The 91,017-nt window shown below is 70.5% G+C and carries 83 protein-coding genes and 3 pseudogenes; 41 read left to right on the top strand and 45 right to left on the bottom strand.

Annotation, left to right across the window (positions count from 1 at the left end; translation table 11 throughout):
- From ACFYYF_RS39090 to ACFYYF_RS39080, 3 genes and pseudogenes are all read left to right on the top strand, one after another.
- A pseudogene (locus tag ACFYYF_RS39090) lies at positions 1–267 on the top strand (flavoprotein); the annotation flags it as partial.
- A gap of 50 nt (positions 268–317) precedes the next feature.
- Entirely contained in the window at positions 318–779 is a 462-nt protein-coding gene (locus tag ACFYYF_RS39085) for an ArsI/CadI family heavy metal resistance metalloenzyme (protein WP_388783627.1), read from the top strand.
- 35 nt (positions 780–814) lie between these two features.
- Positions 815–1,192 carry a hypothetical protein gene (locus ACFYYF_RS39080; protein ID WP_388783625.1) on the top strand — a complete coding sequence of 126 codons (378 nt, stop codon included), beginning with the start codon at positions 815–817 and terminating at the stop codon, positions 1,190–1,192.
- 78 nt (positions 1,193–1,270) lie between these two features.
- Here the strand turns inward: ACFYYF_RS39080 and ACFYYF_RS39075 are convergent, their stop codons facing one another.
- Both ACFYYF_RS39075 and ACFYYF_RS39070 read right to left on the bottom strand, forming a co-directional pair.
- Positions 1,271–2,551 carry an MFS transporter gene (locus ACFYYF_RS39075; protein ID WP_388783622.1) on the bottom strand — a complete coding sequence of 427 codons (1,281 nt, stop codon included), beginning with the start codon at positions 2,549–2,551 and terminating at the stop codon, positions 1,271–1,273.
- Positions 2,548–3,123 carry an ArsR/SmtB family transcription factor gene (locus tag ACFYYF_RS39070; RefSeq protein ID WP_388783619.1) on the bottom strand — a complete coding sequence of 192 codons (576 nt, stop codon included), beginning with the start codon at positions 3,121–3,123 and terminating at the stop codon, positions 2,548–2,550. The genes ACFYYF_RS39075 and ACFYYF_RS39070 overlap by 4 nt, the downstream gene beginning before the upstream one ends.
- A 126-nt stretch (positions 3,124–3,249) precedes the next feature.
- Here ACFYYF_RS39070 and ACFYYF_RS39065 point away from each other — a divergent pair, with 126 nt between their 5' ends.
- Positions 3,250–3,954, top strand: a complete 705-nt coding sequence (locus ACFYYF_RS39065; RefSeq protein WP_388783615.1) for a Clp protease N-terminal domain-containing protein — start codon at positions 3,250–3,252, stop codon at positions 3,952–3,954.
- 75 nt (positions 3,955–4,029) lie between these two features.
- Here the strand turns inward: ACFYYF_RS39065 and ACFYYF_RS39060 are convergent, their stop codons facing one another.
- The 3 genes from ACFYYF_RS39060 to ACFYYF_RS39050 form a co-directional block, all read right to left on the bottom strand.
- Entirely contained in the window at positions 4,030–4,821 is a 792-nt protein-coding gene (locus ACFYYF_RS39060) for a hypothetical protein (protein WP_388783612.1), read from the bottom strand.
- A 208-nt stretch (positions 4,822–5,029) separates the two neighbouring features.
- Complete coding sequence (locus ACFYYF_RS39055; protein WP_388783609.1) at positions 5,030–7,642, bottom strand: ABC transporter substrate-binding protein; 2,613 nt, start codon at positions 7,640–7,642, stop codon at positions 5,030–5,032.
- A gap of 253 nt (positions 7,643–7,895) precedes the next feature.
- Positions 7,896–9,251 carry a tetratricopeptide repeat protein gene (locus ACFYYF_RS39050; RefSeq protein ID WP_388783606.1) on the bottom strand — a complete coding sequence of 452 codons (1,356 nt, stop codon included), beginning with the start codon at positions 9,249–9,251 and terminating at the stop codon, positions 7,896–7,898.
- A 367-nt stretch (positions 9,252–9,618) separates the two neighbouring features.
- Between ACFYYF_RS39050 and ACFYYF_RS39045 the strand changes: the two genes are divergently transcribed.
- On the top strand, positions 9,619–9,804 hold the full coding sequence (locus ACFYYF_RS39045; protein WP_361693909.1) for a hypothetical protein: 186 nt from the start codon (positions 9,619–9,621) through the stop codon (positions 9,802–9,804).
- A gap of 17 nt (positions 9,805–9,821) precedes the next feature.
- Here the strand turns inward: ACFYYF_RS39045 and ACFYYF_RS39040 are convergent, their stop codons facing one another.
- The 3 genes from ACFYYF_RS39040 to ACFYYF_RS39030 are packed head-to-tail and all read right to left on the bottom strand — an operon-like array spanning position 9,822 to position 12,082.
- Positions 9,822–10,520: a B3/4 domain-containing protein gene (locus tag ACFYYF_RS39040; protein WP_388783603.1), complete on the bottom strand. Its 699-nt coding sequence runs from the start codon at positions 10,518–10,520 to the stop codon at positions 9,822–9,824.
- A 51-nt stretch (positions 10,521–10,571) separates the two neighbouring features.
- Entirely contained in the window at positions 10,572–11,219 is a 648-nt protein-coding gene (locus ACFYYF_RS39035) for an FMN-binding negative transcriptional regulator (RefSeq protein ID WP_388783600.1), read from the bottom strand.
- Between the two features lie 26 nt (positions 11,220–11,245).
- A complete protein-coding gene (locus tag ACFYYF_RS39030) occupies positions 11,246–12,082 on the bottom strand; it encodes an EamA family transporter (RefSeq protein ID WP_388783598.1) in 837 nt (278 codons plus the stop codon).
- 115 nt (positions 12,083–12,197) lie between these two features.
- On the opposite strand from ACFYYF_RS39030, the gene ACFYYF_RS39025 reads away from it, so the two are divergent.
- Positions 12,198–12,782 carry a helix-turn-helix domain-containing protein gene (locus ACFYYF_RS39025; RefSeq protein WP_388783595.1) on the top strand — a complete coding sequence of 195 codons (585 nt, stop codon included), beginning with the start codon at positions 12,198–12,200 and terminating at the stop codon, positions 12,780–12,782.
- 240 nt (positions 12,783–13,022) lie between these two features.
- Here the strand turns inward: ACFYYF_RS39025 and ACFYYF_RS39020 are convergent, their stop codons facing one another.
- A complete protein-coding gene (locus tag ACFYYF_RS39020; RefSeq protein WP_388783592.1) occupies positions 13,023–13,976 on the bottom strand; it encodes a Ku protein in 954 nt (317 codons plus the stop codon).
- A 321-nt stretch (positions 13,977–14,297) separates the two neighbouring features.
- Here ACFYYF_RS39020 and ACFYYF_RS39015 point away from each other — a divergent pair, with 321 nt between their 5' ends.
- Complete coding sequence (locus ACFYYF_RS39015; RefSeq protein WP_388783589.1) at positions 14,298–14,612, top strand: cupin domain-containing protein; 315 nt, start codon at positions 14,298–14,300, stop codon at positions 14,610–14,612.
- Positions 14,613–14,645: 33 nt separating this feature from the next.
- Here the strand turns inward: ACFYYF_RS39015 and ACFYYF_RS39010 are convergent, their stop codons facing one another.
- Positions 14,646–15,761, bottom strand: a complete 1,116-nt coding sequence (locus ACFYYF_RS39010; RefSeq protein ID WP_388783586.1) for a S8 family peptidase — start codon at positions 15,759–15,761, stop codon at positions 14,646–14,648.
- Between the two features lie 209 nt (positions 15,762–15,970).
- Here ACFYYF_RS39010 and ACFYYF_RS39005 point away from each other — a divergent pair, with 209 nt between their 5' ends.
- Entirely contained in the window at positions 15,971–16,324 is a 354-nt protein-coding gene (locus tag ACFYYF_RS39005; RefSeq protein WP_388783583.1) for a hypothetical protein, read from the top strand.
- A gap of 10 nt (positions 16,325–16,334) precedes the next feature.
- Here ACFYYF_RS39005 and ACFYYF_RS39000 read toward each other — a convergent pair whose 3' ends face one another.
- Both ACFYYF_RS39000 and pnuC read right to left on the bottom strand, forming a co-directional pair.
- A complete protein-coding gene (locus ACFYYF_RS39000) occupies positions 16,335–17,426 on the bottom strand; it encodes an AAA family ATPase (RefSeq protein WP_388783580.1) in 1,092 nt (363 codons plus the stop codon).
- Positions 17,423–18,031, bottom strand: coding sequence for a nicotinamide riboside transporter PnuC (gene pnuC / locus ACFYYF_RS38995; protein ID WP_388783577.1), 609 nt, complete (start codon positions 18,029–18,031; stop codon positions 17,423–17,425). Before pnuC ends, ACFYYF_RS39000 begins: the two co-directional genes overlap by 4 nt.
- A gap of 158 nt (positions 18,032–18,189) precedes the next feature.
- Here pnuC and ACFYYF_RS38990 point away from each other — a divergent pair, with 158 nt between their 5' ends.
- Together ACFYYF_RS38990 and ACFYYF_RS38985 are read left to right on the top strand one after the other, a co-directional pair.
- The gene (locus ACFYYF_RS38990) at positions 18,190–19,425 is read left to right on the top strand and encodes an SUKH-4 family immunity protein (RefSeq protein WP_388783574.1); all 1,236 of its coding nucleotides are present in this window, start codon (positions 18,190–18,192) and stop codon (positions 19,423–19,425) included.
- A gap of 175 nt (positions 19,426–19,600) precedes the next feature.
- Positions 19,601–21,678: pseudogene (locus tag ACFYYF_RS38985) on the top strand (hypothetical protein).
- Between the two features lie 142 nt (positions 21,679–21,820).
- On the opposite strand, the gene ACFYYF_RS38980 reads toward ACFYYF_RS38985, so the two are convergent.
- Complete coding sequence (locus ACFYYF_RS38980; RefSeq protein ID WP_388783571.1) at positions 21,821–22,651, bottom strand: AraC family transcriptional regulator; 831 nt, start codon at positions 22,649–22,651, stop codon at positions 21,821–21,823.
- Positions 22,652–22,751: 100 nt separating this feature from the next.
- On the opposite strand from ACFYYF_RS38980, the gene ACFYYF_RS38975 reads away from it, so the two are divergent.
- The 3 genes from ACFYYF_RS38975 to ACFYYF_RS38965 all read left to right on the top strand — a co-directional run bounded on the left by ACFYYF_RS38975 (position 22,752) and on the right by ACFYYF_RS38965 (position 25,657).
- A complete protein-coding gene (locus ACFYYF_RS38975) occupies positions 22,752–23,561 on the top strand; it encodes a sulfite exporter TauE/SafE family protein (protein ID WP_388783569.1) in 810 nt (269 codons plus the stop codon).
- Positions 23,562–23,661: 100 nt separating this feature from the next.
- Positions 23,662–24,351, top strand: coding sequence for a M24 family metallopeptidase (locus ACFYYF_RS38970; protein WP_388783566.1), 690 nt, complete (start codon positions 23,662–23,664; stop codon positions 24,349–24,351).
- Between the two features lie 58 nt (positions 24,352–24,409).
- Positions 24,410–25,657, top strand: coding sequence for a MalY/PatB family protein (locus ACFYYF_RS38965; protein ID WP_388783563.1), 1,248 nt, complete (start codon positions 24,410–24,412; stop codon positions 25,655–25,657).
- A gap of 55 nt (positions 25,658–25,712) precedes the next feature.
- Here ACFYYF_RS38965 and ACFYYF_RS38960 read toward each other — a convergent pair whose 3' ends face one another.
- The gene (locus tag ACFYYF_RS38960; protein ID WP_388783560.1) at positions 25,713–27,677 is read right to left on the bottom strand and encodes a calcium-binding protein; all 1,965 of its coding nucleotides are present in this window, start codon (positions 27,675–27,677) and stop codon (positions 25,713–25,715) included.
- Between the two features lie 408 nt (positions 27,678–28,085).
- Here ACFYYF_RS38960 and ACFYYF_RS38955 point away from each other — a divergent pair, with 408 nt between their 5' ends.
- A complete protein-coding gene (locus tag ACFYYF_RS38955; protein WP_388783557.1) occupies positions 28,086–28,808 on the top strand; it encodes an alpha/beta hydrolase in 723 nt (240 codons plus the stop codon).
- A 153-nt stretch (positions 28,809–28,961) separates the two neighbouring features.
- Here the strand turns inward: ACFYYF_RS38955 and ACFYYF_RS38950 are convergent, their stop codons facing one another.
- Together ACFYYF_RS38950 and ACFYYF_RS38945 are read right to left on the bottom strand one after the other, a co-directional pair.
- Positions 28,962–29,459 (bottom strand): hypothetical protein, encoded by a 498-nt coding sequence (locus ACFYYF_RS38950; protein ID WP_388783555.1) that lies wholly within the window; start codon positions 29,457–29,459, stop codon positions 28,962–28,964.
- Positions 29,460–29,560: 101 nt separating this feature from the next.
- Complete coding sequence (locus ACFYYF_RS38945) at positions 29,561–30,274, bottom strand: SDR family oxidoreductase (protein WP_388783553.1); 714 nt, start codon at positions 30,272–30,274, stop codon at positions 29,561–29,563.
- A gap of 112 nt (positions 30,275–30,386) precedes the next feature.
- On the opposite strand from ACFYYF_RS38945, the gene ACFYYF_RS38940 reads away from it, so the two are divergent.
- Positions 30,387–31,214, top strand: coding sequence for a helix-turn-helix domain-containing protein (locus ACFYYF_RS38940; RefSeq protein WP_388783636.1), 828 nt, complete (start codon positions 30,387–30,389; stop codon positions 31,212–31,214).
- Positions 31,215–31,253: 39 nt separating this feature from the next.
- Here ACFYYF_RS38940 and ACFYYF_RS38935 read toward each other — a convergent pair whose 3' ends face one another.
- Positions 31,254–32,624: a hypothetical protein gene (locus ACFYYF_RS38935; RefSeq protein WP_388783551.1), complete on the bottom strand. Its 1,371-nt coding sequence runs from the start codon at positions 32,622–32,624 to the stop codon at positions 31,254–31,256.
- A 113-nt stretch (positions 32,625–32,737) separates the two neighbouring features.
- Between ACFYYF_RS38935 and ACFYYF_RS38930 the strand changes: the two genes are divergently transcribed.
- The gene (locus ACFYYF_RS38930; protein WP_388783548.1) at positions 32,738–33,967 is read left to right on the top strand and encodes a molybdopterin-dependent oxidoreductase; all 1,230 of its coding nucleotides are present in this window, start codon (positions 32,738–32,740) and stop codon (positions 33,965–33,967) included.
- A 298-nt stretch (positions 33,968–34,265) separates the two neighbouring features.
- Here ACFYYF_RS38930 and ACFYYF_RS38925 read toward each other — a convergent pair whose 3' ends face one another.
- The 3 genes from ACFYYF_RS38925 to ACFYYF_RS38915 are packed head-to-tail and all read right to left on the bottom strand — an operon-like array spanning position 34,266 to position 36,330.
- A complete protein-coding gene (locus ACFYYF_RS38925) occupies positions 34,266–35,006 on the bottom strand; it encodes a class I SAM-dependent methyltransferase (protein WP_388783546.1) in 741 nt (246 codons plus the stop codon).
- The gene (locus ACFYYF_RS38920; protein ID WP_388783544.1) at positions 35,003–35,617 is read right to left on the bottom strand and encodes a DUF2064 domain-containing protein; all 615 of its coding nucleotides are present in this window, start codon (positions 35,615–35,617) and stop codon (positions 35,003–35,005) included. The genes ACFYYF_RS38925 and ACFYYF_RS38920 overlap by 4 nt, the downstream gene beginning before the upstream one ends.
- Positions 35,614–36,330: a glycosyltransferase family 2 protein gene (locus ACFYYF_RS38915; RefSeq protein ID WP_388783541.1), complete on the bottom strand. Its 717-nt coding sequence runs from the start codon at positions 36,328–36,330 to the stop codon at positions 35,614–35,616. Before ACFYYF_RS38915 ends, ACFYYF_RS38920 begins: the two co-directional genes overlap by 4 nt.
- A 114-nt stretch (positions 36,331–36,444) precedes the next feature.
- Between ACFYYF_RS38915 and ACFYYF_RS38910 the strand changes: the two genes are divergently transcribed.
- Together ACFYYF_RS38910 and ACFYYF_RS38905 are read left to right on the top strand one after the other, a co-directional pair.
- On the top strand, positions 36,445–37,170 hold the full coding sequence (locus ACFYYF_RS38910; RefSeq protein ID WP_388783538.1) for a response regulator transcription factor: 726 nt from the start codon (positions 36,445–36,447) through the stop codon (positions 37,168–37,170).
- 2 nt (positions 37,171–37,172) lie between these two features.
- Positions 37,173–38,282, top strand: coding sequence for a sensor histidine kinase (locus tag ACFYYF_RS38905; protein WP_388783535.1), 1,110 nt, complete (start codon positions 37,173–37,175; stop codon positions 38,280–38,282).
- A 40-nt stretch (positions 38,283–38,322) separates the two neighbouring features.
- Here ACFYYF_RS38905 and ACFYYF_RS38900 read toward each other — a convergent pair whose 3' ends face one another.
- The gene (locus ACFYYF_RS38900) at positions 38,323–39,324 is read right to left on the bottom strand and encodes an NAD-dependent epimerase/dehydratase family protein (RefSeq protein ID WP_388783532.1); all 1,002 of its coding nucleotides are present in this window, start codon (positions 39,322–39,324) and stop codon (positions 38,323–38,325) included.
- A gap of 124 nt (positions 39,325–39,448) precedes the next feature.
- Between ACFYYF_RS38900 and ACFYYF_RS38895 the strand changes: the two genes are divergently transcribed.
- Positions 39,449–40,168 (top strand): flavodoxin family protein, encoded by a 720-nt coding sequence (locus ACFYYF_RS38895; protein WP_388783530.1) that lies wholly within the window; start codon positions 39,449–39,451, stop codon positions 40,166–40,168.
- Positions 40,169–40,317: 149 nt separating this feature from the next.
- Here the strand turns inward: ACFYYF_RS38895 and ACFYYF_RS38890 are convergent, their stop codons facing one another.
- Positions 40,318–42,219, bottom strand: coding sequence for an alkyl/aryl-sulfatase (locus ACFYYF_RS38890; RefSeq protein WP_388783527.1), 1,902 nt, complete (start codon positions 42,217–42,219; stop codon positions 40,318–40,320).
- A gap of 183 nt (positions 42,220–42,402) precedes the next feature.
- On the bottom strand, positions 42,403–42,990 hold the full coding sequence (locus ACFYYF_RS38885; RefSeq protein ID WP_388783524.1) for a hypothetical protein: 588 nt from the start codon (positions 42,988–42,990) through the stop codon (positions 42,403–42,405).
- A gap of 96 nt (positions 42,991–43,086) precedes the next feature.
- Here ACFYYF_RS38885 and ACFYYF_RS38880 point away from each other — a divergent pair, with 96 nt between their 5' ends.
- The 4 genes from ACFYYF_RS38880 to ACFYYF_RS38865 all read left to right on the top strand — a co-directional run bounded on the left by ACFYYF_RS38880 (position 43,087) and on the right by ACFYYF_RS38865 (position 47,260).
- Entirely contained in the window at positions 43,087–43,527 is a 441-nt protein-coding gene (locus tag ACFYYF_RS38880) for a MarR family winged helix-turn-helix transcriptional regulator (protein WP_388783521.1), read from the top strand.
- Between the two features lie 644 nt (positions 43,528–44,171).
- Positions 44,172–45,614, top strand: coding sequence for an MATE family efflux transporter (locus ACFYYF_RS38875; protein WP_388783517.1), 1,443 nt, complete (start codon positions 44,172–44,174; stop codon positions 45,612–45,614).
- 415 nt (positions 45,615–46,029) lie between these two features.
- A complete protein-coding gene (locus ACFYYF_RS38870) occupies positions 46,030–46,782 on the top strand; it encodes a dienelactone hydrolase family protein (protein ID WP_388783633.1) in 753 nt (250 codons plus the stop codon).
- A gap of 37 nt (positions 46,783–46,819) precedes the next feature.
- Positions 46,820–47,260: a DUF6086 family protein gene (locus tag ACFYYF_RS38865; RefSeq protein ID WP_388783515.1), complete on the top strand. Its 441-nt coding sequence runs from the start codon at positions 46,820–46,822 to the stop codon at positions 47,258–47,260.
- Between the two features lie 173 nt (positions 47,261–47,433).
- Here ACFYYF_RS38865 and ACFYYF_RS38860 read toward each other — a convergent pair whose 3' ends face one another.
- Positions 47,434–47,973 carry a GNAT family N-acetyltransferase gene (locus tag ACFYYF_RS38860; RefSeq protein WP_388783513.1) on the bottom strand — a complete coding sequence of 180 codons (540 nt, stop codon included), beginning with the start codon at positions 47,971–47,973 and terminating at the stop codon, positions 47,434–47,436.
- A gap of 326 nt (positions 47,974–48,299) precedes the next feature.
- Between ACFYYF_RS38860 and ACFYYF_RS38855 the strand changes: the two are divergent.
- A pseudogene (locus ACFYYF_RS38855) lies at positions 48,300–48,743 on the top strand (hypothetical protein); the annotation flags it as partial.
- 269 nt (positions 48,744–49,012) lie between these two features.
- Here ACFYYF_RS38855 and ACFYYF_RS38850 read toward each other — a convergent pair.
- Positions 49,013–49,795 carry a VOC family protein gene (locus ACFYYF_RS38850; protein WP_388783510.1) on the bottom strand — a complete coding sequence of 261 codons (783 nt, stop codon included), beginning with the start codon at positions 49,793–49,795 and terminating at the stop codon, positions 49,013–49,015.
- A 540-nt stretch (positions 49,796–50,335) separates the two neighbouring features.
- On the opposite strand from ACFYYF_RS38850, the gene ACFYYF_RS38845 reads away from it, so the two are divergent.
- The 5 genes from ACFYYF_RS38845 (at position 50,336) to ACFYYF_RS38825 (ending at position 54,582) form a co-directional block, all read left to right on the top strand.
- Positions 50,336–51,004, top strand: coding sequence for a DUF4097 family beta strand repeat-containing protein (locus ACFYYF_RS38845; RefSeq protein ID WP_388783508.1), 669 nt, complete (start codon positions 50,336–50,338; stop codon positions 51,002–51,004).
- 85 nt (positions 51,005–51,089) lie between these two features.
- On the top strand, positions 51,090–52,115 hold the full coding sequence (locus ACFYYF_RS38840; protein WP_388783505.1) for an ATP-binding cassette domain-containing protein: 1,026 nt from the start codon (positions 51,090–51,092) through the stop codon (positions 52,113–52,115).
- Positions 52,112–52,888 carry an ABC transporter permease gene (locus ACFYYF_RS38835; RefSeq protein WP_361695225.1) on the top strand — a complete coding sequence of 259 codons (777 nt, stop codon included), beginning with the start codon at positions 52,112–52,114 and terminating at the stop codon, positions 52,886–52,888. Before ACFYYF_RS38840 ends, ACFYYF_RS38835 begins: the two co-directional genes overlap by 4 nt.
- Positions 52,889–53,076: 188 nt before the next feature.
- Positions 53,077–53,430: a hypothetical protein gene (locus ACFYYF_RS38830; protein WP_388783502.1), complete on the top strand. Its 354-nt coding sequence runs from the start codon at positions 53,077–53,079 to the stop codon at positions 53,428–53,430.
- A 294-nt stretch (positions 53,431–53,724) separates the two neighbouring features.
- The gene (locus ACFYYF_RS38825) at positions 53,725–54,582 is read left to right on the top strand and encodes a hypothetical protein (protein ID WP_388783499.1); all 858 of its coding nucleotides are present in this window, start codon (positions 53,725–53,727) and stop codon (positions 54,580–54,582) included.
- A 30-nt stretch (positions 54,583–54,612) separates the two neighbouring features.
- On the opposite strand, the gene ACFYYF_RS38820 is transcribed toward ACFYYF_RS38825, so the two are convergent.
- From ACFYYF_RS38820 to ACFYYF_RS38805, 4 genes are all read right to left on the bottom strand, one after another.
- Positions 54,613–54,999, bottom strand: coding sequence for a VOC family protein (locus ACFYYF_RS38820; RefSeq protein WP_388783496.1), 387 nt, complete (start codon positions 54,997–54,999; stop codon positions 54,613–54,615).
- Entirely contained in the window at positions 54,996–55,289 is a 294-nt protein-coding gene (locus ACFYYF_RS38815) for an ArsR/SmtB family transcription factor (protein ID WP_388783493.1), read from the bottom strand. The genes ACFYYF_RS38820 and ACFYYF_RS38815 overlap by 4 nt, the downstream gene beginning before the upstream one ends.
- A 161-nt stretch (positions 55,290–55,450) precedes the next feature.
- On the bottom strand, positions 55,451–57,085 hold the full coding sequence (locus tag ACFYYF_RS38810; protein WP_388783490.1) for a caspase family protein: 1,635 nt from the start codon (positions 57,083–57,085) through the stop codon (positions 55,451–55,453).
- A gap of 2 nt (positions 57,086–57,087) precedes the next feature.
- Positions 57,088–57,471, bottom strand: coding sequence for a hypothetical protein (locus ACFYYF_RS38805; protein ID WP_388783488.1), 384 nt, complete (start codon positions 57,469–57,471; stop codon positions 57,088–57,090).
- Between the two features lie 190 nt (positions 57,472–57,661).
- Between ACFYYF_RS38805 and ACFYYF_RS38800 the strand changes: the two genes are divergently transcribed.
- Both ACFYYF_RS38800 and ACFYYF_RS38795 read left to right on the top strand, forming a co-directional pair.
- Positions 57,662–58,648: a tetratricopeptide repeat protein gene (locus ACFYYF_RS38800; RefSeq protein ID WP_388783485.1), complete on the top strand. Its 987-nt coding sequence runs from the start codon at positions 57,662–57,664 to the stop codon at positions 58,646–58,648.
- A gap of 163 nt (positions 58,649–58,811) precedes the next feature.
- Positions 58,812–59,456, top strand: coding sequence for a GNAT family N-acetyltransferase (locus ACFYYF_RS38795; protein WP_388783482.1), 645 nt, complete (start codon positions 58,812–58,814; stop codon positions 59,454–59,456).
- Positions 59,457–59,518: 62 nt separating this feature from the next.
- On the opposite strand, the gene ACFYYF_RS38790 is transcribed toward ACFYYF_RS38795, so the two are convergent.
- A complete protein-coding gene (locus ACFYYF_RS38790; protein ID WP_388783479.1) occupies positions 59,519–60,730 on the bottom strand; it encodes a S8 family peptidase in 1,212 nt (403 codons plus the stop codon).
- A gap of 260 nt (positions 60,731–60,990) precedes the next feature.
- The gene (locus ACFYYF_RS38785) at positions 60,991–62,859 is read right to left on the bottom strand and encodes a hypothetical protein (RefSeq protein ID WP_388783476.1); all 1,869 of its coding nucleotides are present in this window, start codon (positions 62,857–62,859) and stop codon (positions 60,991–60,993) included.
- 236 nt (positions 62,860–63,095) lie between these two features.
- Here ACFYYF_RS38785 and ACFYYF_RS38780 point away from each other — a divergent pair, with 236 nt between their 5' ends.
- The 4 genes from ACFYYF_RS38780 (at position 63,096) to ACFYYF_RS38765 (ending at position 66,572) form a co-directional block, all read left to right on the top strand.
- A complete protein-coding gene (locus ACFYYF_RS38780; RefSeq protein WP_388783473.1) occupies positions 63,096–64,463 on the top strand; it encodes an ACP S-malonyltransferase in 1,368 nt (455 codons plus the stop codon).
- An 83-nt stretch (positions 64,464–64,546) separates the two neighbouring features.
- Positions 64,547–64,804, top strand: coding sequence for an acyl carrier protein (locus tag ACFYYF_RS38775; protein WP_361689351.1), 258 nt, complete (start codon positions 64,547–64,549; stop codon positions 64,802–64,804).
- Positions 64,801–66,027, top strand: coding sequence for a beta-ketoacyl-[acyl-carrier-protein] synthase family protein (locus ACFYYF_RS38770; RefSeq protein ID WP_388783470.1), 1,227 nt, complete (start codon positions 64,801–64,803; stop codon positions 66,025–66,027). The genes ACFYYF_RS38775 and ACFYYF_RS38770 overlap by 4 nt, the downstream gene beginning before the upstream one ends.
- A gap of 116 nt (positions 66,028–66,143) precedes the next feature.
- Positions 66,144–66,572 carry a hypothetical protein gene (locus ACFYYF_RS38765; protein ID WP_365488915.1) on the top strand — a complete coding sequence of 143 codons (429 nt, stop codon included), beginning with the start codon at positions 66,144–66,146 and terminating at the stop codon, positions 66,570–66,572.
- Positions 66,573–66,673: 101 nt separating this feature from the next.
- Here ACFYYF_RS38765 and ACFYYF_RS38760 read toward each other — a convergent pair whose 3' ends face one another.
- The gene (locus tag ACFYYF_RS38760) at positions 66,674–67,114 is read right to left on the bottom strand and encodes a hypothetical protein (RefSeq protein WP_388783467.1); all 441 of its coding nucleotides are present in this window, start codon (positions 67,112–67,114) and stop codon (positions 66,674–66,676) included.
- A 235-nt stretch (positions 67,115–67,349) separates the two neighbouring features.
- On the opposite strand from ACFYYF_RS38760, the gene ACFYYF_RS38755 reads away from it, so the two are divergent.
- The gene (locus tag ACFYYF_RS38755) at positions 67,350–69,392 is read left to right on the top strand and encodes a HelD family protein (RefSeq protein WP_388783630.1); all 2,043 of its coding nucleotides are present in this window, start codon (positions 67,350–67,352) and stop codon (positions 69,390–69,392) included.
- Positions 69,393–69,558: 166 nt separating this feature from the next.
- Here the strand turns inward: ACFYYF_RS38755 and ACFYYF_RS38750 are convergent, their stop codons facing one another.
- Both ACFYYF_RS38750 and ACFYYF_RS38745 read right to left on the bottom strand, forming a co-directional pair.
- The gene (locus ACFYYF_RS38750) at positions 69,559–71,010 is read right to left on the bottom strand and encodes an FG-GAP and VCBS repeat-containing protein (protein ID WP_388783465.1); all 1,452 of its coding nucleotides are present in this window, start codon (positions 71,008–71,010) and stop codon (positions 69,559–69,561) included.
- Positions 71,011–71,655: 645 nt separating this feature from the next.
- Positions 71,656–72,216 (bottom strand): YceI family protein, encoded by a 561-nt coding sequence (locus ACFYYF_RS38745; protein WP_361689330.1) that lies wholly within the window; start codon positions 72,214–72,216, stop codon positions 71,656–71,658.
- Between the two features lie 273 nt (positions 72,217–72,489).
- Between ACFYYF_RS38745 and ACFYYF_RS38740 the strand changes: the two genes are divergently transcribed.
- Positions 72,490–72,966 carry a GNAT family N-acetyltransferase gene (locus tag ACFYYF_RS38740; protein WP_388783461.1) on the top strand — a complete coding sequence of 159 codons (477 nt, stop codon included), beginning with the start codon at positions 72,490–72,492 and terminating at the stop codon, positions 72,964–72,966.
- A gap of 44 nt (positions 72,967–73,010) precedes the next feature.
- Here ACFYYF_RS38740 and ACFYYF_RS38735 read toward each other — a convergent pair whose 3' ends face one another.
- From ACFYYF_RS38735 to ACFYYF_RS38720, 4 genes are all read right to left on the bottom strand, one after another.
- Complete coding sequence (locus ACFYYF_RS38735; RefSeq protein WP_388783458.1) at positions 73,011–73,943, bottom strand: hypothetical protein; 933 nt, start codon at positions 73,941–73,943, stop codon at positions 73,011–73,013.
- A 5-nt stretch (positions 73,944–73,948) separates the two neighbouring features.
- Positions 73,949–74,398 (bottom strand): hypothetical protein, encoded by a 450-nt coding sequence (locus ACFYYF_RS38730; RefSeq protein ID WP_361689320.1) that lies wholly within the window; start codon positions 74,396–74,398, stop codon positions 73,949–73,951.
- A gap of 374 nt (positions 74,399–74,772) precedes the next feature.
- Positions 74,773–75,792 (bottom strand): helix-turn-helix domain-containing protein, encoded by a 1,020-nt coding sequence (locus ACFYYF_RS38725; RefSeq protein ID WP_388783455.1) that lies wholly within the window; start codon positions 75,790–75,792, stop codon positions 74,773–74,775.
- A 149-nt stretch (positions 75,793–75,941) separates the two neighbouring features.
- Positions 75,942–76,208 (bottom strand): hypothetical protein, encoded by a 267-nt coding sequence (locus ACFYYF_RS38720; RefSeq protein ID WP_388783452.1) that lies wholly within the window; start codon positions 76,206–76,208, stop codon positions 75,942–75,944.
- Positions 76,209–76,728: 520 nt separating this feature from the next.
- On the opposite strand from ACFYYF_RS38720, the gene ACFYYF_RS38715 reads away from it, so the two are divergent.
- Positions 76,729–77,238 (top strand): hypothetical protein, encoded by a 510-nt coding sequence (locus ACFYYF_RS38715; RefSeq protein ID WP_388783449.1) that lies wholly within the window; start codon positions 76,729–76,731, stop codon positions 77,236–77,238.
- Positions 77,239–77,357: 119 nt separating this feature from the next.
- Positions 77,358–78,599 (top strand): cytochrome P450, encoded by a 1,242-nt coding sequence (locus ACFYYF_RS38710; protein WP_388783447.1) that lies wholly within the window; start codon positions 77,358–77,360, stop codon positions 78,597–78,599.
- A gap of 24 nt (positions 78,600–78,623) precedes the next feature.
- On the opposite strand, the gene ACFYYF_RS38705 is transcribed toward ACFYYF_RS38710, so the two are convergent.
- The 3 genes from ACFYYF_RS38705 to ACFYYF_RS38695 form a co-directional block, all read right to left on the bottom strand.
- A complete protein-coding gene (locus ACFYYF_RS38705) occupies positions 78,624–79,181 on the bottom strand; it encodes a DUF3291 domain-containing protein (RefSeq protein ID WP_388783444.1) in 558 nt (185 codons plus the stop codon).
- Between the two features lie 485 nt (positions 79,182–79,666).
- Positions 79,667–80,095: a hypothetical protein gene (locus tag ACFYYF_RS38700; RefSeq protein ID WP_388783441.1), complete on the bottom strand. Its 429-nt coding sequence runs from the start codon at positions 80,093–80,095 to the stop codon at positions 79,667–79,669.
- Between the two features lie 179 nt (positions 80,096–80,274).
- Positions 80,275–81,375, bottom strand: coding sequence for a phosphatidylinositol-specific phospholipase C domain-containing protein (locus ACFYYF_RS38695; RefSeq protein ID WP_388783438.1), 1,101 nt, complete (start codon positions 81,373–81,375; stop codon positions 80,275–80,277).
- Positions 81,376–81,780: 405 nt separating this feature from the next.
- On the opposite strand from ACFYYF_RS38695, the gene ACFYYF_RS38690 reads away from it, so the two are divergent.
- Positions 81,781–83,709, top strand: coding sequence for a lamin tail domain-containing protein (locus tag ACFYYF_RS38690; RefSeq protein ID WP_388783435.1), 1,929 nt, complete (start codon positions 81,781–81,783; stop codon positions 83,707–83,709).
- A 254-nt stretch (positions 83,710–83,963) separates the two neighbouring features.
- Here the strand turns inward: ACFYYF_RS38690 and ACFYYF_RS38685 are convergent, their stop codons facing one another.
- The gene (locus tag ACFYYF_RS38685; RefSeq protein WP_388783432.1) at positions 83,964–85,676 is read right to left on the bottom strand and encodes an MOSC domain-containing protein; all 1,713 of its coding nucleotides are present in this window, start codon (positions 85,674–85,676) and stop codon (positions 83,964–83,966) included.
- A 313-nt stretch (positions 85,677–85,989) separates the two neighbouring features.
- Positions 85,990–86,871 (bottom strand): helix-turn-helix domain-containing protein, encoded by an 882-nt coding sequence (locus ACFYYF_RS38680; RefSeq protein ID WP_388783429.1) that lies wholly within the window; start codon positions 86,869–86,871, stop codon positions 85,990–85,992.
- A gap of 177 nt (positions 86,872–87,048) precedes the next feature.
- Here ACFYYF_RS38680 and ACFYYF_RS38675 point away from each other — a divergent pair, with 177 nt between their 5' ends.
- A complete protein-coding gene (locus ACFYYF_RS38675; protein ID WP_388783427.1) occupies positions 87,049–88,164 on the top strand; it encodes a serine hydrolase domain-containing protein in 1,116 nt (371 codons plus the stop codon).
- A gap of 301 nt (positions 88,165–88,465) precedes the next feature.
- Here the strand turns inward: ACFYYF_RS38675 and ACFYYF_RS38670 are convergent, their stop codons facing one another.
- The gene (locus tag ACFYYF_RS38670; protein ID WP_388783424.1) at positions 88,466–89,857 is read right to left on the bottom strand and encodes a glycosyltransferase family 4 protein; all 1,392 of its coding nucleotides are present in this window, start codon (positions 89,855–89,857) and stop codon (positions 88,466–88,468) included.
- Positions 89,858–89,914: 57 nt separating this feature from the next.
- A complete protein-coding gene (locus ACFYYF_RS38665) occupies positions 89,915–90,322 on the bottom strand; it encodes a DUF4913 domain-containing protein (protein WP_388783421.1) in 408 nt (135 codons plus the stop codon).
- Between the last annotated feature and the right edge of the window lie 695 nt (positions 90,323–91,017).

Raw genomic sequence — 91,017 nt, 5'->3', positions numbered from 1 at the left:
GTCGGCATGAAGTCCTACGGCCGCGCCCCCACCTTCTTGGCGATGACCGGCTACGAGCAGGTCCGCTCGATCGCCGCCGCCCTCGCCGGGGACCAAGAGGCCGCCGAGCGAGTCGAACTGACCCTCCCGGAAACCGGAGTCTGCGGCGGCGCCGGCCTCTTCGACGACCCCGACGCCCGGCAGGACGGCGACGGCGGAGGCTGCTGCGCGGCCCCGACCACGCTTCAGATCGGCGTCGGCGCTCCGGCCCGGTCGGACGGCTGCTGAGCCCCGGTTCCCGACCCGCCACCCACCCGTATCCCAGCAGGAGGCTCACCATGTCCCGCGTCCAGCTCGCTCTCCGTGTCCCCGACCTCGCCGCGTCCATCGCCTTCTACACCGAACTGTTCGGCACCGAGCCCGCCAAAGTCCGCGACGGCTACGCCAACTTCGCCGTCGTCGAGCCGCCGCTCAAGCTGGTCCTGATCGAGGGCGCCGCGGGGGAGGAGACCCGCATGGACCACCTCGGCGTCGAGGTCGAGACGGCCGAGGCGGTGCACGCGGCCACCGTCCGGCTCGCCGAAGCCGGACTGGCCACCACCGAGGAGAGCGACACCACCTGCTGTTACGCCCTCCAGGACAAGGTCTGGGTGCACGGCCCCGGACGGGAGCCCTGGGAGGTCTACGTGGTGAAGGCTGACGCCGACAACCTCGCCAAGCAACCGGGCAGCACCTGCTGCGCCGGCCCGACCGAGGATGTTCCGGACGAGCCGACGACCTCAACGGCACGCTGTTGCTGAGGTCCGGCGAGCCGTTCGACACGTAGGGTCCAGCCATGGACACCGCCGCTTCACCACGCGTCCTCGTCATCGGGCTCGACCCGCATCGGGTGCCCGGGCCATGGGATCCCGAGCCGGTGGTCAAGGCGATCGAGGAGGGGCTGGGCAAGTTCACCGAACACGGGGTGGGCGTGGAAACCTGCCTGATCGCCCTGGATGGCACCGACGACGTGGAGACGGTCGTCGGGAACGCACTGAGAGCCCGTCCCTGGGAGTGCGTCACGGTCGGCGGTGGCCTGCGGCACTCGGACGATCAGGTCGAACTCCTGGAGCTGGTGGTCAACCTGATCCGGCGCCACGCGCCCGATGCGGCCATCGCGTTCAACAGCACCCCGGCCACGGTCTACGAGGCCGCGGCCCGATGGATCGAGTGACGGCGGCGGACCGTGTGGCTCGAGAGTCACCTTCGGATTCGTCGGCGGGAGGCGCGACGGCGACATCGAAGTCAGTAGTCATGGCGCCCTTTCTTCATGTGCCGCCGGTGTGCCGTCCACTGACAGGGGGAGCGGTGGCGCGTTGCGGACGGCCGGGCTGGCGGTGGCGGTGACGGCGGTGGCGAGCATCACCGCGGCCAGCACGTACACGGCGCCGACCGGTCCGAGCGAGGTGAGCAGGAAGCCGGCGCCGAGAGAGGCGACGGGCAGGACTCCCCACGACAGGGTCATGGCCGCGCTGGTGACACGCCCGAGCAACTCGTCGGGAACCAGGAGGGACGCGTAACTGATGATCACGACGTTCCACAGCGGCCCCACGAACGCGCAGGCGGCACCGATGGTGCCGATCAGAAGCGGGTTGGACGTGAAGGCGAACAGGGGCAGAAGCGCGGCCCAGATCCAGTTGACTCCGAGAATGACGGTCTTCGGCGTGAAGTGGCGATGGAGCCTGCTCGCCGCGAGTGCTCCGGCCAGGCCGCCACCGCTGTAGATGCCGAGCATGGTGCCGACGGTGCCGGCCGTGGCGCCGTGGTGCCGGGCCAGGACGACGAGGATGAGTACGAGTGCCTGGAAGATCAGGTTGCTCGCGGCGATCAGCAGGATGGCGGCACGGATCAGCGGGTGACGCCAGACCCAGCGAAGCCCCGTGATCGCCGCCCGCCACAGCGATTCCGAAGCGGTCGTGTTCCGGATCTGCAGATCGCTTCGAATGAACAGCAGTCCTATGCAGGCCAGAGCATAGGAGACGGCGTCGGCCAGGAACGGCACCGCGCGGTCGATACCGAAGAGCATGCCGCCCAGGGGAGGGCCGGCCAGGGCCGCACCGCGACTTCTGGCCTCGTTGTGGGCCGTTGCGGTAGGGAGCTGCGTCGTCGGAACGATCTTGGGCAGGGCCGCGCGCTCAGCCAGTCCGAAGAAGACGAAGCACAGGCCCTGCACGAAGGCGACCGTGGCGAGATGGACGACCGTGACTCTGTCCAGCCATATGGCGATCGGGACGGTGCAGAGCGCCAAGGCCCCGCAGATCTCGCTGACCAGAAGGATTCTGCGGCGGTTCCACCTGTCCACCAGAGGTCCGGCGGGCAGGTGCGCGACGAGATAGGGCAGTGTCCCGGCGGCGCCCACGATCCCGGCGTCGGAGGGCGACCCGGTGGTCGCCAGGACGAGCAGCGGCATCGCGGTCCCGCTGGTCTGGGCGCCCAGCGTCGAGACGACCTGACCGCTCCACAGAGCGAGGAATTCGCGGTTGCGCCATAACGAAGGCTGTTCGGTGGCCTCTTGGACGGGCGCGGCGGTCACGAGGCGTCCCCGCCCTCGGGCGTGGGGAAAGCGTGGAACACCACGGAGACATGCCGGCTGCCGGGGGACGCCTGATCCGGCTCGCGGTGCCAACGGGAGAGGAAGGCGATGTACTCCTCGCCGAACTGGACCAATTCCTCCGCGGTGAGGGTGGTCCCGCCGAAGGAGTGCATGGCTGCGGCGGCGAACTCGCCGAACGACTCCCGGTGGGACAGGTACGTGGTCAGGTCGCGATCGGCGCTCGCCATCCACTGCCGGCCGACCGCCTCCGCAGCCGCGGCGGTCTCCGGGTCCGTCGGGTGGCGCGGCAGCCGTACGTCCTGCGGTACGGCCCGCCAGTACTTGCGGCGCCCGGCGGACCGGGCTGTGTCCTCCTCGATGAACCCGAATCGGGCCAGTTGCCGCAGGTGATAGCTGGTCGCCCCGCGGTCCTCCGCGAACTCGGCGGCCAGCTCGGCGGACGTGGCCGGACCCTGCCTCCGTAGCCGGGTCAGCAACTCCTGCCGCAGGGGGTGAGCGAGGGCCTTGAGCGCGTCGATGTCGGACAGTACGCGCGGTCGCGAGGTCGGCATGATGAGAAGATATCTATGCAAAGAAGTCTTCTCAAGGCTCTCGACGGTGGTTTCCGATCCGAGGGGCGAGGGGGTCATCGTCAATTTCAGGTTGACGCTTGAATGCCGTCAACTTAAGATTGACGCATGAGTCCACTCGACATCAGCCTCGCCGATCTGATCGCTCGACTCGACGAGGAACTTCCCGAAGCAGACGAACTGGCCCGCATCAGCGAGGCGCGACTGCGCGCACAGACGCTGTCCGATCTCGGTGACCAGCTCATCGACCACTACGTCAGCAAGGCCAAGCGGACCGGCGCGTCCTGGACCCAGATCGGTGACGCCATTGGGGTCTCCAAGCAGGCCGCCCAGCAGCGTCACGCGCCCGCGCCGTTCGAGCGGTTCACCAACCTGAACCGCCACAGCATCGTGCTGGCGCAGGAAGCCGCCCGAACGCACAAGCACGACTTCATCGGCACCGGACACCTCCTGCTCGGCCTGCTCGGGGAACCGCAGGGCCTGGCCTACGAGGTGCTGCTGGCGCAGGCCGGCTCGGAGCAGCGCGTCCGCGATGCGGTCGAGGAAGCGCTGCCGCCGGCCGGGGAGAAGGCGCTGCGGGGTCACATCGCCTTCCGCCCGGAGAGCAAGGAGGCCATCGAGCAGGCGCGCCACGCGTCCGCCGACCTCGGCCACGACTGGGTCGGCACCGAACACATGCTGTTGGGCCTGGTCAGCGCCGGGGAGAGCACGGCCGCGCAGGTCCTGCGCACCCTCGGCTTCACGCCGGACGAACTGCGCGAGACGGTCAGGACCCGGGTCGCCGAACGGCTCGCGGGGGGCGGCGAGCAGTAGCCGGGCGAACCGCTTTCACGAGCCGCCCTCGTACCCAGGGTGGGCCTCCCGGCTCCCGGCCCACCCGGGGTGTCCTCACTTGACGTCGACGAAGTCCCCGGTCGCCGTGGCGGGGCCGGTGGTGGAGCTGCCGGAGAAGACGAAGCGGAAGTAGCCGTCCGCCGTGGCCTTCGTTGTGGTCTTCAGCGCTCCGCTGCCGCCGCTGGTGATGGTCTTCAGCGTGGAGTAGGTGCTGCTGCCCTTCTTGCGGAACTGGAGCTGGACCGAACGGCCCTCGTAACCGGTGTAGGTGCCGGTCTCCCAGTTCGCGCGGCTCAGCTTGCCCGTGACGGTGACCGTCCTGCCCTTCTTCACCGGCTCGGGCGACGCGTTCACCGTGGCCTTCGCGTACCGCTTGAACCGGGCCGTGCCGGCGACATCGACGGCCGTCCAGTCGTCGTTGGTGTCCTGTGCTTCGGCGAGCACCTTCCAGGTGCCGGCGAGACCGATGTCGTCGAAGTCCCGTGCGGCGTCCACGCCGAAGCTCACCTTGCAGGTGGACGTGGTGGGGTCGGCGGGCGACACCGTGCACGTGCCCGCGGGCGGGTAGGCCGGCAGGATGCCGTCGGCGTCGTCGGTGTTGGGGCCGTGCCACAGGTAGGCCCAGGAAGCGGCCACACCGTCCGGGTCCTTCGCCGTCCATGTGATCGTGATGGTCTTCTTGGTGGTCAGACCGAGCACGATGTCCTTGCCGCCGTTCACGACGACGTTCGAGAACGTGGTGTCGCTGGGCACGGCCGCGTCGGCCGCTTGGGCGGCTGCCGGAACCGCCGATGCGGAAAGGGCGGTGGCGAGGAACGCGGCGGCGGTGGCCGGGCGGATGCGCATGGAATCCCCCTTCGGGATTGCGGGACTCGCCGTCCCCCACGGCGAACCAGATGGTGTGTCGCTGCCTAGACACCCAGAAGCCCGCCGCGGTTGCCCTGGCGTTCGTACCGGCTTTCGGCTCCCGTCACGTGGTCCGCCTCCACGGCCTGCCGGGACGGTGGATGTGCCGTCGATGCCGGTACCTGTACCGATATGTCGACAGGAGGCGTCAGGAGGTCGCGGACCCGTTGGTGACGGTCGCCCAGCGGCCGCCGGCCACCGAGCACACCGTCAGACCCCGGTTGCGCGTGTCCCCGTACGCGTCGAAGGCGACGCGACCGGTGACGCCGTCGAAGGCGAGCCCGGACACGGCCTGTCGCATCTTCGACCGGGCGTCCTGGGGGAGCGTGCCGCCGTTGGCCTTCACGAGGGACTTGACGGCCTCGATCAGGCTCCAGGTCGCGTCGTAGGCGTACGGTCCGTACCAGTTGGCCGTGTCCTCGTACCCGGCCTTGTCGTAGCGGGCGACGAAGTCCTTCCCGCCTGCCAGGTCCTCGGCTGCCACACCGATGTTGACGGCGAGGTCGCCGTCGGCCTTCGAGCCGGACGTGATGAACGCGTCGGTGAGGATGCCGTCGCCGCCCATCAGGGGGATGTCGGCCCCGTCCTGCTTGAGCTGTTCGGAGAGCGGCCCAGCGGTGGCGTCGTAGCCCCCGACGAAGACGGCGTCGGCACCCGAGGCCCCGATCTTGGCCGCGAGGTCGGAGAACTCGGTCTGGTCGGGATCGACGTGCTCCGTGCCGACCACGGTCCCGCCCAGTTTCTCGAACTCGGCTGTGAACCCGGAGGTGAGACCGGTGCCGTACGGGCTCTTGTCGTCGACGACGTACAGCTTGCTCTTCCCGGCCTTGGAGTAGAGGTAACGGGCGGCGAACGGGCCCTGGTCCACGTCCGTGGCGATGGTGCGGAAGTACGAGTCGTACGGACGGGACTTGGTGCCCGCGGCCCAGTCGGGGCCGAGTGTCAGCTCGGGAGCCGTGTTGCCCGGTGAGATGTTGACCAGGCCGGCCTGGTTCAGCGGTGGCACCAGGGTCCGGGCCACGCTCGAGTTCAACGGCCCGACGACGCCCAGCACCTTCGCGTCCGAGACGAAACCGGCCGCGTTCTGCTGACCCCTGACAGGGTCGGACCCGTCGTCCAGCGTCTTGATCTCGAACTTCACGCCGGGGACGAGCCCCTTCTCGTTCGCGGTCTCGACCGCGAGTTCGGCGGAGTTCCGGACGCCGAGGCCCATCGGGGACAGGCCACCGGTGAGCGGTGTGTCCACTCCGATCACCACCGTCACGGCGGACGAAGCCGAGGCGCCGCCGCCGGTCGATCCGCCGCCGGGCTTCTTGTCGTCTCCCGAGAGAGTCCAGGTCAGGGCGGAACCGGCCGCGAGCGTGGCCAGTGCCGCGCCCAGAACCACGGAGCGCCGGGTTAGGGCGCGCGCCCGTACCGGCTTCCGCTCGCCCGTCTCCATCTCGGCCGTCGTCCCCAGCGTGACCAAGTCCTCGACCGGGGGCACGGGTTCGGGGGCCGTCGGCGGGTCGGTCGGCCGGTCCAGGACGGGGGACTGGTCCCGAACCGGGGGCTCATCCGACACAGGGGGATCGTCCGAGACAGGGGACCGGGGGGTATCCGGAGCGGAGATCTCGTCCTGGACGTGGGACTCGTCCGGGACGGGGGTGTGGTCCGGGACCGGCGGGTGGTCCGGAACGGGCGGCCGGTCCTGGACGGGGTCCTCGTCCGGGGCCCGGTCCTGGCCGGGAGCGGGGCGCCGCGGATCGGCCGGGGCCGACGCTCCCGAGTCCAGCACCGTGGGCTCGTGCGGCGTCCCCGGCGTTCCGGCCTTGGGAGGCGTACGAGGCTTGGGAGGAACGGAAGGCGGTGCCTGCTCCGTCGGGGCGTCCGGCACGGGATCACGCTCGGACGCCGGTCCCGGCTCCCGCTCGGCGGCCGCGTCGTCCCGCGCCGGGAAGGAACGCAGCACCGACGCCAGCATTCCGGCGGCCTCGGTGGCACCCACCCGCTGCTCCGGGTCCTTCGTGAGCAGCGCCTCCAGTACGGGCGCGAGCGGTCCGGCGTGGACCGGCGGGCGATGCGGGCGCGTGAACACGGCCACGGCCAGGGCGTGAAGCCCTTCCGCCTCGAACGGCGGCTGCCCCTCGACGGCGTGGTAGAGCGTGGCGCCGAGCGCCCACAGGTCGTTGGCGGGGGTCGGGCGCTTGCCCTCCAACTGCTCCGGGGACATGTACTGCGGCGTGCCGATGACGATCCCGCTGTGGCTCAGCTTCGTCGTGGCGTCCGCGAGGTGCGCGATGCCGAAGTCGGTGAGGACGACCCGGTCCTTGGTCAGGAGCACGTTGTCGGGCTTGATGTCGCGATGGACGATGCGTCCTTCGTGCGCCTCGGTGAGCGCGTCGAGCATGGCGGCGCCGATCTCGGCGACCCGCCGCACGGGCAGCCGGCCCTGCCCGCGGATGGCGGCGGCCAGCGACTGGCCGCGGATGAACTCCATGACGATCACGGGGGCGCCCTGGTGCTCCACGACGTCATGGATCGTGATGATTCCGGGGTGGCTGAGAGTCACCGCGGCGCGCGCCTCGGCGGCGAAGCGCCCGAGCAGGGTGACGCGGTCGCCGTCCTCCATCCCCGGCGGGAAGAGGATCTCCTTGACGGCGACCTCGCGTCCGAAGAGCTGCTGGTCCAGGCCGCGCCAGACCCGGCCCATGCCGCCCTGGCCGATGCGTTCCACCAGCTGGTAGCGGCCCGCGATGAGTTCGGAGTTCTGCTCGGTCACGCGCACACTCTAGGTCCTGTTGTGCGGCTCGTGTGAAGGAAAGATGGCTTGATCGTGCCCTTCGGGGTGAGGGAGGGGAGGGAGTGAACTCGCGGAGTGCGGAGGCGGCGCGGTGGTCCGGGCTCATGGGTCCGGAATGAGCTGATCTATCGCCATCCGGTGGAGAGTTGACCGATTTCCGTTCCGTCGAGAACCGACGGCACCCGGCTTCCTGCCCACCTCGGACGGTGGGTGTCGGATGTCGGACGGAACCTCAGAACGGCGGGCTGTCGCGCCATCGGTCGGCCGACGGTTCGACGGGTGGCCGGGAACCGGTTCGCCGAAGGACCTCCACCGCTTCGGCGACGCGACCGAGGTCGATGAGATGACCGGCCAGCGCGGCGCTGTCGGCGCCCGCGTGCCGTTCGAGAACGGCGACGGCTTCCCCGACGCGTCCGGCGCCGGCGAGGAGTTCGGCGATGTGCGGCGCCGCGTACGAGGTGTCGCCCTCGGGGTGGGCCCGGGCCCGCTCGACCCCTTCGTCGACGCGACCGCAGGCTGCCATCAGCGGCAGCCGTATCCAGAACAGGTCCCAATCCTCCTCGCCGCCCCGGCGTTCGGTGAGAGCGTCGAGATGCGCCAGCCCGTCCTCGGGCCGTCCCTCATCGGCGTACAGAGAACACAACATGTGGAGGATCCAGTCGTCGCCTCCCGACGCGTCGGCCAGCGCCCCCATCACGTCGATCGCCTCGTCACCCCGGCCGTGGCGCGCCAGGAGATGCGCCAGATGGACCGTCATGGTGGCCCGGCGAACGGAAGCGTCGACCGCTTGCCGGTGGACCGCGACGGCGCCCTCGACGTCACCGCGCTCCTCCAGCGCTCGTGCCAGCTCGTGGGCGGCGTACCCCAGGTCCTCGGTCGCCGCGTACGTCCGCAGCTCCTCGATCCGCCCTTCCCGGGCCAGCAGTCGGGCGAGTTGGTCCCGCCCGTTGAGGGCGGTGACGCCGCGGGTGCGCAACAGGGCGATCGCCTCGTCGACGCGGCCGCGGCGCGCGCGGACCACGGCGAGCAGGCCGATCGCCATGTCGGGGTCCAAGCCGCGGCAGCACCACGGTGAGTCGCACCGGTGCTCGGCCGGGATTCTGGCTGCGAGGAGCTGGTCGGCCTCGTCGTCGCGACCGGCGTCGGCCGAGACATCGACCATGGCCCTGGCGAGGGACCAGTCGTCGATGTGCGGCCTCAGCAGGGTGAATGCCTCCTCGCTCCGGCCGTGGCGGGCGAGGAGCCGCGCGTAGGACTCCAGCGCGTTCGGCTGACCCCTCGCCGTCCGGGCCCGGGTGAGCTCGATCGCCTCCTCGGCGCGGCCCCAGCGCTCCAGCAGCCCGGCGGTGGCCTCGGTGGCCGTCCACCAGCCGGTGGCGAGGTAGGGGGCGAGCAGCTCCAGCGCCTCGGCCTGCCGGCCCTGCTCGCCGAGCAGCCCCGCCCACTCCCGCGCGCAGAACCACTCACCGCGGCGGGCCCAGTGCTCCACCGCCTCGGCATGGCCGAGTTCGAGGAGCCGGGAGACCAGGTGAGGGGGGACGCAGCCTGACTGCGTCCGGGCCCGGTGATCAAGATCGGAAGCGTCCACGGCGACGCACCCTAGCCCCTGCCACCGACACGGCCCGGGACGACCGACGACCCTGTCTCCGACACCGGCCCGGCCAGACCGTGGACCCAGCTCTCCGGCACCGGCCCGCCACGGCCGTCGCCCCGGCTCTCCAGCGCCGGCCGGCACGGCAATCGCCCCCTGACTCCTCACCGGCAGGGAGGACCACCGTCCCTGAACGCGCCCGTGGAGCGCGGCTCCCTGCGTACACGTCGTGCGGCGATGACCTCCGCCACACCCGCTGGTCCTTCCGATGCGGTCCCTGACATGTGAAGCTGCTGGATCGTATGAACCGTGAACCGGTCGGGTGCGCCCGCACGAGCCGGTGGCGTCAGAGAGGATCGGCTGCATGTCGACTGTGAAACGTCGGTACAGCCTGACGTGGACCGACCCGGACGGTGCGCCGCAGGCCGCCGCGGGCCGCTACGACAAACGGTCGGCCACGCGGCGTCGGCGCGCGCTGGAGGCGGTCGGCTGTACCCGGGTCGAGGTCGTCGTGGTCGAGCCGGGGGAGCTTCCCGAGCCGGCGGTCTGACCCCGGAGGGTCGCGGTTCAGGCGTCGGTACCGGGGCCGAGGTAGTCCACCGTCGTCCCAGCGGCGTGCGGGGCGAGCAGCTCCTGGAGTTCCGCGGCCGCGGTCTTGACGAGCCGGCCGTCGCGGCCGGCGTGCAGGGTTTCGAGGATGAAGGCGACGTGGGTGGAGCCGGCGGTGACGCGGGTGCGGTGGGCGTCGCGGTGGTTCCAGTGCCGGGTGAGTACGTCGATGGAGTCGGCGTAGACGACTTCGCCCGGGCGGGGGTTCTCGACCGTGTCGGGTTCGCCGAGCGGCGTGAAGGTCTCGCCGCCGTCGGCGTGACGGATCTCGACGTCCCCGGTGACGTGGTCGAGGTCGAAGGCCCCGGCAGGCAGGCCGTGGCGGACGGAGACGACGTTGTACGAGTCGACGGCCGCGTTGATGCGCGGCAGGGCCCCCTTCTTGGCGAGGCGGCGGCCGAGGGCGTCCACGCTGGGCCGGGTGCGGCGGGGATTGGTGCCGAAGGAACGGTAGGCGGCGTGCCATGCCTCGATGCGCGGATCGGTCTCGTCGGCGGGCGCCCAGGCGGAGTCGGCGAGCTGCCGCTCCAGTTCTTCGAGGGCAGCGGTGGTGGCGAGCCAGGGCTCGTCGCCGCGCAGGCCGGTGGCGGTGACGACGGCGACGAGAGCGTCGGGGAAGGCGGCGGCGACGGCGGGGCTGATGCGGAAGGTGGTCATCCGTGGGTCCGTTCCGGGCGGGGGTGCGAGGGAGCTGGTGAGGGAGCTTGGTCAGGGGGTCCAGGGGCCGATGCGGTCCAGCCGGCGGAGCTGCTGGGCCGCGGTGGGTGTGTCCAGGCCGGTGCCGCGCTCCGTGAGCCGCCGGGCGGTGCCGGTGCGCTGCTCGACCGGTTTGTGGTCGTCGTACTTGAACTTCGCGCGGACCTCGGTGACGTCCAGGCGCAGGCCGCGGATGCCGGTCAGCATCCGTCCGTAGGGAGGCTGGTCCGTTTCTATGGGGGCGTGGTCGCCCTCGGGCTGGAAGTGGGCCATCTGGCGGCGCAGCAGCTCGGCCTTGGCCCCGGGCTCGTCGACGACCGTCGCCCGGCAGGTGAACTGGACGGCCGCGTAGTAGCTGGTGGGGACGCCGTCGGTGGGCGGCGTACCGGGCTTGGCGCGCCAGGGTCCGGGGATGAACGCGTAGTCGCCGGTGACGGTGAACGTGACGCTCGGGTCGGCCTCGATCGCCTTCCAGACGGGGTTGGGGCGGGCGAGGTGGATGAGCAGATCGGCGTCGTCCACGGCGAAGTGGGTGGGCACGACGACGGGTGCCTGTCCGGGGAGGCCGTTGACGCTGAGGATGCCGAAGTCGTGGCCGTCGGCGATCCAGGTCCGCCATTCGTTGTCGTCCAGGGCGGCGTCCCAGGGCTGGATGAACATGCGGGTCCTTCCGTGCGCTTACGGGGTCAGGTGAGGGCGAGCAGACTGACGGCCACGGCGGCGGTGCCCAGGCCGACGAGCTGCCCGCGATGGATCCGCTCGGCCAGCACGCCGCGGGCCAGCAGGACGGTACCGGCCGGATACAGGGCCGTGATCACCGCGACGACGGCCAGGTCGCCGCCGCGGGCGGCGAGCAGGAACAGCAGGTTCGCCACCGAGTCCAGCACACCGGCCGCCGCCGACATCCCGTACGCGGGCCTCTCCGAGCCCAGGCGGCGGTACATCACTCCGGCCGCGGCGAGAGTCACGGCGGACGAGACCGCGCGGCCGACGATGAGCGGCCCGACGCCGCTGTCCGAGGGCGCCTGGTGCAGGCAGACGAGCTGCAGTGCGATGGCGGCCCCGGCGCCGAGGGCCAGCAGCAGCGCGGTACGCGAGGGCCGCACGCTTCCGGTGCCGCCTCCGGCGCTGACCAGCACCACCGCCGCCAGCGCCAGCGGCAGGCCGATCAGCCCGGCCGGGCCCAGGTCCTCGCCCTGCAGCATCCCGACGCCGACCGGCAGCATGGCCGAGACCAGCGCGGTGAGGGGCGAGAGCACGTTCATCGGACCGATCGCCAGCGTGCGGTAGAGCAGGGCGAACGCGGCGGCCGAGGCGACACCGGACGCCGCGCCCCAGGCGAGGGTCGCCGGGGAGCAGGAGGCGCCGAGAACGGGCCACAGCAGCAGTTCGACGGTGAGCGAGGCCGGCGCGGCGATCATCACGGTGCGCAGGACATGGGCCTTGCGGGCGCCGAGACCGCCGAGGAAGTCGGCGCATCCGTAGGCAAGGGAGCTGCCCAGGGCCAGCAGCAGAGCGATCACGGGTACATCCCTTACTATCAATGGAACGACTACACCGTACAACGCATCGACCGGGGCTCGTCAACCGAACGACCGCGTGGTGCAGTGGAATGAACGGCGCCAGGAGGGGAGACCGATGACCGAGACGGAAGCGGCACTGCGGACGCTCGCGCAGAACGTCCGGGCCGCCCGCACCCGAGCCGGGCTGTCCCTGGACGAACTCGGCCGCCGCGCCAAGGTCAGCAAAGGTGCCCTGGTCGGACTGGAGAAGGCGCAGGGCAACCCGAACTTCGCCACCCTGGTCCGCCTCGCCGACACCCTCGGCATCTCGGTGTCCGCGCTGATGGAGGGACCGGCCGAGGGGCGCGTCCGCGTGGTGAGCGCCGATGCCGTCATGCCCCTGTGGGCCGGCGAGAAGGGCGGCGAGGCGCGGCTGATGCTGACCACCTCGGGACCGGCCCCGGTCGAGGTCTGGCGCTGGACGCTGGAACCGGGCGACGAATATCCCAGTCACCCGCACCAGGCGGGAGTCGTCGAGACCGTGAGTGTGACCGCCGGACGGATGGTGCTCGTCGTCGACGGCACCGAGCACCCCCTGGAGGCCGGCCAGACCGCCACCTTCGACGGCGACGCCCCCCACACCTACCGCGGCTCAGGCGACCGGACCTGCCACCTGATCATGACCGTGCACATCCCGCCCGGTCCCGCCTCCGCGGGCTGAGCGGAGGCTCGTGGCCGAGCGGGGGCTCGACGGCCCGGCGGGGCGCCTGTCCGCGGCGCGACCCCGGGCGGCGGGGGCCGGAAGGCTGCGCCGTCGGTAAGCCTCGCGGTCGGTAAGCCCCGCGGTCGGTAGGCCTCGCGGTCGGTAGGCCTCGCCGTCGGTAAGCCCCGGGATTGGAAAGCCTCGCCGTCGGTAGGCCTCGGGGTCGGTACTCCTGCCCACCCAAGGGTCGGTCCGGCTTCAGGCGCTGCGCCGCGGCTTGCGCGCCGCCGTCTTCTTGGCCGCCTTCTCCGCGGGCTGCTTCTTCGCCGCCCTCGCGGTCGTCGTCCGCTTGGCCGCGGTCTTCTTGCCGGTGGCCTTCTTGCTCGCGGCCTTCTTCTCGGGCATGTCGTGGACGGTGGCGTCGTCGCCCCGGGACTTGCGGGCCTTGGCCACGGACTCCTTGAGCGCGGCCATGAGATCGACGATCTGCCCGGGGGCCTCCTCCGGCTCCTCGGCCGTGGGCGGTTCGCGGTGCTCACGTTTCGCGTCGATCAGCTGCTCCACCGCCTCGGTGTACCGGTCGGTGAACTCCTCACCCTCCAGATCGTCGCGGGTCAGCCGGTCGATGAGCTGTTCCGCCTGGGCGATCTCGGCGTCGGTGAGCTCGACCTCGTCCGGCCTCAGTTCGGCGGGGTCGCGGATCTCGTCGGACCAGCGCATCGCGTGCAGGACGATGACGTCGCCGCGGACCCGGAGCAGCCCCAGCCGCTCGCGGCCGCTCCAGGCGTACTTCGCCACCGCCACCTTCGACGACCGCTCCAGGGCCTTCCGTAGGAGCGTGTACGGCTTGGCGGCCACCTTGCCGTCGGGCTGCAGGTAGTAGCCGTCGCCGATCTGGATCGGGTCGATGGAGTCCAGCGGCACGAACGCCTCGATCTCGATGGCCTTCGCCGTGGGCAGCGGTATCTCCCGCAGCTCCTCGTCCAGCACCGGGATGATCGTGTCCTTGCCCCACTGGTAGCCCTTGCCGATCTCGGACTGCGCGACCTCACGGCCCTCGATCTCGCAGATCTTGCGGCTCCGGACCCGCCCCATGTCCTCCAGGTGCACCTGGTGGAAGTGGATGCTGTGGTCCTCCCGGGCGTTGACCACGTGGATCGGCACGGTGACCAGACCGAACGAGATGGCGCCGGACCAGACGGTTCGGGGCATGGAAGACCTCCGCGACAGGAGCCGAGGATTTCAGCTCTGGGCCGCCTCCCGCGGCCTCGACGGTCGGCGACCGCACGCTGAGACCCCACAGAGCGCTTGCGCCCCACGCTACGAGGGGGACGCGCCCCGTGCCACTTGCATCGGTGCGGACAGGTGCCGCCGCGGCGCAGGTCAGAGGCCGTGCGCGCGGATCGGACGGCGCCCACGGGCAAGGGCGACCCCGCCCCGCCGGGGTGGCATCCGGCGACTAGTCTGCGACGTGGGATCTTGCCTCACCGGTCCGCGGCACGGGTGCGGCAACCGACGACGAGGAGATCACCCATGAGCACCACCGCCCGCGCCACCCTGCAGCACGAGGACGAGCGCGTACGGGTCACCCGCTGGGACTTCGAGCCCCGGGAGAGCACCGGCCGCCACGTGCACGAGTACGCCTACCTCGTCGTCCCCGTCACGGACGGACAGACCGACGTGATCAGTCCCGACGGCACCGTCACCACCTCGCACCTGCGTGCGGGCGAGTCCTACACCCGCCCGTCCGGCGCCGAACACGAGGTCGTCAACTCCGGCACCTCCGCGCTGGCCTTCGTCGAGATCGAACTGAAGCGACCGGCCCCCGGGGGCATCGACATCCCTTGAGCGCCGCAGCGGCAGGGCTCACGTTCGGGCGGGTCAGAGGCCGCCGGTGTTGAGGAGCCTGTTGGGGGTGTCCGAGCGGACTCCGCGTACGACGCCGCGGGTGGCCGTGTGGTCGAGCCAGACGTGCACCTGGTTCGCCGTGGCGTGCGGGTGCGCCGACAGATAGAGCGCGATCACGCCCGTCGCGTGGGGTGCCGCCCAGGACGTCGCGCCGCCGGTCTCCGTGGCCGTGCCGCCGCCGGCGAGGGCCGCTTTCACCTTCTGACCGGGGGCGTAGAGGTCCACGCACCGCCCGTATCCCGACCCGTAGGAGCCGGTGTCGTTCCAGACGCGGTCGTTCGAGGTGGAGGCCGCCACGACGATGGTGCCGGGGACGCCGGCGGGGGAGTGCTTGCAGGCGTCGTCATGGTAGTTGCCGGCCGACACCACCGTGGGGATGCCCGCGTCGACCATCTTCTTCACGGCGGACTCCAGGGTCGCCGACCGGTGGCCGAGGTTGAGGGACATGTTCACCACGGCGGGCTTCTGCGCGTGCGCGGTGACCCACTTGACCGACTTCACCAGGGCCGCCTCGGCCGCCGCCGCGGAACCGCCGCCCTCGCTCTCGCACACGATGCCCTGAACCCGTACGAGCTCCGCCTTGGGCGCCACTCCGTACTTCTTGCCGCCGATGATGCCCGCGACGAACGTGCCGTGACCGGTGCCCGCCTCGCTGAAGCAGTCACCCGAGTCCCGCGGGCCCACGAAGTCGGCCCCGAGGTGGGCGCGTCCGCCGAACTCCGCGTGGGCGACGTCCATCCCGGTGTCGATGACGTAGACGTGAACGCCCTTGCCCGTGGCGGTGGTCGTCAACTTGCCGTTCAGCGGCCGCGACCGCTGGTCCAGAATGTCGAGATTCCACGGCACGTTCCGGGTGGTGGGCGCCGCCGCGGCCAGCGCGGTCCTGGACGACGTCCCCCCGGCGCCGTCGGCCGTCGGCGCCCAGCCGGACGAGGCCTTGCCTCCGTAGGGCGCCACGGCCTCTCCCGTGCCCCGCGCCGAGGACTTGCCGTCCGCCGCCGCACCGCCTTGCCCACCACAGGCCGAGGCCCCGAACACCGTCGCCAGGGCCACCACCAGGAGCCCGGCCTTCTTCACGTTCCGCGTCACAACGTCCCCCGTCTCCCTGCCACGTACACAGTCAGCGCACAAGACGACCACAGGAGGCGAGCGGTTCCGGCGGTGCGCGGCGCGGCTCGTCGCACCCGGGCGCGCGCCTACCCGGCGCGGAAACCGTGTGGCCTGCGAGTTCGCGGTGCCTGTATCGTCCGGGATCCCGACCCGCCGTACCCGCGGCCCCCGTTCGGAGAGTGACGCAGATGACCGGCCGACCAGCGACGACGACCCTGTGGCGACCCACCGGACCCGTGGAGCTGGATCTGGTCCGGGAGCTGAACTGGCGTGCGTGGCCGCCCCGGTTGCCCGAGCAGCCGATCTTCTACCCCGTGCTCAATGAGGACTACGCGATCAGGATCGCGCGGGACTGGAACGTGAAGCACAGTGGCGTCGGGTTCGTCACCCGCTTCGAGGTCGAGTCGGACTTCGTGAGCCGGTATCCCGTGCAGCAGGCGGGCGGCCGGACCATCCTCGAACTCTGGGTACCGGCTGAGGAGTTGGACGAGTTCAACGCCCACATCGTCGGCGAGATCGAGGTCGTCCACGAGTTCCGCTGAGGGGGCGTCGTCACCGGTTCTCCGGGAGCGGGTCGGCGAAATGCCAGCCCTCGGCGAGCAGATCGTCCACCGCCGCCACCGCGGTGCGCAGCCGTTCCTCGGGGTTGCCGGTGACCAGGAGGAACCGGCGGCCGGTGTGCTCCAGTTCCTCCCTGAACCGGCCGGTCATCCACGGGCGCAGGTCCGGGCTGTCGCGCAGCCCGTCGTCCTCGAAGGGCACGCCCTCGTGGTCGGTGAGCAGGTACAGGTGGCGCGGGATGCGCTCGGCGACGGCCGCCACCTCGGCGCTGGGCGAGCCGAGGTAACGCTCGTGCCAGATCGCGGTGGCGAAGGAATCGGTGTCGCAGAAGAGCACCGGGGAGCCGCGCCGGGCCGCCCGCTGTTCGTCGTCGTCCTGGCGGCGGGCGATGACGGGGAACTCCTCGGAGGAGAACTCCACTTCGGCCCAGTCGGCCCCCGGATCGGTGGCCCGCAGGGCGGCGAGCTTCTCCTCACTGAACGTACGCCCGTACTCCGGTACCCAGCCGGTCTCCGACCAGACGCCGCCACGCGCGCGGTAATGGGCGGCCAGCGCCCGCGAGAGCGTGGTGGTGCCGGTGGACTCGGCGCCCAGGACCACCACACGCCGGGCGAGGGCGGCGCGCACGCCCGGGCCGAGGAACGTCCAGCTGCCCACCGGGTCCTTGCGTACGGCGGTGCCGGAGACCGGGTAAGTGGTGCGGTCGAGGTCGACGGTGACCTCGGCCGCCCCGAACCGTCGGGCCAGCTCGGCACCGTACGACTCGGAGGTGAACACGGCGTCCACCGGCTCCGGGACGGCCGTACGGAAGACCGCCATGTGGGCGTCCCACACCGCGGGGTCGTGCAGGTCGACCGCGTGGTCGTCGACGGCGCCGACGACCTCGGCCTCCGGGTGGGCCTCGCGCATCCACGCCACCCGGTCGGCGAGCGGCACCGACTCCACGGAGGCGGCGCAGACCAGCACGGTCAGCCGGTCGCATCGGGCGAGGGCCGTGCGGACGAGGTGGTGGTGACCGGCATGCGGCGGATAGAACTTGCCGAGTACCAGACCGTGCCGGTATGGGCGGGCGACGGCGCTCACGCGGTCACCGCCGTCGCGGGGCGGGCGCCGGCTGCCGCGAGGGCGCGCCGCCAGCCGATGAGGCCGGCCACGCACAGGGCGAGGAAGCCGATGTACAGCAGGGAGGTCAAGTACAGACCCTTGTAGGCGTACAGCGGGATGTAGACCAGGTCGGCGGCGATCCACAGCCACCAGGACTCCAGCAGCTTGCGGCACTGGCCGTAGGTGGCCGCCAGGGAGAGCGCGGTGGTGAGCGCGTCCCAGAAGGGGACGGTGGAGTCGGTGGCCCGGTCCAGCAGCAGGGTGAGGGCGGCGGTGCCGAGGACGCCGGCGGCCGCGAGCCAGACCCATTCGACACGCGTGGTGCCGCGCACCGGCAGGGAGCCGGCGGTGGCCGGTCCGCCGCCGCGGGCCCAGGTCCACCAGCCGTAGGCGGCCAGCGCGATGAAGACGACCTGGAGGCCGGCGTCGGCGTACAGGCCGGCCTCGAGGAAGAGCACGATGAAGAAGACGTTGTTGGCTATGCCCACCGGCCAGTTGGCGATGTGCTGGCGGGCCACCAGCCAGACGCAGACGGCGCCGGTGGCGAAGCCGAGCGCTTCGGTCCAGCTGAGGTTCCAGTTCACGGACGACTCCTTAATAGTCGCCCTGACTATAAATAGACCGGCGGGTGGAGGCAAGGGATTTGGTTGCCTCCACAGCACCGCAGCGCCCCGTGGCCGCCGTACGGGGCCGGTCCGACCGCGCTGTCAGCGGCGACTGGCAGCATGTCCCCATGACTGGCATGGATCTTGACGCACTGTTCGCTTCCCCCGCGGCCCTGCTCGCAGCCGACCCCGAGACCCTTCGGGACCTGCCCGCCACGGGCGGGGGAGCGGGCCGCGAGGCCTACGCCCAGGCCCTCACGATCCTCGAGGGCGCCGAGGTGCCGCGCGCCGAGTTCGCCTCGTGGCTGCACTTCGGTGCGAAGGTGCTGGGCCACGACGCCTACGCCGACCTCGTCGCGAAGGCCGAGCCGGGCATGCCGTGGCGGACGGTCTGGGCCTGGTGGCGGCCGGTCGGCGCCTACCGGGCCAAGCCGAACCTGAGCGGGGACGGTGGTGTCGAGGTCCATGAGGCACCGGACGGCCGTCTCCTGCTGAAGGTGTGGTCGCAGTGGACCCGGGAGCGCTGGCTCGATGCGGCCACCGGCGTACGGGTCCCGGCCCCCGCCGACGGCGAGTTCACCGAGCGGCCGTACGACACCGCCGTCGAGGGCCCCGTCCTCTTCGACCCGGACGACGACCACGGCCTCCACCAGCCCGTCACCTGGGAGGAGCCCGAACCGCTCGGAGGCGGCCGCGTCATGTTCTGCGAGCCGCGAGGGGTCGTGGTGCTCGAGCGCGGGGACGCGGTGGCCGAGGGCCCTGCGGACTCCGAAGCCGTTTCCCGGGGTGAGGGCGCGCCGTGGTTCACGGGGCCGAGCGCGGCCGAAGTCCTTCTGGATACAGCCCGCTTGGAGGAGGCCTTCGACGCGGACGGCACGGTGCTGCTGACGCAGGATCAGCTTCCTGCGGCACTGACCCATGCGCCCACACGGGAGTTGGCCGTGACGGCGGGGCTGCCGACATGGTTCGCCGCCGGCGTCGCCACGTTCACCCTGGCCTGGCAGGACGGCAAGGCGCGGGGGCAGGAACCCGACGAGAACGGCTTGCTGCACCTGGGCACCTTCGAGTTGGCGTACGGCGACACCGGCCGGGTGCTCGTCGCCCCGGACACCGGCGCGGTGTCGATGGTTCGTGAGGACGACGGGCCGTTCCCCTTCGCCCGGGACACCGAGACCTTCGTACGACTCCTGGAGGCCGTGTACCGCTACATGGGCGCCTGCTGGGACGCGTACCCGGGCGAGGACGCCAAGGCGGACTTCCTGCGCGAGGCCGCCGCCCTCGAACCGCTCTCGGTGAAAAGGGACGAGCCCGCGCACGACGTCTGGGAGCACCTGTTCGCGGCCATCCTCGAACTCAGCCCCTGGGGCTACTGACCGCAGGAAGCCGGCATGCCCAGAAACCAGGAAGTCAGGAAGTCGCGAAGTCGGGAACGGGAAGGCGCGAAGTCAGGATGGGGATGCCGGACGGGGATGTCAGACCCCCGTGACATCGTGAGTCCCGGATAGAGCAGTCGTTCGGGACGGTCCCGAAGAACCGAGGGAGCAGCACGTGAACAGCCCCGACACGGCATCGCCCACGCACCGTGCGGAGCCGCGACGCTCGGACCTCGCCACGATCACGGCCTGGTGGCGGGAGCTCGGCGGTGACGGGTTCCTCGCCCTGCCGCCGCCGAGGAGAAGCCGCTACACCCAGTCCGACGGCCATGGGGACGCCGCCGAACTCCTCGCCGGACGGGGGATCACCGACCCCACGTCCTTTGCGTACTGGCACTGGCAGTCCCATCAGCGTGCCTTCGACCGCTCCGGCGCCCTGACGGGCGAACTGCTCCTGCACTGGGGCGGCGACCACTCCGTCGTCGCCGCCGGGCTTCTCGCGGTCGAGGGTCCGACCGGATTCCGGGTGGTCGACGGCGGGCCGAAGAACGCCTTCCGGCTGGACCGGGTCACCCACCGGGACGAGTCGGGCCTCCCCGACCCCGCGGACCCCGACGGCGTACGCCAGTTCCTCGGCGCGCTCGACGAGCCGCTGAATCGCAGTGCCCCCTTCCTCCAATACCGGCCGCTGACCCCGGCCGAGGCCGGCTGGCTCCACGATCGGCTGTCCGCCCCCTCGACCTCGCCGCCGCGACACGGTTCGCGGTCTCGCTTGAGCGGCGGGACGGACTCACGCCCGACGAGACGGAGCGGCTGCTGCGTGCCTGGCGACGGGAACACGGCGAGCGGCTCGCGGAGTGGGCCGCCTGGCGGGAAGTGCTTCACGCGCTGCTGCGCCACGGCCACGAGGAGGCGTGGGAGATCATCGAGGCCCTCGGCTCCCCGACCGCCGGTGTCCTGCGCCAGGTGCCGTCCGAGCGGGCCCTGGCCGCGGTCCGGGGGTTCGCGCTCGCCGGTGACCGCGGTACGGTCCACGCCTGGCTGGCGCTGCACCGGTCGCTGCACGAGCCCGACGCGGTACGGGCGGCGGTCGCCCTCGCGGCGGAACTGACCGCCTCCGACACCCCGGCGAGCGCCCTGCGCGAGCTGTACGACGCCCTCGTCGCGGGCGTGACGACCGACTGGCGACGGGAGACGCGGGCGGACCACCACGCCGGCCTCCGCCATGCCGCCCTCTCGGCGGTCCGCTTCAGCACCGACGAACGGCTGCCGCACGCGCTGCGCGTCCTCGCGGCGGGCGCGGCCGTCGACCACGTGGACCTCGTACGGGAGGAGGCGCTTCGGTCCGGTCCTTCCGCGCTCGTCGGCGTCGAGACCGCCGAGGTGATGGCCGCCGTCGACCGCTACGAGGCCGCCCGGGACGGACTCCTGTCCGGCACGGGGCCCGATCTCACCGCCTACGAGGGGGCGCTGGGCGATGTGTGGCACCGGTACCGGACGCTCACCGACGCCGACGTCCGCTGGCTGCGGGAGCGGGTGGCCGACCCGGACACCGGCTTGCAGGGGCTCGGTTTCTGCCTCGAACTCCTCCTCGCCCATGACTTGGCCACCGGGGTCGAGATCGAGGCGCTGCTTCCGCGGCGGCTGAAGGACCTCACCAAGCGGTACCGCACCACGTACACCGAATGGCGCCACCCACTGGTCACCTTGACCTGTCTCGCGCTCGACCTGGACCATCCGGCCGCGGGAAAGCTGGTCACCTGGTGGAACAGTGCCCGGCCCGTGTGGAAGAACGAACTGCGGCTCCTGACCCACCTCGGCGCTCCCGACGAGACCAAGGCCGCCGAGCTGTGGGACTTCGTCACCTCGCGCGCCCACGACGTGGGCCAGCTGATGACCTGGGTGCTGGTCCGGGCCCGCCTCGACGGGGAGCATCCGCTGTTCGTGGCCGACCGGCTGATCGGCACCCCCGGCATCGGCGAGCACGTCCTGCGCCGGGTGCTGATAGGCGTGGCCCACCCAGAACAGCCCTTGTGGCACTACGCCGTCGACATCCGCAGCCGGAGCTGGTGGCAGCGCGCCCTGGAGGTCGCCGAGCATCCCGGCCTCTCCCCGGAGGCCCGGGCGATCGGCCTGCGGACGGCCCGCGAGCACTGCTTGATCCGCCACCCGGACCAGCTGCGCCCCGCGGCGACGGAGACCGAGCGCACGGCGGCCCTGGCCTGGATCGACCGGCACACGACGACTCCGTGACGGCCGCATGTCGGTTCTCGAACAGCGGTTGACCTTCACATTGGTGTGAAGGTCTTGGAATCGGGTCATGGCAGAGAGCGGAGCGTTTCGCGTCGGCATCGCGCTGGAGGGCGTGGGCTGATCCTCGGGGCGGCCGGTCTGCTCATCGTCGCCGTCGCACGTCACCACGCTCTTCCCCGGCGCCGGTGATGTCGATGATGCCGGTGATGCCAGGGCTCCGGTACGCGGTCGGCGGTCGGCCGAGGAGCTTCTTGAACGCGGCCGTGTAGGCGGCGGGGTTGTCGTAGCCCAGCAGTGCCGCGACGCGGGTGACGGGTGTGCCCGCGGTGAGATGCCGCAGCGAGTGCAGGATGCAGGCGCGTTGCCGCCACTGGGAGAAGCTCAGGCCCGTGCCGTCGCGGAACAGGCGGGCCAGGGTGCGTTCACTGATGCTGAGGGCCGTGCACCAGCGGGCGGGCGGATCGTGGATGGTCGGCCTCTGCAGGAACTCCTCGCACAGGCCCCGCAGTCGTGGATGGGAGGGCAGGGGCACATCGAGGGGCAGGGGGGTGAGGTTCTTGAGCTCGTGCAGGACGAGGGTGACGATCGCGGCGTCACGGCCGTGCTCGGGATAGCGCGGCTCCATCTCGACGGCTTCGAGGATCAGGGCCCGGAGCAGGGCGGAGACGTCGACGGCCCGGCAGCGGCGCGGGAACCAGGGCACGGCGGCGGGCTCGATGTAGAGGCTGCGGGTGCTGACCCCCGTCATGGTGACTTGGTGCCGGGTCATGGGCGGGATCAGGACGGCACGGGCGGTGGGAATCGTCCATGTGCCGTCGTCCGTCTCCACCCGCATGACGCCGGTGGCCGCGTACAGCACCTGTGCTCGGCGGTGCTCGTGCCGGGGCAGCAGGTGGTCCTGGGGGTAGTCGGTGCCGATGGCCAGCACGGCACGGTCGAGGTCGTCCACCTCCGCGACCGGGATGTTGCGCATGCCGCGAGGGTACGCTGCAGCACGCCCGTGTCTGATCCGCGTAGGAAGTCGGCAGTTCATCGATTGTCCGCCAGGCGGCGTGATCTCTAGCGTCGGAGCCATGCTGACCTCGTTCCTCGTCCTCCTGTTCTTCGGCTGCCTGACCGGCGTCACGGCCGTGCTCTTCGGCTTCGGCGGCGGCTTCGTCACCGTCCCGGTCGTCTACGGCGTACTGACCGCGACGGCACGTCCGGGAACCGGCGCGGACGCCATGCACATCGCGGTGGCGACCTCGGCGGCGGTCATGGTCGTCAACGCCGTGGCGGCGGCCCTGGTCCAGTGGCGCGCGGGCCGGCTGCTTCGCGCGTACGTCTGGCCCCTGGCGGGGTTCATCGCGGCGGGTGCCGCCGCCGGCTCCTTCGCGGCCACCTTGATCGGCGGTACGGCGCTGCGCCTGCTGTTCGCCGCCTACCTGCTGGTGACCATCACCGACAGCCTCTTCCGGGAGGGCTTCCTCACCACGGCGCCCCGGAGGGTGCCGAGGCCCTTGGGCCGCGGCACCGTCACAGCGGGCGGGTTCGGCATCGGCCTGGTGGCCGCCGGGCTGGGGGTGGGCGGCAGCGTCATGACCGTTCCGCTGCTGCGCCGCAGAGGCCTTCCCATGGCCGAGGCGACCGCCACGGCCAACCCTCTCAGCGTCCCCGTCGCCCTGGCCGCGACCCTCGTCTACGCCCTCGCTCCCACCGCGTCGGCCGCCACGGGCCGCCTCGGATACGTCGATCCGACCGCCTGCGCCGCCCTGCTCCTAGGCTCGCTGCCCACCATCGCCGTTGCGCGACGTGTCACCGGCCGGGTCCCGGACCGCGTCCACTCCGCCGCGTACGTCGGCCTGCTGGTGGTCGTCCTGATGGTGGTGGCCGTGGGAGTCTGACGCGGCACGCGGCACGCGGCACGCGGCACGCGGCACGCGGCACGGGGGCAGGGGTGCAATCCGATTGACTCGAAAGTGCAGTCGACTCTACGTTCCCCGTATGGCTCATGACGAACCGACGCGCGCGGCACGGCTGTTGGACGCCCAGGCGAAGGCGGCGCGGCTCTTCGTGGAGATCGAGAAACGCGGGCTGGTGGCGCCGGGGCAGGGTGAGCGGGCGGTGAGCGACCAGGTCCGTGACCTCGCGAACGAACTCTTCGGCACGACGCGGCACTGGCACAAGCGGATCGTGCGCTCGGGCCCCAACACACTGAAGCCGTACAAGGAGAACCCGCCGGACCGGGTGCTCGGCTCGGACGACATCGTGTTCGCCGACTTCGGGCCCATCTTCGAGGAGTACGAGGCCGACTTCGGCCGCACGTTCGTCCTCGGCGACGACCCGGTCAAGCACCGGCTGCGGGACGACCTGCCGCGGATCTTCGGCGCCGGCAGGCGGTTCTTCGCCGACACCCCCGACATCACGGGCGAGCGGCTGTACGCCGAGGTCGAGCGGCTGGCCGCCGCTGCCGGGTGGGCGCTGGGCGGCTGGCACGCCGGGCACCTGGTCGGCGAGTTCCCGCACGAGTGGATCGACGGCGCGGACACGGAGTCGTACATCACCCCCGCCAACGACACCCCCCTGCGCCGCACCGACAAGGCGGGCCGCACCTGTCACTGGATCCTGGAGATCCATCTCGTCGACCGCGAAAGGGAGTTCGGCGGCTTCTACGAGGAACTGCTCACCCTGTGACCGCGGGGAGGGGCGGAGTTCGCGAACCGCCCGCACCTCCCGTGGCTAGCATCCCGTCATGGCACCTGACACCGCCCCCCACGGCCGGACACCGCGGAACGCCCCTGGTACCGGGTCCGGATCCATCTTCGACGTCGTCGTCGACCGCAGGCACAGCAACTCCATGAAGTGGGCCGCCGCCCACGAGTTCCTGACGGCCGACGAGATCGCGGCCGACCCGCTGCCGATGTGGGTCGCCGACACCGACTTCAAGGCGCCCCCGGCCGTGATCGACGCGCTCCATGAGGCCGTGGACTTCGGCGTCTTCGGGTATCCCGGCGGAGCGACCGACAGCTATCTCGGCGCCGTGACGGGCTGGCAGGCCAGGCGGTTCGGCTGGGAGGTCCCGAGGGAGTGGGTGATGCAGACAGCCGGGATCATCACCACCCTCAAGACGATCGTGCAGGCGTTCTCCGCCCCGGGCGACTCGGTCCTCATCCAGCCCCCGGTGTACGTCCATTTCCACGAGGACGTCCTGCTGAACGGCCGGCACCTCGCGTTCGCGCCGCTGCGACGGGCCGCCGACGGCTACGAGTTCGACGCCCGCGTCTTCGAGGCCGCCATCCGCCCCGACACCAAGGTGTTCATCCTCAGCCACCCGCACAACCCCACAGGCAACGTGTGGACGGAGGACGAACTGCGGACCATGGGCGAGATCTGCGCCCGGCACGACGTCCTGGTCGTCTCCGACGAGGTCCACCAGGACCTCGTCCTCGACCCGGAGCGCGAGCACATCCCCTTCGCCTCGCTCGGCGAGGAGTTCGCACGCAACAGCATCACCTGCACCTCTCCCAGCAAGACGTTCAATCTTCCCGGGCTGCAGAGCGCCAACGTCTTCGTGCCCGATCCCAGGCTGCGGGCGGAACTGGCACGCCAGTACGACCGCAACGTCTTTCCGCTGGTCAACCTGCTGGGCATGGTCGCGGCCGAGGCGGCCTACACCCACGGTGAGCCCTGGCTGGAGGAGCTGCTCACCTATCTGCGCGGCAACCACGGGTACTTCGCGCGCTCGGTCAACTCCGCCACCTCCAAGGTGCGGGTCCTGCCGGCCGACTCCCTGTATCTGGCGTGGATGGACTGCCGGGGACTGGGGATGGACGCCGAGTCCCTGGACAGGTTCATGCTCACCCGGGCGCGGCTGTGGCTGGACAAGGGACAGAAGTTCGGCGCCGAGGGCCATGGCTACATGCGGGTGAACCTGGGCTGCCCCCGCTCCACGGTCGACGAGGCGGTGGACCGGCTGCTCACGGCCGTCGAGACGCTGTGAGCACGGCGCGGGCCCCGCAGGGTGTGCGGGGCCCGTGTCGTAGGGGTGGTGCGGATCAGGGGCAGCTGACGCGGATGTCGCCCGCGTCCGTCGTGCAGGTGTCGGTGTTGAGGCCGCCGTTGGCGGTGTCGTTGCCGGAGACGCCGTCGACGGTGTTGAGGCTGTCGGAGCCGGAGTTGCCGATCAGATTGTCGTTGCCGGGGCCCGCGGTGAGGGTGTCGTTGCCCGTACCGCCGTCGATGCGGTCGTTGCCGTACCCGCCGTGGACGGTGTCGTTGCCGTTGCCCGCGTCGACGGTGTCGTCGCCGCCGAGGGCGCAGATCACGTCGGTGCCGACGGTGCCGGTGATGGTGTCGTTGCCGCTCGTGCCGACACGGGTGCAGCCGCGCGCGTTGTTGACCGTGGTGGTCGCCGTGGCGGTGTTGTTGCCGGAGTTCGGGTCGGTCTGGGTGGCGCCGACCGCGGCCCGGTCGGTCAGGGTGCCGGTGGCCCGCGGTTCGGCGGCGACCGTCACCGTGGCGGCGGCTCCGGGGGCGAGGGAGCCGAGAGCACAGCTCGCGGCGGTGGCCGTGATGGTGCAGGTGCCCGAACTGGCCGTCGCCGAGACGACGGAGGCGGCGACGCCGCTGAGCGTGTCGGTGAGGGAGACGTTGGTGGCGGTGGTCGTGGTGCTGTTGTTGGTCACCCGCACGGTGTAGGTGGCCCGGTCACCGATGCTGACGGTGGCGGGGCCGGACTTGGTCACCGAGAGGTCCGCCCCGGCCGGTGGTGGCGGGGTGCCGCCGCCCTCGAAGCGGGCCAGGGCGAAGTCGTTGCCCACTCCGCCCGCGCCGGCGGCGACGATCCTTCCGTCCGGCTGGAGGGCGACGCCCCGCGCGGAGTCGGTGCCGCCGAAGTCCGCGGTCGCGACGCCGCCGGTGCCGAAGCCGGTGTCCTGGCTGCCGTCGGAGTTGTAGCGCAGGACGGCGAAGTCCCCGCCGGGTCCGTTGCTTCCGGCGACGACGATCCGGCCGTCACCGGGCTGCAGCGCCACGTCCGCCGCTCCGCCGCCGGGGGTGATGATCCGGCCGTTGCCGTCGAAGCTCGTGTCCAGAGCGCCGTTGGGGAGGTACCGGGCGAGGGCGAACCTGGAGCCGCTGGCGCCGGCGGCGACGATCTTCCCGTCGGGCTGGAGCGCGAGCCCTTCCACGGACTCGTAGTCGCCGAAGTCGGTCCGGACGATGCCGTCGCCGTCGAAGCTCGTGTCCACGCCTCCGTCGGTGGTGAAGCGCATCAGCGCGAAGTCGAAGCCTGTCGAGCCGACCTGGCCCCCGACGACGATCTTTCCGTCGGGCTGCACCGCCAGGGCGCGGCCGTCGCCGCCTTCCTGGAGGACCGGCCCCGCCGGATTGGCGGTCACCGTGCCGTCGCCCCCGAACGTGGTGTCAGCGGTGCCGTTGCCCGTGAGGCGCAGTACCGCCATCCGGCCCCCGGTGTAGCCGGCCGCGACGATCCTGCCGTTCGGGTCGATGGCCACGTCGCGGGCCTCGGTCGGCCCGTCGAAGTCGGCGAAGAACCGGCCGTCGCCGCTGAAGGTGTTGTCCAGGGTGCCGTCGGGGTTGTAGCGCGCCACCACGAACCAGCAGCAGTCCTCGTAGTCCCGCCAGCTGCTGCCCACCACGACGATCTTGCCGTCGCTCTGCAGCGTCACGGCGTGCGCCTCGCTCCACTGGAGGCCCGGGGCCGGGACCATGTTGTTGACGGCGGTCGTCACCGTGCCGTCACCGCCGAAACCGGTGTCCAGGGTGCCGTCCGGGTTGTGGCGGGTCAGCGCGAAGTCGCTCTCCACCAGCGCGTCGTCGACGGAAGAGCCGACGGAGAGGATCTTTCCGTCGGGCTGCACCGCCACGTCGTCGGCATGGTCGTCGTCGACGAAGTCCGTGAGCACCTTGCCGTCACCGCTGAAGGTGGCGTCCAGGCCGCCCGGGGCCGCGGCCGCCGTGCCGGGGAGACTCAGGACCAGGGCCAGGACGGTCGCCACGACGGTCCCTGCCCGGGCCGGAAGAGACCGGCGGCGGTCACCGTGTCGGTGCCGCGCCGGTCTTACAAGTGGTGTGAACATGGACGACAGCGTTCCGCCGTCCACCCGCGCCGACGGACACGACGAGCTGCTTTGCCCTCACCGGACGCACGAATCCATCCCAGCGGGTGAGCGCCCCATGGACTGCCGAACGCTCCCATGGACGCGGGCTCGCCGGAGAGCCGCCGGCACGAAAAACCCGCTTGGCGGATCACGACGACCGCTGCTACCTTCCCGGAAGCCGTGCGAGAGAACGAGGAGGTGGTACCCGTGAACGCAGAATCGACATGGGTGCTCCCCTCCGGGGTCACGGTCGGGCGATAGATCGTCCGGGAGCGCCGTTCCAGAGCACTCCCGAAAGGCACGAGCGTGCACTTCACTTCCGAACAGCGCCTCGACGACGGCGTCCTCGAACGCGACTTCACCCTCGGCGAGATCCCCGGTGTCCTGTGGACGCCCCGATCCGCGCCGGCCCCGCTGATCCTGATCGGCCACCCCGGTGGCTTTCACAAGCGGCTTCCCCGGCTGGTGGCCCGGGCCCGCCACTACGCGGCGCGGCACGGCTTCGCGGTGGCCGCCGTCGACGCCCCCGGATGTGGCGACCGGCCCCGTTCCGCCGCCGACGAACAGCACCGCGCCGACCTCCGCCGGGCCGCGCAGGCCGGCAAGCCGCTGGACGAGATCCTCGACGCCATGATCGTCCCGCTGGCCGAGAAGGCGGCCCCGGAATGGCGGACCACCCTGGAAGCCCTCCTCGCGCTGCCCGAGATCGGTGGTCCGGTCGGGTACGAGGGGATGGTCGCCATCGGCATCCGGCTGGCGGTGGTCGAGCCGCGGATCACGGCCGCCGTCTTCTTCGGCCAGACCTTCGTGCCCGACACCCTGCGCGAGGACGCCCGGCAGATCACCGTACCGCTGCAGTTCCTCATGCAGTGGGACGACGAGGGGATGGAACGGCAGCCGGTCCTGGACCTGTTCGACACCTTCGGCACCAAGGAGAAGACACTGCACGCCAATCTGGGCGGGCACGCGGGCACCCCGTGGTTCGAGGTGGAGGACGCGGGGCGCTTCTTCGCCCGCCACCTGAGGTGAGACCGGGCCATCAGGGCAGCAGCGAAGGGTAGTTGACGGCCGTCGCCGCTCCCTCGCCCGTCGAGGAGAGGCTCCGGCCCTCCTCGACGGGCGGTGGCGGGTGGATCGTCGTGCCCCGACATCCACGGATGTCGGGGCACTGGACGGCCCGGGTCAGTCGGGAACCCCCGGCATGCCCCAATGGGCGCCCCTGTCGTCGACCTTGGCGCTCGGACACGCGTTCCGCCAGGTCGCGGGGGCGGGGGAGTGGCCCGGACGCGCGAACAGGAGCCGCTTCCCCCGCAGGCGCAGACGGAGTTTCGCCGAGTCGACGACGTTGTCGTGGATGACGAGGACCCGGGTCACTTGGCGGGGATCGTGTTCCGTGCTCCGTCCGCCCGCGTGCCGGAGCCGGAGTCTGCCGTCACCGCCGTCCTCGCCCACGACGATCCGTGCCTCGACCAGACGCCGCCGGTCCCACACCCAGTACGCGATCTCCACGACCACGTACGCCGCGACCGTGCAAATAGCCCATCGGGCATGGGAGTTCACCCACAGCACCAGGCCGAGCAGGACGACACCGCCGGCCGTCACCGCCATGCGCCGCAGCCGCGGAACGGTCAGCATGGTCTTGTCCTCAGCGTCCCAGAGCAGACCCTCGTCGACAGCCATCCCGCCATCCTGGGCCCCGACGACCGTCCTGAGAAGCCCCCACCGGCCGAGGCGGGGCCAACTCCCTGTCGCGGAAGCGGGTGATCAGCGGAAGCGGGCGATCAGGTGATGCGGTGCCCTCCGTCGACGTGCAGCACGGTTCCGGTCATGAATCCGTTGCGCATCACCGACAGGAACGCCTGCGCGATGTCGTCGGGGGTGCCGACACGGCGGGCCGGGAGCCTCGCCGCCAGCTCGGTGAACGCGGCCCGCTTGTCCATGCCGAGCTGGTCCCAGATGGGGGTGTCCACCCAGCCGGGGGAGACGACGTTCACGCGCACCGGCGCCAGCTCGATCGCCAGCCCGTACGCCAGGGACGCGAGCGCCCCGTTGGCGGCGGCCATGATGGTGTTCGAGCCGTTCGGCCGGTAGGCGTTGATGCCCGAGGTGTACGTGATCGAGCCGGTGACCCGACCGGCCGCGTGTTTGCCGACCAGCCAGGCGCCGAGCAGTTTGGTGTCCACGACGGATCGCGCGGTCGCGGTGGCGACGTCGGCGGTCCGGCCGTAGACGCCGGTCGCGTCCGCCGCGGTGACCACCACGTGCTCCGCTCGCCCCACCCGGGCGAACAGTCCGGCCACGTCCTCCTCCCGGCCCAGGTCGGCCGCGACCGTGGTGATCCGCCCGTGCCCGGGACGCTCCAGTTCGGCCCTCGCCGTCGCGAGCCGGTCCGCGGACCGGCCGACGACGGTCACATCCGTGCCCTCGGCCAGCAGAGTCCGCGCGAGGGCGAGGCCCATGCCGGAGCCGCCGCCGATGATGATCGTGTCAGTCATGTTCCGAGGCTGCGCCGACGGGTCCGTTTCCGGGAAGGCCGCGCGGTTCCTGGGTGTGCCACGGCCACCCTGGAGAGGACCCACCGGTGGCAGACTGCACGCCGTGAACGCGATGGCCGACTTCCTCAGGATCCGGCGCGGGCGGATCGGCCCGGCCGACGTCGGGCTGCCCACCGGGCCGGGCAGACGCCGTACACCAGGGCTGCGCCGCGAGGAGCTGGCCGCCCTGGCCGGCGTGAGCGTGGACTACTACATCCGGATCGAACAGGGGCGGGAGCGGGCGCCCAGCGACGCCGTGCTGGACGCGTTGGCGCGTGCCCTGCGGCTCACCGCGGACGAGCACGCCCATCTGCTCGGCCTCGCCGACCAGGCCGCCGGGCGGACACCGCGCCACCGGCCGTCCGGCCCGCGGCCGGCGAGCCCCGGCCTGCGGCTGCTGCTGGATTCGGTCCGGCCCAGCCCGGCGTACGTGCTCGACGAGGTAAACGACGTGCTGGACGCGAACCCCGAGGGCCTCGCGCTCATGCCCGGACTCGGCGACCGGCCGGCCGGAGAGCGCAACACGATCCGGTACACCTTCCTGCACCCGGCCGCGCGGACCCTCTTCGCCGACTGGGAGCGGGTGGCCCGCAACTGCGTCGCGCACCTGCACACCGCCGAACTGACCGCCCCGCGGCGCACGGCCGCGCTGGTCGCCGAACTGACGGCTTCCAGCGGCGAGTTCGCGGCGCTGTGGCGTCGGCACGAGGTGTGGGTCAAGCGGGCCGGCGAGACCGCGTTCCGGCACCCGGTGATCGGTCCGGTCACCCTGGCCAACCAGGTGCTCAGCCCCGCGGGCGACGGCAGGCGCGTGCTGCTCTACCAGGCCCCTCCCGGCACGGCCGAGCACGACGCCCTGGTCCTGCTGGCCATGACCACCCAGGACGTGAGCACCCCGTGAGCCGCCGCGCGGACCAGCGCGGGCACACGGTCGAAGCCGTCACCACCCGGTCCGCAGAAGATGGTTGAGCAGGAGGGCGAGCGCCGCCTGGGCCGCGAGCCAGGCGCGGGGACGGGGGAGGAGGGCGCAGGAGGGGAAGAGCCAGAGGGCGAAGGGGAGCCAGATGCGTTCCGTCTCCGCCTTGCTCATCCCGGAGAGGTCGGCCACCAGCAGGGCGAGCAGCGCGGCGGTGACCAGGAACGCGAGGCGGAAGGCGGCGCGGTCCGCGGAGTGGCGTCGCAGCAGCAGCGTCCCCGTGCGCCGCAGTCCCGCAGCCGTCGCCAGCCCTGTCATCAGGACCGTGCAGGCGAGATTGGCCCACACCCAGTACGCGTACGGACGCACTCCGCCCGCGCCCTGCCGGTACCGCGTGACCAGCAGCCGGTACGCCTCCCACCAGTCGAACCCGGCGAGCGTGAACGCCGTCGGGACCACGGCCGCACCGGCGAGGAGCACGACCGGCAGGATGGGCCGCTTCCGGACCTCCTGCCGCCCGAGCCACAGCACGGCCGCCGCGACCAGCGCGATGAGGGTGAGCCCGTAGGACAGGTAGCACGTCAGGCCGAACAGGAGCCCGGACGCGCCCGCGGCGGCCAGGGAGCCCCGGGTGACGGCCAGGGCGAGCAGCGCCAGGCACCAGGCCGCCACGGCGGAGAAATAGGCGTCCGCCGAGGTCCCCATCCACACCGCCGCCGGGGCGAGCACCAGGAACGGGGCGGCCCGGCGTGCGAGATGTTCACCGGCCAGCGCCCGCACCGTGACCAGCACCGCCACGCAGGCCGTCGCACCGACGGTGACGCACCAGCTGCCTGCCCAGCCGCCGCCACGCAGCCCGATCCGGTCGAGCAGGACGAAGGTGAGGGTGGAGGCCGGGGGGTGGCCGGCCACGTGGGCGGGCCAGTTGTCGGGGGAGTGGAGCAGGATGTGATGGGTGAAGTCCCGCAGGGTGCCGGGGATGTCGTCGAAGCGGTCGATGACCTGGAGGTACTCGTAGCGGGTCGTGAGGCGCACGGCGACGCCCCGCTGCCACCCGTCGATCAGCGCCAGGGAGAAGGTCCACGCCAGGGACGCGGCCCACGCCGTCAGGAGCAGGGCCCGCCAGCGGAGACGGGCCGCGAGGACGGGGCCGTACGCCACGGCGGCCACGCCCACGAGCACCGCCGCCGGGGTGCCGGGACCCACATGGGGTCCCCAGGAGGCCAGCAGCGGGGGCCAGTCGACGCGGAGCGTGTGATCGGTGTCCTCGATGTGGCGGCCGATCAGCACGGCCGCCGTCACGAGCACGGCTGCGGCCCCGGCCGCGTACAGGTCACGGAGGGAGCCGCCGTCGCGGGGGACGCGTGTCTCGGTGGAGGGCAGGGTGCGGGTCACACCGGCACGCTAGGCCGACCGACGGGAAAGGTGCCGCCGCCCGGGCCGGACGTCAGCGTTTCGTCACAGGTCGCAGAGCCCTCTCGCGGCGTGCCAGGACCTACGGTCGGGACATGCGAGACGATCCACGGCTCCCCTTCTCTCCCCGGTTCTGGCGCAGCCCCCTGCGAGGTCCCTGGTTCACGTCCGTGCTGGGCATCGTCCTGCTCGTCGGCATCACGGTGCTGTTCGTGACGGGTCTGGTCTCCTACGCCGCCTACAACCCGGACCTGGCACCGGTGAACGACAAGACCCCCGACAAGGGCGTCCTCGGGTTCTACCTCTTCTCCTGGCCGACCCACCCGCACTGGCTGTACCGGCTCAACCAGGGCGTCCATGTCACGCTCGGCATCACCCTGATCCCCGTCCTGCTGGCCAAGTTGTGGTCGGTGGTGCCACGGCTGTTCACGCTGCCGCCGGCGCGCTCCCTCACCCACGCGCTGGAGCGGCTCTCGCTGCTGCTGCTCGTGGGCGGCGGGCTCTTCGAGTTCGTGACCGGTGTCCTCAACGTCCAGCTCGACTACGTCTTCCCCGGCTCCTTCTACACGCTGCACTTCTACGGGGCGTGGGTGTTCTTCGCCGCCTTCCTGGCCCACGCCGTGCTGAAGACGCCCATGGCCCTGCGCAATCTGCGGCAGTCCCGGGAGGAGCGGAACGATCTCGTGGCCCCGGCTCCCGCGGAGCCGACGGTCTCCCGTCGGGGCGCCCTGTGGTTCGTCGGGGGCGGCTCGCTGCTGCTGTTCCTGACGACCGTCGGGCAGAGCTTCGACGGGCTGCGCCGCACGGCGCTCCTCGCACCTCACGGCGGCGCCGAACCCGGGAGCGGCCCGAACGCCTTCCAGATCAACAAGACGGCCGCGTACGCCGGCATCGACCCGGCGGAGACGAGCGAGGACGCCTGGCGGCTCGTCGTCACAGGACGCACCGGCACCGTCCGCCTCAGCCGCACCCAGCTCGCCGAACTCCCGCTGTACAGCGCGGCGTTGCCCATCGCCTGCGTCGAGGGCTGGTCGACCTCCGACCAGTGGTGGCGCGGCGTCCGGCTGCGCGATCTCGCGGCGCTCGTCGGGTACGACGGTGACCCGCCCGACCTGTTCGTCGAATCCCTCCAGCTGCACGGGTCCTTCCGCCGCTCGGCCCTGCGCGCCAACCAGGTGGCCGACCCGAGTTCGCTGCTCGCCCTGTACGTCAACGGCGAGGACCTGTCCCTCGACCACGGCTATCCCGCGCGGATCATCGTGCCCGCGGCCCCCGGTGTGCTGAACACCAAATGGGTGACCCGGCTGACCTTCGGAGACTTGTGATGCGCCACCGGATCGCGCTCGGCAGTCCCTTCGCCCTTCTGATCCTCGTGTGTTCGTTCGCGCTCGCCGCCTACGCGGGCGTACGTCTTTTCGCCGACGACTGGTTCGGCGTGGCGCTGTGGATCGTCGGGGCCGCGGTCCTGCACGACCTCGTCCTGCTGCCCCTGTACGCGGCGGCGGACCGGGGGATCACGCAAGGGCTCGGTGCCCGGACGATGTACGTCCGGGTTCCCGCCGCCCTCTCCGGCCTGCTGCTGCTCGTGTGGTTCCCGCTGATCTCCGGCATGGTGGCCGGGCGCTACCGCTCGGCCACCGGACTGTCGCCGGACGGCTTCCTCGCCCGCTGGCTGCTGATCACGGCCGCCCTCTTCGCCGGCTCGGCGCTGGTGCTGGCGGTGCGGCTGCGCAGGGCCAGGAAGCGGCGCCCCCCGGTCGACCACTGACCGGCCGGCTCCCATCCCCGTGCGTACCGCAGCAGGGCGGGGGTGCCGAGCCTGGCCCACGGAAAGGGGGCGCCCGCGGCGCTGTGGGCGTCGGTGATGCGGACACGGACGCGTTCGTCGAGGTCCTGCGGCGCGGTCTCGGCGAGCAACAGGCCGCGCGGCCGCAGGAGTCCGGCCACCCGGTCCAGGAGTGCCGCAGGGTCGCCCCCGATGCCGATGTTGCCGTCCATGAGCAGGATCGTGCCCCAGTGGCCCTCGCGCGGCAGCGGTTCGAACACCGAGCGTCGCAGCGCCTGGCCCCCGAGCCGCTCCGTGCGCCGGACCGCGGCCTCGCTGACGTCGATGCCCAGGGCGGTGCGCCCTCGTCCGGCGAGTTCGGCGACCAGCCGCCCCGGTCCGCATCCGACGTCCAGCACGGCACCTTCGCAGCGGTCCAGGACCTGCCGGTCGACCGCGTCGGCACGCGCGCACCACCGTTCCACCTCCAGCGGCAGCAGCCAGCCGTCGGCGCGGCGCAGGAACAGCGGCCCCCGTCCGGTGTGCAGGGCGGCCTCGTAGGAGTCGGCGGCCGCCCACGGCGGCACGGCGGTACTCATCGGCCGCTCGCCGGACACTGCGCCAGGCGCTTGGCGAACCGGCCTCGCGGCGCGAGGGCGGCGACCGCGTGAGCGTCGGCCGCGGTGTCCACGTCCCGCAGCCGGGGCAGGTCACGAACCCGCAGCCCGGCGGCGACGAGCCGCTGTCGCTGCACGGCCCCGGTCGCGGGCGTCGACATGGGCACCCCTCGCAGCAGCCGGGGGTCGGGATCGGCCAGCCCGAGCGCCCAGAAGCCGCCGTCGTCGGCCGGACCGAACCACGCGTCGCAGCCGTCGAAGTCGACGGTGAGCAGTTCCGGTGTCACCTGCGGGGTGTCCATCCCGATGAGCAGGGTCGGGCCGGCACAGCCGCCGAAGGCCTCCGCCAGGCGCTCGTCCAGCCCGCCCGCGCACTGCGGGAGGACGTCGAAGGCGGGCGGCAGCCAGGGGCCGGGGGAACCGTCGAGCACGAGGACCCGGCGCGAGGCCGGGGCGGCGGCGACGGTCCGCAGGGTGTCGGCGAGGGCCGCCTCGGCGAGTTCCGCGGCCTCCTCGGGGGTGAACGGAGGGGTGAGCCGGGTCTTGACCCGGCCCGGCACGGGTTCCTTGGCGATGACGACGATTGCGGTCACCGGGTGCCCCCTGTCTGTACGGGCGTATCCATGGGCGTCTCCTGGAGGACCCGGCTCATGTCACGGACCGCCTGCCAGGTGCCCCGCCAGGTGCCGGTGACCTTGGAGACGCCGGTGCGCGGCAGGTACGGCACGTCGTGCTCGGTGATGCGCCAGCCCGCGTCGGCGGCACGCACCACCATCTGCAGGGGGTAGCCACTGCGCCGGTCCGTGAGGGTGAGGTCGAGCAACTGCTCGCGGCGGGCGGCGCGCAGCGGGCCGATGTCGCCCAGACGCAGCCCGGTGCGGCGGCGCACCATGCGGGCGAGTGCCAGGTTCCCGGCCCGGGCGTGGACGGGCCACGCGGACCGGCCGCGCGGGCGGCGCCGCCCGAGGACCAGATCGGCCTCGCGTTCGCGGATCTCCTCGACGAAGGGCACGAGCAGCGCCGGGTCGAGGGAGGCGTCGCAGTCGCAGAAGCAGACGACCTCCGCGGTCGCGGCCGTCAGTCCCGCGTGACAGGCGGCGCCGAAACCCCGGCGCGGCTCGTGCACGACGGTGGCGCCGAGCGCGCGGGCGATCTCCGCCGATCCGTCGGTGGAACCGTTGTCGACGACGAGGGCCCGCCAGTGGTCCGGGATGCGCGCGAGCACCCAGGGCAGGGCCTCGGCCTCATTCAGGCACGGCAGGACGACGTCGACGTCTGAGGGTGGTGAGATGGTCACGGCTTTCACTGTACGAACGCGAATGCCGCATATCGGTCCTGCGCTCCTTACGAAACGCGGACGTCGGGCCCGTGCCGGAGCCCGCGGGCCCTGCCCGGGCCCCCGGGGTGCCAGGCTGGGAGGATGCAACAGTCGTACGAGCCCGTGGAAGCACCGGGCGTGGATCGAACCGTCCGGGTTCTGGTCGTCGACGACGACCCGACCGTCTCCGAGGTGGTCGCCGGATACCTCGACCGGGCCGGCTACCTCGTGGACCGCGCCGACGACGGGCCGACCGCCCTCGTACGTGCGGCGGAACACCGGCCGGACCTGGTGGTCCTGGACCTGATGCTGCCCGGCATGGACGGTCTGGAGGTGTGCCGGCGGCTGCGGAGCCGAGGCCCCGTGCCGGTCATCATGCTGACGGCACGCGGCGACGAGGAGGACCGCATCCTCGGCCTGGAGGTCGGTGCCGACGACTACGTCACCAAGCCCTTCAGTCCCCGGGAACTGGTCCTGCGCGTGGAGTCCGTACTGCGCCGCTCCCGGCCCGACACCGGGGTCCGCCCCCTGCGCGCGGCCGGTGTCGCCGTCGACCCCGGCGCCCGCAGGGCCACCCGCGACGGCGCCGAACTCACCCTCACCCTCCGCGAGTTCGACCTGCTCTCGTTCTTCCTGCGCCACCCCGGCCGGGCGTTCAGCCGGCAGGACCTGATGCGTGAGGTGTGGGGCTGGGACTTCGGCGACCTGTCGACCGTCACCGTCCATGTCCGCCGGCTCCGCGGCAAGGTCGAGGACGACCCGGCCCGGCCCCGCCTGATCCAGACGGTGTGGGGCGTGGGCTACCGCTTCGAAGCAGAGGGTGAGTGATCGTGTCGGACACCCTGCTCATCGCCCTGTACGCCTTCGCGGGCGCCGCCGTCACCGGCGTCGTCGGAGCGGGCGTGCTGCGGCTGATCCGTCGCCGCTCGCTGACCGCCTCGCTCGCCGTCGTCGCGGCGGTCGGGATAGTCGCGATGCTCGCGGGCACGCTCGCCGTCGCCTGGGCGATGTTCCTCTCCCCGCACGACCTGAGCGTGGTGACCACCGTCGTCGCCATGGCGGCCGTGGTCTCCCTGGTCACCGCGCTGCTGCTGGGCCGCTGGGTGGTCGCCCGCAGCCGTGAACTCGCCGACGCCGCCCGCTCGTTCGCCGACGGCCGGTTCTCCGCCCCACACGGCCCGGCCACCGCCGAACTGGAGGCGGTGAGCCGCGAGCTGGCGGCCACCAGCGCCCGGCTGGCCGAGTCCAGGGAGCGCGAGCGCACCCTGGAACGCTCACGGCGCGAACTCGTCGCCTGGATCTCGCACGACCTGCGCACCCCCCTGGCGGGCCTGCGGGCCATGGCGGAGGCGCTGGAGGACGGGGTGGCCGCCGACCCCTACCGTTACCTGAGGCAGATGCGCACCGAGGTCGACCGCCTCAACGGCATGGTCGGCGACCTCTTCGAACTCTCCCGCATCCACGCCGGGACGCTTCCGCTGACCCCCTCGCGCATCTCGCTCTACGACCTCATCGGCGACGCCCTCGCGGGCGCGGACCCGCTGGCCCACGAGCACGGCGTGCGGCTGGTCGGCGCCCGGGTGGAGCCGGTGCCGGTGGAGGTGGACGCCAAGGAGATGAGCCGGGTCCTGGGCAACCTGCTGGTCAACGCGATCCGCCGGACCCCGGCCGACGGCACGGTCGCGGTCGCGGCGGAACGCTCGCCCGAAGGCGTGGTGCTGTCGGTGACGGACGGCTGCGGAGGTATCCCCGAGTCGGACCTTTCCCGCGTCTTCGACACCGGCTGGCGGGGGACGCACGCCCGTACGCCCCCCGCCGGGGCGGGTCTCGGGCTGGCCATCGTCCGGGGGATCGTGGAGGCGCACCAGGGCCGGGCGACCGTACGCAACATTCCCGGAGGCTGCCGCTTCGAGGTGGTGCTGCCCGCCGCGCCCTCGTGAGGGCGAGGGCGCGGTCTCGTGAGCCCGAGCGCCACCGGTCCTACGCCTCGCGCATACCGGCCCGCGCGAACTCCGTCATCCCGTCCTCGAAGCCGACCGCCGGCTTCCACCCCAGCTCGTTCCGCAGCCGCGAGGAGTCCGCGGTGATGTGCCGCACGTCCCCGAGCCGGTACGCGCCGGTGACGACCGGTTCGGGCCCGCCGCACGCGGTGGCCAGCGCCCGTGCCATCTCCCCGACGGTGTGCGGCTCACCGCTGCCGGTGTTGTACGCGGTCAGCGCGCCGGCCCGCGCATCGGCTTCCAGCGCCGCGAGGTTGGCCGCGGCCACGTCCCGTACGTGCACGAAGTCCCGCCGCTGCCGCCCGTCCTCGAACACGCGCGGAGCCTCGCCCCGGGCCAGCGAGGAGCGGAAGAAGGAGGCCACGCCGGCGTACGGGGTGTCGCGGGGCATCCGGGGCCCGTACACGTTGTGGTAGCGCAGCGACACCGCCGAGCCTCCGGTACTGCGGGCCCACGCGGCGGCCAGATGCTCCTGGGCGAGCTTGGTCGTGGCGTACACGTTGCGCGGATCGGCCGGGGCGTCCTCGCCGACCAGGGCGGGAGTCAGCTCCTCCCCGCACTCCGGGCAGGCGGGCTCGAACCGGCCCGCCTCCAGGTCGCCGACGGCCCGCGGTCCCGGGCGTACGACCCCGTGCCGCGGGCACTCGTACCGCCCCTCCCCGTACACGACCATCGACCCGGCCAGCACCAGACGTCGCACTCCCGCCTCCGCCATGGCCGTGAGCAGTACGGCGGTGCCCAGGTCGTTGCGGGAGACGTACTCCGCCGCGTCGAGGACGCCGTCGCCGAGCCCGACCATCGCCGCCTGATGGCACACCGCGTCGGCACCGACGAGGGCCTGTGCCACGGCGACCGGGTCGCGCACGTCGGCGCCCGGATCGGCACGGACGTCGTACACGACAGGATCGTGTCCTTGCTGCCGCAGCACGTCGACGACATGGGACCCGATGAACCCGGCACCGCCGGTGACCAGTACACGCATACGGCCACGCTAGATCCGACAGCCCGACGGACAGGGTGACCCGCCCGGCACGTCACCACTCCGTAAGACCTCCCGAGCGCGTCGAACCGGGACAGAACGCCCGGCGCGCGAGACGCTTCGCGTCATGGACGCATCCTCTTCCCACCGGTTCGACGACCTCAGCGCGCTCTTCGTCAACTGCACCCTCAAACCGTCCCCGCAGCTCAGCCACACCCAGGGGCTGATCGACAAGAGCCGCTCGATCATGGACGCGCAGGGCGTGACGACGGCCGAGTTCCGGGCCGTCGACCACGACATCGCCACCGGCGTCTACCCGGACATGACGGAACACGGATTCGCCACCGACGAGTGGCCGGCCCTCTACGAAAGGGTGATGGCCGCCGACATCCTCGTACTCGCCGGGCCGATCTGGCTGGGCGACAACAGCTCGGTGACGAAGAAGGTCGTCGAGCGCCTCTACGCCTGCTCCTCGATGCTCAACGCCCAGGGCCAGTACGCCTACTACGGCCGCGTCGGCGGGTGCCTGATCACCGGCAACGAGGACGGCGTGAAGCACTGCGCGATGAACGTCCTCTACAGCCTGCAGCACCTCGGCTACACCATCCCGCCCCAGGCGGACGCCGGCTGGATGGGCGCGGCCGGCCCCGGCCCTTCGTACCTCGACCCGGGTTCCGGCGGCCCCGAGAACGACTTCACCAACCGCAACACCAGCTTCATGACCTGGAACCTCATGCACCTCGCCGCCCTCCTCAAGCGGTCCGGCGGGATCCCCGCCTACGGCAATCAGCGCTCGGAGTGGGACGCGGGCTGCCGACCGGGAGCCGAGAACCCCGAACACCGCTGAACCCATGGGCTTTCGGCCCGGTGGAGGAGCCGCCGCACCGAGCGGAACCACCACCGGGCGGCCTCAGGGCCGCCGCCCGCGTTCACCCGCCCGGCGGCCGCACGGACGTGGGTCCCTTCAGGACGACGGTCCGCCGCCGCGTCGTCGGTTCATGGCGTCACGATGGCGAAGTCCGGGTCGGGTGTACCGAGATGGCCGAGGAGGTCGGTGAGCCGGCCGATGTCGCCGGTGACCTCGACGTCCTCACGCGTGACCAGGTCGGCGGGGGTCAGGATGCCGAGGAGAAGGGAGCGCAGGTCGCCCTCGGAGAGGGCGATCCCGACGTCCGGGTCGGCGCCGGCGGGTCCGGTGCCGACGGCCTGGGTGAGAACCCCGTTGCGCAGCCGCATGGTCATGGTGCCGCCCCCGCGGACCACGAAGCGCACGGTGATGTCGGCGTCCCAGCTTCGCGGCCCGTCCACCCGGATGGCGAGGGCGTCGAAGAGCTGATCCAGGGTCAGGGCCGCCAGCACGTCCGGCGAGGCGGTGGCGGTCGGCGTACCGACCGGCCCGTTGCGCAGTTCGTACGCTCCCATCAGGTAGAAGTTGCGCCAGGTGCCGTTCTCGCTGCCGTAGCCGAGCTGTTCGAGGGCGTCGGCCTGGAGCGTGCGAGCCGACGCGTTGTCCGGTTCGGCGAACACGACGTGGCCGACGACCTGCGCCACCCAGCGGAAATCACCGTCGGCGTACGACTCGAGGGCCCGGCGCAGCACTTCCTCGGCACCGCCCATGAACTCCACGTACCGCTTGGCGGATTCGACCGGCGGGTGCTCCCACAGGTGGGCGGGATTGCCGTCGAACCAGCCCAGGTAACGCTGGTAGATCGCCTTGGTGTTGTGGCTGACCGAGCCGTAGTAGCCGTGCGTGTGCCAGGCCCGCTCCAGCGCGGGAGGCAGTTCCATCCGCTCGGCGATCTCCGGCCCGGTCAGGCCCAGGTTCAGCATGCGCACTGTCTGGTCGTGCAGGTAGGCGTACAGGTCCCGCTGCTCGGAGAGGAACTGGACGACACGTTCGCGGCCCCACACCGGCCAGTGGTGGGAGGCGAAGGCGACGTCCGTGAAGGCGGCGAAGAGATCGACGGCCTCGGTGAGGTAGCGGGACCACACCCGCGGGTCGCGTACCTCGGCGCCTCGCAGCGTGAGCAGGTTGTGCAGGTTGTGGGTGGCGTTCTCGGCCATGCACAGGGCCGCGAAGTCGGGGAAGTGGATGTTCAGCTCGGCCGGTGCCTCGGTTCCGGGGGTGAGCTGGAAGACCATGCGGATCCCGTCGACCGTCTCGGTCTGCCCGGTGCGCGTGATGGACGCGGTCGGCGGGATCAGGGTGACCGCGCCGGTCGAGGTCGTCTGTCCCAGGCCCGCGCCGATCTGGCCGCGTTCCCCCTTGGGCAGCGCCGCGCCGTACATGTAGGCGGCGCGGCGGCTCATCGCCGTACCGGCGTAGACGTTCTCGCTGACCGCGTGTTCCAGGAAGCCCTGCGGGGCGAGGACGGGAACACCTCCCGCCACGTCCTCGTCGGTGACGACTCCCCGTACGCCGCCGAAGTGGTCGACATGGCTGTGCGTGTACAGGACCGCGGTCACGGGCCGCTCGCCTCGGTGGCCGCGGTACAGAGCCAGAGCCGCCGCGGCTGTCTCCGCGCAGATCAGCGGGTCGATGACGAGGATGCCGCGTTCGCCCTCGACGATCGTCATGTTGGACAGGTCGAACCCGCGGATCTGGTAGATGCCCTCGGTGACCTCGAACAGACCATGGTCGGAGCACAGCCGACTTTGGCGCCACAGGCTGGGATTGGCCGTGGCGGGGCACTCCTGCTCCAGGAACCCGTACGCGTCGAGGTCCCAGACGACCTGTCCGTCGGCGTCCGTGACGACACTGTCCCGGGCGGTGCCAAGGAAGCCGCGCCGGGCGTCCTCCAGATCCCGGGTGTCATCGAACGGGAAACGGGACAGCACCGCCTCGTTGGCCCGCGCCACGGACTGCTCCGCGGGGTTGGTCTCGGCATTCCCGGGCATGGGTCTCCCTCACGGGCAGCGCGGTGTCGGCGACCGGAGCCACGGGGCATGCGGCCAGTGCCACTCTCGCCCGGTGCCTCCGGTCCCACGAGCTGATCCAGGCCGTCCGGGTGAGCGGGGCGTGCCGCCCCGGTCGACGCCACTGCCGACGGCGCGGCGTTCTCCGTTCGCCGCGCGCGCAGGTCAGGAGTAGGCCATGGGGCTGCCTCGCCGTATGGAGTGCTGGGCGGCTCGCAGGAACAGCGCGACGTAGAAGGCCGTGTCCAGATCATCGCTCCAGGGGCCCGGTCGGTCGGCGGCCAGTCGTTCCGCCGCTCCGTCCATGAACCAACTGGTCAGGTCGAGGTTGTCGCACATCTGTGGTGTCTCCGCCGGGAGGGCGATGACCGTCGCCAGTCTCTCCGCTATCGCCAGCAACCGGGGAGCGCCCACCACGACGGTCGAGTCCGCATAGCCCGACTCGACCGGCAGCGTGATCGTCTCTTCGAGCGGGAACGGCACCAGGAGTGTCCAGCCGCAGGCGATCTCCGCGTCCTCCGGTGACAGGTGGGACTGGCACAAGGTCCAGAAACCGTCCATCGAGGGGATCAACTTCTCCTCGAAGGACTGCCCCGAACCGCGCACGAAGTCCGTCTCCTCCGGCACGGACTCGTAAGGCGGCAGTCCCTTGCGCCGCAGCTCGTCGTTCAGCGCCACGGCGACGTCCCCCCACCCGTCCTCGCCCTCGGTGAACCAATCCTCCGCACAGACACTGACCAGATAGACGCCCATGACCGCAACGTACAGCGGGCCACTGACAACGAGGCTGCCACGCGGCAGATGGTTTGGGGGTTGATAGTTAGAGACCTAACGGTTAGAGTTCTTGGTATGGACGCACCGAAACTCACCAGCACCCTCGATCTGGTCCGATGGATCGGATGGGCCCAGCGGAAGGCGGGCGAGGACTGGATCCGAGAACGCGAGCTCAGCCACGCGCAGGGCTTCGTCCTCGGCTATCTGGTCCAGAACCCCGGCTCGATCCAACGCGACATCGCGGAGGTGAGCCGGACGAGCGCTGCGAGTGTCTCGAGCCTTCTGCAGGGGCTGGAGCGCCGCGGCCTCGTCGAGCGCCGAACGCAGGACGGCGACGAACGCAGCAAACGAGTCCACGCCACGGAGGCCGGTACCGAGCTCATCTCCGGGTTCGAAGGCGCGATGGCCGCCGCCGACGAGACGATCCTCGCCCCGCTGGACCAGGGCGAGCGGGCCACCCTGCACGCCCTGCTGACGAAGATCACCGCGGGGTTGCCGGAGCCGAGTCGGTCCTGAGCCTGCCGACTCGGTCCTGAGCGGGTCGAGTTGGTTCTGACGCCGACTCAGTCGGTTCTGACGTGGCTGAGTCGGTACTGGCCGGGCTGAGTTGGTCCTGACAGCGCGGAGCGGAGCTGACCGGGGCGAGTCGGTTCTGACCGGACCAAGTCGCTTCTGGCGGAGCCGAGTTGATTCTGGCGGGGCCGAGTCGGTTCTGACCGGGCTGGGTTGCCTCCGACCGAGCCGGCCGAGTCTGGCCGGGGGCTGCCTGGTCCGCGGCCGCTTCACCCACACCCCAGTCGCACATCGAGCCCACCCGTACTGAGCCCACCCACTCCGAGCGTCCCACACCCCGTACGAGCCCGCGAGCCCGCGAGCTTGTCCAAGCGCTGAACCCTGTGCGTTGACTGCGCACTCGCACTGCGCACTCGCACTGCGCACTGGCACGGCGAACTCCGCGCGCTCGGCGCGTTGAACCCGCCACTCCATCCCGTGCCTCGCGTGCGTCCGCCGAGCGACGCGGCGCACCCGCGTACCCCGCCCGGCGCACTGCGCCCTGGTAGCCCCCACGGCACTGCGCCCCCGCGCCCTCTCTCCACCACATCTCTCGCCGCGTCGGCATCCGCCGGCGTGCGCTCGAACCTGCCCGAAAGGAGCGCGCCATGAGTGTCCCGAACCCCGAAACCCCGGTGAAGGCCGACGACCACGGCACGAACCGCTGGTACCTGTCCACCGCCCCGGTCCTCCGCGCCCTCGTGCACCTGTGCGTGCCGATGGCCGCCGCGATGATCGTCGGCGCCCTCTACAACGTCATCAACTCCGGTGTCATCGGCTCGCTCCACGACACCGCGCTCCTCGCCGCGGTCACGTTCGGATCGCCGCTGCTGGCCCTGGTCATGGCGGTCGGCGGCATGTTCGGCACGGGCGGCGGCGCGCTCGTGTCACGGCTGCTCGGCGCGTCCGAGCACGAACCCTCCAAGGCCGGCGGGATCAAGCACGTCACGTCGTTCGCCGTCTGGGGCTCCGTGATCGTCGGGGCCGTGCTCGGCGGCACCGGACTGCTCCTGCTGGATCCGCTGGTGTCCCTGCTGGGCGCGGACGCCGCCACCGCGTCCGCGACGCGCTCCTTCGTCGCCGTCCTGCTCGCCTTCGTTCCCGTGCTCGCCGCGGCTTTCTGTCTCGAACAGCTCGTACGGGCGGAGGGTGCCACACGCCAGGTGATGACCGGGCTCATAGCCTCCACCGTCGCCAACCTCGGATTCGACGTCCTCTTCATCCTCGTACTGCACTGGGGCGTCGCCGGCGCGGCGCTGGCCACCGGACTGGCGAACCTCGTCGTCGTCGCCTACTTCGTCACCTGGCTGGCGCGGCACAGCGAGCACATGAGCCTCGCGCCGCGCTGGTTCACGCTCTCGCCCACCGTTCTCAAGCCTGTTCTGGGCATCGGCGTCGGTGAACTCCTCCAGGCCGGTTTCCTGATCGTCACCTCCCTGGTCCTGAACAATCTGGCGGCCGGCTACGGAGACGGTCCGCTCGCGGCCATGGGGGTGGTGGTGCGCATCGCGCAGGTGCCGGAGTTCCTGGTCATGGGGGTCACCCTCGGTGTGCTGCCGCTGTTCGCGTACGCCTACGGGAAGGGAGACCACGGCCGCCTCACGGCGGCGCTGCGCGCGTCCGCGCTCACGGTGGGCGCCATCACCATGGTCTCGGCGGCCGTCCTGATCGTCTTCCGTGAGCAGGTGATTTCCGTGTTCTCCGCCGACCGCTCGGTTCTCGCGATCGGCGGCACGATCCTCGCGGCACAGCTCGTGGCGATGATCGCGAACGGATTCGCGGGACTGCTCACCTCGCTGTTCCAGGCAACGGGGCGGGCGGTGGCGGCGACCGTGATGTCCGTGACGCACGGCGTGCTGTTCCTGCCGGCCGTGTTCCTCGGCAACCTCTGGTTCGGACTGACCGGCATCATCTGGGCCCTGACCGTCACCGAGGGAACCGTGTTCCTCGTCGGCGGCGTGCTGTGGCTCGCCTCCCGCCGTGCGATCGCACAGGGTCTCCAAGGCGATCCGGAATCCACCGGGGAACCGCTGGAGGTGGCGGCGCTCTGACCCAGGTGGCCTGGGTGGCCCGGATGGCCCAGGGGATCCGGATGGCCCAGGTGGTCCGGGTAGTCCGGGTGGTCCCGGGGGGGGGGGCGAGCAAACGCGGCCGCCGCCCGGCCCGGACAGCGGTCACTGAGGTAAGCCTCTGACGACCGCGGGACCCCCCCCCGCACGATCACTCGCACCCCCACCCCCACCGAAACGCACGTGGTCCCCGTCGGATCTCCACGGTTCGCTCGGCCGTGGTCGCGCCCGCCTAGGATGAACGGACGGCGGTGTCCGGGGCGTTGGAGCCGGGATCGGCAGTGAACCGGTGCGATGATCCAGCCGTCCGGGTTCCGGCGGAGGCGGCCGCGCGCATGCGGACCGCCCCGCTCGCCCCGCCCCGTTCATCGGTCGGTCCGAGGAAGGAAGATCCATCATTCCCGTCGTCAAGGCACTGCAGATCCCCACTCCGGACGGCCGGGCCGACGCCCTCGCCGCCTTTCCCGACAACGGCGAGCAGCATCCGGGGGTGCTGCTGTACATGGACGCGTTCGGTGTGCGGCCCGTTCTGGAGAGGATGGCCCGCGAACTGGCCGGACATGGCTATTACGTACTCGTCCCCAACATCTTCTACCGGCACAGCCCGGCACCGGTGTTCGACCTTCCTGAGCACATCACGCATGAGGCGCGGCCCGCGGTCTTCGCCCAGGTGCTGCCGCAGATCCAGGCGCACTCTGCCGAACGCGTCCTCCGCGATGCCGGCGCCTACCTCCAGTTCCTCACCGCGCAGCCCGAGGTCGCCGCCGGGCCGGTCGGCGTGATCGGCTACTGCATGGGAGCGGGCGTCGCGGTCCGCACCGCGGCCGCTCACCCCGGCCAGGTGGCGGCCGTCGCTGGATTCCACCCCAGCCCGCTGATGAGCGACGCACCCGACAGCCCGCACCTCCTCTTCCCCGAACTCGCTGCCCGGGTCCACCTCGGCATCGCCGAGAGCGACATGACGCCCGAGACGGTCGGAGCGCTGGACCAGGCACTGGAAGCCGCGGGTGTCGACCACACCTGCGAGATCTACCCGGGAACGGTCCACGGCTTCACGATGGCCGACACCGACGCCTTCGACCCCACCGCCCTCCAACACCACTGGAACCGCCTGCTCCCCTTGCTGGAGAGCACCCTGACCAAGCCCTGAGCACGGCTACGGCACACGGACACGCCACACTTCGTGGATGAGCATGTATTTCGAGTTGGACGACGAGACGTTGTGGAATCCGTCGAACGGCGCCGGGCGGCTCTTCATGCGTCAGCTCGAGGTGTTCGAGGCGGAGGTGGGCCTGCCCTCGGGAATCGGCCAGGGCAGGTATTGGGGCGACCCGGACACCCTTGAGGTCGATCCCGTTCTCTACGCGCGGTTCGTGAACGGTCTTGTGGCCCAACACCGTCGGACGGGGCACCAGGTGGTCCTCGCGATCTCCGAGGGATTCGTGGCGACGGCGGTCGTGCTCGCATGGCGTGCCGGCATCGAGTTGGTGACACCCGAACTGGAGGCAGACGACGAGCGATGCCGGTTCGACGTCCAGATCCCCGCGAGCCCGCGGTCCACACCGACCGCCGTCATGGACGCGCTGCAGGACCGGGCCCGGGAGCTCGACCGGTGGATGGCCCGCTGACTGCGGGGCCTGAGAGAGCCCGGTCGAGACCGTACGGCACGTGATCGAAGCCCCGCGCGGGCACCGCCGGGCGCTGATCACACTCACACGTGCCGACGGCTCACCACTTCCGCCGCGGTGGGCTGTCGAGTGTTTCCCGCAGATAGCGGTTCCCCGTTGCTTCCGTCGCCGACTCAGGCGGACGGCGTGACCGGGGGGCGCATGCCGAGCCACTGCTCGGCATCCCAGGCCTCGAACCGCTCCACCTCCGTGAATCCGAGCTGTGCCGCGAGACGCATCGAGCGGGTGTTGGCGGTCTGGGTGGTGAGGACGACCGGTTCGCCGGGAAGTGCGCAGGCCAGCCAGCCGAGTGCCGCCGCGCACGCCTCGGCGGCGTAGCCGGATCCCCACGCCCGCGGCAGGAACATGTAGCCGAGGTCGGCCTTTCCCGCGGCGGCCGGGCGGCAGTGCCCCGTCGCTCTCCTGAGCAGGATCTGACCGATCATCGACCCGTCGAGTTGGACGACGAAGCTGCCGGGCCACTGCTCGGGCGCCTCGGGCATCTGCCGTTCCAGTTCGTCGCGCGATCGGGGACCGCCGAGGTACGTGTGCACCTCTGGCGACGTGAGCAGTTCGATGAACGCCGCACGGTCCCGGGGCTCGGCCTCCCGGAGCACGAGTCGCTCGGTCCTGATCGGCTCAGGCGGCCATGTCACGGCTCCAAGATCTTCCATCCGCGCACGCTAACAGGTGGTCAAGTCGACCGACGGGCAGCGCCGATCGGGGAAGGGCCTCCGGGGCGTCGCTCGGGTCGTGCGTCAGGCTGCCACGCCCTCGCTGTAGCGTTCACCCTTATTCATTGCAACGCTAGTGGTGAGGGGTGTTGCGTTAGAGTCCGCGTCATTGCAACAATTTATCGGCTGTGAACTGGAGCTTTAGCGATAGTGCGCAATAAATGCGTTGCTGAAAACATGAACGCAACGTAGCGTTTCTGATGTAAGAAACGACGGTGGGGTAGGTCCCATCCGGGGTCCAGCGAGCAGACAAAGGGGTGGGGATCATGGAAACTGCACAGAGCCGGCGGCAGGCCGCCGCCCCTGGCGCCTTCACCGCCTTCGCCCGCTTCGTGCTCTGCGGCGGGGGAGTGGGGCTCGCCTCCAGCTTCGCCGTGGCGGCCCTCGCCTGCTGGATTCCCTGGGGCCTGGCCAACGCCCTGATCACCGTGGCCTCCACGCTCCTGGCCACCGAACTGCACGCCTGCTTCACCTTCGGCGCGGGCGGGCGCGCGACCTGGCGCCAGCACGTGCAGTCGGCCGGGTCGGCCGCGGCCACCTATGTGGTGACCTGCCTGGCGATGGTCGTCCTGCATCAACTGGTCGCGGCGCCCGGCGCGTTGCTCGAACAGGCCGTCTACCTGACCGCCTCCGCGGTCGCCGGCGTCGCACGGTTCGTGGCGCTCCGGCTGATCGTCTTCGCGCGGGGTCACGCCCAGGTTCCGGCCACCGCCGTCCGCCGCGAGCCCGGGCGGGCCGCGGTGGACGTGCACTGCGACCCGGTGGCGGAGGCGGTTGTGGTGCACGGCGGCAACGTACGGACTGCGGCCGTCGTCCACCGCGACCACGTGCTGGACGAGACGGTCGTCCGTGCGGCCCGCCCCGTACCCGCGACCACGGACCGCGTCACGGCGGCGGCCGGTCAGGCGGCGCTCTGTCGCGCCGCCTGACCGCCTCGCCGGGGCGGGTTCCGGGCGGAACGCCCGGGCTCAACGAGGCGTCACATCCGGGGGTCCGGCTTCAGGAGGGCGAACACGGCGCCGAAGGGGTCCGCGAGCCAGGCGATCCGGCCGACCTCCGGGACGTCCGCCGCGGGCATCAGGACGGACCCGCCGTTCGCGGTGACCGCCGCGGCCGTCGCGTCGGCGTCCTCAGCGTGGAAGTAGGGCACCCAGCGCGGGCGTTCGGCCTCGCCGTCGCCCATCGGTGCGACCCCGCCGAACGAGGCGTCCTGCTGGTCGCCGTCCTTGGTGCTCAGGACGCGGTACGTCATGCCGGGCGCCGACATGTCCTGACTGCGCCAGCCGAACAGGCCCTCGTAGAAGGCGATGGCGGCGAGGGGGTCCGGGACGTGCAGTTCTGCCCAGAGAAGTGTGTTCGGGGCGGAGGCGATCTCCAGCCCCGTGGTCTTGCCCGGCTGCCAGAGCGCGAACTCGGCGCCCTGCGGGTCGGTTGCCTGTGCCAGGTGTCCCTCGCCCATGACGTCCATGGGTTCCATCCGTACGGTGCCGCCGCCGGCGGTGATGGCCGAGACGGTGGCCTTGATGTCGTCGGCCTTGAAGTGGATCATCCAGGCGGACTTCGCGCCCTCCTGGGTGAGCGGCCCGAGCGCGGCCACGGTCTTCCCGTCGACCTGGAAGAACCCGTACCCGCCCGCGTCCGGTCCTGCGGAGACGAACTGCCAGCCGAAAACGGCGCCGTAGAACGCGGCGGCCGCGTCCGTGTCGGGGCTGCCGAGGTCGAGCCAGTTGGGCGATCCGAGGCTGAAGTCTGTACCGAGCATGAGGCGTCCTCCGGGATGTCGGTCGAGCGGGCGGGGGCAACGATGCCGACCCGGCCCGGGTCGGGGTGCCCGAGACCACCGACGGACCCTCAGGCTTCACCCGTACGGAGCAATCCGCGCGCCGCGCAGGGCCGTGCAGGGCCGCACAGAGTCGTGCAGGGCCGCACAGAGTCGTGCATGGCCGTGCGGAGCAGTGCCTGACGCGGGAGCATGCCCGGCGCCCTGGGGTCGACGTGGAACAGGCGCCTCGTCGCGCCCTGGCCGCCAGCGCGTTTGTCGGTGCGTCGGGTCTCGATGGCCGGCCATTGGCGTTGCCGTTGACGCCCGTCATAGCGTTAACCGGCATGCATTGCAACGAATCCTGTGCGGTCGTGTTGCGTTAAGCGTAAGGCCGGTGCAACGAAATTCAGCTAACTACCTGCAGAGACTGCAAACTGGCGCAACATTCGTGTTGCTGGATCCGTGAATGCAACGTAGCGTTTCTGTCATCGGAAAGAAGCGGGCCGATCGGGGCACGCGATGTCGGAGAAGGAGAGCCTCATGCAGAAGTTCGACACCCCCGCCCCCGTCTCGGCCGTTCTCGACATCCCCGCGGGACGCATCCAGGTCATCGCCGCCGACCGCGCCGACACCACCGTCGAGGTCCTGCCCGCCAACCGTTCCAAGAGCCGCGATGTGAAGGCGGCCGGACAGGTACAGGTCGCCTACGCCGACGGCGTCCTGCGCGTCGAGGCCCCGGAGGCGAAGAACCGGCTCCTCGGCGCGTCCGGGGCGGTCGAGGTGACCGTGCAGCTCCCGGCCGGCTCCCGCGTCGAGGCGAAGGCGGCCGCCGCGGAGTTCCGCGGGGTGGGACGGCTCGGAGATGTCACGTTCGACGGCGGGCACCGCTCGGTGAAGCTCGACGAGGCCGACAGTGTCCATCTGAACGGCCTCGACGCCGACATCACCGTCGGCCGCCTGCACGGCCCCGCCGAGGTCAGCACTCAGAAGGGCGATCTGAACATTACCGAGGCCGCCCGTGGGCAGATCACGCTGAGCACCCAGATGGGTGACATCACCGTCGGCGCCGCCCCCGGTGTTTCCGCCTCGCTGGACGCCGGCACCACCTACGGCCGGATCAGCAACTCGCTCAAGAACGCCGACGCCACTCCCGGCCTGACGATCAGCGCGACCACCGCTCACGGTGACATCACCGCCCGCAGTCTCTGACCCACAGTCTCTGCCCCGCAGTCTCTGATTCGCAGTCTCCGACGCACAGCCTCGTTGTCCCACGCCTCGTCAAAGGAGCACCTCCATGACCGACCCGGCCATCGCCGCACAAGGGCTGCGCAAGTCCTACGGCGACAAGACCGTGCTCGACGGCATCGACCTGACCGTCCCCGAAGGAACCGTCTTCTCGCTGCTCGGCCCGAACGGCGCCGGCAAGACCACCGCCGTCAAGATCCTCTCCACGCTCATCTCCCCCGACTCCGGCTCCGGCCCGATCCACGTCGGCGGCCACGACCTGGCGAAGGAGGCCCATGCGGCACGGGCGGCGATCGGGGTCACCGGCCAGTTCTCCGCCGTGGACGGTCTGATCACCGGCGAGGAGAACATGCTCCTGATGGCCGACCTGCACCACCTGCCCAAGCCCGAGGGCCTGCGGGTCAGTGCCGAGCTTCTGGAGCGCTTCGACCTCACCGAGGCCGCGAAGAAGCCCGCCTCCACCTACTCCGGCGGCATGAAGCGCCGCCTGGACATCGCCATGACCCTGGTCGGCAGCCCCCGGATCATCTTCCTCGACGAGCCGACCACCGGCCTTGACCCCCGCTCCCGCCACACCATGTGGGGCATCATCCGCGAACTCGTCACCGGCGGCACCACCGTCTTCCTCACCACCCAGTACCTGGAGGAGGCCGACCAGCTCGCCGACCGCATCGCCGTCCTCAACAACGGAAAGATCGCAGCCGAAGGCACCGCGGAGGAGCTGAAGCGGCTGATCCCGGGAGGACATGTACGTCTGCGCTTCACCGACCCGGCCGCCTACCAGTCGGCCGCGGCCTCGCTGAGCGACGCGTCCCGCGACGACGAAGCCCTCGCCCTGCAGCTTCCCAGCGACGGCAGCCAGCGCGAACTGCGCGCCGTCCTGGACCGTTTGGACGCGGCCGGCGTCGAGGCCGACGAACTGACCGTGCACACACCCGATCTCGACGACGTCTTCTTCGCCCTGACAGGCCCCACCGTCGTTCCGAGTCAGTCCGACAAGTCGAGCGAGTCGAGCCAGTCGAACAACCCGAGTCAGCCGAGCCGGCCCAACCAGCCCAAGGAGACCCTTCGATGAGCACCTTCTCCCTCGCCGTGCGTGACTCGTCCACGATGCTGCGCCGCAATCTTCTGCACGCCCGCCGCTATCCCTCGCTCACCTTGAACCTGCTGCTCACTCCAGTGATGCTCCTGCTGCTGTTCGTCTACATCTTCGGCGACACCATGAGCGGCGGCGCGGGCCGCTCCGCGTACATCGCCTACATCGTTCCCGGCATCCTCCTGATGACCATCGGCAGCACCACGATCGGCACCGCCGTCTCCGTGGCCACCGACATGAACGAGGGCATCATCGCCCGCTTCCGGACGATGGCCATCCACAGAGGTTCCATCCTCTTCGGACACGTCGTCGGCAGTGTGCTGCAGGCGGTCATCAGCGTCGTGCTGGTAGGCGCCGTGGGCGTCGCGATGGGCTTCCGCTCCACCGATGCGACCGTCGTCGAATGGCTGGCGGCTTTCGGACTGCTCGCCCTGTTCGCCCTGGCCTTCACCTGGATCGCGGTCGGCATGGGCATGGGCAGCCCCAACGCCGAGGCGGCCAGCAACAACGCCATGCCGCTGATCCTGCTGCCCCTCATCTCCAGTGCCTTCGTCCCGCTGGACTCGATGCCCGGCTGGTTCCAGCCGATCGCCGAGTACCAGCCCTTCACTCCCGCCATCGAGACCCTGCGCGGTCTCCTCCTGGGCACCGAGATCGGCAACAACTGGTGGATCGCGCTGGCCTGGTGCCTGGGTCTGAGCGTCCTCGGCCACCGCTGGTCCAAGGCCCAGTTCGACCGCGACCCCGCGTAACCGCCCCGCCCTCGACACCCACACGGCAACACAACCTCATCGCACGACCCCGTCCCGCCTCAGGGCGGCGTACTCCGGCACCGCGCCGGGCCACGCCGCCCTGAGGCGCTGCCGCATGACATCTGTCACTCGAAAGGACGTACACCGGGCACTGGGGAACCGGGATGCCCCGGTCCTACCTTCTTCCCATGACGAAAACGGGTGGGACCGACCAGCAGAAGACCGACGTCAAGGTGAGCCTGATCGGCGGTCACCGGCTCGAGGGCGAGACACTGCACGAGCGCACGCTCACCGTGTCGCTCGTCGGCGGGGCCGACGTGGACCTCACCGGCATCGAGATCCCCGACGGCGCCGAACTGCGCATCACCAAGCTGAGCCTGATCGGCGGCGTCAGCCTCAAGGTTCGTCCCGACGTGGTCGTGGCCGTGCACGGCATCCGGCTCGGCGGGGTCAAGGACGAGGGCCCGAGCGAACCGGGCGGCCCGACCGTCCGCATCGACGCCTGGGGCCTGCTCGGCGGAGTCGACGTCACCCGCGGATGAGGCCACTCCTGGGTACGGGCTGTGTGCCGGCGTCACATGGCCCGCAGCCGTGCCCGAACGCCGGCCGGCCTGCCACAAATTGACGATCAAGCATGCGGGTGACGGCACTATGATCCGCCCGGACGGTGCGTCACAGCTCCTCGCCCAATTCCCCAGGAGAGTCCGACCCTCCCTGATCGGAAGCGCACACCGTCCACCGGCAATCCAGGAATCCGGGCATCCGCGGTTCCAGGGATCCGAGGGCAGGCCAGGAGCCAACTACACCCAAGAGGAAGTCAGTTGAAGAGTGCGCGCGTGTCACGTCGTATGTGGTCCGAGGGGCGCGGTGCCATGGTGCGGGTCCTCGTCTGGACAGGGACCGTGCTCGTCGCGTCGGCCATGGGGGCGGCCGGCGCCCTGGTCCATCAACGGGACACCTCCGTGGACACATCCGCCGTCGACGCGCAGGCCACCGAGCTCACCGAGGACCTGCGGGGCGACCTGAACGCCGGCTTCTACTCGGGCGGCCGGGCCTACGGTGGCCAGTTCACCGAGGGCACGCTCGTGGCCCAGGTCGAGGCACACGGCGGAGCGCTGCTGAGTGTCGGCAAGGCGCGGGATCAGTCCGACCCTCACGTCCACTCGGCACAGGTGATGCTGGGGCTGGTGCCACCCGAGAAGGGGGCCGTCGCGGCGGACGCCTATCCCGTCCGCTGCTACCGCTACACCTTCGCTCTCGGCTCCTACAGCGTGGACCGGTCCGCCATGACCTGCCCGGCATCGCGGACCGACGGCAAGCCCGGCAGTCTCACGGCGGAGATGGGTGCGCTCCTCGCCCGGCAGCCCACCGGCCCGTACGCCTACCGGCCGATGACGACCGGGGGGTACGCGCACACACCGCAGGGCGCGCTGGACTTTCTCAAGGACAAGCGACTGGTGGGGGCCAAGGACACCGTGAGCGCGGTCTCCGGCCGGACCGAGGACGGTGACGTCTACGTCCTGGCCCTGCGCATCAACGGCGTGTGCCATCAGCTGCGCATGGACTCCTCGTCGGCCGCGGCACGGTTCATACCCCTGTGGGCCGCCCCGGCCGACCGTCAGAACACATGCGACGCGAAGCGGGCCGCGGCCGCGGCGACCCTGTACGGAACGGATCCGGCGAAGGCGGGGTGACGAACGCGCGGCCACGAACCCCTCGGTGTCCTACTTGCTGTGCACGATCTGGATCAGGTTGCCGCAGGTGTCGTCCAGCACCGCGGTGGTGACCGGCCCCATCTCAAGAGGTTCCTGGGTGAAGGTCACCCCGAGGGCCCGCAGTCGGTCGAACTCCGCCTGTACGTCCTCCACGGCGAAGGAGGTGGCCGGGATGCCGTCCTGGACCAGCGCCGTCTTGTACGGCTGCACCGCGGGATGGCCGGAGGGCTCGAGCAGCAGTTGGGTCCCGTCGGGATCCTCCGGCGAGACCACGGTCAGCCACCGGTGCTCGCCCAGTGGGACGTCGTGCTTCTTCACGAAGCCCAGCGCATCCGTGTAGAAGCGCAGGGCCTTCTCCTGGTCGTCGACGAAGACGCTGGACAGGTGGATCCTCATGGAGTGCTCTCCGATGTGTCGGGCCTGAGCCATCGGGTCGCGATGCGCTCGAGGGGTTCGGTGTCGAGGTCGTGGAACTTGTAGCGGCCCTCGCGTCGGGTGACGACCAGGCCCGCGGATTCCAGGACGGCCAGATGCTGGCTGATCGCCTGCCGGGACAGACCAAGACCGTGCTTGGTCACCAGCCGCGTGCAGATCTCGAACAGGGTCTGACCGTCCCGCTCCACCAGCTCGTCCAGGATCCGCCGACGCGTCGGGTCGGCCAGCGCCTTGAACACATCCTCCGCCACACCCACCACCATAGGCAAGCAATGACTTGCCTATCAAGTGTGGCTTCACCCGATCGCGACGGGCCGGTACGTTCCCTGGTCACCCCAGGTGACGTGCCCTGCCCTCGTGCGAGGGGTGGATGCTGGAGGAGCGCGAGACCCGGCTGAACCCCTGATCGGGGCTACTCCGCTCTATGGTCCGCCCGATCAGCGATCCGTTCGAGTCCCTGTTCGGCCTTCTCGACCATCCATGGATTGTGGTGCCGGGCGCCGATCTCCAGGGCGTGCCTGTAGTGCTTGCCCGCCTCTGTCCAGTCGCCGGAGTGCTCCGCGCACAGAGCGACATGGAAAAGGCTCCAGCCCGACAGCGGGCCGTCGTCACAGGCCAGCCCGGATCGCGCGGCGGCTTCGTGGTGCTCCCGCTCCCGGCGGGTGTCGCCCTCGTCGTGCGCCAGCTCGGCGAGCTGGTGGTGGGTCCAGCCGGCGGCCGTGTGGCACCGATGGATGTCCGCCACCGTCAGGGACCGCTCGAAGAAGTCCTTGGCCGCCGCGACGTCATCGTGTTGGCGCCGGTACGTGCCGAAGTTGTGCAGGCTCCAGGCCTTCAGCAGCGCGTCGCCCGTCTCGTCGGCGAGCCGGTCGGCACGGGTGAAGAACTTCAGCGCCATCTCGAAGTCCCCGACTCGCCAGCGGCAGGAGCCCAGCCCGTCCCAGGCCCAGCCCTGCCGCCCTCTGTCGCCGTGCTCGATCGCGAGGTCCAGAGCCGCCCAATAGTTGTCCTCCGCCTCGTCGAGCGAGCCGCCGTCGCGTGTCTCTCTCGCCTCATCGAGCAGCCTGCCGATGTCCGGCGACCTCGAATCGGCGCTCGGGAGATGTCCGGCGGCCTCACCCGCGGTGGCGGCCGCGGCGGACACGGCGCGGCTGTCGTCGGTTGTCAGGAGGCGCAGCTGCTCCGCCACGCGATCGCGGACCCTCTTGTTGCCGGTGCGGTACAGGTGGGCGAGATGGTGCACAGCGCCGAGGCGGTTCGTGGCGAGCGGGCTGCACAGGGCGTCCTGCAGCTGTTTGGGAAGGTCCCAGCTCACGTTCTGAGCGATGACGATGCGGCCCGCCACGTTCTCCTGCTTCTTGGGCCGCTGCTGCGGAATCTCGGCGACGACCTTGTCATGCACGTAGACGTACAGCTCGTCGAGCGTGATGTCACCGTCGCCGTCGCGATCGGCGCTGCCGTCACGCAGTCCCTGCACCAGGTGCCGAGTGAAGACGGACCGGGGCGCGCGGCCGTCAAGCCGGTCGCCCTCGAAGGAGTACTGGGTGGCGTCGGACGCGGTCAGTACCGTACGGCCCTGGCCCTGGAACCGCTCCAGCGTGTGTACGTCGGCACCCGACTTGGCGACCATGCCGGCGGGGAAGGCGCCGCTGTAGCAGCAGTCGAGGACGAGTACTTGCCGCCGCGACGCGCAGGCGTTCATCGCCTGGTCGATCAGTTCCGCGGACAGCGAGGTGAACATGAGGTCGGAGCGAAGGGTGTCCCTTGCAGCCAAGTGCAGCCGCCCCTCCTCGTCCTTGAGGCCGTGCCCCGTGAAGTACAGCAGGGTCAGATCGTCGTGGCGGCGGTCCCGCAAGAACCGGCCGAGGGCCGCTTTGATGCTGTGCTGTGGTTCGTTCACGAGGATCGTCACCTCGAACCCGGCGATGTCCGGATCGCTCAACACCTCGGCCAGTGCTTCGGCGTCGTGACCGGGCGCGGTCAACTGCGCGAGCCCCTCGTCCTCGTACGCATTGGTGGCGACGAGCAGGGCGAAGCGACGATCCACGACTACTCCTCACGCGCTCCGTGACGGCGTACGAACATGTCGATCAGCTGCCGCCGTTCCTCGGGAGTCGCCTGCTCCAGCTCCACGGTGTCGCCGTCGACGGTGACCGATACCCGGTGCCGCGCGGACTGCCGGCCGAGCCAGTCCTGCACCAGGCCGACCAGCGAGGTCAGCACTCCGCCAGGTGCGCTCAGCGCCAGCACGACGGCACCCGCCGTGAGCGGGCCGACGGCCCCCTTGGCGCGCTCGGGCGGAACACCCTCCGTCAGTAATCGCACCGTGTGGACGTCGAGCCCGCGAAGTTCAGCGCGCAGCCCCAGCGCCAGCCGCTCGCTCTCCTCGGCATTCGCGGCACTGTCGGGCACCAGACCCAGCGTCACATCCATGGCACGTCCCCCGATCGCCATGGATCCGTTCGCCCCATGACACGGCGACCAGTGTGACGAGTTGGACCGCTTCCTGGAGGCGGATCCGGGAAGTCGGCGGATCCCGTCCCCGGGCCCGGGCGGGACCGGCCCGCGCGAGGCGAACACACCTGCGGACCCGGTCTGATCTTCGAGGTCCTACGATCTTCCGATGACGTCGAATCGAGCTGTGGCTGCCGGGGTCGGTCTTGCGCGGGTGATGGCCCACTGTGGAGGCAGCCCGGAGGCGGCCGTCCACTATGTGGCCGGGGCCATCGCCGCCGCGCCCGGGGACCCGGAGCCCTACGCGGTGCTCGCCGAACTGTGGGCGGAGCGACGGGCGGACCTGACCCGGTTCTTCGAGGACGCCGATTCGCTGAGGTCGGTGCTGGCGAGGTCGTACGTCAGCTTCATCGAGAACGACATGAATGCCGCGGTGATGACGATCGGGTCGGTCACGGGCGTGCAGCCCACCATCGCCTGGGCCCGCGCCCCCTGGTTCGGCGACGCGCGGTTCCTGGACGTGGTGAACGCCGACGCGGTGGCCGAAGCGGTCATGCGGACGACGGACTATGGACGCACGCTGGACACCCCAGGCGTGCGGGAAGTGCTCCGCCCCTGGTTCGGGCTGATCGACGTGGTCTGCGCCCGCGAGCCGGTGCCCGAGGCGATGGCCAAGATGGCGATCTTCCTGCGGGCCTGCGGTCTCACCGACGAGTCGTTCGCCCTCTGCGACCGGGCGGACGCCATCGAGCCGATCATGCTGACGGAAGTCGTGCGGGCGGGGACATGGCGGAAGCTGGGGGATCCCGAGCGGACCGCGGCGGCGTTCGAGCGCGCTCTCGCCCTGGACCCGGCCAACTGGTCGCTGTATCTCGACCTGGCCGACCTCCGGGCCGAACAGGGCGACTTCGCCGGCGCGGTCCAGCTCGTCGGTCGGGGCCTTGAGCGAGAGCCGGGAGAGCCGACCCTCCGGGCGGCCGGGGTCGCCTATCGCGCGCGGCTCACGGGCTCGCCCGACGACCTGCGCGACCTCATAGGACTGGCACCACAACTGCCGAGCAACCCCTACCGGGACCTGCTCATCGACCAAGCCTGCTCCGGTCCCGCCCTGCCCGCGGAGCTCATCACCGAGGCCCGTCGTTTCCAGAGCGGCTGACGATTCCGTGTGCCCGTGTGCTGCGCTCCGTTGACTTAGGTGGTCAGGCCGCGGCAGCATGCTGCACAATCATAGTTACTGCAAGTTGATCGCAATAAGGTGGTTGCAGGTGGATGCGCGTCCCAGTCGGCAACTACCTGCACCGGGGGGCGTTGTGTCGCACATGAACACGGCGCAGGCCGTGCACGCGTGGATCCACGGCTGGGCCGTCTCGCGCGGCGCGGCCGAACCTGTTCCCACCGCCTGGGGGTTCACTGTTGACGTCGGCCTGCCCGGACACGTCCTACGCCACGTACTGCCCGCCGCCGACGAAGCCGCCGTTCGCAAGATCACCGAGAATGCGGCCGCTCCCGGTGTCTGGCTGAAGGCTCCCGCCCCGCCGGACATGTTCGAATCCTGGCTCGGGCCCGGTTGGTCCCTGGCGGGCGGACCCGGCTTCCTGATGTCCGCTCCTACGCACCCAGCCCGCGGCGAGGAGGCCTCACCGGCCATCGCCGAAGGCTATCGGCTGGACACCTGGACCCGGGCCGGGCTCACCCGCGCCCTGGTGCGCTCCGCGGACGGCGCCTTCGCCGCACGCGGTCAGGTCGCCGTCACGGGTCCCACGTGTGTCGTCGACCAGGTCGAGACCGACCCCGCTCATCAACGCCGCGGTCTGGGGCGCCTGTTGATGCACACGCTCGTCGGTGCCGCGGCCCGGCAGGGAGCCACGACAGGTGTGCTGGTGGCGACACCGGAGGGCCGGGCTCTGTACGAGACGGCCGGGTGGCGCGTGCTGGCCCCGCTGACCGGAGCCGTACGGAACTGAGGCGCAGGAGGCTCGACCGGAAATCCGGCCGAGCCTCCTGCGTCAGGTACCGATGTCCCCGGTCAGGGAACGAGCTTCAACAGCTTGTTCGGGGAACCCGAACCGATGCCGCTGAGGACACCGCTGGTCGCGCCGTTGACCAGCGCGCTGCCGACCGCGGCGGGGGAGGCGCCCGGGTGGGCCGTCAGGTAGAGCGCGGCGGCCCCGGAGACGTGCGGGGCGGCGAACGAAGTGCCGTTGCCGGTGTACGTGGCCGAGTCCGAGGAGTTCCAGCCCGCCGTGATGCCGGAACCGGGCGCGAAGAGATCCACCCTGGAACCGTAGTTGGAGTAGCTCGCCCGTGCGTCGCCGCTCGTGGTCGCGCCGACGGTGAGGGCTTCGGTGACCCGGGCGGGGGAGTAGTTCGACGCCAGGGCGCCCGAGTTGCCCGCCGCTATGGAGTAAGTCACCCCGGACGCGATGGAGTTCTTCACCGCGGTGTCCAGCGAGGAGCTGGCCCCGCCGCCGAGGGAGACGTTGGCGACGGAGTTGGCCACATGGTTGGCCGTGATCCAGTCCACGCCCGCGATGACCCCGGCGGTCGTGCCGGAGCCGTCGTTGCCGAGGACCCGGACGGCGACGATCTTCGCCTTCTTGGCCACGCCGTAGGTGGTTCCTGCGGTGACGGTCGCCACGAAGGTCCCGTGGCCGTAACCGTCCTGCGCGGTGGCGTCGTTGTCGACGAAGTCCCACCCGTAGGAGGCGCGGCCGGCGATGTCCTGATGGGTGATCCGCACACCGGTGTCCAGCACGTAGACGGTCGACCCGCTGCCTCCGTCGTCGGGCGAGGTGTACGTGCCGCTCAGCGGAAGGTTCGTCTGGTCGATCCGGTCCAGGCCCCAGGGGGCGTTGGTCTGGGTACCGACCGCGTGGACGACCTGGTCCTGCTCGACCGAGGCGACGGTCGGGTCGGCCGCCAGCCGCCTGGCCTGGGTGTCGGTGAGACTGACGGCGTAGCCGTTGAGGGCCGAGGTGAACGTCCGCCTGACGGTGCCTCCGTACTCGGACACCAGGCCCTTTCCGCGCGCGGCGGTGGCCTTGAAGCCCACGTTCTTCTTGAGCGTGACGATGTAGCTGCCGGGAACCGCGTCGGAGGAATGTGCGCCTAAGACCGTTCCCTCCGCCGGCGCTGCCTGAGCGGGGAGGGCGGAGAGAGTGCCTACTGCGGTCGCCGCGGCGGCCGTTGTGGCGATGGCCACGGCGATGCGCCGCTTCATGGTGCGTACTGCTGCCATGTGGGGAGGTCCTTTGCGATCGGGCGGGGAGTCCTGGTGCGGATCCCCGTCGAACCATGTGCGGCACTCGGGTCGGTGCCACGGAGTGACCATGGATTCCGCGTCCGGCGATCGAAAAGGGATTACATGCACACGTCATGAATCTGTCACGCGCGGTCATCCTGCGCAGCACTGCGGCCACAGAGGGTCACGCCTGCTTCGCGTCACCGCCCCGAGCCGGGCGGTCGGGCCGCTGCGTGTCGTCGAGCCACCGCGCGCCGTCAGGGGGTCGGCCCCTGACCCCCGCGGACCAGCCGCCAGCCCTCGGTGAACAACGCGGGAAGCGTGTCCGGCAGCAGTTCGAAGGTCCGCACCTCGTCCCCGGAGAACTGCAACTGTGCCCCGATCAGCGGCGCTTTCCAGCACTCCATCGGCGGCAGAGGCTTTTTGGCGTGCGCCCACGGCCCGGGCAGGAAGAGGCTGCGTCCCGCGCGGGCTCTGCGGTCCTCGACCACCAGAGCCCGCGCCGTCAGCTCCTCCGCGGCCGCCTTGTGGCGCTTCGGGGACCAGGCGTTCCAGCGCCGTACATTGCGGTCCGACGGCGCGGGGAGCACCAGGAGTTGGAGGTACAGGGCGGCGGCGTCCTCGGACAGACCGAGGGTGGCGGCGACCTCGGCGACCAGGTCCGGGACGCAGGCGCGCGGGTCGGACTCGTAGCGGCCCGGGGCCAGATCGCCCGAGGCGACGCGGGCGGTGATGCGGTCGCAGGTGCCGTCCGTGAGCCAGTCCGAGCGCCGGTTCCCGTCGCTGTAGCGGGCCATGCTCTCGTGGAGGAACCCGGCCGCGACGTCGCTCGCGGCGAGCAACTCGCGCAGATGCCGGACGGTTTCGGGCATCCGCTCGCGTACGGGATCCCCGGCGGGGAGGTCCGGGTATGCCCACGCCAGGCCCGCGAAGACCGCGTCCAAGAGGAAGTCGGCCTCGTAACGGCGTGTGATGTTCCACGGGGTCCGCGGGCCGGCTTGCTCGGCGGCGCCGGGCCCGCCAGCGGGGCGGAAGTTCCGTGGCACAGCGGAGTTCGGCGAGTCGAGGAACAGATGACACACGTGGGCCGCCGGCATCCGGGTGTCCAGGGCGACCGCGGCCTGCCAGGTGCTCCACGGCGGGGTCGAACGGGCCCCACGCTGCTGCGCCCACGCCGCGGCGGTACGCTCCGCGACGCGGGCCAGGCCGCCCGGCTCCCACAGGTCCGCGGGGTCCTCGGGCATCACGTCGGCGAGCAGGGCGCTCCGCCCCGCGTCCCCCATCGACAACTCCTCGCGGGCCGAATCGAGTTCGCCGTGCTTGAAGCCGAGCACGGTTCGTTCGTGCTGGTCGAGGAAGGGCATGTAGTAGCTTCCGGCGCCGGGGTTGCCGGCCAGGACGAGGGCCGCGGCGGGGCGGCTCATCCCGGTCGCCTCGCTGAGGGCGACGACGGCGTCCGCGTCCCAGGTGACCGGGCCGCGCTCGCGGACGAGTTCGACCAGGTTCCGTAGCTGCCCGGGAGTGCCCCATGCGTGCCGGCAGTCCACGACGTGGAGCGGTTCCTCGGGGCGCGGGGCGGCCTCGGCGCCGGGCAGCACGGCCTCGAAGAAGACGGTTCTGCGCCCTGCGGGAAGGTGCAGAGCGAACGAGACACCCTGGTGGTCACGGGCGTTGAACGACATCGGCTCGGCGAGCCGGCCCACGCGGAAGCGGTAGGCGGGATCGGCGAACGGCGTGCCCGCCCACATCTCCAGGAATTCGAGCACCACTTCGCGGCGCTCCGGCCTGGTCGCGGGAGACGCCGCACGCAGTGCGAGCCCGCCCATGCGCCCGATGACGTCCGTCCAGGTGCCCGACCCGGGAAGGCGGACCTTCCGTCCTTCCGGATCGGGCGCCCAACTGGCCAGGATTTCCGACATGGTGCGCTCCGGCGACAGATGTATCTCCCGCTCGCCGGGATCGAGCGCCCGGCTGCCCTCGACGTAGCGTCCGATGCGCTCGATGTCCTCGAAGGTGCCCGAGTTCCAGCAGTCCGGGACGTGGACGAGACCCCCGAGGGCGGCGCGTATGGCATGGCCGTCCCGGACGGGGGGCGGTGGAGGCGGAGCCGTGTCGAAGTCGTTCATGGGTCAGATCATGGCGGACGGCACCGACAACGGGTTCTCAGGGCGCAGGACGACCGCGCACGTGCGGGGTCGCATAGGCGCGGTCGCACGTGCGCGTGGACACATGCGTGGGCACGCGCGTGTGGGCACCTGCGTGGGCACGCGCGTGTGGGCACCTGCGTGGGCACGCGCGTGTGGGCACCTGCGCGTAAGCACATGGCGATGGGGCGGGCAACCTGCGCTGTGCTGGAAGAACCATGGGTGGAAGCATGGGTGAACAGCCTGTCCGCGACCGTCTCGACGTGCAGCGGTGCCCACTTTCCCGCAAGATGAATGCGTGGCGAGTGCACCGTCGCCGGCAGCGGCCTGCCGCTGAATTCACCGCACCTGCATCGAGTCTCTTGCGGAGTCGCTCGTACGGAGTCGCAGCCACCGCGCCGTGCGGCACGGCCGCCCGCGACGGCGGGGCGACATCACCCTTCCTCGAGCTCTCGAGCCCTGCAGGAGGTGTCATGTTCCATCGGTACGGACACTCCCGGACCGTCCCGGAGCGGCAGTCACCCGTTCCCGAGCGGCAGTCATCAAACAACACGTCTCCTCCGGCCCCGGAGTCCCAGACGTCCGCGAGGAACGGCGGGAGCGCCGCCGGTCGCGGCGGGAATGGCTCGCTGTGGGTCTTCGCCGGCCAGGGCGCACAACAGCCCCACATGGGTACGGGCCTCGCGGCCGCGCCGGCGCTGTTCGAGCGAGTCCGCACCGTGGCCGGACTCGATCTCGCTCCCGCGTGCCTCCTCGACGACACCGCCTGCTGGGACCAGCCCGTCGTCCAGGCCGCGATCCTCACCATCGAGACCGCGTCCGCCCAGGGCTGCCGCGACAGGGGCGCGGGCCCCGACGGCGTGCTCGGGCACAGCTTCGGAGAGTACGCCGCCCTGGTCATGGCCGAATCCCTCTCCTTCGACGACGCCGTCCGGCTCGCCGTGATCCGGGGCCAGGCCATGGCCGGTCTGGCCGACGGATCGACCGCCATGGCAGCCGTCATCGGCGCGACGAACGAGGCCGTGGCCGAAGTCTGTGAGGATCTGCTGCGCGGCGGGGTGTCCATCCATGTCGCGGCCTACAACAGTCCCGGCCAGACCGTGCTCGCCGGTACCGGCGAGGGCCTGGCGCTCGCGGCGCCGAGACTGCGCGCGGTCGGTGCAACGCGCACGCGCACTCTGCCCGTTCCGTTCGCAGCGCACTCGCCGCACATGGCGGCCGTCCAGGAACGCCTGGGACGGGCACTTGAGCACATGCGCCTCGACCCACCCCGCGTCCCGTACTACTCCAGTGTGACGGGCCGTCGGGTCGAGCGGCCGGAGGAGATGCGGGACCTGCTGGTGCGCTCCGTCGTCGAGCCGGTGCGCTTTCGTCACGCGGTCGCCAGGGCCTTGACCGACGGCTACGACAGCGTCCTCGAGGTGGGTTCGGACCGGCCGCCCCGACTCCTTGGCCTCATCGACGAGATCTGCCGACGCGATGTGCCGGAGAGGTTGCCCCCGAGCCTGTGCGCCGTGGCGGCCGACTCCGACGCTCCCGACGGAAGACCGTTCGTACCCGCCGCCTCACCGGCGGGACGCAGATGACCTGGGTGACGGGACGACGTCCGTCCGACGTCCTCCCCGCGGACCGGGGCGGAAAGAGGCGACAGAAGAGCTGGGAGGAAGCCGTGGCCGAAGCGACAAGCTCCGAGGCAGTGTTCAACCAGGTGGTGGACGTACTCGTCGACGAGTTGGGCGTGCCCCGCTCGAAGATCACTCCCGAGTCGCATGTGTTCAGGGACCTCGGGCTCGACTCGCTGGACCTCATGACCGCGGTGACCCTGTTCGAAGGACGCTTCGGCGTCACGATCCTCGACGAGGACATCGGGCACATGGTGGTCGTCAAGGACGCGGCCGACGTGGTCATGAGCAAGGTCAGAACGTGAGACGCGTCGCGGTGACGGGAATAGGGCCGGTGACGTCCGTCGGCACCGGCCGCGACGAACTGTGGGCGTCCATCGTCGCCGGCCGGTCCGGGATAGGACCGCTCACCCGCTTCGACGCGTCGGCCCTCTCGTCACGTATCGCCGGACAGATCGACGACTTCGACGTCTCGGACGTCCTGCCCCCGCAGAAGTCCCGCAAGGCCGAACGCTTCACCCACCTCGCCTTCGAGGCAGCCCGCCTGGCGCTCGCCGACGCCGATCTACGTGTCGGCGAACTCGAACCCCGGCGGGTCGGTGTGGTGATCGGCAGCGCCTACGGCGGTACGTCGCGCCTGGAGACCGAGATCGCCGTCCTTCTGTCCCGAGGTGTCAGGGCCGTGCCGCCCGAGATCAACGTCTCCTGCGCGGCCAGTTCCGCGGCCGCCTTCGTCTCCATGGAGTTCGGCCTGCTCGGCCCGGTCGAGTGCCTGGCCGCGGCCTGCGCCTCTGGAGCCCATGCGATCGGCCGCGCCACCGACCTGGTCATGTCCGGACGCGCGGATGTGGTTCTGGCCGGAGGGACGGACGCGGCCCTGACGCCCCTCTCCATGGGCGCCTTCTGTTCCGCCCGCGCTCTGTCCCGGCGCAACGACGCGCCCACGGCCGCCTCCCGCCCCTTCGAGCGCACACGCGATGGTTTCGTGTTCAGTGAGGGTTCCGTCATCCTGGTACTGGAGGATCTCGCGTCCGCCTCCGCGCGGGGAGCGCCGGTGCTCGCCGAGATACTCGGGTACGCGCATTCCCTGGACGGCCACAGCCTCATCGCCCCGCAACCGGACGGAGAGGGCGCCGTCCGCTCGATGGAATCCGCGTTGGCGGACGCGGGAGTCCCACCGGCCGACGTCGGTTATGTGAACGCCCACGCGGCCTCGACACCTGTCGGTGACCTCGCCGAGGCCCGTGCGATCAGGACTGTCTTCGGCCGGGTTCCCCCGCCCGTCTCCTCCACGAAGTCGATGACGGGTCACCTTCTGGGTGCCGCTGGCGCTCTCGAAGCGGCGATAACCGCCCTGGCCCTGCACACGAAACAGCTTCCGCCGACCATCAACGTCGACGAACTCGATCCGCTGTGCGAACTCGACGTCATCCCCCATCGGGCACGTGCCGCGACGGCGGACGTCGCGATCTCGAATTCGTTCGGACTCGGCGGCCTGATGTCGACGCTCGTCTTGGCGAGGTACTGAGGATCCCCAGAACCCCAGAACCCATGAACCGCAGACCGCAGAACCGACTGCAGAACCGCAGAACCGCAGAAGCGCAGAACCGAGGAACCGACGAAGTGCTTTCGAAGGAGAAACGGATGAACTGGGAAAAGGGCCGCTTCGGACCGAGTGCCCTGGTGATCGAACTCAACGATCTGACCCGTCGTGTCGCGGCCGGAGAGGAGCCGGACGGCCTGGACGACCTCGTCGCCATGGTCGAGGAACGCTTCCAGCTGACGGACGGACAGCAGACCGGTGTGCGAGATCTCGCGGCACAGGCCGACCAGGTCTCCCGTCTCAAGGAACTGGTCCTCGACGCGGCCCGCAGCGATGGCGTCAGTCAGTTCGTCGTGGTGCAGCTGCCGAACGGCGCCGACGGCCGCTTCGTACACGAACTGAGACGGGAGACGCTCGCCGACGGCATCCTTCCGGCCGACGAGGGTTCCGTGGTGCTGAGGGCCACGGTCGGTGTGGCCCACTGCGACGCCGACTGCCGCAACTGGGGCTGGGGTTCGGCCAAGGCCTGAAGCCCGTACGGCTGAGCCTTGAGGCCCGTACCCCTGAAGCCGGAGCCCCGTGCCCCTGAAGTCGGAGGCCCGCACCTGCGAAGTCCGCGGGTTGAGACCCGTCAGGCGTACAGGTAGTTGTGGGTCCAGTAGCTGGTGGCCGTGAACTCCCGGCCGCACCGGTGGCACGGCGCCGTGCGCCCGTCGTCGGCGAACTCGAACACGTTGTACACGCCGATCACGGTGTCGCGCAGGAGCTGTTCGTCGTGCACCTTGTGGCCGACGGCGTGGGCGACGATGTCCATCGCGGTCGGTGTCCGGCCGCATGGGCAGCGTGGCTCGCCGTAGGCGCGGATGAGGGAGAACTCGACGACGGAATCGAGAGGCAGCCGCAGCAGGCCCTCGATGTAACGGAGTTCCACACCGGGGGTCTTGACGACGGGTCCCTGGTGGGGGAGGAGCGAGATGGCCTTCCGCATCTCGGTGTCGTCCAGCCTGATGCCGGCCCGGGCGCCGCTCTCGCGGTACTGGGCCTTCAACTGGTCGAGGGTGGTGGCGTCCATCGAGCATCCCTTCGAAGCAGGTCCTGAGCTGCGAGAACGTACCCAGCTAAAAGGGAAGGGGTGACGGGGGACAGCGCGGCGCGCCGCTGCGCGAGCGGCGCGGTACGGGTTCACACGTTTGCCGAGCGGGCCTGTTGCATAGTGGAGGGCCGAGTCGAGGAGAGGACCGCTGTTGCCGCAGTTCAACGAGGGTGCCGCGGGACAGGTTGATGCGGAACAGGCGCACGTCGCCGCGATGTACGGGCTGCTCGACGAGCGATTGGCCGACGTACGGGCACAGTTGACGGACGTGCTCAGGTCGCCGGCCGGCAGCGCGGGCGAGGTGTACGAGCGCGATGTCGCCGCGGAGCGCCTGGCGCGTAGCCTTCGCCGGCTGGAGGGCGCCGAGGACGGGCTGGCGTTCGGCCGGATCGACGCGGCGGACGGAACCGCTCTGCACATCGGACGCGTCGGGCTGCACGTGGACGACCGGGACGTGCCGCTGCTCGTCGACTGGCGGGCGGACGCGGCGCGGCCCTTCTACGAGGCGACGGCCGTCCATCCGATGGGGCTGCGGCGGCGCCGTCATCTCCGCGTCGAGGACCGTGCCGTACGCACGGTGAGCGACGAGCTCCTGGACGGATCCGCGGCCGCCGTCGACGACGTCATCGGCGACGGTCCCCTGACCGAGGCGCTGGAGGCACGGCGCACGGGACGGATGCGTTCGGCGGTGGCGACGCTGCAGGCGGAACAGGACGCGATCGTCCGGTCCCCGCATCGTGGGGTGACGGTGGTGCAGGGCGGCCCCGGCACGGGCAAGACGGTGGTCGCGCTGCACCGGGCGGCGTACGTGCTCTACGCGTTCCCCGGCGCCGCCGCGCGGGGTGTGCTGGTGCTCGGGCCGAACACGCGGTTCCTCGACTACGTGTCGCAGGTACTCCCCTCGCTGGGGGAGAACGATGTGCTCCTGGCGACCTGCGCGGAGCTGTCCGGGGTGGTGCCCGCGGCCGTGGAGCCGTTCGATGGCGCGCGCCTCAAGGGAAGTTTCGCGCTGGCGGAGGCGCTCGCGGACCTGGTGCACTCCCTGCAGGCGGCCGAAGGCGGCTTCACGGTGCGTGTCGGACAGGAGCGGGTCCACCTGGAGAGCGTGGACGTCGCGGCCGCGCGGGAGGCCGCGACGGCGAGCGGCCTGGCGCACAACGGCGCCCGGGAGGTGTTCAAGGAGTACCTGATCGGCGCGGTCACGGGCGTCCTGGAGCGCGGCGCCGTCGAGACCCTTGAACGCATCGACGCCGAGATCGCCGGCAGCACGGGCATGGATCTCGATGCCGCGGCCGCCGCCGACCTGCGGGCGCTCGGCTTCGACGGAGCTCCGGCCCCCGACCCGGCCGAGGTCTTCGACGCCGAGACCGTCCGTGCGAACCTCATGGACGACGCCCACGTCGACGGTGCGGTGGAAGCCCTCTGGCCGCGGCTGACGCCCGAAGAGGTCGTCCGAACCCTGCTGGCGGACACCCGCGCGATGACGAGACACCTGGCGTCGCTCACCGGCGACGAACGGTCCCGGCTGCTGCGTCCCGCCGGCGCCCCGTGGACCGACGCCGATCTACCGCTCCTGGACGAGGCCGCGGCCCTGGTGGACGGGCCGCCGGAGCGGTCGTACGGGCATGTCGTGGTCGACGAGGCCCAAGAGCTGACCGCCATGCAGTGGCGGATGGTGATGCGCCGGTGCCCGGCCAAGTCGATGACCCTGGTGGGCGACTTCGCCCAGGCCGGCGCCGCGACGGTGGCGAGCGACTGGTACCAGGCGCTGGGCCCCCACCTCGGCAGCCGGTTCGCCCTGCACACCCTGACCGTCAGCTACCGCACGACGCAGGAGATCCTGGCGACCACCCACGGCCTTCTGTCGCGGATCGCACCCGGGCAGACGCCGAGCCGGTCGATCCGCCACGGGGAGGCGCCCCGCTCTCTCACCGCGACACCGCACACGATCGCCACGGCGGTGGCCGCGGAACTCCGGGAGCAGGCCGCGGCCCACCCGGACGAACTCCTCGCCGTCATCTGCGCGGACGACCGGCTCGAGGAGATGACATCCGCCGGTGTCGCCCAGTGGGCACGCCTGGTGCCGGCGTCCGAGGCCCGCGGCCTGGAGTTCGACGCCATCGTGATCGTCGCCCCGGAGGAGATCACCGCGGCCCGCACCAGCGGCGAGCGCGACCTGTACGTCGCCCTGACGCGCGCCACCAAGAGACTGTGCACGATCACCCTGGACGCGGCGTCGCGACCCGAGGTGTCGTGAGCCGCCTGCTGCATGATCGGTGCGTCCGCTCACCGGGCGCCCCCGCCCACCGGCTCGGTTCCGGCGGCGGGGGCTTGCTGTCGATCACGATTCGGCGGTCGGCGGCGGTTCGTGCTCCGCGGTCCGTGGTCCGCCGTCCGCTGTCCGCGACCTGCCGTCAGCGGGCTCAGCGTGAGAACGGACCGCCCAGCCGTGCGTACGACAGCTTCAGCGACGTCACGGAGTACGACTTCGAGCCCGTCGTCGTGATCCCCGAGCCGGACCCCTTCAGCAGGTGGACGAGGCCCCAGCGGTCCTCGTAACCCAGCTGCTCGTTGGTGTCGATCACGAGGTCGGCGCGACCGTCGCGGGTGTAGTCGGTGAGCTTGAGGTGGGAGCCGAACTGGTCCTGGGTCTCGGCGGTGCCGGTGATGCCGGAGGTGTCCTGCGTGTAGGACTTGGCGCCGGTGCCGGACAGGCCGCCCGCACGGCCGAAGAGCACGGTGACCGCGCCGGCGTCACGCTTGGTGCCGAGATCCTCGCCCCGGGCGCCCACGGCGAGGTCCGCGTAACCGTCGCCGTTGACGTCACCGGCGGCGACGGCCGAGCCGAAGTAGTCCTCGTTCTCGGAGGAGCCCGGCACGCCGGTGGTGTTCTGGGTGAACTTGACCGGCTTGCGAGCGGTGTCGGGACCGTTCGGGCCGCCGTACTGGACGGTCACGTAACCGCGCTCGCTGTCGTCCGTCTCGTAGCCGCGGCCGATGGCGAGGTCGCCGTAGCCGTCCTTGTCGAAGTCGCCGACGGAGAGGATGTCGCCGCCCTGGTGGCCGGCGTCGTCGGGCACCCGTATCTCGCCCGCGTTCTGCGTGAAGGTGCTGCCACCGCGGTGGAAGTAGGCCCGCAGGTCCGAGTCGGTGTTGCGCTGGAGGTCGGCGCCGAGGACGTACAGGTCGGTGGCACCGTCGGCGGTGACCCGGCCGGCGACCAGATTGGGGGCCCACAGGAGGCCGTAGGAGTTGCCGAGGGAGTCCCAGCCGCTCTTGCCGCCGGTACGGGTGAAGGGGCCCTTCAGGAGGACCACGCCCGCGCGGCTGTTGCTGGTGACGGCCAGGTCCTGGTCCCCGTCGCCGTCGAAGTCGCCGGACACCACGTCCTCGCCGAACGCGTCACCCGAACCCGCGTACTCCTGCGGGACCGGCGAGTTGAAGGCCGTGCCCGAGCCGAGGCCCTTCGCACTGCCCCAGACGACGGTCAGCCCGCCGCGCATCTGCACGTCGCCGACGTCCTCGCCGGGCGAGGAGACGACGAGGTCCGCGTAGCCGTCGCGGTCGAGGTCGGCCGAGGTTGCGGCCGTTCCCCACCCGTCGTCCGCCTCCACCGCGCCCGGGATGCCCGCCGAGTCCTGGTGGATGACCTGGACGCGGGTGCCGGGACCGGCCGAGGTGCCGTAGACGACGGTGACCCGGCCGTCCTTGCCGTGCGAGCCGCCCAGCATGACGAGGTCGCGGTAGCCGTCGCCGTTGAAGTCGTCGGACAGCTTGGCGGGAGCCCCCGAGGCCGCGGGGGCCGTCAGGAGCGAAGTGCCGACCGCTGCCGCGAGGGCCACGGCGGCAGCGAGAGCGGTATGTCTGGCGTGCATGGGTCTCCGTCGTCGAGAACGTGCTGTGATCGACCTGTGAATGATCGACTGCGCTCTACGACATCACCCGAGGTCAAATGGTTGTACGGCGGGAGCGATCATTGACGGTCGCGGTGAAGCCGGTGCCCCGGCCGTCCGGCCGGCGTACCGTCCCGGCGCTCCGGACGGGGCGCGGGCGCCTGGTCGAGGTCAACACAGAGGGATTCTTCGCCCCCGCTTTCACACCGACTCCGACTTCCTGTCCTCGTACGAGCGGTGGCTCGACTGCGTCCTGACGGGACACCGGAAGCGCTGTCGCGGGCGCTGATCGCGGAGCCCCACCCGGCCGTCCGGGAGGCGATCCTCCGCGCCCTGGCCGCTCAGGGCGATCACGGCCGAGACCTTCTCGTCACGGCACTCGCAGATCCGGTCCCCGGCGTCCGCGCCCTGGCGGCCATCCTGATGACGGAGCCCACTGCGCAGGGTTGGCGCCTCCCGGCCCGGCGACGAGAGGTTCTCAGCCGGCACCTGGCGAAAGAGATGGACCACTGAGTGCGCGACTCCATGCAACGAGCGCTCAACCTGTGACGTCCTGCCGGGAGCCGGGGGCGGCCCTGGCAGGACGGGTGAAGGAGGAGGGCGGAGGGACGGCGGAACGAGAACCCGTCAGGCGTCCTTGATCGCGGAGATCTCGAACTCCAGCTGGATCTTCTCGCTCACCAGGACACCGCCGGTCTCCAGCGCGGCGTTCCAGATGACGTTGTAGTCCTTGCGGTTGATCGTGAGCGAGCCTTCCAGGCCGACGCGGACGTTGCCGAACGGGTCGGTGGCGGTGCCCTCGTAGATGAAGGGGATGGTCACCGACTTCGTGACGTCCTTGATGGTGAGATCTCCGGTGACGTCGAAGCTGCTGTCGCCGCTGCGGTGGACGGCCGTGGAGACGAACGTGATCTGCGGGTACTCGTCCATGTTGAGGAAGTCGTTGCTGCGCAGATGCTTGTCGCGATCGGCGTTGCGGGTGTCCACGCTCTTGGCCTGGATGGTCACCTTGCCCCCCGACCGGGACGGGTCGGCGCCGTCGAAGTTTGCGCTGCCCTCGAACTCGGTGAACGCCCCACGTACCTTGGTGACCATCGCGTGCCGGGCCACGAAGCCGACACGGCTGTGTGCGGCGTCGATGGTGTAGCGGCCGCTCAGGGGGGAGAGATCGGTCGGGAACGAGGTCATAACGGGGCTCCTCGGGTCAGCATGCCGTAAGGGTGTATAGCGGACATGCAAAACCTAACGGACGTGTGGTGCGCGCGCCCGGAAGTACGGCGCGACGCGGCCTTCCGGCCGGAAACATCCGTGGAGCCTGCCTCCTTCCGGGTGAACCCCGCGCCATCGGGCCGCGGCCGGCCGAAGTCGTGAAACGCCCTCGGCGGCCGGCATCGCCTGGAATGATCGAGAAGGCTCCGCGCGATGGACCGACCGCCCACGACCACCAGCCGGGAGGCTCCGATGGACGTAACGCTGCGAGAAACGAGCGACGCCGACCTGCCCGTCTTCTTCACGCAGATGAGCGATCCCGAAGGGATCCGGATGGCGGCGTTCACTGCCAAGGACCCCACGGACAGCGACTACTTCACCGCTCACTGGGCACGGATCCGCCAGAACCCGGCGGTCCTCCTGCGCACCGTCGTCGGCGAGAACGGCGAGGTCGTCGGCCACGCCTCCGTGTACGGCCCGCCCGAGGAACGCGAGGTCACGTACTGGATCGGGCGACAGTACTGGGGTCGCGGAGTCGCAACGGTCGCGCTGCGCGAACTGCTGCGTCTCGAGGCCGCGCGCCCGCTGTACGCCCGCGCGGTCGCGGACAACGCCGGTTCCATCCGGGTCCTGGAGAAGTGCGGATTCGTGGTCACCGGCCACGATCGGGGTTTCGCGAACGGACGAGGCGAGGAAGTCGACGAGGTGCTCCTGACACTGCTCGGCTGAGTGAGCGCGCCCTGCACTCACTCTCCGGCTATCGGCCTTTCCGGCTATCGGCCCCGAGCGACGATGAGCCGCGCCGCGTCCGCCTTCTCCTGGTGAGCCCCGCGCAGCCTTTCCAGAGCCTTCTTGTTCCCCTCGATCGCCGACCTCTGGATCCGGGATTCCGCGTTGAACCAGATGTCCAGCAGCCCCGTCTCCTCCTTGCACCGGACGTCCGCGGTCGCGGTCTCCTTCTCCTCCGCCGAGATCTCCCTGCCCTGGAAGGCCCGCTTGTCGAGCGGATCCATGGGAGTTGTGTATCGGAATCCGGAACCCCGCATGCACTGGGACCACTTACCGAATCCGTCCTTCACCAAAGGATCGGCCAGGGAATCCTGGTAGCTGTCGGAGGCGATACGGCTCGCGACCGCCGCGCCCGCCCCATCGTCGTACCTCTTCGCGAGCGTCCCGACGGCCTGGCCGTAACAGCCGTCCACCGGAACGGTCCTGCCCTTGTACGTGATCCTCTCCCCGCCGCTGCGTTCCCCGCCGCGCCGCCCGTAGAACACGAGGAGGGCGTCCTCGGACAGGTCGGTCCGGTCGCTGGGTGAGGCGGCGTCGCGGTCCGGGTGGTAGCCGAGGCGGGCCGCCTCGGCCGCGCTCGACAGTCCATAGCGGCGTTCGGCGGGCTCGGGGGTGCCGGGCACGGGTGCGGGCGGCTCGTACGCGATCCCGAACGTGCGCATGCACCGCCGCGTCAGTATCTGCTGGGCCGACTCGATCGCCGTGCTCTCGGCCTCGGTATAGCTGTATCGCGCGATGGGCAGGCGGTCGGTGAACGTGGGCGAGCGTTCGGCCGCCGTACCACCCCTGGCCGCTGCGGTGGCGGCGGGGGACTTCTGGGTCCCGGCCCGGCCACCGTCCTCACCCGCACCGCTCCCGGAGGAGCAGCCGAGCAGGACGGCGGCCAGGGCGAGGAGCGCCGGTGTCAGACGTCGCACCAGGATCAGAACTTGTAGCAGTCGCCGTTGTAACGGCCGTACCCGAAGGACGCGTTGTTGTTGTACGTCTTCACGAGGCGGTCGTTCGGACCGGTGTTCGTGGTCCCGAAGGGCGGGATCGAGTCGCAGGCGCCCGCGAGGTTGCTGTTGAAGTAGATGTTCAGGTCGTACCTGCTCATGTTCGTCGCCGAGGCGGCGTTGTTCTTGACGGCCGAGCCCTTGCCCGCACCGGCCCCGAGGAACGTGTAACCGTTGAGACTGTAGTGGTCGAAGCCCACGAACAGGGTTCGCGATCCGCTCAGACCGCTGTTGTAGTAGAACTCCATGCAATACGTCTCGGAAGTGGGACAGGTGAGAGACGCGGAAGCCTGGGACTGTGGCGCCACCCCCAGGACGAGTCCCGCGGTGGCTGTGGCCGTGAGGCCGAAAGCGGCGATCTTGCGACGCGTGCGCATGTCTCAATCCTTTGCGTGTCGGATTCGGATGCGGCGGCCCGTCGCCTTCACGACATGGGCCGCTGCCCGTGACGACGGCCGGTGCACGTGGAGTTGGTCGATCACCCCGTGCCACGCCGCGACAGCGGCGTCCGCAGCGGTACCGATGTCCCCTGCGCATCGGCAGCGCTGCGGCGCACCGTCCTCCGCCGAGTACCGACGGCGGGCGGGTGTACCCGGCCGAGCACCAGAATGCCGGGCACGGGAGATGCTGTCGTTGCCTGTGCGTCGACAGTGACTTGGCTTTGCGTCCACGGGGGCGCACCGACGTGGCCGACGGACACGGCCATGGACACGGACGGGAACGGGGCGGCGGCGGGAGGGCGCCCCCATCCTCAGTCGACGAGGAGGGCCAGTTCAGGCTTCGCGGCGGGCTCGGACAGCGCTTGGAGCCGGTACTCCCGGGGAGACAGGCCATAAGCGGCCCGGAAGGCGCGGGTGAAGTCGGGTGCGCGGGGCAGGCCCCAGCGGGCGGCGACGACGTGGATCGGCGTGCCGCGGAGCGCGGGATCCGCCAGGTCGCGGCAGGCGCTCTCCAGCCGTTGGCGCCGGATCCAGGCCGCGACCGTTTCGCCCCGGTACCGCTGCTGGAAGATCCGGTGGAGGTAGCTGACGGAGATGTGGTGCGCGGCGGCGATCGTGGGTGGAGTCAGCTCCGGATCGTGCAGGTTCTGCCGGATGAACGACCGGACGCGTTCCGCCATGGCGTGCTGCCGGGCCTCCGGCGACAGGGCGCCCTCGGAGTCGAGTTCCTGGGCGAACAAGGACGACACCAGACCGAGTACGACCGTGCCCAGGTGTGGTGCGTCGGACGGCCGAAGCGTCTCGGCCTGCCGGCCGAGGCCGACCAGGAAGTCCGCGAGGAGCGCGCCGGTGCCCTCCCGACCGGACAACGCCCGGCCCAGCACCTCCCGAATCCGGTGCGGTGGTACAGGCAGAAGCGCCTTCGGGAAGTCGACCCCCACCCCGCTCACGGCCCGGTGGTCCGCGTCGTCGACCGACGTCAGGTCGTACGGACGCGAACTGTCGACCAGGTGCAGGTCGCCCGGCCCGAACGTGGTGTTCCGCCCGGCGTGGTCGAGCCTCAGTCCGCCTTCGAGGAGCAGCGTGAGGTGGTAGGTCTCCGGGTCGGAGCGCCGCACCTGACGCGGGCTGCGACGGTAGCGGGAGGGCAGGAACGATGACGGCCACACGGTCGTCGGCCCCAGTTCCATCAGCCGGTGCTCGGCCCGGAAGTCGGTCGCGTGAACGCTGCTGATGTCGTGAGGCGAACGTGTCCGGCCGACCAGCTCCCGCCAGTACTCGAACCGGTCCTCCACCGGCACGTCCTCGCTCCGGAACAAGGTCCCGATCATTCGGTCATCTCCGATATCCCCACCGAGCCGCCCCCGCGGTCATCCTTTCACGCGAGGACTCCTCGGCTTCCGGCACCTCGGGCCCCGAACTCCGTACCAACTCGACTTGCTGTAGGCCCACTTGCGTGAGAACCGGTCGAATCAGTCGTTCAGATGACGTTGAAGCCTCGGGCGGCGTCATAGATGTCGGCGTCCACGACGTAGATGACGTGTGTGGTCACGATGAAATGGACCATGGCTCCGTCCAGCCAGCTGGAACGCGTGAGGTCGTCGTTCGTGAACGCGAGGTGGGTGGAAGGGCCGTAGGGGTCATCGGTGACCCGATCGACGAGGCATTTCAGGTTCCGGCGATCATCGGGTGGGAGGTAGTCGCGGAGCCGGGCCGCTCGCTCGGTGAATTCAACACGGCGCTTCATGATGGCCGGAGTGTAGGTCGACGTGCACGATGCGGTCATCGGATTTTCGAGGAAGCGTTAAGAGTGGGGGAGTCAGATGGGGCGACTGCGTACGGCAGGATCTGCACGTTGATAGCAGGTGTAGGCGCGGGGTACGGGGCCCTTGTAGCGCAGCGGCGCACAAAGGCGAGAAAGGCGGCGGCCGCGGTAGCCGAGTCCCACGGGCAGTTCCGTGTCGCTGCCGGCGATCACGGCGTGGTGTTCAGTCCGAGCGCGAGAGGCCCGGTCACAACCGAGTGGACGCACTTCCGCGCGTATCTGGAGACACCGAGGCTCTTCGTGCTTCTGTACGGCGGGCGCTGGACCCCGACCTTGATCGCCTTGCCCAAGCGGGGGGCTCGGAGCCCGGGGGATGTGGAGCGACTTCGGGCGCTTCTGGACTGGAAACTGACGCGACTCTAGGGTCCGGTGCCGCGGAGCACTGACACCGGCATCGAACGCATCGACATTGGCATCGTACGCATCGTGACGGGGAGGGAAGATGACTGAGTCCAAGGTGTCCGCTGGCCGTGGACATGCGGTGCTGGAGGAGTCGGCGTGGCTCCATCAGGCGGGCCAGGTGTGTCCGGAAGACCTGCCCATGACGGCTGCCGTGGTACTCGCGGCGGGGGTGGACTCCCCGACACTCTGCGAGCTCGCCGGTTTGTCGCGCGGTGCTGATCCTCAGGACATTCGCGACGCTTTTGAACAAGCCCTGGTGGAACTCGGAATTGCGTTGCCGGATCAGAACCTGGCCCGCCGTTTCGCGCTGCGTAGGGTGGCTGAGGGGTTCGTCGCCGGAGCCACGGCTCTCGACGAGCTGGCGTCGGACGACTGGTGGGAGGTGGAAACCGCGACAGCGGAAGAGCGCGAGTTCGTGGCGCTGATCCCGCAATGCACGTGCTGCATCGAGTACACCCTGGGACTGGACCAGGAGGCCTGGGAGACCCAGCTCCGGATCGCCGCCCTCGCTCTGGTCGCAAGTCCCGCGATCGGACCGGACAGTCGATGACCCACCCCACCCCACCCGGCCGGACGGCCGTGAGCAGGGCGATCGGTAACTGCCCGCTGCACACCCAGGTGGCGAGGAGTCCGAACAGGGCCGCACGGCGCGACGGCTAAGGTCAGGACATGACTGATTCAACCCCCACAACCCGCTCTCAGCAGACGTCAATTGACATCGCGGCGCTCGCGGAAGATCCCTACGACGTCTACGCGGAGTTTCGCGAGGCAGGACCCATACACCGGATCACCGGGACAGACGGGCTGCCCGCCTGGCTGGTGACCGGCTACGACGACGTACGTGAGGCGCTGGCCGACCCGCGGCTCTCCCTCGACAAGCACAACGCAACGCCCGGTGGCTACCGCGGCATGGCCTTACCACCGGCGCTGGACGCCAACCTGCTCAACATGGATGCCCCGGACCACACCCGCATCAGGCGTCTGGTGACCCGGGCTTTCACCTCGCGCCGCATCGAACAGTTGCGCGAGCCCATCCAGCGCACCGCCGACCGGCTTCTTGACCGTATCGCCGCGGATGAACACGCGGACCTGATCGACTCGTACGCCGCCCCGCTGCCGATCACCGTGATCTGCGACCTGCTCGGTGTGGCCCCGGCCGACCGGCTCGACTTCCGGTCATGGACCGACGCTCTCGTAGCCCCCGATCCGACGCGCCCGGCCCTCGCCAAAGAGGCGATCGGCAACATGCTGTCCTTCCTCACCCACCTCATCGCCGGCAAGCGGACCGCCCCGGCGGATGACCTGCTCTCCGCGATGATCGCGGTACGCGACGAGGAAGACCGTCTGAACGAGGACGAGTTGATGTCCTTGGCCTTCCTCATCCTGGTCGCCGGGTACGAGAACACCGTGCACCTCATCGGGAACGCGATCCTGACTCTGCTCCGCCATCCCGACCAGTTGGCGGTGTTGAGGGCCGATCCCTCGCGATTGAGTTCTGTGGTGGGGGAGTTGGCCCGCTACGACGGTCCGGTGCCGCTGGCCATCCGCCGGTTCCCGACCGAGGACATCTCCATCGGCGGGGTGACCGTGCCGGCGGGCGACACCGTTCTGCTGTCCCTCGCCGCCGCCCACCGGGACCCCCGCCGCTTCACCGATCCCGACCGCTTCGACATCAACCGTGACGCCACCGGGCACCTCGCCCTCGGCCACGGCATCCACCACTGCCTCGGCGCTCCGCTGGCCCGCATGGAAACCGAGATCGCCCTGTCCGCGCTCCTGGGCCGCTTTCCGGACTTGGCACTGGACGTCCCTCCGGGCGAACTGCAATGGCGCCCCTCGATGCGGTCCCGAGGCCTGCTCACCCTTCCGGTCCGCACCGGTACTGCGAAGGAGGCCGCGGCGGATCGATGACGGCCGGGCGAGACGAACGCTACTTCAGTGAGTCTGGTCGCTCGTCGGCCCGATGCCTTTGACTCTGCTGGGAGTTCCTTCCGGGGCGAACGAGTGGTGGAAGGTGAAGGCGTGCGGGGCGGAGCCGTGGGCGTGGAGGTGTTCGAGCTTGGAGACCCCGTCCTGCCAGGTGGGGATCACGCCGTCGGAGACCCACCAGCACACGTAATTCGGGTGTTCTGTCCTCTCGAACCAGTCGTAACGCCTGTTCAGCGCCTCACGGTGCGGACCGGTGTAGATGGCGTCGAAGGCGGGGTGCAGGTCGGTCCAGAGTGACAGGGTCGCGGCCAGGGCGGTGGTTTCCACCGTGCGGCCCTTGTCGTACCAGGTCGGTACGGCGAACCCTCCCCATGCACCCCAGTCCGCCTCGAAGAGCATGCCCCGGTCGCCGTCCGCCGCTTCAGCATGCCCGAGGTACCCGGGATGCCGGCTGATCTTCCGGTAGACGGTCTCACCGCTCTCGTAGAACTCGCGCGTGAGAGGTCCGGGATCGACAAGAGGTGACTTCAGGACGCCGAATGTGTACAGAGCAAGGTGGGGCATGCGTCTCTCCCTGGTTGGGGCTGCCTGGCATGGATCCGGTTCGCGCGCTTACGCATGCGGCGAGGGGGTCGTCGGGCGTGACCAACTCACCGCGTCGCGGGTGGCTCACCCTGAAGGAACTCCCGTACGGCCGCGGGCGATCGCCGAACACCAGGTGAAGGTAGCTGCCTCTGCGGGCCCTGTCGAAGTTGCGTTTTCCCTGTCCAAGTGGCCTCGTACACCGGCTACTTGCGAGGGCTGGGCGCTGACGGGTGAGTCGGGCGACGCAGGCTGCGGGGCGCCAGGTAATCGCCGATCCGGCGTGATCACGTCCGCCGCTGGGCTACTGGGCCGTCTCGGTGGACTCCACGCTCGTGCGAGCCCACCCGCATGCGGCCGCGCTCCGGGCCAAGGGGCTCCGGCAGGCCAACCCGACGAGCGCGCCAGCCGCGGGTTCCGGGGCGGACTGATCAGGGCGACTCACCGCGGCGCCGCCGGAGCCGCGATCACTCCACGACAGGTCGGGGCACTTCGTAGCCGGCCGGCGCGAGCGTCATCAGTACGTGCTCCAGCCGCCCGGGTTCCACTGCCAGACGGACGTCCCCCTCGGCGGACGTGCATTCCATCATCAGCAGTCGGTAGTGCAGCCGGTTCTTCTCCCGCCCCTCGAGCCGTCGGATCCGTACGACCCGCGCGTCCACCGGCAGTACGGGCGCGCCGGCGCGACGAGGCTCCCACGACCAGCCCTCGGGCTCGATCACGAACAACCCGCGTTCCCAACGATCGGCTCCGGCGGGGCAGATCAGGCAGGAAACCGTGACGCGTCGGCCGTCGATGAATCGGGCCGTAAGCCTTTCCTGCCGTCGGTTGGCGTACAGGGCGACCGCCAAGGCACCGAGAAGAGCACACATGACGAACGGCAGAACATTGGACATGCGCGCATTCAACCAGCGGGTATTGACGATGGTCCAGTGAGCGGAGGCCGGCTGCCTTGGCCTTCGACGGTGTGCCGGATGCCCCGGTCGGCCGGAAAATCGACCGGGGCATCCCGTGGGTTGGACGGCACCACGACTGAGCGATGGAACCGAGGGACAGCAAGGGGACCAGGCGTGGCTCAGCCGCGCGGCAGGACCAGTGACTGCACGTCCGGCAGGCCCCGCCAGTCGTTCGACGCGACCGTGGCATGCGCCTTGGCCAGCAGTGCGACCCGTGCCGAAGCGTCGGGTGACGACGGGCTGACGTCGTCGAGAGCCGGCGACACGTTCTGCGAGTCCGTCATGAACAGCAGATAGTGGTTGGCGTCGTACCAGCTCGTGTCGATGCCGTTGTTGATGTACGCGGCCGCGTCACCGTCGAAGGCCACGAACCAGGGCCGCAGGGTGGTGTCGGAGTAGCGGGTGCGAGGGTCGCCCGAGGCGGCGCTGTGCACCGAGGGGAAGATGTTCGCCTGCGCGGTGGTGCCCGCGGAGTGGAGGTTGCGCAGGTAGGTCGCGTACTCCTTGTCCGTCCAGAGGGTGTCGGTCGGGTTGTTCTCCTCGACTGTGCCCGGGATGATCTCCAGCAGCACCTTGCCCGCCAACTCTGCCCGGGTCGGCCAGTTGCCGGCCCTGGCGGCCTCGTCCAGGGTGGCGTACTGGCCGCCACCGGGCTTGTTCAGCAGGTCGTTCGGCTTGAAGACCAGGCTTCCCAGGTGCGCGGTGATCGACTTGTCCAGCTTGGCCGGGCTCATCCCGAGGTTGGCCTGGAACCCGGCCTTCATCTCCAGCTTGATGATCAGCGGTCCGTGACCGGGGTGGGCGCCGAGCCACACCCGGACGTCGTCCAGGCAGGATTCCAGGTTCTTGTTGGCGCCGCCCGTGTAGAGGTCGGCGGGCGAGGAGGCGTTGACGCAGTTGTTGCCGTTGCTGGTCAGGCTGCTGTGGCTGACCTTCCACTCCTGGGTGAAGAAGTCGTCCCAGACGTCCAGTTCGATCATCGAGGTGCCGGTGTCGAGGCCCTGCGCGAGGTACGTGAACGCGCCGGGGTCGTAGGTGTTGTGGATGCCGGACGTGGTGGTGCCGGACACCTGCAGCGAGTTCGTGTCGGCGGCCGAGGCGGTGGTGCCTCCGGCTCCGGCGGTGCCGAACGCCAGGACCAGACTCAGTGTGCCGAGCAGTCCGGTACGGAGCGCGAGCGGGCGGAGCGGAAATCTACGGCGGTTCATCGAACCGGTCACGGTGCCTCCATCGTGGGGGTGACTCTCCGTCCGGACGGTGACGGCCCTGCATGAATCGACGGAGACATGACACGTAACGCGATCGAGAATCCCGCTGTCAGCTACGATTCCGGCCGATCTTCACCGGTTGCGATCAGCCCCGAACGCGCCGCTTCATAAAGGGAGTTGAACCGTCGTACGCCTGCGCGGCGAGTCGGCACCCTGCTTCGTGAGGCGGAAGAGGCTGTTGGGCTGCAAGAGAACAGAGGCACGACGCCACGCCGGCCGGCGGCGCCGTACGTCTGACGTTCCTTCGGCCAGCAGGTGATGTTCAGCCGAAGTACACGCCGTTTCAAGATCGTCTCAGCAGAGTTCCCCCTCGTGCCTACCTCACCTTTGCGTGCCGGCGTCGCCTCTGTGTGCGCCGTGGCCTTGACGCTCTCAGGACTGCTCGTCACCGGAATACTGGCCGCTCAGCCCGCGGCCGCCGCCGACCCGGTCGGCTATCAGAACATTCGGATCAACGAAGTCACCTCGTCCGGCAACGACACGGTCGAGCTGTACAACTCCGGCTCGACCGCGGTGAGCATCAGTGGCTGGAAGATGTCGGACGACAGCTTCTCGCAGCAGTCGTTCAGCCCGTCCTCCAGCACCGTCCCGGCCGGTGGCTTCGTCACCTTCAACTCGCCCAAGGGGCTGGGTGACGCGGACAAGGTGGTGATCTACACGTCCGGCGGCACGGTGGTCGACCGCGTCGACTGGGCGACCGACAAGGCGAAGCCCGCGATGGCGCGTTGCGGCGGCGACGGCAGCGGAGCATGGGTGACCGCGGCCACCGCGGCCACGTTCGGCACCGCGAACGCCTCGGGCTGCCCGTCGTCGATCCCGGCGGCGAGCCGGGTGCGGATCAACGAGGTCACCTCGGACGGTTCCGACACCGTGGAGTTGTACAACGGCGGAACGAGCGCGGTCAGCGTCGGCTCGTGGAAGTACGTCGACAACGACACCTCCCACTCCGCGGTGACGATCTCGTCCTCCACCCCGAGCGCGACCAGTATCCCCGCGGGCGGCTACGTCACGTTCAACTCCACCATCGGCCTGGGCGACAACGACTCGGTCGTCCTCGTCGACGGCAGCGGCAACACCGTCGACTCGCTGACCTGGACGACCGGCGCCGCCAAGCCGTCGGACGAGCGCTGCGCCAATGGCACCGGCTGGTTCCAGACCGCCACGACCGCGACGCTCGGCAGCGCGAACTCCTGCTCCGGCAGCTCCGGCGGGGGCGGTACGCAGCCCGGTCAACTGCTGGGCGGTGGCGGCTCGCTGACCAGCGGCTGCACGCCCGAGGCGCCTTCCGGTACGGGTTCCACCCCGACGGGTACGACGGCCTGGCCGGGCGGGCTGGACGTCACGATCGTGGACAACGTCTGCGCGTTCACCACGTCCACCGGCCCCGAGGGCCGAGATGTGAGCGGTCTGGCGTTCGACTCGGCGAACCCGTCGGTACTGTGGGCCGTGAAGAACAAGAACTGGCTGTACAAGCTGGTGAAGAGCAACGGCAAGTGGATCCCGGACACGACCTGGAGCGCGACCGGCAAGCAGATCCGCTTCGCGAGCGGCTCCGGCGAGCCGGACTCCGAGGGTCTGACCGTCGGCGGCAACGGCCACCTCTACGTGACCTCCGAGCGTGACAACACCAACAACACGGCGCCCAAGGACACGATCCTGGAGTTCGACCCGGCCGCGACCGGATCGACGCTCACGCCGGTCCACCAGTGGGACATGACCTCGCAGTTCCCGCAGCTCAACACGGGCAGCAAGGACGACGCCAACCTCGGCTTCGAGGGCGTCGGATACGTGCCGGACAGCTGGCTGACCGCGAACGGCTGGGTCAACCCGCTCACCGGCGCGGCCTACAACCCGGCGAACTACCCGTTGCACGGTTCGGGCCTGTTCTTCGCCGGCCTGGAGTGGGACGGCTCGCTGCGCGTCTACGGTCTGAACTCCGACGGTACGTTCACCACGTTCGGCACGATCGCCACCGGCAAGGCCTCCGTGATGGACGTGACGTACGACGCCGGGACCCAGCGTCTCGTCGCCACCTGCGACAACACCTGCGGTGAGACCCACACGTTCATGAAGGTCAACGCCTCCGGCGCGATCGTCCCGGACGTGACCTACACGAACCCGGCCGTCATGCCGGCCGACAACCTGGAGGGCTTCGCGCTCGCCCCGGCCTCGACCTGCGTCAACGGGTTCCGCGAGGCGGTCTGGAGCGACGACGGCGTCTACGGCTTCGGCTCCGGGACATCCTCGTACGGACACGCCCTCTACAGCGGCACCTTCCCCTGCTGATCGTGCCGAACACCGGGAGGCGGCTCCTTCGCGGGGCCGCCTCCCTTGTTCATGTCCGCTTCCGGCCGGGACGATCGCAGCGGTGGGCCACCCCACTGCCTTGTGGAGATGACCGACTCCTTGCCCCGTGGTGGCGTCGTACTCGAAGCGGACGAACTCGACGCCCGGTGGACGGACCACTTGCGGCCCGAGCAAGTCACGGAGCGACTGGATGGTGTTTCCATCATGATCGACGGGACGGAGTCGGCCCCGGTCTACAGGTCGAGCACCACGTCGGTGCTGGGCCTGCTGCAGCAGATCAGGACCTCGCCCGCATCGGGGAGTTCGAGAGGCGGGGCGGTGTAGGCGACGTCGCCCGTGACGATGTGACTGACGCAGGTGTGGCAGACGCCGCTGCGGCAGGACCAGCGGGTGGGGATGTCGCAGGCCTCGGCGAGTTCGAGGATCGAGGCGTGCGCGGGCGACCAGGGGGTGGTGATGCCGCTGAGGGCGAAGGTGACGAGCGGGCCGCTGCCGGAGGGGCCGGGCGGCTGGTGCGGCCGGACGGCGGCAGTCGGCGCGATTCCGGGGTTGATGGCCGGGAGGGCGCTGAACTGCTCGGTGTGCACGCGCTCCGGGCTCAGACCGTGCGTACGAAGGAAGTCGCCGACGACGTCCATGAAGGGTGGCGGACCGCAGACGTACGCGTCGACGTCGGCGGGGATCCTCAAGGCCTTGAGCGAGGTGACCGTCGGTCGGCCGTGGCTGACATGGGGCTGCTCGGGGTGCGGCGCCTTGGACGTGTAGTAGGTGTGCTCGTGGGCGTCGGGGAGTTCGGCCAGCAGCGCGTGCGCCTCGTCCGAGAAGGCCTGGCCGGCGCGGTCGTGGGCCACCTGGATCCACCACACGGGGCGTGCGGCTCGTTCGGCGGCGAGACGGTGGAGCATGGCGAGGACCGGAGTGACACCGATGCCCGCGGAGATGAGGGCGACGGGACGGCTGCCCTCCTCGAGGACGAACGTTCCTCGGGGGCTGGCGATGTCCACGAGGTCCCCGGGGCGGAGCGTGGCGTGGATGTAGCCGCTCACCTTTCCGAAGGCCTCGCGCTTGACACTGATGCGGTACGTGCCGGCTTCGGGGGCTGCGGAGAGCGAGTAGCTGCGTACCGCCGGGGCCGCGTCACCGACGGGGAGCCGGATGGAGATGTACTGGCCCGGGCGGGCCTCGGGCAGGGGTGTGCCGTCGGTGGTTTCCAGGTAGACCGACGAGATGGCGGAGGTCTCGGGGACGATCCGGGCGACGCGCAGGGGCCGGAATCCCGGCCATCCCGACGTCTGCGCGGGCTGCTGTCCCGCGGCGAGCTCCTCGAAGGAGCGCTGCCAGCCAGGGCTGAGGGCAGGGATGCGCAGGGCGCTGCGCAGCTTCACCGGGTCACGGTCGGGAAGGTAGAGCAGCGCGTCGGTGTCGGCGACGCTGAGCTGTTCCGGGCCGCTTCGCGTCAGGGTGATCTCATCTCCGCTGCCGACGTGTCCTTCGGTGATGACACGCATGTAGAAGCCCGGACGACGGTGGGCGACCAGGAGGGAGGCCATGGCGGGTTCGCCCAGACGCATGCCCACGCGGTAGCAGGTGACGCGTGGCTGCGTTACTTCGAATTCGGCTTCGCCGATGCGATAGCGGTCGCCCACGCACACCTCGTCGTCGGGCAGCCCGTCGACGGTGAAGTTCTCCCCGAACATCCCGAACGTCAGGTCGTCCCGGCCGAGTTGTCCGGCCCAGTACCCGTAGGACTGCGACTGATAGACGAGAACGGCACGCATCTCGCCGCCATGTCCGGCCAGGTCGCCCTGACCGTCGCCCTCGACGTTCAGCCGCCGCACCAGCCGACGGCCGCGTACGGGAGACTTCCACGCTCCGGTGTGGACGGTCCTTCCCTGCCAGGAGACGTCTTTGGGCGTTCCTACGTTGACGGACAGCAGCGTCGCCATCGCGGCCCTCCTGCGGGTGGTCGGCCTGGGCAGCCCTCCAAGGCACCGCGGACCCGTCGTCGACCCGGGCGGCACCCCGTACGCCGATCTTAGTTCTCGTCCCGGTACGGCCGCGATTCCGCCCGATCGCCGAGCGGCGTAATCGGCCGGGTGCCGCGGCCCTCGGACGCGAGCGGCGTTCCGCGCGTTGTCGGTGGGCACGGTGACAGTCCTCGTACCTGTCCGCGGTTCCGCGACCGGAAGCCGGTCGGGGGCCGAGCGGTTTTTGCGGGCCTGTCGGCTCACCGTCCGGGTGGTCCGGGTGGCGGTCGGTTCAGGTACGGGAACTGCCGCTGCCCCGCTCGATCGGGATCCACAGCTGGGAGTCGGTCTCCGCTCCGATCTCCACCGGTCGTGTCCGAAGGAGCTCAGGACCCGGCCGGGCCGTGTACGGGTTCGAGGGGAACCACTGCGTGAACACGTCTCGCCACAACTCCTGGAGGGCGCTCGGATAGGGGCCACGGTTGTCGAACACCGCCCAGGTGCCGGCCGCCACGTCGAGGGCGTCGAGTTCTTCCACGACGGTCTCGGAACCGGTCACCACTCCGACCCAGTAGTCCACTTCGGCGCCCTCCTCCCGGCTGTCGGTCACATACACCGCCGCCGACAGCACCCCCTCCGGCTCCGCACCGGTCAGCTCCTTCAGCCGTACGATGTCCCGCGTGTCGAGGCTCTCCACATGGGCCGTGGCGGCGGCGTTGACCCCCTCGTGCACCAGCGGTACGCGGGCCTTCCTCCCGACGACCCGGAACGACTCCTTCTCCACGATCCGGTAGCGCATCGTCGTGCTCCCCTCGACGACGACGCGGAAGGACATGCGCGGCTGTGCCGTGAGGACCGCGCCCGCACGGCGTGCCTCGCCCGGCCCGATGCCGTGCACCGACCGAAAGGCCCGGGCGAACGCCTCGCCCGAGCCGTACCCGTACCGCACCGCGACATCGAGCAGCGTCAGCTCCCCGGCCAGCACATCAGCCCCGGCGAGCGTCATGCGCCGACGCCGTACGTAGACCCCGAGCGGCATCCCCGCGAGCGCCGAGAACAGCCGCCGGAAGTGGTATTCCGAGACTCCGGCGATCCGGGCCACCTCGGCGATGTCGGCTTCCCGGTCGAGGCTGGATTCAAGGTGGTACAGCGCCTCGTTCAGTCGCTCCAGCACGTGTATCCGCCGTTCCTTTCCGTGTCCGTCCCCGGAATGCCCATCCTGACCGCCGGCCGCAGGAATTTCAGCCTTCGGCACCGAGCGCGGCACGCGGGACTCACTCCACCCCACCCGATAAAACCGGTGCAGTAGTAGTCGGGCAGGGGTATCGGGCGTTGCCCGAGGCTTACAGGCATGAATGATGTTGAGGGACTGTGTGAGCCGCGGTTCGAGGCGGTCCGGGAGACACTCGCGGATCTGCTCGGCAAGGACGACGTGGGCGCTTCGGCAGCCGTGTGCATCGACGGCGAACTCGTGGTCGACCTCTGGGGCGGGTACGCCGACGCGGACCGTTCCATCGGCTGGGAACGCGACACCCTCACCTGCGTGAACTCGACGACCAAGAACATGACCGCCCTGTGTGCGCTGATCCTGGCCGACCGGGGACTGCTCGACCTGTCCGCGCCCGTCGCCGCCTATTGGCCGGAGTTCGCCGCGGCAGGGAAGGAGAAGGTGCTGGTACGACACGCCCTGTCGCACACCGCGGGCCTGCCGGACCTGACAGCGCCGACGAAGGTCGAGGATCTCTACGACTGGGAGGGAGTGACGGCGGGACTGGCGGCGCAGGCCCTCGAATGGGAACCCGGAACCGCCGCCGGCTATCACGCCCTCACTTTCGGGTTCCTGGTCGGCGAGATCGTTCACCGCGTCACCGGCCGGAGCCTCGGCGAGTTCTTCGCCGAGGAGGTGGCCCAGCCGCTGGGTGCGGACTTCCACATCGGGCTCTCCGCCGTAGACGACCACCGCGTCGCACCGCTGATCCCGCCACCGTCCTCTACCGACGAGTACGCACCCAGCGCGCCGCCCGGGCCGGATGGCCGACGCCGGGAGTACACCGGTGCCGCGGTCCGGGTGAGGGACGTCAACTCCGTCGACTGGCGCCGCGCTCAGATTCCGGCAGTGAGCGGCTTCGGCAACGCCCGGTCCGTCGCCCTCGTGCAGTCGGCACTGGCGAACCGGGGATCGGTCGGCGGAGTGCGGCTGCTGTCCCCCCGGGGCTGCGAGCCCGCATGGGAGGAGACGTTCAGCGGAGAAGACCGCGTCCTGCGCACACCGATGTCCTGGACCGTGGGTTTCGCCAAGTTCGGGAACACCTTCGGGTGGGGCGGGTGGGGCGGCTCGCTGGTCGCGAGCGACCCGGACTCACGTATGACGGTGGCGTACGTCATGAACCAGATGATCGACCGAGAGCGGCGGGAGGACGACCGCGGCATGGAGATCATCATGGCCGCCTACAGCGGACTGCGGTGACAACTCGGCACGAGGGACGATCCGTTGACGGCTGCCCGCCCGTGCGCCGGCGCCGGCCGAGGCGATGAAGACCGTCACCGCGTCGCCCTGGTGTCCCCGGCGCGGAAACGGAAGTCAGGCGCGCGTTCCGTGCACTGCTGCCGGACACCGGGCCGGGTACACCTGGCCGCTGCCGCTGCCGCTGCCGCTGCCGCTGCCGCTGCCGCTGCCGCTGCCGCTGCCGCTGCCGCTGCCGCGTACCCGGACCGGTGCTCGCGTCGGTCTGACCGGCCCGGCCCACGCTTCCGTCGGGCCGGTTTGCTCAGAGCACCGCCGGTTTGACGGTGGGCTTGGGGGATACCTGCCCCGGGGCCGCCGTGGACTGGCTGTTCGCCGACTGGCCCGTGGTGGCGTGCGGAGAGGTGAGGCTCGCGGCACCGGCCACGTACTCCAGCCGGCCGGACTGCACTTGCTTCGTGCCGCGCACGTTCCCGTCCTTGGCGTCCAAACCCGCCTGGACCAGAGCCGTCCCTGCGTTCTCCCAGGTGTAGTCCTTCAGCACCTTGTGCAGTTCGTAGGCGCCGACTTTGCGGTCCGACCAGTTCTCCGAGACGTTCTGGATGGCGTCCGCCCAGGCGATGTGCCGCTGCGAGGCGTCCTCGGGTGTCATGACCACGCTGTTCTTGCCCAGGTGGGCCGCACCGCGGGCGGGGTCCTGGAGGAACTTGGCCGCGCCACTGTCCCGGTTCACCAGGATCGGAATGCAGTGCGCGGCGGCCTCGGTGGCGACCAGGCCGAAGCCCTCGGTCTTGCTCGGCATGATCACCACGTGGTTGGCGTGCATGTCGTCGACGAGGTCCTGCTTCTCCTTGGTGAACGGCTTGACGGTGACCCTTCCCGCTCCGCCGGCCTGGAGGTCCGCCTTGGCTTGTGTCTCCTGGAGCTTCTCCGGATTCGCGCCGCGGATGGTGAGATGCACCTTCTTGCCGTTGTCGTTGAGGTGCTTCACCGCTGCCAGGGCGTCGCTGCCGCCCTTCATGGGGTCATCCATGCGCCCCATCAGCAGAACGTTGAACTGTTCCGTCGGCGAGGGCGGGCTGAAGGTCTTGACCGTTTCGCCGCCGGGCATGAGATCGTGCCAGCTCTTGGCCCCCGGGTTCATCGCCTGAATCCGCTGAACGTCCTCAGCCAGTGCTCCACCGACACCGACGCCGACGCGGGCCGTCCTGAAAATGTCCTTCTCGATCTTCACCTTGGCCGCGCCTGCCTCCGTCCGTATCCGAACCATTTCCGCGTCGTCCGGATTGGTGATCTTGGCCTGCTCCAGCTTCTCGGGAGAGGTGTGGAGGAAGTTCATGTGCACGGCGTCCGGATACCAGGCGGACTGCATGGCGGACGCCGCAGGTCCGGAGAACCGGCTGTGTCCGATGACGATGTCGTACTGGCCGGTTCCCTTGGCCGGAAGGCCGAATTCCTCCGGGTCCCGCTGCGCCGCGTCGAGGATCGTCTTCATCTTGTCCTCGCCCGCCACCGGGGGAACCCTGTGAACGGTCGCCCGTCCGTGGGGTTGCACATTGTCCGCGTCCGTCACATAGAGCAGGTCCACTTTGTGGGCCTGGTTTTCCGCGAGCCCCTCGGTGATGAGCTTGTTGAACACGGGCACTCCGCCGAGCCCCATGCCGCTCTCGTTGGAGACAACAAGGATGCGTGCCATACCGGTTTCTCTTCTCTTCTGTGCTCGGAAGGTACGTGGTGGGAGTCAGGACCTGGATCAGCCGTCGTACACGTCGACCCGGGGCGGGTCCTTCGGCCGGTGGCTTCCGGGCTTGCAGCCCGAGAAAGGTCCCGAGGGGTCGCGCAGAAACGTCATCGCCGGTCCCAGGAAGTCGCGGTGCCACATGGCGGGCCCGTTCATGCCGGCCTTGACGGAGGTCATCTCCTGCCATGCCATCCACAGGCCGTAGAGGTGGGCCATCGCGTCGGGGTGCTCCCACCAGCGCGGGCACCACGGGGCGCGGGACGACTCCTCTCCGGCGTAGATCGGCAGCAGGAGGTTGTGCACCCAGATGACGAGGCCGCGTTGAGCCGTCATCAGGTCGTCACCCTGCTGGTAGAGGATGAACGGGGGTGTGCCCTGTTGCGCTTCCGCTCCCTCTCCGCCGGTGTTGCTGTCGTTCATCCGGTGCGCCTCTCCTTTGTCATCTCGTCGGCCCCGTCGGGTTGTGCGAGCGGGCGGTTCGTCTCAGGCACGGACGAGCGTGCCGACAACCTCCCTTCTTCGCGGGAGTGTCGGCCGCGTCGATCTCGGCGGGGTTCGTCGAACGGGTTCTTCGTGGACGCCGTGACGTCGCTCGCCGACAACTGCGGCTCGTAGATCTGGAAATCGCCGATGCGGGCCCGGACGATCCCCCATGCATCTCCGAGATGTGCGAACGCGGTTGGGCGTTGCTTCACCGAGCCGAGACGTCAGCCCGCCGGTCGCGGATTGCCGGACTCCCGTGCCGATGTGCCGGCGCCGTTCCTCGACAGCGGCAGCGGCAGTGTCGCCGCGTCGATGACAGTCCGTTCGGCATCGGCCATGGACGTCCCTTCCCTCGGCGCGATCCTTCGGGTTCGCGTGCTGCCCCACTGCTGCGGGGTACTTTCGAAGGATTACAACGGGGCCGTGGTACGCGGGGGTTCAACGCCCGGAGGGGATTTCTTCGGCCCTCCCGCGATCAGCGACCATCGCTGAACCGACATCCCGGCGGCCGCGAGGGAGTGATCGGAATCGGAACGCCTCAGAGGTCGTTTTCTCCCGTTGTTTCATCCCGGAATCTGATGTTTGGTCTGCGGTGCCGGGTTGCGCCAGGAGACCGTGTTTTCGCTGGTGAG

The sequence above is a fragment of the Streptomyces sp. NPDC001914 genome (assembly GCF_042891215.1).
In the GTDB taxonomy this organism is placed as follows: Bacteria; Actinomycetota; Actinomycetes; order Streptomycetales; family Streptomycetaceae; genus Streptomyces.
This window is presented reverse-complemented; position numbering and strand designations above follow the sequence as displayed.

Excerpts from the sequence above, each read along its gene's own strand:
- ACFYYF_RS39085 (WP_388783627.1), top strand. The coding sequence starts at position 318 with ATGTCCCGCGTCCAGCTCGCTCTCCGTGTCCCCGACCTCGCCGCGTCC.
- ACFYYF_RS39080 (WP_388783625.1), top strand. The coding sequence starts at position 815 with ATGGACACCGCCGCTTCACCACGCGTCCTCGTCATCGGGCTCGACCCG.
- ACFYYF_RS39070 (WP_388783619.1), bottom strand. The coding sequence starts at position 3,123 with ATGCCGACCTCGCGACCGCGCGTACTGTCCGACATCGACGCGCTCAAG.
- ACFYYF_RS39065 (WP_388783615.1), top strand. The coding sequence starts at position 3,250 with ATGAGTCCACTCGACATCAGCCTCGCCGATCTGATCGCTCGACTCGAC.
- ACFYYF_RS39060 (WP_388783612.1), bottom strand. The coding sequence starts at position 4,821 with ATGCGCATCCGCCCGGCCACCGCCGCCGCGTTCCTCGCCACCGCCCTT.
- ACFYYF_RS39045 (WP_361693909.1), top strand. The coding sequence starts at position 9,619 with ATGTCGACTGTGAAACGTCGGTACAGCCTGACGTGGACCGACCCGGAC.
- ACFYYF_RS39040 (WP_388783603.1), bottom strand. The coding sequence starts at position 10,520 with ATGACCACCTTCCGCATCAGCCCCGCCGTCGCCGCCGCCTTCCCCGAC.
- ACFYYF_RS39035 (WP_388783600.1), bottom strand. The coding sequence starts at position 11,219 with ATGTTCATCCAGCCCTGGGACGCCGCCCTGGACGACAACGAATGGCGG.
- ACFYYF_RS39025 (WP_388783595.1), top strand. The coding sequence starts at position 12,198 with ATGACCGAGACGGAAGCGGCACTGCGGACGCTCGCGCAGAACGTCCGG.
- ACFYYF_RS39020 (WP_388783592.1), bottom strand. The coding sequence starts at position 13,976 with ATGCCCCGAACCGTCTGGTCCGGCGCCATCTCGTTCGGTCTGGTCACC.
- ACFYYF_RS39015 (WP_388783589.1), top strand. The coding sequence starts at position 14,298 with ATGAGCACCACCGCCCGCGCCACCCTGCAGCACGAGGACGAGCGCGTA.
- ACFYYF_RS39005 (WP_388783583.1), top strand. The coding sequence starts at position 15,971 with ATGACCGGCCGACCAGCGACGACGACCCTGTGGCGACCCACCGGACCC.
- ACFYYF_RS38990 (WP_388783574.1), top strand. The coding sequence starts at position 18,190 with ATGGATCTTGACGCACTGTTCGCTTCCCCCGCGGCCCTGCTCGCAGCC.
- ACFYYF_RS38980 (WP_388783571.1), bottom strand. The coding sequence starts at position 22,651 with ATGCGCAACATCCCGGTCGCGGAGGTGGACGACCTCGACCGTGCCGTG.
- ACFYYF_RS38975 (WP_388783569.1), top strand. The coding sequence starts at position 22,752 with ATGCTGACCTCGTTCCTCGTCCTCCTGTTCTTCGGCTGCCTGACCGGC.
- ACFYYF_RS38970 (WP_388783566.1), top strand. The coding sequence starts at position 23,662 with ATGGCTCATGACGAACCGACGCGCGCGGCACGGCTGTTGGACGCCCAG.
- ACFYYF_RS38965 (WP_388783563.1), top strand. The coding sequence starts at position 24,410 with ATGGCACCTGACACCGCCCCCCACGGCCGGACACCGCGGAACGCCCCT.
- ACFYYF_RS38950 (WP_388783555.1), bottom strand. The coding sequence starts at position 29,459 with ATGGCTGTCGACGAGGGTCTGCTCTGGGACGCTGAGGACAAGACCATG.
- ACFYYF_RS38945 (WP_388783553.1), bottom strand. The coding sequence starts at position 30,274 with ATGACTGACACGATCATCATCGGCGGCGGCTCCGGCATGGGCCTCGCC.
- ACFYYF_RS38940 (WP_388783636.1), top strand. The coding sequence starts at position 30,387 with ATGGCCGACTTCCTCAGGATCCGGCGCGGGCGGATCGGCCCGGCCGAC.
- ACFYYF_RS38930 (WP_388783548.1), top strand. The coding sequence starts at position 32,738 with ATGCGAGACGATCCACGGCTCCCCTTCTCTCCCCGGTTCTGGCGCAGC.
- ACFYYF_RS38925 (WP_388783546.1), bottom strand. The coding sequence starts at position 35,006 with ATGAGTACCGCCGTGCCGCCGTGGGCGGCCGCCGACTCCTACGAGGCC.
- ACFYYF_RS38910 (WP_388783538.1), top strand. The coding sequence starts at position 36,445 with ATGCAACAGTCGTACGAGCCCGTGGAAGCACCGGGCGTGGATCGAACC.
- ACFYYF_RS38900 (WP_388783532.1), bottom strand. The coding sequence starts at position 39,324 with ATGCGTGTACTGGTCACCGGCGGTGCCGGGTTCATCGGGTCCCATGTC.
- ACFYYF_RS38895 (WP_388783530.1), top strand. The coding sequence starts at position 39,449 with ATGGACGCATCCTCTTCCCACCGGTTCGACGACCTCAGCGCGCTCTTC.
- ACFYYF_RS38890 (WP_388783527.1), bottom strand. The coding sequence starts at position 42,219 with ATGCCCGGGAATGCCGAGACCAACCCCGCGGAGCAGTCCGTGGCGCGG.
- ACFYYF_RS38885 (WP_388783524.1), bottom strand. The coding sequence starts at position 42,990 with ATGGGCGTCTATCTGGTCAGTGTCTGTGCGGAGGATTGGTTCACCGAG.
- ACFYYF_RS38880 (WP_388783521.1), top strand. The coding sequence starts at position 43,087 with ATGGACGCACCGAAACTCACCAGCACCCTCGATCTGGTCCGATGGATC.
- ACFYYF_RS38875 (WP_388783517.1), top strand. The coding sequence starts at position 44,172 with ATGAGTGTCCCGAACCCCGAAACCCCGGTGAAGGCCGACGACCACGGC.
- ACFYYF_RS38865 (WP_388783515.1), top strand. The coding sequence starts at position 46,820 with ATGAGCATGTATTTCGAGTTGGACGACGAGACGTTGTGGAATCCGTCG.
- ACFYYF_RS38860 (WP_388783513.1), bottom strand. The coding sequence starts at position 47,973 with ATGGAAGATCTTGGAGCCGTGACATGGCCGCCTGAGCCGATCAGGACC.
- ACFYYF_RS38850 (WP_388783510.1), bottom strand. The coding sequence starts at position 49,795 with ATGCTCGGTACAGACTTCAGCCTCGGATCGCCCAACTGGCTCGACCTC.
- ACFYYF_RS38845 (WP_388783508.1), top strand. The coding sequence starts at position 50,336 with ATGCAGAAGTTCGACACCCCCGCCCCCGTCTCGGCCGTTCTCGACATC.
- ACFYYF_RS38840 (WP_388783505.1), top strand. The coding sequence starts at position 51,090 with ATGACCGACCCGGCCATCGCCGCACAAGGGCTGCGCAAGTCCTACGGC.
- ACFYYF_RS38835 (WP_361695225.1), top strand. The coding sequence starts at position 52,112 with ATGAGCACCTTCTCCCTCGCCGTGCGTGACTCGTCCACGATGCTGCGC.
- ACFYYF_RS38830 (WP_388783502.1), top strand. The coding sequence starts at position 53,077 with ATGACGAAAACGGGTGGGACCGACCAGCAGAAGACCGACGTCAAGGTG.
- ACFYYF_RS38820 (WP_388783496.1), bottom strand. The coding sequence starts at position 54,999 with ATGAGGATCCACCTGTCCAGCGTCTTCGTCGACGACCAGGAGAAGGCC.
- ACFYYF_RS38805 (WP_388783488.1), bottom strand. The coding sequence starts at position 57,471 with ATGGATGTGACGCTGGGTCTGGTGCCCGACAGTGCCGCGAATGCCGAG.
- ACFYYF_RS38800 (WP_388783485.1), top strand. The coding sequence starts at position 57,662 with ATGACGTCGAATCGAGCTGTGGCTGCCGGGGTCGGTCTTGCGCGGGTG.
- ACFYYF_RS38795 (WP_388783482.1), top strand. The coding sequence starts at position 58,812 with ATGAACACGGCGCAGGCCGTGCACGCGTGGATCCACGGCTGGGCCGTC.
- ACFYYF_RS38790 (WP_388783479.1), bottom strand. The coding sequence starts at position 60,730 with ATGGCAGCAGTACGCACCATGAAGCGGCGCATCGCCGTGGCCATCGCC.
- ACFYYF_RS38785 (WP_388783476.1), bottom strand. The coding sequence starts at position 62,859 with ATGAACGACTTCGACACGGCTCCGCCTCCACCGCCCCCCGTCCGGGAC.
- ACFYYF_RS38780 (WP_388783473.1), top strand. The coding sequence starts at position 63,096 with ATGGGTGGAAGCATGGGTGAACAGCCTGTCCGCGACCGTCTCGACGTG.
- ACFYYF_RS38765 (WP_365488915.1), top strand. The coding sequence starts at position 66,144 with ATGAACTGGGAAAAGGGCCGCTTCGGACCGAGTGCCCTGGTGATCGAA.
- ACFYYF_RS38760 (WP_388783467.1), bottom strand. The coding sequence starts at position 67,114 with ATGGACGCCACCACCCTCGACCAGTTGAAGGCCCAGTACCGCGAGAGC.
- ACFYYF_RS38755 (WP_388783630.1), top strand. The coding sequence starts at position 67,350 with ATGTACGGGCTGCTCGACGAGCGATTGGCCGACGTACGGGCACAGTTG.
- ACFYYF_RS38750 (WP_388783465.1), bottom strand. The coding sequence starts at position 71,010 with ATGCACGCCAGACATACCGCTCTCGCTGCCGCCGTGGCCCTCGCGGCA.
- ACFYYF_RS38745 (WP_361689330.1), bottom strand. The coding sequence starts at position 72,216 with ATGACCTCGTTCCCGACCGATCTCTCCCCCCTGAGCGGCCGCTACACC.
- ACFYYF_RS38740 (WP_388783461.1), top strand. The coding sequence starts at position 72,490 with ATGGACGTAACGCTGCGAGAAACGAGCGACGCCGACCTGCCCGTCTTC.
- ACFYYF_RS38730 (WP_361689320.1), bottom strand. The coding sequence starts at position 74,398 with ATGCGCACGCGTCGCAAGATCGCCGCTTTCGGCCTCACGGCCACAGCC.
- ACFYYF_RS38725 (WP_388783455.1), bottom strand. The coding sequence starts at position 75,792 with ATGATCGGGACCTTGTTCCGGAGCGAGGACGTGCCGGTGGAGGACCGG.
- ACFYYF_RS38720 (WP_388783452.1), bottom strand. The coding sequence starts at position 76,208 with ATGAAGCGCCGTGTTGAATTCACCGAGCGAGCGGCCCGGCTCCGCGAC.
- ACFYYF_RS38715 (WP_388783449.1), top strand. The coding sequence starts at position 76,729 with ATGACTGAGTCCAAGGTGTCCGCTGGCCGTGGACATGCGGTGCTGGAG.
- ACFYYF_RS38710 (WP_388783447.1), top strand. The coding sequence starts at position 77,358 with ATGACTGATTCAACCCCCACAACCCGCTCTCAGCAGACGTCAATTGAC.
- ACFYYF_RS38705 (WP_388783444.1), bottom strand. The coding sequence starts at position 79,181 with ATGCCCCACCTTGCTCTGTACACATTCGGCGTCCTGAAGTCACCTCTT.
- ACFYYF_RS38700 (WP_388783441.1), bottom strand. The coding sequence starts at position 80,095 with ATGTCCAATGTTCTGCCGTTCGTCATGTGTGCTCTTCTCGGTGCCTTG.
- ACFYYF_RS38685 (WP_388783432.1), bottom strand. The coding sequence starts at position 85,676 with ATGGCGACGCTGCTGTCCGTCAACGTAGGAACGCCCAAAGACGTCTCC.
- ACFYYF_RS38675 (WP_388783427.1), top strand. The coding sequence starts at position 87,049 with ATGAATGATGTTGAGGGACTGTGTGAGCCGCGGTTCGAGGCGGTCCGG.
- ACFYYF_RS38670 (WP_388783424.1), bottom strand. The coding sequence starts at position 89,857 with ATGGCACGCATCCTTGTTGTCTCCAACGAGAGCGGCATGGGGCTCGGC.
- ACFYYF_RS38665 (WP_388783421.1), bottom strand. The coding sequence starts at position 90,322 with ATGAACGACAGCAACACCGGCGGAGAGGGAGCGGAAGCGCAACAGGGC.